The organism is Marinobacter sp. BSs20148, assembly GCF_000283275.1.
GTDB classification, from domain to species: domain Bacteria; phylum Pseudomonadota; class Gammaproteobacteria; order Pseudomonadales; family Oleiphilaceae; genus Marinobacter; species Marinobacter psychrophilus.
In genome coordinates, this window is sequence record NC_018268.1 from 3,623,359 (window position 1) to 3,737,654 (window position 114,296).

The following is a 114,296-nucleotide window of genomic DNA, read 5'->3' on the forward strand; positions in this document are numbered from 1 at the left end:
CTGCATCGGTGGCTCAGGTGCACGCAGCCACGCTGAAAAACGGCCAGAAAGTGGTGGTGAAAGTACTGCGTCCGGGCATTGAAAAAACCATCCGTCAAGACCTCAGCCTAATGTACCTGATGGCCGGCCTGCTTGAAAAATACTGGGCAGAAGGCAAACGCCTGCACCCGTTGGAAGTGGTGGCTGACTACGACTCCACCATTCATGACGAGCTTGACCTGCAACGTGAAGCCGCCAACGCTAGCCAGCTGCGGCGTAACTTCGACAACTCGCCGTTGATCTACATTCCCTTTATCGACTGGGAATTCACCCGCAAGCAGGTGCTGGTCATGGAGCGTATTCACGGCGTGCCCATTGCGGACGTTGCTACGCTGAACGCCGCCGGCGTGAATATGAAAGTGCTGGCCGAAAAAGGCGTGGAAATCTTTTTCACCCAAGTGTTTCGCGACAGTTTTTTTCACGCCGACATGCACCCCGGCAACATTTTTGTGGATATCTCCAACCCTGCTGACCCCCAGTACATCGCCATTGATTTTGGCATTGTCGGCACTCTGTCCCCAGACGACCAAAGCTATCTGGCCCGCAACCTGTTAGCGTTTTTTCGCCGCGATTACCGCCAGGTGGCGCAGTTACACATTCAAAGCGGATGGGTGCCACCGGAAACCCGGGTTAACGAATTTGAAGCGGCTATTCGCACCGTGTGCGAACCGATTTTTGAGCGCCCACTGAAAGAAATTTCTTTTGGCCATTTTCTGCTGCGCCTGTTTCAGACTGCCCGCCGCTTCAACATGGAAGTGCAGCCTCAGCTGGTGCTGCTGCAAAAAACCCTGCTGAATGTTGAGGGTCTTGGCCGCCAGCTCTATCCGGATCTGGACCTGTGGAGCACTGCGCAACCCTACCTGGAACAATGGATGCGCAAGCGTATTGGGCCATCCGGCTTTTTGAAAACCCTACAAACCCACTTTCCGGCTTGGCTGGAACAGTCTCCGGAAATGCCGCAGCTGATTCACGACGCCTTATTGCAGCTACGAGGCGCGGGCTCCACCGAACAGCAAAACCGCAACACTCTGGCGCTATTGAAGGAACAGCAGTTGCGCAGCGAACGGCGTTGGCGCCGGGGTTTTGTAGTGGCGTTGCTAGCCGCAGCTGCGGTTGCCGCCAGCCATCCACCCAGCCAACAATGGCTCAGCGGTTTGCCGGTGTGGAGCTGGATATTGTTTATTGCCGCTGGCGCGCTGGTATTGCGCGGCAGCCGTTAACCCGCTTTCAGGACTGAACTCATGGAGCAAACACCTGCCACTGAATACCAGCCAGCCTGGCTTGACGTTATCCGCTGGACAGCAGACGGCCTGATACCCGCCATCGCTCAAGATGCCGACAGCGGCGACATACTGATGATGGCTTGGATGAACGCCGAATCGCTGCAGCTTACCGTTGCCGAAGGCCAGGCCGTGTATTGGTCACGGTCCCGCGGTAAACTCTGGCGCAAGGGCGAAAGTTCGGGCCATCAGCAGGTTATAAAAGACATCCGCCTGGATTGCGACGCTGATGTAATTTTGCTAAAAGTCGAACAAAAAGGCGGAATTGCCTGTCACACTGGTAGGCGAAGTTGCTTTTACCAATCACTGCAACACGGCCAATGGCAAAGCGTAGAGCCGGTACTGAAAGACCCGAGCGCCATTTACAACACAGCACAAAGTGCCAAGGAGCCCAACAGTGAGTGACGTATTGCAACAACTGGCGCAGGTGCTGGAAGCCCGCAAGAACGCCGATCCTGATAGCTCTTATGTGGCAAGCTTGCACGCTAAAGGGTTGAACAAAATTTTGGAAAAGGTTGGCGAGGAGTGCACTGAGACCCTGCTGGCAGCCAAAGACGCCGAGCGCAGCGGAAACACCGACGAGCTGATTGCCGAAACCGCCGACTTGTGGTTTCACACCTTGGTTATGCTGTCACGTCTGGGTGCCGGGCCGGAAGACATTACTCGCGAACTGGCACGGCGATTCGATCTGTCGGGCCTGGAAGAAAAAGCATCGCGCCCGAAGTAGGGGTATCTACCTCATAAGAGGTTTTTTACACTGTCGCCAGTGGAGTACAATGTTGGTCACTGAAAACATTAGAGCGAGGATTCACCATGGGCATCAGTATTTGGCAACTTCTTATTGTACTCGGCATTGTTATTTTACTGTTTGGGACTAAAAAACTGCGCAATATCGGCACCGATCTTGGCGGCGCCATTCGTGGTTTTAAAAAGTCCATGACCGATGACGATGGTAAAACCGACACCTCCAATTCAGATAATCTGGAGGAGAAAGACAGTGCACAGTTTCAGCAGTCCGCTGCGGATGACAAAACCCGGGATAAAACCCAAAGCTGAGAGCCTGCTGAATGTTTGATATCGGCTTTCTTGAGCTACTGATCTGCGGCGTTATTGCTTTGCTGGTGCTAGGGCCCGAGCGCTTGCCTTCGGCTGCGCGCGCTGCCGGGCGCTGGGTAGGGTCTGCGCGACGTATGATGAGCCAATTCACCTCGGAGCTTGACCGTGAGCTAAAGGCCGAAGACTTGCGCCAAGAGCTGCGCAAAGCAGGTGATGTTGGCCTAAAAGATGTTCAAAAAACCGTCCGTGATGCCCTGGATGAAGCAAAAAAATACGAAGACATGGTCAAACCGGTGCAGAACCAGCTGGATCAGGCCAACCAAAAAGTATCGTCTGCGCTGTCTGAGCGGTGGAACGAAAATGGAACATCCTCTATCGCAAAACCCGCCGATAGCTCGCTGGAAAAAGTCCCAGAAAGCCCGGTCGACCTTAACAAACCTTCCCCCAGTTCTGGGGATGCTTTGGATACGCGTTCATGACAGAACAGACCGGGGCCGCTAACCACGTGCCCGACCAGCCTGAAATGCCGCTGATTGAACATCTACTGGAATTGCGTAACCGCCTGCTGAAAATGGTGCTAGCAGTGGTGGTGTGCTTCGCCTTTATTTACCCGTTTGCCAACGAACTTTACCTTTGGTTGTCTGAACCTATCCGCAGCCTTCTGCCGGTGGGCCAGAGCATGATTGCCACCGATGTTACCTCGCCATTTTTTGCCCCTCTAAAGCTGGCCCTGGTGCTTGCAGTGTTTGCCGCCATCCCGGTTATTTTGTACCAGCTTTGGAGCTTTATCGCCCCGGGCCTGTACGCCCATGAGAAAAAAATAGCCTTCCCACTGCTTTTCTCGTCCGTGCTGCTGTTCTATCTGGGCGCTGCTTTTGCCTATTACGTGGTGTTTCCACTGGTTTTCGGCTTCTTTACCTCGGTTGGCCCTGAGGGCATTGTGGAGCTGCCAGACATCACCAGCTATCTGAATTTCGTGTTGAAAATGTTTTTTGCCTTTGGCGTGGCGTTCGAGATTCCCATTGCCACCATTCTGCTGATTATTACCGGCATCACCACGCCGGATGACCTGGCTGCCAAGCGCCCCTATGTGGTCGTTGGTTGCTTTATTATCGGCATGCTGCTGACCCCGCCGGACATTATCTCGCAAACCTTGCTGGCGCTGCCCATGTGGATTTTATTTGAGCTTGGCATTCTGTTCGGCCGCCTGATGAAGCGCAAAGTTGCGGTTGCCGACGAGGCCAAAAAGCCCGGCAGCGAATGAATCTGGCTCTGTTGTTCACCGCGGATTTCATTTCAGCCGATACTGTACGCCTGAGCGATCGCCGCCTTGAGCACCTGCGCACCATTCGTAAAATTGCGGTTGGTGACAGCGTGCCGGTGGGCCGGGTGAACGGCAACATCGGTGTAGGCCGGGTTACCGATCTGACCGAACACTACGCCGAACTTCAGGTCAGCCTTGACCAAGCACCGCCAAAACCTCTGCCACTGACACTGATGCTGGCCATGCCGCGGCCAAAAATGTTCCGCCGCACTCTGCAAACCTGCGCCACTCTGGGCGTGAAAGACCTGTGGCTGATCAACAGCTACAAAGTGGAAAAAAGCTTCTGGCAGACCCCATGGCTGCAAGAGCCTGCGCTGCATGACAATCTGGTGCTGGGTCTGGAGCAGGCTCGCGACACGTTGATGCCCAAGGTACACATTCGCAAACTGTTCAAGCCCTTTGTGGAAGACGAGCTACCGGCGCTTCTGGCCGGCAAACGGGCACTGGTGGCGCACCCTGGCAGTGCGCAACCCTGCCCTGCACACCTGCAAGGCCCGGCCGCCCTTTGTGTTGGCCCCGAAGGTGGCTTCACCGATTACGAAGTGGATAAATTGCAGCAGGCAGGGTGCCAGGCTGTACATCTGGGCCAACGCATACTGCGGGTAGAAACTGCGGTACCGGTGCTGGTCAGCCGGTTGTTTGACGGCTGCGTATAAGCTTGCCCTGACCCTCAGTCTTGCTGAGCTTCCGGCTTTTTAAATCGCTTTAGCAGAGGCGTCAGCACCGCTACTAGCAGCAACCCTGCGATCAGCCCGAACACACCGTTGGCCATTATGGGAGCTACTGCTCCGGCCATGTCTCCCAGCCCCTCGGCAAAACTCTCAATACCGTGACCGATGGCGGAAAAACCATGGGTAAGAATACCCCCGCCCACCAAAAACATAGCAATGGTGCCCAGTACCGACAGGGTTTTCATCATATAGGGCGCAAACCACAAAATACCGTGGCCCAGTCTTTGCGCAAGGGCGCTGTCTTTTTTCGTCAGGTACAGGCCGCCATCGTCCAGTTTTACAATACCCGCCACCAGGCCATAAACACACACCGTAATCATCAACGCCACCACTGAAAGCACGGCAAACTGCATCCCGATAGGTTGTTGAGTCACTGTGCCGAGGGTAATCGCAATAATTTCTGCCGACAGAATAAAGTCCGTGCGGATCGCGCCTTTAATTTTGTCTTTTTCGACCTGCTTCAAGTCGACTTGCGGATTTTTCAGCGCTTCTTTTAAATTTTTCTTGTGCTGGTCGTGTTCGGCTTTGTGCAAAAACCGGTGCACCAGCTTTTCTGCACCCTCGTAACACAAAAAAGCGCCACCGAGCATCAGCAAGGGGGTTACCAGCCAAGGCGCAAAAAAGCTGACAGCCACCGCCGCAGGCACCAGAATCGCTTTGTTCAGCAGCGACCCCTTCGCAACTGCCCACACCACCGGCAGCTCCCGCGAAGGCTTTACACCGCTAACCTGTTGCGCGTTCAACGCGAGGTCATCCCCCAGCACCCCGGCGGTTTTCTTGGTGGCAGCCTTAGTCATCAACGATATATCGTCAAGTATGGTGGCAATGTCGTCGATTAATAAGAACAGGCTGCTTCCGGCCATCGGTACTTCCCTGAAATATAAAAACGCCATTCTGACGCTCGAACGAAACGGCTACAATGGCTGCTTACGAAGGTTTAATTCGTATCCTTTAAACCCATCGCCTCAGCGGCCAAGCGGTTTTTCAGGGGCGCCATCTGGTTCAGCCAGTTCATGCCCTGATTGCGAAGCCAGCGCAATGGCAGTTCGTCGCGGCCAAACAGCTGCTTCAAACCTTCCATGGCGGCCATCATGGTAAAATTTTCCACTTTCCGGCGGCGCTGGTAACGTCCCAGCACCAGAGCATCACCGGGGCTCAGGCCAAGCTTGCGGGCACGCGCCAGCTCTTCCAGCAACACCGCTACATCGCCATAACCCAGATTGGCCCCCTGGCCCGCAAGCGGATGAATACTGTGCGCAGCATCACCTACTAATGCGAAGCCCGGTGCTGTGTAATCCATGGCGTGGCGCTGGCGCAAAGGAAACGCAAAGCGACGGGAAATCGCTTCAATCGAATCCGCCGGCAGCTCTATGGCACGCGCCAGTTCGGCGCTGAAAGCGACGTCATCCAGCGCCATCAGGCGCCGGGCTTCAAGAGTGTCTTGGGACCACACAATCGAACAAAAATGTTCGTCGCCGTTGTCAGCCTGCAACGGCAGAAATGCCAGCGGGCCAGTGCGGGAGAAACTTTGCCGCGCGGTGTACTGGTGCATCTGTTTGCTGCGCACCGTGGCCACAATGGCCTGTTGATCATAATCCCATTCGCGGGTAGGCAAGCCAACTAGCTGACGCAACCGTGATTGCGCGCCGTCTGCGGCTACCACCAATCGCGCCCGCAGGTGCTGGCCATCTTCCAGGCAAATACCAGGTGCATTTCCACCCTCTCCATCCGGCCCGTTCGCCAGCCAGCCAGCAACCTTGGCGCCACTAAAAATAGTCGCTGGGGTGGTTTCCAAAGCATTAAACAGGGCCCGCACAATATGGCGATTTTCGACAATCGTGCCCAGCGCTTCGGCGCGCATCTCTGCGGCGTCGAATTCGATGCGCCCAGTGCCTTCGGCGTCCCACACGGTCATCATTTGGTAAGGACAGTGGCGGCCTGCTGCCACTTCTGCCCAAGCACCAAGCCCTTCCAACAACCGCTGACTGGCCATGGAAATGGCGCTCACACGGGGTTCGAAATCATCAACACCGGTCGCTGGCTGCGCAGCGGCCTGCAACTTCGCCACCGGGCTGGACTCAACCAGAACAACTTGCCAACCCTGTTGCGCCAACCCCAAAGCCAGGGCCGACCCCACCATACCGCCACCAACAATCATAATGTCCGCCACGGCGGGCGTTTTTGAGCTGTGCGCTTCAGTCATGGTTCAACGCCTTGCTATTATCAAAGCCGGGGCGCTGAATGCGGGCTTTGCGACCGCCCAGGCCCATGGCGTTTCCAGCGAACCAGCGTTTTGCTGCGGGCAGTAAGTCTAACCCCATTAAACCGGCATTTCTGGCCGCCGTGAGCGGTGGCAACGGCGAGCCAAAAATCTGAATCAGGGAGTCGGAAAAACCAACGGTTTGCACGCGGTCGCTCTGGTGTAATTGCTGGTAACGTTGCAATACCGCAAGCTCGCCGGGGTTGCGGTATTGCTCACTGGCCAGGCGGAATTGCTCCACCAGCGTCATCAATCCGCGCAGGGCCAGATTAAAACCCTGGCCCGCCACCGGGTGCAAACTGTGGGCGGCGTTGCCCACTAAGGCAACGCCCGGACGCACCGGATTGTCTACCAGCGCCAGCGCCAGCGGGTAGTGATTGCACTCGCCAATGCGGTTGAAGCGCCCCAGGCGCCAGCCAAATCGTTGCTGTAAACGCGTGCATTTGTCGGCGTCTGGCATGGCCAACACCTCTTTCAACTCGGAGTCCGATAAGGTCCACACCAGCGCCGACTGATGGCTCGCGCGTTTTGGCGAACCATGGGGTAGCAATGCCATAGGACCGCTGTCGGTGAAGCGCTCGTATGCAGAAAACTGATGACTGTCGGCGGTGGTTACGTTGGCAATCAACGCATTCTGGCCGTAGGGCTGGTGACGAACCTGAAACCCCAGGCGCTCACGCAAATCGGAGCGGCCGCCGTCAGCGACCACCAGGCAGCGCGCGCTCAGCTCCCTTGTTTCACCTGCGGTGGTTACCGTCACGCGCACATTGTCACCGTGGCAAGTCATGTCAGTCACTTCCGCCGGCGCCAACCATTGCACCTGCGTTTTTAACAGCTCACGCACCAAACACAAGCCCATCCAGCGGTTATCCACGACGTAGCCCAAGGCATCCTGGCGGTATTCTGCGGCGTGCAGACGGGCAGCGCCAAAATGACCGCGGTCTGATACGTGAATGTGACGTATCGGGGCGGCGTGCTGGGCCAATGCAGGCCACAAACCAAGCTGCTCATAAATCATCTTGGAGCCCCAGGCCAAGGCGGTGGAACGCGCATCATAGCTGGGCTGGTAGCTGCTTGGTTCAGCGTTGCTGGCGAGGGGAAAAGTCTCCGCCACGGTGACACGCAGTTGTGGCACCATGCGCGCCAGCGCCAAAGCCAAGGTCGCGCCGGCTAAACCTCCGCCGGCAATCAGGACATCGGTATCCGTATCGTTTGCCGTCACGCTCAGCCCGCCATTAATGCTTCAATTTCGTCGATTGTTTTTGGCACGCCTTTAGTCAGCACGCGGCAGCCGTCTTTGGTGACAACCACGTCGTCTTCGATACGAATGCCAATTCCGCGCCAGCGCTCATCCACGTCGGTGTTACTCGGTGACACGTACAGCCCGGGCTCCACCGTCATAACCATGCCCGGCTCCAGCTGGCGCCAGGCACCACCCACCTTGTAGTCACCTACATCGTGCACATCCAACCCTAACCAATGGCCGGTGCGGTGCATGAAAAATGGTTTAAACGTTTCATTGGCGATGGCATCATCCAATGGCCCAGCAATCAGGCCCAAATCAATCAGGCCCTGGGTAAGCACATTCAGCGCCGCTTCGTGGGGCTGGTTCCAGTGATTGCCCGGGCGCACAGCATCAATCGCGGCAAACTGGGCATTCAACACCACGTTGTAAAGCGCCTTTTGAGGCTCACTGAAATGGCCGCTCACCGGAAACGTGCGAGTAATGTCCGAGGCGTAGCATTCCAGTTCACAGCCGGCGTCGATCAACACCAGATCGCCGTTGTTCAGGGGCTCGCTGTTTTCGATGTAATGCAGAATACAGCCGTTCACGCCGCCACCCACAATAGATGGATACGCCGTCTCGCGGGTGCCGTGCTGGCGGAACGTATGAATCAGTTCGGCTTCCAGATGGTATTCACCCAGCCCCTCGCGAGCGAGTTTCATGGCGTTGCAGTGGGCCTGAGCCGAGATTTCACCGGCCTTGGCCATCACTTTGATTTCATTCGCACTTTTGTAAAGACGCAAATCGTGCAGAAGATGCTCTACCGCCGCAAATTCGCCGGGGGGGCGAGCGCCGGTGCGCACCTTGCTGCGAATCACTTTTACCCAGTCCATAACACGGGTGTCAAAACCACGGTCTTTGCCCAGCGGGTAATAAATGCGGCTGCGGCCCTCAATCAGGCCCGGCAGGATGTCGTCGATGTCACCAATCGGGAACGCATCGTCTACGCCGTAACGCTCAACGGCGCCTTCCTGGCCCACTAAAAAGCCGTCCCACTGTTCTTTCAAAGGGTCGCGCTCTTTGCAGAACAACACCGATTCGCCATGAGCGCGCCCGGGAATCAACACCAGCACCGAATCAGGCTCACCAAAGCCGGTTAAATAATGAAAATCGCTGTCTTGGCGAAACGGGTGCAAAACGTCGCGATTTCGCACACGTTCTGGCGCCGAAGGCAGAATGGCAATGCTTTCCAGCGCCATGTGGTCCATCAGCTTGCGGCGGCGCTCAGCAAATTCCTTTACAGGTATCATCGACGTCATACAGTCTCCAACCATTAAAATATTCAGGGCCAAGACGGTCCATTTTTCTCATGAGTTCTGGTACACACTCGTAAGCTTCAGTGAGTCTTGATGAGGCCTAATGAAGAGTAGGGGGCGTCTTGGCCGGTTGTTCCGGCTCATTAAACTCGGTAAACACGGCCAGCGCACCCAATCTGACATACTCGGTAATTTCTACCAGCTGCTGATCGTTTTCTTCGCTCGCGTCTTCTTCGTCAGACAGTTGGCTGATGGCGACCATGTCTTCCATCAGCTCGCGGATTTCCTCCGGCGCCTCGCCCAGCGACTCACCTGCCGCCAGTGCCATGCCCGCCAGGAAGCCGCGCACCCACGAAATTAACGATTCCAGCCTTTGCTCAAGCACATAATCATCATCTGGAAGCAGGGGCTGGAAACTCATATCCATACTGCTCAGCTGTGCCAGGGCCTGCTGGTAAATACCCGCGGCGAACACCCTAAGCTCAGGCGACTCTTCCAACGCTGTCGAAGCCAGCCCGATATGTTCGCACACCACGGCGGCACACTCGTCTTCTTGCATACGCCCACCAGCGGCGAAACGACCACACAGAACACCGTGTAACTCAGACGGGTGGCTGAACGCTTTGTGCGCCAGAAACACATTGGCCCAGCGTTCGAATTCCGCAGAAATCTCGATATTTGGAGCAGCGGAAGCATCGGATAAAGACATGGAAAAACCCTAATAGGTGAATAATAAAGATTGCCATTATCCTAGCATTGCAGCGTCTGCATGGCACTTTCTGTTGCCTTAGAGCACATTTTGTTGCTTTTTCATCGCACTCGGTCAAAGATGTTATAACATAACTTTACAGGAACCCGTCATGACGTCCCACAACCCTTTAACATCTCTGAAATCCATAAGCTCTCTGAGTGTTGCCATTGGCCTGTGCCTTTGCGCATTGGCCACCACCAGCATGGCCAGCGAACAGCAACCACACCAACACGGCCACGCCCAACTGCAGATGGCGGTGGAGAACAACAACGTTGACCTGATTCTGACCAGCCCCGCCTACAACCTGCTGGGATTCGAACATGAACCACGCACCGAACAACAAAAACAGACTCTGGAAAACGCCAGGCAGTGGCTGACGACCCAGGCACTGATTGCGCCCGCCGGTGGCAACTGCACGGTGGAATCGGCCAGTATGGACTTCAGCGCAAAAGCGGCGGAACAAGGTCAGCACGATCACGACCACCATCACGATGAAACCATGAATGAACACGCCAATATAGAAGTCAGTCAGGTGCTCAACTGCAAAAGTGCGGATATCGGCGGCCAGCTTACAACCCCGTTGATCGCCCAATTTCCGGAGATACAAGAACTGGACGTAGAGTGGGTAACCAACAGCCGCCAGGGCAGCACAAAACTAAGTTCATCCGATAACCAATTCCAGCTCTGAAAAGCTCAAAAGCATCAATACTCATAAGGATAAATTGACTCTACCGCCATCGAATAAGACGAAGTCCCGATCACATTCTCGGTACGATCGATCAAAATCGTACCCTCAACCCAGACCGGGTCGTAGAGCGCAGTCAGCTTGAAGCCTTTTTCGTACTTCATATGAATAAGCTGATTGGGTGGCGGCGGTGGAACATGAATACAGGCGCCAAAATAAGGCACCAGGAAAAACTCCAGAATGCGCATATCCTCTGTCGTCTTCAGTGGCACCACGAAACCCGGAATACGGCCCCGGGTATTGGCCATGGCCGTTACCACACGCCCGGTCATGATCTCGTCCGGCAGCAAGGGCGGGCCCTCGCCGTCGTGGACAATTTCCGGCATGCTCTCAAGCAGTGCCAAATCCTCTGCCGGCATCAAATCCAGCCAATCAATCTCCGGTAGCTCCGCATGCGTCAAAGGTAAAAATACCATGAGCAGCAACCCCAAGGGCAAAGCAAAACAGCGTCGAACACAACTCAGTCTGTGCAACTTATTAGCCATGTATCCGTTTAACCTCGCCAAACTGTGGATTGAAAAGAGTTATCATACACCCGCCAGAATCAATCACCATGACCAAAACGACAGCCAACATGATCACACCAGACTCTGACAGCGCAAGCGCTCCGCTTGCCCTGCCATCTCTACAAATCCGAGAGTTGACCTTTCGTTGGCAGTCCCGTCAGCCTGCCCTGACCTTTCCGGATATCACTCTGGACGCCGGCGACCACCTGTTTTTACGCGGGGCCAGCGGCAGCGGTAAAAGCACCTTGCTGGGCCTTCTGGCCGGGCTAAACAGCGCAGACAACGGCGAAATCCGCCTGCTAGGAAAGTCTATAGGGGCCCTCGCCCCCTCAGCACGGGATCGTTTCCGCGCCGACCATATTGGTGTGATCTTTCAGCAGTTCAATCTGGTGCCCTATCTGACCGCGCTGGCTAATGTCATTCTTCCCTGTCAGCTTTCCCCCGTTCGCCGTGACCGCATCAGCTCAGGAACCCGCACGTCAGACACCCGGGCCGCTATTCACGCCAAAGCAAAAATGCTTCTGACAGCGCTCTCCATTCCCCAAGAATTACATAGCCGCAAACCCGCGCAGCTGAGCATTGGTCAGCAGCAGCGGGTTGCGGCAGCCCGCGCGCTGATGGGCGCGCCGGAGCTGATTCTGGCTGACGAGCCCACTTCAGCGCTGGACAGCAACAACCGCGATCGCTTTATGCAGTTGCTGCTGGAAATGGCACAGCAGAATAAAACCTCGGTGGTGTTTGTCAGCCACGACCCGGCCCTGGCACACCATTTTCACCACCAGATTGAACTGGAGCAGCCATCATGGCTATCCTCATGACCACCCGCATGACAGCTTACCTTGCTCTAACACTCACCAAATCCAGCCTCTGGCACCGCCGGCGGATACTGTTGCTGGTCACCCTCACCCTCACCCTCAGCGTGAGCCTGCTGCTGGGAATCCAGTATGTACGCAGCGAAATTCGCCAGTCGTTCACCAACACCATCAGCAATACAGATTTGATCATCGGCGCCCGCAGCGGTCAGTTGAACCTGTTGCTATACAGCGTGTTTCACATTGGCGATGCGACGAACAACCTGAGCTGGCAAAGTTATCAAACTCTGAAAGATGACCAGCGCTTAAGCTGGCTGATCCCCATTTCCCTGGGCGACAGCTACAACGGCCACCGCGTGGTCGCAACCACCAGCGCCATGTTCGAGCACTTTCGCTATGGCCGCAGCCAGCCGCTGACACTGCAGCGCGGCCAGTGGTTCAACGATCTGTTTGAGGTGGTATTGGGCGCCGATGTCGCTCGTGCTTTCAATCATAGTGTTGGCGACCAACTCATTATGGGCCACGGCGGTGGCCGTATAAGCTTCGCTCGCCACGACAGCACGCCGTTTACCGTAGCCGGCGTGCTTGACGCCACAGGCACGCCGGTAGACCAGGCGGTTTATATCAGCCTGGACAGCATGGAAGCCATGCATGTGGGCTGGGAGTCTGGCGTGGGCATTCCCGGGCGCACGTTAACCCTGGAGCAGGCCAAACAGCGCAATTTTACCCCGTCCAACATTACCGCCGCATTTGCCGGCGTAGAACACAAAGTACTGACTTTTCGTATCCAGCGCGACATCAACACCTATGGTAAAGAGCCGCTAACCGCCATACTGCCCGGCGTTGCTCTGAGCGAGCTATGGCGCCTGTTGGGCCAGTTTGAAAAAGCGCTGTTGGGCATCACCGGCTTTGTGGTCGTAGTATGTCTAATTAGCCTGGCCACGGTGCTGCTGACGTTACAGGCCCAGCGATCAGCCGAAATCGCCATACTTCGTGCAACCGGCGCCTCTGCGGGTTTAATTGCCAGCCTTTACCTGCTGGAATCATTGGCAATCGCGCTGCTGGCCTGCGTTTTAGCGTTGGCGCTGGGCGCTGCCGGAATAGCCGCCGTCAGCCCTTGGTTGCAAGCCAACTACGGCGTTTTGCTGACACTGCGCCCACTGAATCCGGACGAGTGGATTCTGCTGGCAGCGGTGCCGGTTGCCGCACTGGTGATTGGTTTGATGCCAGCGCTGAGCGCCTGGCGCCGCGGCCGGCGTCCGGGATGGCAAGTACTGGATGACGTCTGAAAACATTACCCAAACGGGGATAACAGAGCTGTAAATTGACCGGTATCCCGTGCGCACTTATAGTTAGCAGTTCTTATCACCCATCGAGATCAGGCGCCCCATGGAACAGCCCGAAGTACAGGTGTTGGCGGACAAGCTGGATCAGCTTCTTGAACGTTACGGCAAGCTTGAGCTGGAAAACCAGGCACTAAAAACACGCCAGGAAGACTGGATTCGCGAGCGGGCTCAGCTGGTTCACAAGAACGACCTCGCAAAAACCAAACTTGAAGCCATGATAGGCCGCCTGCGGGCATTGGAGCAGCATTAATGTCAACCAAATCTACGTTTGAGGTGAAAATTCTCGACAAGGAATACCTGGTTACCTGCCCCGAGCAGGAACAAGAGGCATTGTTGCGATCGGCACGATATCTGGACCGTAAAATGCGGGAGATCCGTAACAGCGGCAAGGTGTTTGGCACCGAGCGAATTGCGGTGATGGCGGCGCTGAATATCACCAACGAAATGCTGGAGCGCGACACCATGTCAGAAGGCAGCAGCACGTTGCTAAAGGCTATGGACGACAAGCTGAACATCGCCCTAAAATAAAAAAAACTTATAAAACAGCAACAAACGACGATTTTTAACGGAATGACCAAGAGCACTTGCAATAAGCACCCATCTTGACCTTATAATGGAATCACCTTCCTGGGTTGTGCGCTCGTCGGGTACGTCCTCGAGCCGATGCGCTTTACCCAGGTGGCCACTTTAGGGCATTGTGAGCATGTCCCCTGCGGGGGAAAGCCTAATATGTCACAGCGGTCACCGACCTTGAACTTGGGTTCAAGGACCTACATCCGATAACGGCAGCCCGGGAAGCTTTATTTTGAGCGACAGCATCGCCCACCCTTCTTTTTTACCGTCTTCTGCACACCAGAACACTTCCCGCAATCAGTTACGAAGACACTTGCGCCAGCAACGCAACGCGTTGTCTCCTTTGCAACAAAGACACGCATCGCAGCAACTGGCCAAGCGCCTGTTAGCCAACCCCGATCTTTATCGCGCCCGCCACCTTGCTATTTATTGTCCAAACGATGGTGAAATCAGTCCGCTGCCCTATATGCGAGCTGCGCGTCGTCGCGGCATACGTGTTTACTTACCGGTATTGCATCCACTAATATCCGGAAAGTTGGTTTTCAGCCCTTACACGTCGCACACCCGCCTGCGGCCAAATCGTTTTGGCATTGCGGAGCCTGCGTTTAGCGCCGGCCTGAAACGGCCAGCCTGGGCAATGGACGCAATATTGTTTCCGCTGGTAGGGTTTGACGAGCGAGGAGGAAGACTGGGCATGGGCGGGGGGTTTTACGACCGGACATTTGCCTTTAGCCGCACTCGGCCAAGACTCGCACCAAAGCTGATTGGCTTGGCTCATGATTTTCAGAGGGTGGAAAGCTTACCGATTGAGCCTTGGGATGTGCCCTTGCACTCGGTGGTTACCGAGCGTGGCTGTTATCGGGTAATGGTCTGATACCAAGGCTCCGCCGATCGGGGGCTCTGTTCAGACGCTTGCAGCGAGGTGAATCCGGTAATAATAAGGCCAGCAGCGAATATCAGTGCGATGGTGCGGATCATATCTGGCTTGCGGCCCATTTCTTAACTCCGGAACTGCCGTGGTAACCCATACAGGAAACGAAGGACTGATGCCGCCGTTCATAGAATGACGGAAGAATATCACTCCCCCGCCATTTTACAATTTTTGACAGATTAACTTTCAGTAAGCTAGAGATCCGGGCAGGCACTTAGCGCGTAAGACCCGATCAGTTCGAATGGCTGTTGCCGTTTCCTGCCCCAAGAAACAGTTGGTAGGCTTCGTTATCGGTCATGTTTTCATAGCGGAAACCGACCTTCTCAAGCATTTTTTCAAAATCCTTCACTTCGTCATCGTCCACTTCAGCGCCCAACAGCACTCGGCTATACGCCGCACCATGATTGCGGTAATGAAACATCGAAATATTCCAACGCGTGCCCAGCGACATCAAAAATCTCAACAAAGCCCCCGGACGCTCGGGGAACTCGAACTGGAACACTTTTTCATTGCTGATACCCGGAGCGTGCCCCCCCACCATGTGGCGAATGTGCTGCTTGGCCAAGTCGCTGTCTGTTAGGTCCAGCACCAAATAGCCGGTCTCGCGCAATTCTCTCACCAGTTCGTCTCGGCCCAGGCCACCGGCCTGAATCTGAATGCCAACAAATATCGTGGCTTGTTTGCTGTCCGCGTAACGATAATTGAACTCGGTGATGTTGCGCTTGTGCAGAGCGTTGATAAAGGTTTTGAAGGCGCCTGGTTTTTCAGGAATAGTCACCGCCAGGATGGCTTCGCGCTTTTCACCGATTTCGGTGCGCTCCGAAATATAACGCAGACGGTCAAAGTTCATATTGGCGCCGCTGAGCGTCGCAATCAGGTTTTCATTCTCGATTTTTTCCCGTTCTATATATTTTTTAATACCGGCCACACCAAGCGCCCCAGCGGGCTCGGCAATGGAGCGGGTGTCTTCAAAAATGTCTTTAATCGCGGCACAGATTTCATCGGTGGATACGGTGATCACTTCGTCTACGTGATCTTTGCAGATTTCCCAAGGGTAGGCACCAACCTGTTTGACCGCCACGCCGTCGGCAAATATCCCAACTTCGTCCAGTATTACCCGCTTGCCGGCTTTCAACGCTGCCTGCAAACAATTTGAGTCTTCCGGCTCTACACCTATCACTTTTATCTCCGGGCGCAGATATTTTATGTAGGCCGCCATACCGGCAATCAGCCCGCCACCGCCAACACAGATAAACACCGCGTGGATGGGTTTGCTAAATTGCCACAACAACTCCATGGCGACCGTGCCCTGGCCGGCGATAACGTCTGGGTCATCATAAGGCGGAATGTAGGTGTAACCGTGCTTTTCAATCAGTTCGTGGGCGTGGGCCGCGGCTTCGTCAAAAGCGTCACCTCGGAGCACCACCTTGCCACCGTGCTCACGCACAGACCTCACTTTGATCTCTGGCGTGGTCTGGGGCATTACGATGACGGCCTTGATGCCCAGTTTTTTTGCCGACAACGCCACGCCTTGGGCGTGATTACCGGCAGACGCACAGATTACCCCCTTGGCCTTCTGCTCCTCCGACAACTGCACCATCTTGTTATAAGCCCCGCGAATTTTAAACGAGAATACTGGCTGCAAATCTTCACGCTTCAAAAAAATGTTGTTGCCGAAACGCCGCGACAGGCTAACGGCCTCGGTCAGCGGCGTTTTATTGGCAACATCGTAAACGCGGGCATTCAGTATTTTCTTGATATAGCGTTGGGGCATGTCGATTCCGCAATGTAATTTAGGAATGAATTAGGCGTGATTCGAAAGAAATTTCCAGTAATTCGGAAAAATTGGCGTGAGGCATCACTGGAAGACGCCATAGTGTAGGAAGTTTTACCCGCAACCGTCTATAAGCAGCCCGACCAGACGCTGTATACTGCAAGCATCCCACTCATTTTACGCAACAGGCTCAGCCATGAACCAGGACGAACTGAAGCAAGCGGTCGCCAAATCCGCTATTGACTACATCAGCCCCCGCCTGAACACCAGCAGCGTAATTGGTGTGGGCACCGGCAGCACTGCCAACTGCTTCATTGATTTGCTGGCGGCCATTCGCAACGATTTTGACGGCGCCGTGGCCAGCTCCGAAGCCACCGCTGAGCGCTTGAAAAGCCACGGCATTCCCGTTTATGAACTGAACAGCACCGCCGACCTGGAGTTTTATGTAGACGGTGCCGATGAAGTCAACGAACAGCTGGAACTGATCAAAGGCGGCGGCGGCGCGCTAACGCGGGAAAAGATTGTGGCTGAAGTGGCGCAGACGTTTATCTGCATTGCCGACGAGTCCAAAAAAGTGGACATTCTGGGTGACTTCCCACTGCCTCTGGAAGTGTTACCGATGGCCCGCAGCCATGTTGGCCGGGAAATCGTGAAACTTGGCGGCGATCCGGTGTACCGCGATAATTTTACCACCGACAATGGCAACATCATTATTGACGTTTATAACCTGGACCTGTCACGCCCAATTCAGGTGGAAGAACGCCTGAACCAGATTGTAGGTGTGGTCACCAACGGCCTGTTTGCCCGCCGACCCGCTGATCTACTGCTGCTGGGTACAAAAACCGGCGTACGGACCCTCAAGCGCGGCTGACCCACTCGACCGGCATGGCAGCCAAGGCCGGCTGCCATGCCAGACCAACGTTTAGTTTCGCAAAGCGACGCAGTTTCGTACAATAGCGCTCACTTTTTCACCCTACCCAGGAAGGACCACCCGATGCAATTCGACAACATCCCTGCCGGCAAAAATACACCCGAAGATATTTATGTAGCCATTGAAATCCCGGCCAACAGCTCACCAGTGAAGTACGAACTGGACAAAGACATGGGCGCGTTGTTGGTAGACCGTTTTATGGCCACGCCCATGTTCTATCCGGCCAACTACGGTTTTATTCCCCACACTCTGGCCGACGACGGTGATGCCCTGGACGTACTGGTCATTACCCCCTACCCACTTCAGGCTGGCTGTGTGATTCGCTGTCGCCCGGTAGGCGTACTGAACATGGAAGACGAAGGAGGCGGCGACGCCAAGCTGGTCGCAGTGCCTCACGACAAGCTGACCACGGCTTACGCCCACGTACAAGACGTAACTGACTTGCCAGAACTGCTGCGCAACCAGATTCATCACTTCTTTGAAAACTACAAGGCGCTGGAAGCCGGAAAATGGGTGAAAATCCAAGGCTGGGACAACGCAGCGGCTGCAAAAAAAGCCATTGTTGACGCCATCAAAGCTTACGGCGGCTAACAGCGTATTGCTTTATGCGATCCACAAAAAACCGGGCATTCAGCCCGGTTTTTTGTTGCCTGAAAATCCACGGAAGCCCATTGCTAGCCCCGCGAAAGTAACTCCCGCATGTCACTGATCGCCGCGTTGGCCCGCGACAAATAGGCCGCCATGGTCAGCGAATGGTTGGCCATTATGCCAAAGCCACTGCCGTTGAGAATCACCGGGCTCCACATGTCGCCTTGCGCGCCCTCAAGCTCAATGATGATTTGCTTAACGCTGGCGGTAGCGTTCTTGTCCTGCAATACCTTGCGAAAATCCACTTCAATCGCACGGAATATATGCAGTAATGCCCAAGAACTGCCGCGGGCCTCGTAAAACACATCGTCTATCTTGGTCCAATCGGTTTTTACATTAATGCCTTCGGCTCGCTCATCCAGCGGATCCTGGCCGTCAAAATCCGCTACTGTGTCGGAAATAGAGGCTTTACCCACACTCTCACCCAGGGTGCGGGACAAGCTGCCCAAACGAGTTTCCAGATCTGCCAGCCAGTTGTTCAAGCTATCAGCGCGAGCAAAGAACTGGGAATCGCTCTGCTCCGGGTTTGACAGCCGATCCAAATACCGCTTCAAGGCGGTGATCCCGCGGCGATATTCGGATTCGGTCGAGGGAATCGCCCAGCTATCACTATCAAAGTGCAACTGGGGCTCGGCAATGATCAGGTCCGCGTCTTCCGAGGACTGACTCTGGGCGCGACTGATGTCTTGTCGCATGGCTCGGGCCAGATCACGCACTTGCACCAGCACACCGAATTCCCAATTGGGCACATTGTCTAGCCAAAGGCCCGGAGGGAAAATGTCGTTGGTAATGTAACCGCCGGGCTTGTCCAGCAGAGTTTCCGCAATTCGGATCATGGTGGCAGTGGTGGCAAAGCCAGTCACCGGTTCACGCTGCATGGCATTGGCAGTAGCACGGGTGTGTTCACGCACAGAGAAACTGGCGGGCTCACTGCTCCAGTACATACCCATGACCATGGCAATCAGCAGGTAGAGCACCACAACGATAAGCAGTAACTTGGCCACCATTCCACCACCGGAGGAATCCCGGGCATCGGCTCTTTTGTCCTTGAAATACTGCCTGATTTTGCCTGGCATAAGCGTATTATTCCCCTGTCAATTGGTGGTTGTCTGCGGTGAACGGACGACCCAGATGGTAGCCCATTGCGCCATCAATGCCCAAATTACACAGTACCTCGAATTCCTCGACAGTTTCCACGCCACTGGCAAACACTTTCACACCGCGGCTGTGGGCAATATCAACAACCGACTTCAAAAAGAAGCGGTTATCGCCATGTTCGTCAATGCCATGAGTGAAGCTGTTGTCAATTCGCAGAGCTTCGAGTCGCAGATTTTTCAAATAGCTAAACGGCACTCCGCCTACGCCAAAACGATCAACCACCACCGACACCTGCAAGTCGTTCAGCGACTGCACGAGCCGGGTAGCTGCCTCGCGGTGGCGGTGAATGGCCAACTCCGAAATGCCCACCCACAGGTGACGGGCCACCGCTCCTGCTGCTTTTAATTCCGCCAGCAGGTCCTGCTGAAACTTTGGGTCTTTGACTGAGGCATTGCCCAACGAAATAGCCAGCGGCATCTGCGGACGCAGGCGCAGGTGTGCCAGAACGCTGTGTACCAATTGGCGATCAATAGCCGCAATCAGCCCGAGGTGCTCCGCCATGGGCACAAACAGCGCGGCCTTTAGTGCGCCATCGGCCGTATTAATGCGCGAAAATACCTGATGGTAAAGCGGCTCACCATGAACCAGCTCTGCACAACTCATCACCGGCTGAAGCCACAGTGCAAAACGCTTCAGCGCCAGCGCTTCCTGCAACGTTACGCGCCAGGCCTCAGCACCCAACTGTGCACCGCTATCGGGCACCAGCAAGCGGCAGCCAGACTCGCTCTGCGACTGGGCTTGGCGCAGAGCGCTCTCAGCGGCGATCAGCAACTCCGGCACGCCGGCGCCGTCAACGGTTGGCGCCAGCCCCCCGTGTACTGCAACCGCTAAGGGGTTGGCAATGGCACTGTAGGCGTCATCAATATCCGCCAGCAGTGACTGACACCAAGGCAAGGCATCGTCAGAGCTGACACCGGGGAAATACAGCACGAACGAAGCGCCCATGCGCCGGCCCGCGAAGGCATCGGCGTGCTGACTGGTAAAATGTTCGATGATTTTGGCCAGACGCGCCAAAAGCCGATCACCCTCCTGGCGCCCCAGCGACATATTAAACTTCGCAAACTGCGACAACTGAAAAATCAGCAGCACGCCCGGCGCCGCTCGCTCTTCAGACTGCACCTCTACTTTTAGGCGCTGGTCAAAAGCAGTGAGGCTGGCAAGACCGGTCACCGGATCTTCATTGTTGAACTTGCGCAGCTGCTGGATCAGCCGTGCCCGCCCATAAAACAGCTTTTCCAGCTGATCCGCCATGGTATTCATGGCCACGGTGACCTGGCGCAATTCACGAGTGCCTGCCACCCGAATGCGTTGGCGGAATTCACGCTGGCCAATCGCTTCAGCCTGTCGTTCCAGTGCATTTAACGGCTGCAGAGTCTGCCGCAGTAACAACCACAGACATAGCAGACCGATACCGCTGATAACGGCGGCACTCAAAACCAGCGCCACTGCGATGCGCCAAAGGTCCCGATACGCCCGTCCGGGATGACTGACCACATTGACCAAACCCAGGCGCTGCCAGCCCCGCACCACTTGGGCCGTGGCAACCGGTGTCGGCAAATCTGCGAAGTGAATAAACCAGGTGGGTGCATCAGCTTTACTGAGGCCAGTGCGGCGCCCAGCCACCACAGTGCCCGAATGATCAAGATACTCCACAGATAAATAACGTCCGCTGTCGAATACCGCATCAATCAAAGAGCTCGATGCAACGGGGTCGCGACCATCAATGGCGTTTGACAGGGACAGGCCAACGGCGGTCGCGCCATCCTGAGCGTGGCCAGCCAGTTGGCTGCTGACATACTGACGAAAATAGCCGTAGCTAGCACCCATACTTGCCAACAGCACCGCTACCAGCAACACCCCGGTGAACAGCAGCAGCAAAGCGCGCAACGAAAAACTACCTCGCTGATAATTCAGGCAGACTAACGGCTTACTCATCCGGGCGTGTGCATTGGTCATAAATGAACTGCTCCGGGAGTTTAGTGTTGCGTGCGACGCTCACAAAAGTCGAACGTTTCCTATAATAGTCGCAATAACGCCGATTATTGTAGTGAGCGTACGCCAAATCCGCCAATGGGTTGCTCTATATGGAACCAACGTCTTATGGACGCTGTTGCAGCGCTGTTTGACAATGAGCGGCAGGATAAGAACGGCTGGGCCTGCATTTAGGTCACATAAAGGCTCCTGATAACCATCCAAACTTATCAAAAAGTATTGATATGAGCAGCATAAGTGCGCACCATGGGCACATTGTGTCGCTAACTTTGGCAATTCTGTAAAATAAAGGTATTGGTTTTTATGGCAAGTATTCTCGTGCTTCACGGGCCAAATCTTAATATGCTGGGCGCCCGCGAACCTGAGGTCTATGGCTACGAAACCCTCGCAGAGATTAATCAGCGCCTTCAGAACAGCGCTGCAGCTGCGGGCCATCATCTGCTCCACCTGCAATCAAACGCCGAACACGAATTAATTGAACGCATTCACGCCGCCAAAGTTGAAGGCGTGGACTACATTCTGTTTAATCCGGCCGCGTTTACCCACACCAGCGTCGCATTGCGTGATGCGCTGTTGGCGGTGTCCATACCTTTCATTGAGGTGCATCTGTCCAATGTGCACCAGCGGGAAGCCTTTCGGCACCACTCCTATTTCTCGGATATCGCCAAAGGCGTTATCTGCGGCCTCGGCAGCCAAGGCTATGACCTGGCGCTTCAGGCTGCACTCAAACAAACGCATTAACTAGACCTTACAAAAGAGGCTGAAGAAATCATGGATATTCGCAAAATCAAGAAATTGATCGAACTGCTTGACGAATCCGACGTCGAAGAACTGGAAATTCACGAGGGCGATGATTCCGTGCGGATCTCGCGCCGCCGTGAGCAGCCAGCCGGCACGCATTACGTCAGCCACATGGCACCGCAGCATGCCGCTCCTATGTACGCGCCAGCACCGGAAACCCCAGGTCCGGTTGACCATGAAGCCAAGCCTGCAGCGCCCAAGGGCCATACCATTAATTCACCCATGGTGGGCACCTACTACAGTTCGCCATCACCTACCGCGCCAGAATTCATTGCCGTGGGCCAATCGATCAAAGCCGGTGACGTTATCTGTATCGTGGAAGCGATGAAGATGATGAACCAGATTGAAGCTGACAAAAGTGGCACCATCGTCGAAGTGCTGGTCGAAAACGGCCAGCCGGTGGAGTTTGACCAGCCTCTGGTCGTCATTTCCTGAACCCGGTGATTGTGAGCCATGGCCATGTTAGAAAAAGTATTGATCGCAAACCGCGGTGAAATTGCCCTGCGAATTTTGCGCGCTTGTAAAGAATTAGGTATCAAAACCGTAGCCGTGCACTCTCAGGTCGACCGCGACTTGATGCACGTACGCTTAGCCGATGAAACCGTCTGTATCGGCCCCAACAGCCCGACTGACAGCTACCTGAATATCCCGGCTATTATCAGCGCAGCGGAAGTAACTGACTCGGTAGGCATCCACCCCGGTTACGGCTTTTTGGCGGAAAACGCCGACTTTGCCGAGCAGGTCGAAAAAAGCGGGTTCCGCTTTATCGGCCCCAGAGCCGAGACCATTCGGCTGATGGGCAACAAAGTGTCGGCCATCAACGCCATGATCAGTGCCGGCGTACCCACCGTTCCGGGTTCTAACGGCGCGCTGACCGAAGACGACGATCTGACGCTGAAAGTCGCTAAAGAAATTGGCTACCCGGTGATTATTAAAGCCGCATCGGGCGGCGGCGGTCGCGGTATGCAGGTGGTGCATTCAGAAGCCGCATTGCTCAGGGCCGTACAGATTACCCAGACCGAAGCGCGCAACGCGTTTGGCGACCCGACCGTGTATCTTGAAAAATTCCTTGAGCGCCCGCGCCACGTGGAAGTTCAGGTACTGGCAGATATGCACGGCAACTGCATTCACTTGGGCGACCGCGACTGCTCATTCCAGCGCCGTCACCAGAAAGTGCTGGAAGAAGCGCCAGCGCCGGGTATTGACCCCGAAGCTCGGGAAAAAACACTGAAAGCGTGTGTTGATGCCTGTAAGGAAATTGGCTATGTGGGTGCCGGCACCTTCGAATTCCTGTATCAGGACGGTGGTTTCTATTTCATCGAAATGAACACCCGCGTGCAGGTTGAGCACCCGGTATCAGAAATGGTGAGCGGCGTAGATATCGTGCGCGAACAACTGCGTATCGCCAGCGGCCTGCCGTTGCAGTACACACAGGACGACATCAAGATTACCGGGCATGCCATCGAGTGCCGAATCAACGCAGAAGATCCGCAAACCTTTGTGCCCAGCCCTGGTAAAGTGAAGCACTTTCACGCTCCCGGCGGTAACGGTGTGCGGGTAGATTCGCACATCTACAATGGTTACACCGTACCACCCTATTACGATTCCCTGATCGCCAAACTGATCACTTGGGGTGACGACCGCGAAATGGCGCGTCGGCGCATGAAAAACGCCCTTGACGAGATGGTGGTTGAAGGCATTAAAACCAATCAGCCGCTGCACCGCAGATTGGTGCGCGATAGCGGTTTTAAACAGGTAGACTTCACCATTCATTACCTTGAAAAGCTGATTCGGGACTGAGTCCTGCGTCGACAATGCGGAAAGCAATATGCCCTGGATACAACTGAAGATTCCGGCTGACCCAGACAACGCCGATCAACTTGAAGACGTGTTGATGGAAATGGGTGCCGATGCGGTGTCGATGGAAGACGCCGCTGACCAGCCTTTGTATGAGCCGGACCTTGGCACCACACCTTTGTGGAGCCAAACCACCGTAACCGGACTGTTTCAGTCCAGTTACGATATTAACGAGTTGTGTTCCAACATCCGCGACGCCTGGCACCAGCAAACCCAGCAGAGTCTGGCGGACATAGACGTAACGTTGGTTGAAGATAAAGACTGGGCACGGGTCTGGATGGACGATTTCCACCCGCTGCGCTTTGGCGAACGTTTGTGGATAGTACCCAGCTGGCACAACGCGCCTGATCCAGATGCAGCCAATTTGTTGCTCGACCCGGGCCTGGCGTTTGGTACCGGCACCCACGACACGACTGCTCTGTGCCTGCAGTGGCTAGACGGCGCTGATGTACAAGGCAAACAGGTGATCGATTATGGCTGTGGCTCCGGCATTTTAGGCCTGGCCGCATTGTTGCTGGGTGCAGATCATGTAATGGGAGTCGACACCGACCCTCAGGCGCTGGAAGCCAGCCGTGAAAACGCCCGCCGCAACGACGTGGACGAAAGCAGACTGTCTTTATATCTGCCAAAAGACGAACCCGACGCCTTGGCCGACATTACACTCGCCAATATTCTGGCTCAACCACTGATCGGACTGGCGCCACATCTGGCAGCGAAAACCCGCCCAGGCGGCGACATTGTGCTGTCTGGCATCCTCAACCATCAGGCCCGCGATGTGATGGAGGCTTATGAGCCCTGGTTTATTATGGATGAACCAGAACAGCAGGGTGAATGGATACGGCTCACAGGGCGACGACACCGTTTATAGCGCCACAATTGCTTAAGCAGTAAGGCCAAAGATCTAGACGATCGTGCATTCAGTTTCTTTGTATTCAAGGATTTAGAATGGCTTCCAGCAACCTTCAAACTCAGTGTCCACACTGCCAGACGCGTTTCCGGGTAACCGAGGAGCAACTGGAGGTTGCCAAGGGGCGAGTGCGCTGCGGCAGCTGCATGAAGATTTTCAATGCCTTTGAAAATCGCATCAAAGAGCCAAAGCCTGTTATTACAGCACCCCCGGAGCCGGCTATCAATCCGGATCCGGACGACGATCTGGTGTTTGCGGACAACCCGGAAGAAGATGCAGCCCACGGTGCTTACATTAAATCCGACATGACGTTTTCCGAAGACGAGCTCAGCGACAGTTTTCGCTCCATGGACCGGAGTGTTTACAGCGATGACCGCGACAGCAGCAGCAATATAAACGTGGATTCGGACGAAAGCTGGGCCCAAGCCATTTTGAATGAAGCCAGCCGTCCCGACAGCCCAAGGCGCCCCGCCCCGCTCGGTAAAGCAGCCCATCCCGTCGAAGCAGCACCACCCAAGAATCAACCACCCTCTGAAGATCCGGATATTGAAACGCAAGGCCTGGCGCAACCCAGCAACAGCTTGCCGTTGCCGTCCGAGCATCAGATTTACGCCGAGAGCGGCGCCCGACCGCAGCACACGCTTTACAGCAATCTTCGCCAAGAACCCATTCCAGTTCAGCGCAATCACGGCGGAAAAATCCGGGCGCTGGCCTGGTCACTGATTGTTCTGGCCATTCTGGGGGTGATCGCCTCACAGTTGGTTTGGGTTCAGTTTGACAAATTCTCCAAAATTCCCCAGTTGCGCCCTTTTTACGATAAGGGCTGCGAACTCGCCGGTTGCACGCTGCCACCGCTGATAGACATGAGTGCCATAGACAGCCGCAAACTGGTGGTAAAAACCAACCCTGCTAACCGCAGCGAACTGGTGGTAGACGCTGTGATCATCAACCGTGCTGCCTTCGCACAGCCGTTTCCGGCCATTGTTCTGACCTTCGCAGATTTGAACGGGCAGGAGGTTACACAGCGTGTATTCAGCCCTGCAGATTACCTGGCGGACCAGGGCGCACAGTTGCGGGAAATGCCGCCGCAGACCCCGGTGCGCATAGCCATCGCTATCCAGGACCCGGGACAGACGGCGGTCAGCTACAACATCGACTTTCGCTCACAGGCCAAGTAGTCCTGCGCGAGCCCGCTGACCGAACTCAACTTATGAGCTTTCGCCAAGCCCACGAAAGTCAACCAAAAAGCACGAAAAATAATCAAAATTTTCACAGCTTTGCCTCTTCAATCGCGGCCGCACCAGCGGTATCATTAGCGCCCTCCGGAATGCGGCCGTTCAATTATTGAACAATTCACCGATATTCAGGCCTTGCGTTAACTTCCGTAACACGGATTCAGATCATGCTGCCAACGGCAAAAATCGGGCCGTATACCTTGCCCAATCCGCTGATTGTTGCGCCCATGGCCGGTGTAACAGACCGGCCTTTTCGGTTGCTGTGTCGGCGTATGGGCGCAGGGCTGGCAGTTTCGGAAATGGTGATTGCTGATAGCAAAATGTGGCACACCCGGAAATCTCGCAGCCGTCTGAATCATCAAGGTGAGCCCGAGCCCCGCTCGGTGCAGATTGCCGGTGGAGATCCGCAGATGCTAGCGCAAGCGGCTCGTATGAACGCTGCGTCTGGGGCCCAGATCATCGACATCAATATGGGTTGTCCGGCCAAAAAAGTGTGCAATAAGGCGGCCGGCTCTGCACTGATGAAAGACGAAGCTCTGGTGCTGCAGATTCTGAAGGCGGTGGTAGCCGCCGTAGACATACCGGTGACCCTAAAAATGCGAACCGGTTGGGATGAAGGCCACCGCAACGCGCCGATTATTGCGCGCATGGCGGAAGAAGCCGGTATTCAGGCGCTGGCCATTCATGGCCGCACCCGCACCGACAAATACACGGGCAATGCCGAGTACGACACCATTGCCCGAGTGAAGTCCGACGTTGGCATTCCGGTATTCGCCAACGGCGATATCACCAGCCCGGAAAAAGCGCGCGAAGTGCTTCAATACACCGGAGCCGATGGCCTGCTGATTGGCCGTGCGGCTCAGGGCCAGCCTTGGATTTTTCGGGAAATCCTGCACTTTCTGGAAACAGGCGAACACATGCAGCCGCCACCGCTGGACGAAGTCGAAACGATACTGAGCGAGCACCTGCTGGCACTGCACGATTTTTATGGAGAAACCATGGGTGTGCGCATTGCTCGCAAACATGTGGGCTGGTATTTGCAAAGCCACGACCAAGACAAACGCTTCCGGCAAAGCTTCAACGCCATAGACAATGCGCTGGAGCAGCACGACAGCGTTCAACAGTATTTCGCAAGCTTACGAAATGAAGAGGTATTCGCAGCATGAAAGCTGAAACTTTGGCAAACGACACCCTGAACGCATCCGCCAATGATGACATTCACCAACTGCAAACGGCTGGCACCAGCGGTAACTCAGTCACCCTGCGTGACAGCGTAGAAATTGCACTGACCAACTACTTCACCCAGCTTGATGGCGCTCCGGTAACCGAGGTTTATCAATTGGTGCTGTCAGAAGTAGAAGCTCCATTGCTAGAGCAGGTGATGAAGTACACCCGCAACAACCAGACCAAAGCGTCCACCATGCTAGGCCTGAACCGCGGCACCCTGCGCAAGAAGCTTAAGCAATACGATCTGCTATAAACCCGACATTCGATCCGGAAGAAAGTGACCCATGGCAAATCAGGCAAATACTCCCGTTCGTCGTGCGCTGATCAGTGTCAGTGACAAAACCGGCATTGTTGAATTTGGTCGTGCGCTCAGCGAGCGCGGCATAGAGTTGCTGTCCACCGGTGGCACCTTTCGTGTGCTTAAGGAAAACAACGTCGCCGTCACCGAAGTGTCTGACTACACCGGTTTCCCGGAGATGATGGATGGCCGCGTAAAAACTCTGCACCCGAAAATTCACGGTGGCGTTTTGGGCCGCCGTGGCACCGACGACGCGGTCATGGCCGAACACGGCATAGACCCCATCGACATGGTGGTGGTGAATCTCTATCCGTTTGAAGACACCATCGCCAATCCGGATTGCGACTTGGCGACCGCCATTGAAAACATCGACATTGGCGGCCCCACCATGGTTCGCGCGGCAGCCAAGAACCACAAAGATGTGGCGATAGTGGTGAATACCCGCGATTACAGCCGGGTATTGAAAGAACTGGAAAGTAACGATGGCGAACTGACCTTTGCTACGCGTTTTGACCTGGCCGTAAAAGCCTTTGAGCACACCGCTGGCTACGACGGTGCTATCGCTAACTACTTGGGTGGACGCACCGCCGATAACGACAATGCCGAATTCCCGCGCACCTTCAACGCCCAGTTTGTGAAAGTGCAGGACATGCGGTACGGCGAAAACCCGCACCAGCGCGCCGCATTTTACGCCGAGCGCAACCCGAAAGAAGCCTGTGTGGCGACCGCTACCCAGCTCCAGGGTAAAGCGCTGTCATACAACAACGTGGCCGACACCGACGCCGCGCTTGAGTGTGTAAAACCCTTCGCCGACCCGGCTTGCGTGATCGTCAAGCACGCCAATCCCTGTGGTGTAGCCATTGGTGCCGACATTCTGCAAGCTTACGAGCTGGCCTATGCCACGGACCCCACCTCCGCGTTTGGCGGCATTATTGCCTTCAACCGCGAGCTGGACGCAGCGACCGCCAAGGCCATTATTGATCGCCAGTTTGTGGAAGTGATCATCGCTCCCAGTATCAGCGCCGAAGCAGTAGAACTGATAGCCGCCAAGAAAAACCTGCGTTTGCTGGCTTGCGGCGAATTTGACGGTGAGCGCGCCCCGGCATTGGATTACAAGCGCGTGACCGGTGGCTTACTGGTGCAAGAACGTGACCTGGGCATGGTTGCCATGAGTGATGTGAAAGTGGTCACCCAACGCCAGCCCAGCGAGGAAGAACTGAACGATTTACTGTTTGCCTGGGAAGTGGCCAAATACGTCAAATCCAACGCCATTGTGTACGCGAGAGCGGGCCGCACCATTGGCGTGGGCGCAGGCCAGATGAGCCGCGTGTACAGCGCCAGAATTGCCGGCATCAAAGCCGCCGATGAAGGCCTGGAAGTAAAAGGCTCGGTCATGTCGTCTGACGCCTTCTTCCCGTTCCGCGACGGTATTGATGCCGCCGCCGCTGCCGGTATTACCGCGGTGATCCAACCTGGTGGTTCCATGCGTGATCAAGAAGTGATCGACGCTGCCAACGAGCACGGCATTGCTATGGTGTTCACTGGCATGCGCCATTTCCGCCATTAACCCGTAGAGACCGCATCATGAATATTCTGATTATTGGCAATGGCGGTCGCGAACACGCCCTGGCGTGGAAAGCCGCGCAGTCGGAACTGGCCGATACCGTGTTCGTAGCGCCCGGTAACGCCGGCACCGCCATCGAAGCCGGTGTCGAAAACGTCGCCATCGATGTGATGGATTTGAACGGCTTGGCTGATTTCGCTGCCCGCAATAACGTTGGCCTGACCATCGTGGGGCCCGAGGCACCACTCGTTGCCGGTGTTGTAGACTTGTTTGAAGAGCGTGGCCTGAGAGTGTTTGGCCCCAGCGCCGGCGCTGCGCAGCTAGAAGGCTCAAAAGCCTTTACCAAAGATTTTCTGGCGCGCCAGAAAATCCCTAGCGGTTCCTACGGCAACTTTACCGACGTTGATGAAGCATTGGCCTACGTGCGCCAGCAAGGCGCGCCTATTGTGGTCAAAGCTGACGGCCTGGCTGCGGGTAAAGGCGTGATTGTAGCCATGACTCTGGCCGAAGCGGAAGAAGCCGTCCGCGATATGCTGGCGGGCAACGCGTTTGGCGACGCCGGCAGTCGCGTGGTTGTTGAAGAATTTTTGGACGGCGAAGAAGCCAGCTTCATCGTCATGGTCGACGGCGACAACGTGCTTGCCATGGCTACCTCGCAAGACCACAAGCGCGTGGGCGATGGCGACACCGGTCCCAACACCGGTGGCATGGGTGCTTATTCCCCTGCCCCGGTGGTGACCCCCATCGTGCACCAACGCATTATGGATGAGGTGATCTACCCAACCGTGCGCGGCATGAAAGCCGAGGGCCACCCCTACAAAGGTTTCCTTTATGCCGGCCTGATGATCGATTCTGCCGGTGCTCCCAAAGTGATCGAATTCAACTGCCGCTTTGGCGATCCGGAAACTCAGCCCATAATGCTGCGTATGCAGTCTGATCTGGTGGCTCTGTGTCAGGCCGCGATTGACGGCAAACTGGACCAGTGCAGCTCCGATTGGGACCCCCGGGCCGCCGTGGGTGTTGTTCTGGCGGCAGGGGGTTATCCCGGCAGCTACAGCAAAGGCGATGCCATCTCTGGCCTGTCGGAAACCGAAACCGAGGGCGAAAAAGCGTTCCACGCCGGCACAAAACTGGATGGCAACCGGGTGGTCACCAGCGGTGGCCGGGTGCTCTGCGCAACCGCACTGGGCAATACCGTGACCGAAGCCCAACAACGGGCTTACAAGCTGGCCAGAAAGATAAGCTGGAACGGTGCATTTTACCGCAAAGACATTGCGTATCGGGCCATAGCCCGCGAGCAGGCGTAGTGCGACATCCTAAGCAAAAGCCCGGTCGTTGACCGGGCTTTTTTATGGGGTAACATAAATTCACTTGCCTGCCCCATCACACAAACAGCCTGGAACTGCTCAAATGCTGCAAAAGTCACCCTGTACCGTCTTTTTCTTGCTCTTATCCATTGTGCTTTTAAGCGCATGCTCCCGCCAGGACATATACCAAAAGGCTATCGGCTTCGAGCGTTCCACCGCCGGACTTGAGGCCGCCAGCATCACCTTGGGCGAACTGGACATTGCGTACCTGCGAAACGCAGACATGAACAGCGGTGATACCATCGTGATGGTTCATGGTTTCGGTGCCAACAAAGATAACTGGACCCGCATGGCCCGGGAGCTCACCGATAAATTCAACGTTTATGCCATAGACCTTCCGGGCCACGGCGAAAGCAGCAAGCCGCTGGATCTCGGTTATCGGCTGGACCAGCAAGTGGCTCATCTTGCCCGTATTCTTCAGGCTCTGGACATTGCCGAGATGCACATGATGGGCAACTCCATGGGCGGCGCTATTACGGCTTTGTATGCCGCCACTTATCCGGAACAGATCAAAACCGCCGTACTGTTCGACCCGGCTGGTATTCTTGAGTACGAGAGCGAGCTGTTTGATTTAGTCGTCGCTGGTGACAATCCGCTTATCCCCTCAAAACCCGGCGATTTCAAGCGTTTGATGGATTTTGCTCTTGAGAAAAAGCCGTTTATTCCCTGGCCCGTTCTTGGGGTTATGGAAGACCAGGCTCTTGCCAATCAGACCGTAAATGAAGTGATCTTTGCCGCCATCCGGGACGCCGACCTCGAACCGGATTTCCGCACTGTCATTGCCCGCATCAAAGCCCCGGTGCTGGTCGTCTGGGGCAAGGAAGACCGTGTGATTGACTACCGTAACGGCGAAGTCTTTGTGGACATCATTCCGGGTGCACGACTGGAGGTATTAGACGGGGTTGGTCACGTGCCCATGATTGAAGCACCGGAGGAGTCAGCTCGTCTATTCCTGGAGTTTGCCAAATCCCATGCTCCAAAAGCCGGGTAACACCAACAAGCATCGGGCTCTGTTGTTATCGGCTTCAACGACCGAGAAAAACAAGGTAGCCTTATAGTGATAATAATCCGTTTTCCCTGAAAGAACCTCTCATGCCTGAAGCTGTATGGATTTCCTTTGCGTTTGGTCTTGGCCTGCTGGTCAAGGTGGTTCATTTACCACCCCTGGTGGGTTATCTGGCGGCCGGTTTCACACTCAGCGCACTAACGGCGTTCCCGGGTTCCAATATCTCTGCCGAGCCCACCGAAGTATTAGGCCACATTGCCCACCTGGGCGTGTTACTGATGCTGTTTACGGTGGGCTTGAAGTTGAAATTCAAGACCATCATCAGCCCCGAGGTTATTGGCGGTAGCCTGCTGCACTTTGGCATAACCTGCTTTGTGTTCACTCCCGGGCTGTATCTAATTTTGGATATTACCTGGTACGTTGCCTTCATGCTGGCGGCGGCGCTGTCGTTTTCATCCACTATTCTGGTCGCTAAAGTGCTGGAAAGTAAGCGCGAGTTGCGCGCCTTCCATGGCCGCGTAGCCATCGGCATTCTGGTGATGCAAGACTTGATCGCGCTGGTCGTAATGAGCCTGGCTGCGGGTAAAACGCCGTCGGAATGGGCCTTGATTGTGTTCGGCCTGCCGCTATTGCGACCATTGCTGTTCCGCCTGTTGGATGCCAGCGGCCACGATGAACTACTGGTGCTGTTGGGCATGCTTTTAGCACTGGTATTGGGCGGCTTGGGCTTTGAAGCCTTGGGCTTGAGCTCCGAGCTTGGTGCTTTGCTGTTTGGTGCGGTGCTGGCCAATCACCCACGCAATCAGGAGCTGGCCAAATCTCTGTGGAGTGTGAAAGAGATATTCCTGGTGGGGTTTTTCCTGCAAATCGGCATTGGCGGGCTGCCAGACGCCCATTCATTGATGTTTGCATTGGCTGCCAGCCTGATTCTACCGTTGAAAGGAATACTGTTTTTCTTCCTGATGATTCTGTTCCGCCTGCGCGCGCGCAGCAGTTTTCTAACGTCGCTGGCGCTGACCAACTACAGCGAATTCGGCCTGATTGTGGCCAGCATTGCCCTGCCCCAGTGGATAGTGCCGTTGGCCATCAGCGTGGCGCTGTCGTTTGTCATTTCAGCGCCCCTGAATCGCATCGCTCACAGCCTTTACGAGCGTTTTGCCAGCCGCTTGGAAGGCTACGAAACCAACAACCATCACCCCGACGAACAGCCCTTGGCGCTATCTGACGCCAAGGTTCTCATCCTGGGTATGGGGCGTACCGGTACCGCCGCCTACGACTGGCTGATCGAAACCGAACCGACCCTGGTCGGGCTGGATTCTGACCCCAACAAAATTACCCAGCACGGCGTCGCAGGGCGTAATGTGGTGTTTGCCGATGCCGAAGACACCACCTTCTGGAGCAATCTGCATATGCCCCAGGTGCATTCAGTGATCCTCGCCATGGCCGACATTGAAGGCAAACTGATTGCCGCCCGCATGCTGCGGCGCATGGGTTTCACCGGCTACATTGTGGCCCACACCATGTTCCAGGACGAAGCTCACCAAATACGTGAAGCCGGCGCAAACGACGCCTACCTGACCATGAGCGAAACCGGCGTAGCCCTGGCAAGCCATATCATGGAGCGGGAAGCTTCCGCGCCGAATGCCTTCGAACCGCCCTCCACCGCCTAAGCGTCAACTAATTTTACACACCGATTTTTTCACGCAATAGATGATTCTGCTAACTGTCTGATAACCCGCTTCGCAGGTTCTCTGGCACACCTTATGCTTCAAGTTTTATTTTCAGCCATCTACGAATAGGGTTTTTGTACGCAATACCCAATGTTCATGATGTGTGGCTTATGTTGTGACGAAATGGAGGTTTTCATGCCGCCGTGCCGAACACTCATATGGCTATCAACCCACGTACCAGACATACCAGAATTTGGGTCTGAGTATCAGGTGTTCGCCATCAACGCCAGTGACGATATGCCATTGGCGCCACCGTCCTGTGCAGGCCCGCGTGTTGGCGTGGCGGATCTGCGCCGGTTCAACGTCAGCGATGTCGTTAACTTTAATCGTTGGATTGAGTTTCTAGGACTGCGTTATTGGGTTGCCATTGTAAACATCTATCCATCTCCGGGTTCAGATACCCAGTGGTTCATTGCCCGCTACTGCTTTGACTACCACTCGGCACCGTTGGATATGAGCCGCTTCAAAGCGATGTTGGGGCATTTGTGGGGCATGGCAGAGCTGCAAATACAGACCTCAGACCGCTTCCACATCAGCCGGCGCGGACCTGATTTTAATGATGTTGTGCTGACGGGCTCATCGCCCGCTATCTGCAACACCCGCGCCTTGCTCCGGCGCTTTGCTGCGGTTGACGAACCGGTGTTGATCACCGGCGAAAGCGGCAGCGGCAAAGAGGCCGCCGCTCACTTTATCCAGAAAAACAGCAGCCGTGGCTATGGCCCTCATGTGGTTGTTAACTGCGCAGCGCTGCCAGAATCCTTGACCCAAAGCGAGCTGTTCGGCTACGAACAAGGCGCCTTCACCCACGCTCTGAAAACCCATCCAGGGCGCCTGGAACTCGCGCACCGGGGCACAGTGTTGCTGGCCGGTATTGATGAGCTCAGCATGAAACAGCAATCAGCGTTGCTGCCCTTTTTGCAGGAAGGCCGGCTTGAGCGCATTGGAGGCAAAACATCGTTCATCGTGGACGTACGAATTCTGGCAACGAGTTCTTCAGACCTTGATGAGTTAGTTCGCCAGGGCAAGTTCCGGAGCGATGTGTTCTATCGCCTGGGCAGCCTGATTATTAATATGCCGGCGCTTCGGCAGCGCCCCGACGACGTTATTACCCTCGCCCTGTTACTTTTAAATCAAGAAAAAACATCGAAAAAACTCAGCTCTGCCGCCATCTCAGCGCTTGCACACCATACCTGGCCCGGTAATCTGCGCGAATTGCAAAATCGGTTGCGCCGAGCCGGGCTGCTCAGCGACAGCACCACCATCAGCCCCCGCAGCCTAGGCTTACAAGCGGCGCTGCCAACCCTCGGCAACCCTTCACAACTGACACTCTCTGCGTTTCGCAACGAGGCCGAACGTCACGCTCTGTCATGCAGCCTGAATCTGGCACAACACAACATCAGCGCCGCAGCCCGCATGCTGGCTATTTCCCGCGTTTCGTTCTATCGCCTATTGGAAAAACACAACCATACCGCCTTACACCCAGATGAAGACTCTGAAGGAGATTGTGTATGACACACCTTTTGCATTCCCCCATGTGGACATCCCCAAGGCTATGTATATTCACTGTTACTCTGGCCATAACACCGGCGTACGCCCAGGAAAATGCCGGTATCACCAATCCGCCCCCGGTGGACCAAGCCACCAGCATTGCGTCGATCACCTCGGACCGCGGCATTGTCACCCGGCCCAAGCGCTTCACCATTGAGCCATCGCTGTCGTACTCCCACAGCAGCTCTACCCTAGTGGCCATCGAGGGCTACACGGTTATACCCGCATTGTTGATCGGTCTGATCAATATTTCGGAAGTACAGCGCGATACTTTTGTGGGCGCCGTGTCGTTGAAGTACGGCTTTACCAGCCGCCTGGAAGCCGCAGTCCGGGTGCCCTACCTTAGCATCAGTGAAGACCTGCGGGAACGCGACATCTTTTCCGGCACGCCGGTGGACAATCTGCGTGCGTCATCAGGTAATGGCTTGGGCGACGTTGAACTGTCTACCCGCTATCAGCTAAACGACGGTGTGGAGGGCTGGCCCTACATCATTGGCGTATTCCGTGCGCGCGTGCCCACGGGGGAAGGACCCTACGATGTCGAGCAAACCACGTTGTTTGACGACAATAACAACCCCATTGGCGTCACCTTGAAAGAACGTCCCACCGGTTCGGGATTCTGGTCATTCGAGCCAGGTTTTTCCTTTATCTACCCAAGCGATCCCGCGGTGCTCTTTGGCAACCTGAGCTACGTATGGACAATGGAAGAAGACGAGGGCCAGGCCAACGGTGGCACTATTGACCCCGGCGATATTGTGCGTTTCGGGTTCGGAATGGGCTTCGCGTTTAACGAACGCACCTCATTCAGTCTGGGCTATGACCATTCGGTGATCGGTAAAACCACCTTCGAGAGGAACAACAACTTGCTCGATGCTACTTTTGACCGTATTCAGGTGGGGTCGCTCTCTTTCGGACTAGCCCATCGGCTGTCAAACAGCACAACGTTAAGCCTGTCGGTGAGCGTGGGAGTCACCGACAACGCGCCCAACAGCGAAATCACTCTGAAGTTGCCACTAAGTTTGTAGGGCGCCGCAGTCTTAACGCCCCGGTAGCGACAGCATAGAATCCTGAAAATTAGGGGGCAGGCGCCAAGTCTGCCCCAAGTTGTTCAGCTCAATATTCAGTTGCTGCATATTCTGGATAACCGCGCCGTCCACATTATTCTGAATCAACGTCATCCAGCTTCCGTTGTCGAGTACACCGCTGGTTACCCGTGTGCCGTCTCCAGCGCGGCTGAAGTCGCTTAGTACAGGCAGATTTTTGAGAGCCTGGGCGTAACTGCCCACGTCACTGATATTGGGTATGCGCCAGCTATTGATGACTTGCAGGTCGCCATTCACAGACACTCTTTGCTCCAGACCAATGGCAATTTCAAAGCGGTTGAGAAAAAATCCGCCGCGCTTTTGCGCAAGCTCAGCATCGCTCAACACCAAACTCCAATCTGTGGCCTGGGCCTGTGCAACCGGAAAAGCCAGAACCAGCACCAAGACCCGCCGCATGGTGGCCAGTTTTAACACGACACTTACGTTCGTCATCATAGATTCACCACTCCGTCATCGACGGCCAATAAGGCAGTGTATGCCCCAATGGCGGTGCGTCCTGAACATGGTCCAAAGGCGCGGTTGCGACCGAAGGCCAGGCGCCATCAGTAATAAACGAATTACGCCCCTGTTGCAGGTGGCTGCGGATCACGAACGCCGTGCCATCCCAATACTGCTCAAACTCGTGCCGCGGATACACTTTCATACCGCGCGCGGGATCACCCACCAGCACTTCATTGGCGGAAATACCTTTGATAATCACAAAGTGCCGATAGCCATCCAGCGTGACTAAAGCAATCACCGGCAACCGAACTTCCTTGCGCAATCCATCGAGCGGCAGGCGAAAACCGTCTGCCTGATAACCTTCAAGCGCCAGGTAGCGCTTCATATCCAACATAGAGAAGCCTTCACGCTGCACTTTCTCTGGATCGGATACAGCGAACATGCCGCTGAACACATCTTGCTCTGACACCTCGAGCTCGTAATGAAACGTCAGTAACGACGCGATCGCCGCGGAACCGCAACTGAAGTCATACTGTTGGCGAAATACCGAGCTGAAACGGCGGGCCTGAAAACTCTTGACGGCCACCTCAACGCTGCCGGTAAATCCCGGAATCAACACGCTGCCGGAATTGGCCGCGGGGCTGAAAACCAGAAGCAGGGTCGCCAACACCGCTATGCTACCTATGCCTCCGGTCATAGCCCTTCTCCTTTTAACGGTTAATAAGAACGTTAATCTGGGTTGTGTCCTGAATAACCACCTGGTTACCAGAGTTCTGGATAACCGTGGCCACACCGCTCATATTTTGAAAGGCGCCGCCGCTGATGAGGTTATTGCCGGTCATCACCTGCCCAGCCAACACGTTGTCACTGACATTGGCATTCTGATTGCTGCTATTGTTTTGCCACTGCAACGAAATGCCCTGGCGGCCACTGGCCTCGTCAAGCTGGTGGGCAGACAGCGCCGGCTGTTGTAGCCAGGCGTTGCTATCCAAATTGCTGTCGGTAGTGGTCTCACCCAATGCGCTAGCAGCGGCCAAAAGCAAACTGATGCCCGCTGTGTAGCTTATGCAGGCTGCTCGTGCACAACGGCGGTTTTGATAAAGGCTGTTGTCCATCCCATGCCTCCCGGGCCCGGGCGGGCAACCAGAAACTGGCAGCCCGCCGCCTACCCTATTGGGTGTCGCCGCCTGCGGTCAGGTTAGACATCACACTGACGTTAGCCTGGGTAACACTGCCCACACCGACGTTCTGGGCAAATGCGCCCACACCGGTGAAGTTCGCAGAGCTGCCGCCAATGCTGTTACGGGTCCGCACATCAGTGGAAGATCTGCGAGCAGTGGCGTCGCCGTAGTTAACTGACACATCACTGACGTTGCCATTGAGTTCGGCGCTGTTGAGGAACATGTCCACCGACATGCTCAGCATGTTGGTGCTGCTGTCAGACGAATCGTTGTAAGAGTCGGCAATGCTGTTATCCGACTGATCGTTATTCGAGTCGTTGTTGCTGTTATCCGAATCGTCGCTGGTGCTGTTGTCCGAGTTGTCAGCGTTGCCGCTGTCCGCCACGTTCAAGGACGCATCGTTGTTCGAATCGTTGGTGCTGTTATTTGAATCGTCGTTGGTGCTGTTGTCCGAGTTGTCGGCGTTACCGCTGTCGGCCACGTTCAAGGACGCATCGTTGTTGCTGTTATCCGAATCGTCGTTGGTGCTGTTGTCCGAGTTGTCGGCGTTACCGCTGTCCGCCACGCTCAAGGACGCATCGTTGTTCGAATCGTTGGTGCTGTTATTTGAATCGTCGTCGGTGCTGTTATCGGCCTGATTGTTGCCGGAATCGTTGGTGCTTCCATCTGAATTATCGGAGTTGTTCGTGGAGTTATCATTGCCGGAGTCGGCGTTGCCTGAGGCGTCGTTATTGGACGTAGAGCCACCGGCCGCGTTGGTATTCGGGTCACCATCGCCACCCTGCTGGTCAGCCCACACGGCGCCAGAAAGACCTAGACTTAATGCAACAGCAATTGCTAGCAGATTTTTTTTAGCATTCATGATGTTATTCCTTCTTTGTTGTTGTTGGCTGCTATGGAGTCCATCCCTTCCTGCAAACCCTGTGGCAAGTTACGGTGCAGACTCACAGACAACACTAAGCGATAACCGTGCCAAAAAATTTAAAGAAACCAACAAGCTATTGATAATTATAAAATTTAATTTTTATTAGCCATTTTTCTTCGTCGCAAAAAAATAGCGGGCTGTATCATTACTGATACAACCCGCCGAGTTTAAATACCCCATTTTAAGTATTCGATTTCTAAATCAACGCTCTACAAAAATACAATGTGTAAAGCTTGGACACTATGTAGCGACATTGACGACATAAGAGCGCTCAGCGCTAAACAAAGGATTCCCGAATTAGCCCGGCGGGACACTGAATGCTCAATACTCAATATCACGCCCACACCAGCATGATCATTGGCACAGCTACCACAGTAACAATGATCGATAACGGCAAACCCAGGCGCCAGTAGTCACCAAACTGATAGCCGCCGGGCTCCATCACCAGTGCGTTAGACTGGTGGCCAATGGGTGTCATGAAGGCGGATGAGGCCCCCATGGCTACCGCCATCAACACCGCGTCGGTAGGCACGTTTAGCGATGTTGCCAGGCTCAAAGCGACCGGCGCCACCACAATAGCGGCCGCGGCATTATTGATCACATTCGACAGCAGCAGGGTGACTACCAGCAACATGGCCAGCACCGCCGCCAGCGAAAAGTCGCCGCCCAATATCAGCATCTGGTTTGCCAGCAACTGGGCACCACCACTGGTTTCCAGCGCTTGGCCGACGGGAATCATCGCCGCCAGCAAGACAATGATCGACCAGTCGATAGACTTGTAGGCCTCCTCCGCGGACAACAGTCCCACCAAGACCATTGCCACCGCACCGCCCACCAGCGCTACTGGCGCGCTCAGCAGCCCGCTGACCACCGCCGCAATACTGGCACCGAATACGGCGGCAGCCAGCGCCACCTTAGGTGACGACCCAAGCCGCAGTCCGCGCTCTGCCAACGGCAGGCAACCCAGAGTAATCAGAGTTTCTGTGAGGCCATCCTGGGTACCCTGAACCAGCAGAATGTCGCCGGCCTGGAAGCGAACATCCCCTAACCGGCTCTGAATACGCTGGCCACGGCGAGCCACCGCTACCACATTCAGAGAATAGCGTTCGCGCAAACCCAAACGGTTAGCAGACAGCCCCAGTAAAATTGAACCTGACGAAACCACCACTTCCATCAACTGCAAGTCGCCTTCATCCAGACCAATCGGTGCCTTGGCATCCTCGTCGTCGGCGCTGGGCTCATCGCTGGAATCTTTAGGTAGTCCGTCCGCGTTCGTTCTCTCGTTGTCTAGCTCGCGCTGCAGCGCCAAAAGCGCACCGGTGGCTAATTCAAGATCGGTATTGTCCAGAAAAGCCTGCAAACTTTCGGTATTGGCCTCAATTAATAGCAAATCGCCTTCGAGCATCACGGTAAAGGTTGAGGGGGTGATTTTGCGTGCGCCTTCACGGATCAAGGCCAACACCGCCAGATCATCGCTCTCACCAGATTCGGTCAACAGTGAGTGCAATGTGGCGCCAGCGCTGGCGGAGCCTTCCGGCACTCGCAGTTCGGTAACATAATCCCCCACGCTGAACAGCTTTTTACCCGCGGCGCCGTCATCGCGCCGCGGTGTCAGACGCCAGCCCACCAGGGTGATAAACGCAATACCGGCCACGGTGACCGCCAGACCCACCGGGGCAAAATCGAACAGGCCAAAGGCGCCTTCGGGACGATAGGAAGAAATAATAATGTTCGGTGGTGTGCCAATCAGGGTGACGGTACCCCCCAGCAAGGAGCCAAACGCCAGCGGCATCAGCAGCATGGAGGGCGAGCGCCCGGCGTCACGGGACATCCAGATGGCGACTGGCATCAACAGAGCCAAGGCGCCAACGTTGTTGATAAAACCGGAGCAAAGCGCAACCATCGAGGTGAGCGTAAGCACCTGCAGGGTGGGCCGATGGCCGATACGCCCCAACAATCGGGCGATCGCATCCACCACGCCGCCGTTTACCAGCCCTTGGCTGATCACCAATACAGCCGCCACGGTAATTACCGCCGGGTGTCCGAAACCACTGAACAGTTCATCAGCGGGCACCAGACCGGTAAACGCCATCGCCAGCAACGCCAGCATCGACACCACATCAAACCGCAGTCGATTCCAGACAAACAGCGCCAGCGTAATACCCAATACCGCAAACACAATGCCTTGATCCAGATTCAATCGCCCTGCTCCTGCCTGAACACGCTGTTTCTATTAGAATAGACCAAGGCCTCAACTTTGAGCCGGCGCCACAAAAAAACCCGCACCTGGCGAACCAGCGTGCGGGCTTTTAAATCCCGAAAGGGGGAGTTGCAGCATCCGTGCCGCGTCAGATTAGCCTATTAGCCAAACTGGTTCATAGTGTTGTCTTTACCACCGGCTTTCAGCGCGGCGTCGCCGGCGAAAAATTCCTTGTGGTCGTCACCAATGTTGGAACCGGCCATGTCCTGGTGCTTAACAGTGGCGATACCCTGGCGAATTTCTTTACGCTGAACACCTTTGACATAAGCCAGCATGCCTTCGGCACCGAAATAGCCTTTGGCCAGGTTATCGGTCGACAGGGCCGCCGTGTGGTAAGTCGGCAGCGTGATCAGGTGGTGAAACACACCGGCTTCGCGAGCGGCATCGCGCTGGAAGTCCGCCGTCCACTGATCGGCCAGCTTGCCCAGGTCGGTGCTGTCGTATTCTTCACCCATCAGCGCAGCACGCTCGTAGGCCAATACGTCTTTGCCTTCTTTTTTCCAGGAATCGAACACCTGTTGACGGAAGCTCAGAGTCCAGTTGAACGACGGGCTGTTGTTGTACACCAGCTTGGCGTTAGGAACTACTTCCTTGATGCGGTTAACCATCGCTGCGATCTGGCCAACGTGGGGCTTCTCGGTTTCGATCCACAGCATGTCAGCGCCGTTCTGCAGGCTGGTGATGCAATCCAGAATAACCCGGTCTTCACCGCTACCGGCCTTGAACTGGAACAATCCAGACGCCAGACGCTTGGGCTTGACCAGCTGACCGTTCTGCTTGATCACCACGTCGCCGTTGTTGATGTCTTCGGCTTTAGCAATAACGTCACCGTCGATGAAGCTGTTGTACTGGTCGCCCAGGTCACCCGGCTCGTCGGTTACGGCAATTTTCTGAGTCAGGCCAGCACCCAAGGAGTCAGTACGGGCAACAATCACGCCGTCGTCTACACCCAGTTCCAGGAAGGCCAAACGCACAGCGTTGATCTTGGCCAGAAAGTCGGCGTGGGGAACGGTTACTTTGCCGTCCTGGTGGCCGCACTGCTTCTCGTCAGACACCTGGTTTTCAATCTGGATACAGCAGGCACCGGCTTCAATCATCTGCTTGGCCAGCAGGTAAGTGGCTTCTGCGTTACCAAAACCGGCGTCGATGTCGGCAATGATCGGCACAATGTGGGTCTGATGGTTATCAATCTGGCTTATCAGCTGCTCGGCCTTGGCGTCGTCGCCGGCGTTCTGAGCTTCTTCCAGATCACGGAACAGATGGTTCAGTTCCCAGGAATCAGCTTGCCGCAGAAACGTGTATAACTCGCCAATCAGGCTGGATACGGCGGTTTTCTCGTGCATGGACTGGTCTGGCAGCGGGCCGAACTCTGAACGCAGGGCGGCAACCATCCAACCGGACAGGTACAGGTAGCGGCGTGAGGTGTCGCCGAAGTGTTTCTTAATGGAAATCATCTTCTGCTGGCCGATAAAACCGTGCCAGCACCCCAGAGACTGGGTGTACTGAGAGGTATCGTTATCGTAGTTCGCCATGTCTTCACGCATAATCTTGGCGGTGTACTTGGCGATATCCAGACCGGTCTGAAATTTGTTCTGGGCGCGCATGCGGGCCGCGTGCTCAGGCTTGATGGCGTTCCAGGTAGGATTCTGTTTCAACAGGGTGGTTAGGGTATCAACGTCTTTTGAGTAGGGCATGGTTCATTCCTTTGTACGTCAGTTTTTTCAAGGGCGTCGAATTTAAATCCAATTCTCCCTGGACATTGGCGACTACTCTAATGCCTCTCACCGCATAACTGAAATTTATATAATCTATATTCAGCATTTTTTTTGTGAATGGTTTGGCGGCATCAAAACCGGATGTCAACCGTTTACAAATCCACAGCAGACAACCTGAGCATTTTCGACCAGATTGATCTATTCGTTTGCTTACAGGGTGTAAACGGCCTTGGTAATGACGGCAAGCATTAATCAGATACCTGGCCTGTTAAACACAAAATCACCAGCCGGTCCCCAGGCTTAACATCAAGATAATCCCGCCTCGGCGGGTTTAGTCTCAGATGCCGGCCCGCGGCGTCCGCCTGGTTTCGGTAGATGCCAAGCGCTATTTCGCCCTCTTTCGCCAACGTTCGTTCCAGCAACTGAAAATTAACGCTGGCCGGAAGCGCGTAATCGCCTGGGTCCCGAAACTGAATTTCCGCACCACCCACCGTGAAGAGCTCATCCAAGACCACTCGCAACTCTCGCCTCAGGGCCACCTGAGCCAGAACATGGCTGAGTATCATTGGGCTGATCAGCATTTCGCTGCCGTGGTTGTACAGCAAGTGGCTGTTGTCCGGATCGCTCAGTTCCATGATCAACTGCGGACGCCGTGGTTGATCCGCCAGTACATCTTCCAGTTGTAAATAGCCCACCATGGTGCGGGCGTCGGCTTCTTCGCCGGAGGCCAGGCGATCGCTGCTCAGCAGCATCACTGTGTCGTAGGCCGCTGGCTGCAATTGGCGCAGCTCGGCTTCAACCATGTAATCGGCTTCGATGTGCTGAACGACCATGTCTACCTTTTTCCCCAGATGGCGCCGGGTCAGCTGGTCGCGCTCAGCAGCGCCGACAACCGAAGTCACATCCACTTGAAACGGCCGATAGTGGTAACTCGACAACTCCGCCAGCAGACTGGGTACCCGTCGATTCCAGCCCAACACCAGTATTCTCTGGAGTTTCTGCACCGGCGCGGCGGTCACTATCCTTGGGCTACCACGCTGAATCACGGGTAACGGCAGCAGCTTGGGGTTGAGGTCGGTTTCGGCGTAAAACCGCGCCATCATGATCACCCGGTCGTCTTCGTCAATCACACTGTCTGTTGGCGCCATCAAGCAAACTTTCCACTGTTCACCCTGGCGTTTCAGCAGGCCCAGCACAATCGCCAGCGGACGCTGCGCGGCCACCTCAGCGAGGGTCATGCCTACCATCGTTTCGCCACCGCGCACATACAGTTCGTTGCCGTCGCCAGCGGTGAGCAGTTCGTTATAAATTTCCGACAGGCCTGGATGCAAGATATTCTGCGCCATCAAACGGCTTATGGTGGCATCGCCGGCCACCACTTCTACCGCACCGGGATAGGCTCGTTCGATCACCGGCAATTTTCGCAAGTCCTGAATCTCGGCCACGACATAAGGCAGTGGCACGTTGTATTGGCGTGCCTGAGCGGCAATCGACAGCAGCGCTTTGACGATTTCCACATCCGGCGTTAGCAGGCTGCCGGCGTCTATATGGCCGCTGGGCACAATAACTGCGGCGGCATCCAGACACGCAACCCTATGCAGGGCGTCGGGCTGAATGGGTGAACCGCTGCGCAAAATGATCTGCCGCGCGCGACGGCCGATACCGTGCTCCATGCGTAATTCGTGCACCTGCTCCGCACTGGCATGCTCTGAGAGCACTACTAGATTGAGCCGGCCGGCATCGTGCTTCTCCAGAAACCGGCGCATACGACCTGATGCACTGAGCAATTCCGTCAGCAATGGCAGGGTGTGCCGGCTCCAGCCCAACACCACAATGTGATTTTTCAGCGTGACCGGAGTCAGGCCCCGCTCCAGTTCCTCCATTTTGGCAATCAGCCAGCGGGTGAGGATGGCAACCAAGGTGCCCATAAACACCACATAACCGCTGACGGTAAGCAGGGTAGATACAAAACGCTGCCAAACGCCTACGTCATCCCCCAGATAGCCGGGATCTGTCAGGCGCAAAAACGCCCACCAAACGGCCGCGCCCACACTGTCAAATTTTTGCCCGACCGCCAATACCGCAAGCCCGCCAGCAATCGAAATCAGCGCAATAAAGGCGGCAACCACCAATAGCTGGAAACCCGCACCTTTTACCAACTGGCGCTCAACAACGAACTTAATGCGGTCCACAATTCGGAATGGCAGCATGCAAAACCTTTTTTGCTGTTAGCTGGAGCACTTTTTATCAGAGCGCCGTTTATCAGAGCACAGTTTATCAGAGCTCCATTTGTTGGAGCTCGATTTTATAGCAGGTGATGTTGACAGCGATCAGTGCTCGCCGGCTTGCACCAGAGCATCAGCCAGTGTGTGTGTAAAGCGGCTAACACCGTTTACCGGCGCCACCCCTGCACGAGCCAGAGCTCGCAGTGGCTGGAACTGCAAATCGGCAATAATAATACGAGTACCATCGCGCTCGCAGGCAGCCAGGAGCTTATTCAATGCAGACAGCCCGCCTGCGTCCAGCAAGGTCACGCCATCCATATACAGTATAAAACCACGAGCGTTTTTGGACAGTGCCGCCAGCTCGCCAAAGATGCGCTCGGCGGCGGCAAAGAACAGCGGCCCGTTGATCTTGAACACCTGCCAGCCGGCGGGCAAATTAGCCTGCGTCACCCGCAGGTTGGTGGATATGTCGGTCACCCGTGTCATCCGCGCCATTTCGCGCATGAACAACACCGCTGCCAGCAGAACGCCTGTGGTAATGGCAATCACCATATCCAGCGCCACCGTCAGGCTAAAGCAGGTCAGGAACACCAGAACATCGCCGCGGGGCGCGGTTTTCAGAAGATGCACGGCTTTTGGCGCTTCGCTCATATTCCACGCCACTATCAGCAGCAACGCCGCCATCGCCGGCATTGGCATGTAAGACAGCACCCCTGCCAGCGCTACCAGCGCAAGCACCACCACCAGCGAGTGCACAATTGCAGAAACCGGCGACTCGGCGCCAGCGCGATAGTTGGCGGCCGACCGAGCGATCGCCGCGGTGGCTGTAATACCACCAAAGAAGGGTGCGATTATGTTGCCCAGGCCCTGCCCCAGCAATTCACTGTTGGCGCTGTGGCGCTTACCGGTCATGCCATCCAGCACCACCGCACACAGTAAGGATTCAATCGCGCCCAACATGGCAATGGCAAACGCTGCCGGAATCAGAGCCTGAATCAGATTCCAGGACACCACCAGGGGGCTGCCATCGGCACCGGCCCGCTGCCAGGGCAAAATAAACTCAGGCAAGACCGGAGGAATGCCACTGCCACTGGTTCCATCGGCTAGTAAATAACTGAAACGCGAACCGATGGTATCAATGGAGGCACCCTGGCTGTTCAGCCACAGCGCCAACAAACTACCGACGATTACAGCGGGCAAATGCGGCGGCACCGCTGTTTTCAACCGCGGCCACAGCAGCATGATCGCCAATGTGACACCGGCTACCAGAGTACTCATGGCATCCAGAGAGGGCACAGCTTGAACCAGCGCAGCCAGCTTTCCCCAATAATGCTCGGGCATGGCCGCAATCGGCAAACCGAACAGGTCTTTCACCTGAAGGGTTGCGATCACCACCGCAATACCCCCGGTAAATCCCAGGGTCACCGGCTCCGGTATGTACTCAATAAAGCGCCCCAAGCGCATAACCGCCATAATTAGAAGCAACACCCCGGACATCACCGTGGCTAGCAGCAAACCGCCCAAGCCGTATTCTTGGGCAATGGGATATAGAATCACCACAAAAGCGGCGGTAGGACCGGAAATGCTGTAACGGCTGCCGCCCGTGAGCGCAATCACCACGCCGGCAATAATGGCCGTATACAAACCGTATTGAGGGGCCACACCGCTGGCAATAGCCAGTGCCATGGCCAGCGGAATAGCAATAATTCCCACGGTAATACCGGCCATTACATCTTTTGCAAAACGCCGGGAACTGTAGGGTTCCTGCACGCAGGCTTCGCGGATCGCGTGGCCTGGGCGCAGGGAAAACAAATGACTGCGGGACATAAACAACTTGCCTGTACGAAGGGCTTCGTCCGGCATTATACTCGCTATACAGGCAGATCGTATTCGGAAAACTTATTAGTAGTGTGCTTACCGCAACGGAACTTTGCGCTTATGTCCACAAGCCTTTACAACGTTCGTTACCTGATTGGCGCTTTAGTGTTGGCAATAACCGCCGGCTGCGCGACCTCCCCAACCTCACACAGCACCTTGAAAGCACCGCTAAACCAGTATCAGGCGCAAATAGTTGACCCGAAGTCTGACACCCTGAACACGTTAACCGTAGAACAGTTGGCAAGGCGCTTAGCCGACGCCGATGTGGTGGTCGTTGGCGAATATCACGGCCATCATGCCAGCCATCTGCTTCAAGCTCAGCTACAGTTGGCGCTGTTTCAGCAGCAACCCCAACAGATACTGAGCATGGAGCAATTTGAAACCCATCAGCAGGATGCGCTGAACCAGTATCTGGCAGGCAGCAGCGGCGAAAGCGAAATGATTGAAGACACCGGCGCCTGGGACAATTATCGCGCGTCTTACCGGCCGCTGGTCGAGTTCGCTCTTAGCCATCAATTACCCGTGATCGCTGCCAATGCACCGGGTACCATCGTGCGTTGTGTCGGCCGCGAAGGGCCGCACATTATTGACGATTTATCTCAGGCACAGCGCCAAACCATTGCCCAACAACCGTTTCTGGACACCCCGGCCTACCGGCAACGCTTTGATGACGCCATTGGTGCGAGTCATGGCGGCGGCGGCGACGACGGCGGCGCTATGAAACAGCGGCTGGACAACAGCTACAAAGCACAGCTACTGCGCGACAACACCATGGCCGAACGCATTTTGCAGGCCCGCCGGGATTACCCGGGCCAACAGATACTGCACATAAACGGCATTTTCCACAGCGAACAACGTCAGGGCACGATAGCGTTGCTGCACGCGCGTGCGCCAGAGTTGAACATTAAGGTGATCAGCCCGGTTTTCTGGCCCGAAGATGAAGCCACGCCAGAGTTGTCCGACCATCGTACCAATGGTGACTTCCTGTATTTTCTGCAGCCACTGCCCGACGCTTACAAAAGCGACGACCGTCGCAACCGCGCCATGCGCGAGCGTTTCAGCCAAGCCGAACAGCAACCCTGCAACTGACTAACAGATTATTGGGTCGCTACAACTTCGTTGGTAACGGCGTAGTCGCCAGCCAGCCAGCGCAGTAATTCGTCGGCCGCCGGGTGGTCAAAGCCGTCATAGGTATGCACTAAAGCCTGCTTCCGTTCGTCGGACAGGCGCTCCAGACCGGCGTCTTGCAACACCAACAAATCTGCTTGCAGGCAGTCCGCCAACTCGGTCCCAAGAACTTCCTGCGCGGCTTGATAAAACGCCTTACCGTATTCGTAATCCGGCCCGAGCTGATAACTCTGCGCCAGGGTAATGGCCGGAATGCAGGTCAGCGTTGGCTGTAGCGCCGGATTAATGGCATGGCCGGCGATGTACGCAGCGTTAGCCGCTGGGCGGCCGGTAAAACCGCGCAAGTGCAAGTGGCGCGACATGCGATCGCCATCATTAACCGGGTAGTTGTCCCACAGCAGCGGCTTTCGCCCCAGAAGATCACCCACTCTTTGCAAGTGACCGGGTGAAATCTCCCGCGAACACACTTCCTCGCCGGTCCAGAATATCTGTATGGCGGGGTCCAGCGCCTGTCCCAGCGTTTGTAGATAGTCCACCGGGCGCGGGCCAAACACTCGATCCAACACCGGGTCATCCGAGTAATAGGTCGGGCACACACTGATACGCCGAACCGCGGAGTGTTCGGCAACCCAGTGCACAATATCTGCCTGTGCCTGCGCCGTGTGCGGCCCGCTGCCGTGCATATCGTCAAACAGGATCGCCAGTTCATCCAGCCCCAGCTGGTCAAAAAACGCCAGCTTGCGCGCCAGTGACTGCTGGCCGGCTTCATCAAAATTGTTAAACAGTTCAAACGGGCTCAGGCCCACACCAAAACGCACCCCAGCGGCTTTACAGAAGCTGGCGAAAGCAGCCATTTCTGCGGCAGCCTGTGGCGGATGTGGCTCCCGCCAGCGCCGCCTTAAAAATGCATCGGCCTTGGGCGCATAAAGATAAAAACCGTAACCGTGGGGCGCCAGCCTGTGCACCAACTGCCGGCGCTGCTCCCAACTCCACAGCGGGCCATAGAAGCCCTCAATAATTCCCAGCTCTGCTGCCATAACCAATCTCCCTGCGGCTGCCTGCGTTGAACCCGACGCTTGTAATGAATGATGAACACATCGTATAGCGCGGACAAGGTAACCGTATAGCTGAGCCGTATTGCCAAAACGCAAAGCAGACTACTATAAGCCGAATCCGTGACGAGACCGCCCAGCCGCAGATGCCATTCTGCTCGCACTGGCTGTCTGTCATGGCCTTTTTACCTACAAATTTCCGTACAGCTTATTCGTTCTGGGCTGTTTCTCGATATTTTCTCTGGCCATGGCAGGGCGCCTGAACTGGCTGGCCAACGGCCCCTTGCTCTGGCTCGGAGGGCTTTCTTACAGCCTCTATTTAATACATTAAAATATTGGCTACGGGGTTATTAGCTGGAGCTACAACGCAGACATGCCCGGCTGGTTCGGTGTCTGCCTTGCTCTTGGCATCGTTCTGCTTTTCGCCTGGCTGAGCCATTACAGCGTTGAAAAAACCGCTTTGCGACGGTTCAGGGCGTGGCACTCGCAAACCCGCGCGAACACTGGCCGGGCCGTTACAGCATCTAAGACCTATGTCTAACGCCTTACGTTTTTCGTTCCACCGATTAAAAATAACTGATAGCGTGCAGCAGTTTTACTGTGTTTGTAACAGAACGCAGACTTAGCGCAAAAAAATTATAAAAGGATCCAAAAACAATGATGATTCGTTCCATTTTCTCCGCGGCAATACTCGCGGTGGCAACGACCTTTGCCCCTACACACGCACTGGCTCAGGACACATTTACTTTAACGCTGGCAGAAACCTGGGGACCTAACTTCCCGATTTTCGGTGACGCCACGAAAAACATGGCTGCCATGGCCGAGAAAATGTCAGATGGCCGTCTAAAAATTCGGGTCGATTCCGCTAACAAGCACAAGGCCCCGCTGGGCGTGTTTGATATGGTAAGGGCCGGACAATATGACATGGGTCATTCCGCCTCCTACTACTGGAAAGGCAAAGTACCCAACACCCTGTTCTTCACCAGCATGCCATTTGGCATGACAGCACTTGAGCAGTACGCCTGGTTTTACTACGGCGACGGTATGGATCTGATGCAGGAAGTCTATGAGCCTCTCGGACTGAAGTCATTCCCGGGCGGCAATACCGGCGTTCAGATGGGCGGTTGGTTCCGCAAGGAGATCAAATCTGTTGAGGACCTGCAAGGTCTGAAGATGCGGATTCCCGGTTTCGCCGGTGAGGTATTTGCCGAGGTGGGCGTAAACCCGACCAACATCGCTCCGGGCGAGCTTTACACTGCGCTAGAGCGGAACACCATCGATGCCGTTGAGTGGGTTGGTCCAGCCTTGGACCTGCGTCTGGGTTTCCAACAGATTGCTGACTACTACTACACCGGCTGGCACGAGCCTGCGACCGAGCTGCAGTTCCTGGTCAACCAGAAAGTCTGGGACGAGCTGCCGGCAGATCTTCAGGAAATTCTGCGGATTTCCATGCGTACCGCAGCCTATGACATGCTGATCCAGTCGCAGCATGAAAACGCCAAGGCTTGGGCAAGCATCAAGAGCGAGTACCCGAACGTTCAGATCAAGAATTTCCCGGACGATGTGTTCCAAGCCATGTACAAGGCTAACAACAAATTGCTGGCAGAGGCTGCGGCCGGTGATGAGCTTGCGGCGAAGATTATCAAGTCCCAGGAAGACTATCTCAAGGATTCACGCGCTTACACAGACATTTCCGAGCGTGCATACCTAAACACCATGGGCACAGTCGAGTAAGATACAAGTCGTAATGGAGCCGGGATCGCTCTGAAGGCGACCCCGGTTTTTTTTGTTTATAGAGATAGAAGGATCGCCAGCCTTTCTGGCGGAGGATTATGAATGCAGTGGATCATAAAGCTTGATGAGGGCTTGGCGCGCTTGTCCAATTTCTGCGGATGGGTTGCCTGTGTCGCAATGCTGCTGATGGCCGGTAACGTTTTTTACGACGTTGTTGCCCGTTACGCGTTCAACGAAGTGTCTATCGGGATGCAAGAGATGGAATGGCACCTCTACTCGGTGGTCTTCCTGTTTGGTATTCCCTATGCCCTGCGCACAGACGGCCATGTTCGGGTTGACGTGCTTTATACGAAATGGAGCAACAAAACCAAGGCATGGGTGAACCTGACAGGCGCTCTGATATTTGTCGTGCCATTCGCCTATTTGATTGGCCTTTACGGCTACGATTTCGCGCTAGACTCCTACAGTATGGGTGAAGGCAGCGGTGACCCTGGTGGCCTGCCCTATCGCTGGATTATCAAAGCCGTGATTCCAGTCTCAGCGTTTTTTATCGCCATGGCGGGCCTCAACATGGCAACCTTCGCCCTTCGGGTTATGTCTGGTGAAAAACAATACGAAGGTGAACACAGCGCGGGAGGACTCGCATGATTGGCATGATTATGTTCGCTGTTGCCCTCGTCATGCTGATGCTGGGTTTCCCTGTCGCTTTCACCTTTGGCGGTCTTGCTTTGTTCTTTGGTGTGTTTGCAGAAGGCATGGATCTGTTTGCCTTTATGCCTTATCGCATCATGAGCGTTATGCAGAATACTGTTCTGATGGCTGTGCCCCTGTTCATCTTCATGGGCGTCGTCCTGCAGCGTACACGCCTGGCCGAACAGTTGCTTACCTCCATGGGGCGTCTGTTTGGCGGCCTGCCGGGTGGCCTGGCCATCTCTACTATTCTAGTGGGCGCCCTGCTTGCAGCTTCCACCGGCGTTGTGGGCGCCAGCGTGGTGGCGATGGGCCTGATTTCCCTGCCGGTCATGATGGCTCACAACTACGACAAGCGCTTGGCAACCGGCACCATCTGTGCGGCGGGTACGCTGGGCCAGATCGTTCCACCGTCGATCATTCTGATTATTCTGGGCGATGTGCTCGGGCTGCCAGTCGGCGATCTGTTCAGGGCCGCCGTCGGACCGGGCATGGTTCTTATTGGGCTCTATATTGTTTATATCCTGATCATGACCCGCTTCAAGCCTGAAACGGCTCCGGCCATGCCTGAGGACAGCAGCATTTCCCGTAAAAAGGAAGTTATGAATGCGCTGCTGGCGATCATCCCGCCGTTAGCACTGATTGTCATTGTGCTTGGCTCGATTTTTACCGGCATTGCGACACCCACAGAATCCTCAGCACTGGGTGGTGTTGGCGCTATTGTTCTTGCCATAATCTACCGGCAGTTCTCATTCCAGATGGTTTGGGGTGCGTCGAAAGATACGGTCAAAGTGACGGCCATGGTGTTCGCCATCCTGGTCGGTGCAACGGCCTTCTCTATGGTCTTCAGCTACACCGGCGGCGATTACCTGCTGGAAGAGTGGATGCTGGCGCTGCCGGGCGAGAAATGGGGCTTTATCATTCTGGCCATGCTGGTGATTATGGTGCTGGGTTTCTTCATCGATTTTGTCGAAATCTCCTTCATCATCGTACCCATTCTGGCGCCGGTGGCCGAAGCCTTGGGCATCAACATGCTCTGGTTTGCCATTCTTATCGCCATGAACCTGCAAACCAGCTTCCTGACCCCACCTTTCGGGTTCTCTCTGTTCTACTTGAGGGGGGTCGCACCACCGGAAGTGCGAACGATCGACATCTACAAGGGGGTGCTTCCGTTCATCCTCCTGCAGGTGTTTGTGCTGGCACTGATTGTGATTTTCCCCGAGTGGTTCGGCATGAGTTCCTCTTACTAGCGGATAAAAAAATGGCGGCCATATGGCCGCCATTTTTAACTTTTACCAAGGCTTACTGGCCCAGATAGCTGCGGTACATCCACAAGGTTTTTTCCTGTTCGGCAATGTAATCACTCATCAGCGACGCGGTGCCTTCATCGTCGGCGTCGTTGGCCAAGCTCAACAGTTCGCGCTGCTTGCCAATCAATTTTACAAAGCTTTCTGTTATGTTCTGCACGGCGTCTTTGCCGTTAGACACGTCTTTACGCTCAGGGATGTCAGACCGCTCCATGTAGGTGCTGTAGGCGTGGGCGGGGTGGTGGCCCAAAGTCAAAACACGCTCGGCAATTTCATCAATCTTCAGCAGCAGCGCGTCGTACTGTTCTTCAAATTTAACATGCAACTCAAAGAAGTTATCGCCTTTGATGTTCCAGTGATAACCACGCACGTTCATGTAAAAAATTTGATAGTTAGACAGCAAGTCGTTTAACGAATCCGCCAGCTTCTGAGTTTTCGTAGTATCCAAACCAAGAAAATTCTTACTCATATTCGTCTCCTTGACGTTCGATGACATTAACACTATTGTGGCGCCGCGCGCGGCAAAGCGGAAGTTTAACGAGTTGATCGCCGCCATAGGGCTAGACTTGGGCCCGCTTCAAGTTAATTTCAAGGCCATGTGGCACCCAAGCTCCATAACAAACATTTATCTAGACCGGCCAAATGTTATACGCCCGGACCGCAGTCCATGCAGTTACTATCAGCAGCAGGGCCCATACTGAGTTTACGGCTCAAGTCCTGTAAGGCACTGCGCAGACCTTCTTCAATCACCGGGTGATAGAACGGCATTTCGAGCATTTCACTTACCGTCATTCGGCGCTGAGCCGACCAGGCCAGCAAATGGGCAATGTGCTCGGCGGCAGGGCCAAACATCTCGGCGCCCATAAACAAACCGCTGCCGTGTTCGCCGTACACTCTCAGCAGCCCGCGGTTTTTACCAATCACCCGGCTGCGGCCCTGATCTTCAAAACTGGCGTCACCCACCGCGTAATGGCCGCGGCAACGTTCATCCACCTGCTGTATTGTCAGCCCCACCGAAGCGATCTGGGGGTCGGTAAACACCACCGCCAGCGGCACTTTGCGCAAACCTGCGCGAACATCCGGGTAACGGCCGGCGTTGTCGCCAGCAATACGGCCTTCATCAGCGGCTTCGTGCAGCAAAGGCGTTTCGTTGTTAACGTCACCAACGATGAATATATGGCTGTCACCACAGCGCAGAGTGTAACCGTTGAACACCGGTATGCCCTGGTCGTCCAATTGCAGATCCGCGTTTTGTATGTCCAGCCCGTCAATATTCGGGCGCCGACCGGTAGCTGCCAGCAGGCAGTCAAATTCTTCGGTCACGATCTTACCGCCGGCGGTTTTAAAGCTTATGGAGACACCCTCGGCACTGCGCGCAACTGCCGTGACATCGGCGTCGGGATCCAGCGGGAACTCGCGGTTAAAGGTTTTTAGCGCGTAGTCCCGCAACAGAGGATCTTGCAGCGACCCCAGGCTTCCACCCACGCCAAACATGCGAATGCGCACGCCCAGCCGAGCCAGTGCCTGGCCCAACTCCAGGCCAATGACTCCGGGACCAAATACCGCCGCCGAGGCCGGTAAATCATGCCAGTCGAACAGATCGTCATTGACCACCAGGCGGTCTCCGGCTTCTTTCAAAAACCCGGGAATATGGGGGCGCGAACCGGTCGCTATGACGATGCGCTCAGCTGTCACTTCGGTATGGTCACCCACCATTAACCGGTGCGGCGATGCAAAACGCACATTGCCGTGCAGCCGATCTTGCTCGGGATAGTTTTCTGCAGACTTAACCACCGATGCAACAAACCGATCCCGCTCCGATCGCACCCGAGCCATTACCGCCTCACCATCAACCGCAACGGTGGGGCAGGTTATTCCGAAAAGGCCTGAACTGCGGGCTGCGTGAGCCGCATCGGCGGCGGCGATCAGCAGCTTGCTGGGCATACACCCTACCCGGGCGCAAGTTGTTCCGTATTGCTTGCCTTCAATTAGCAACACGCTATCGGTATGTTTACGCGCCCGCTGGTAGGCAACCATACCGGCGGTGCCGGCACCAATAATGGCCACCTTAACCTTTCGCTGTTTCATAGCTGCCTCTTTAAGTGCGTATCTTGAACACTCACTATAGCAGCCGTTTGTATTTGGCATGTCGATGCGTTGTGTTTCACAATACCGGCCTCTTACCAGATCCACACAAGGAGCCCGTGGCATGAACACGTTCTGGCCAGAATTTCTGATCGTCGTTCTAGTGCATTTTCTGGCGGTCGCCAGCCCCGGACCCGACTTCGCGGTTATGTTGCGCCAGGCATTGTGCCAAACCCGCGCAAACTCGCTGTTAACGGCCGCAGGCATAGGCGCGGGGATTTTAGTGCATGTGGCTTATTCACTGTTGGGCATAGGGCTGCTTATTCAGCAATCGGTGCTGCTGTTCAGCATTTTGAAAGTTATTGGTGCTCTGTATCTGACGTGGATTGCCTTGCAATGCCTGCGTGCCAAGGCCGAAGGGGTTTACGTGGAGGCTGCAAAAGCACCGCACCAAAGCCGCCTGGCGGCGCTGCGCCTGGGCTTTCTGACGAACGCGCTCAACCCCAAAGCCACGCTCTTTTTTGTCTCGCTGTTTTCGGTGATTATCAGCCCCGGCACGCCGGTTCTTGTACAAACCGGCTATGGCCTGTACATGGCTTTGGCCACTTTTTTTTGGTTTAGCCTGGTGACTGTGTTCTTTAGCCAACCAAGGGTGCGCAGGGGCTTTAACCGTTTCGGTCATTGGCTGGACCGACTGATGGGCGGCGTGCTGCTGCTTTTGGCCGGTCAGTTATTGCTGTCTACAGTGAGCGGATCAGAGCCTCTGTCTGCTCCCACCCCAGGCACGGATCGGTAATCGAGCAGCCGTATTGAAGGTCAGCACCGTCGTTCTGGCGGCCCGGCTGTAAAAAGCTTTCCAACATTAGCCCACAAATGTGGCGATTGCCGGCGAGCCGTTGGGCGACCACATCGCGGGCTATCTCCTGCTGGCGCTCGTGTTGCTTGCAGGCGTTATCGTGGCTGCAGTCCACCATCACCGCCGGATTCAGGCCTGCCTGCTGCAGCTCATGGGTCGCGCGGGCAATGCTGTGACTGTCGTAATTGGTGATACCGCGACCGCCGCGCAAAACCAGATGGGTGTCAGCGTTGCCCTCTGTAGAAATCATTACCGGCGTGCCTCTGGCAGACAGCCCGGGATGATGGTGGCCGTGGGCCGCGGACTTCATGGCATTGGTGGCCGCCGCGATGCCGCCATCGGTGCCATTTTTAAAACCCACCGGCATTGGCAAGCCGCTGGCCATTTCGCGATGCAGCTGCGACTCAGTGGTGCGGGCACCAATGGCCGTCCAGCTCACCAGGTCCCCCAGGTAATCCATAGCAAACGGGCTCAGCGCTTCCGTGGCTAGCGGCAGGCCGGTGGCCGCCAGATTCAGCAACAATTGCCGCGAGCGTTCCAAGCCTTGATGCAAATCACCCTGCCCGTTGCGCTCAGGATCGTATAACAAACCTTTCCAGCCAACTGTGGTGCGGGGTTTCTCCAAGTAAGCGCGCATCACAATCAACATACGGTCACTAACATCCGCCGCAAGCTGTTTCAGCCTTTGCGCGTATTCCAGTGCGGCCACCTCGTCGTGAATGGAACATGGCCCGATCACTACCAGCAGGCGGTTGTCCGCTCCACTGAGGATATTACGAATCGCCTGGCGCTGATGTTCAACCTGTGCCTCAAGTTTCGCCACTAGCGGAAAATTCCCGCGCAACTGATCAGGCGTGGGCAAAGCCACCTCGCGGCGACGGGCTGGGGTAATTTTTACCGCATGTTCTACGTCGCTTTTTACGGCATTCTCTATCGGATTCTCAACAGCACTTAATGGCATATTCATGGCGGTGTGTCCGTTTCCCTGTTCCAAAATCAAAAAACCCCGGCTGGGCTACCAGTCGGGGTTTTTGAGTCCGGTGGCAGCCTGGGTGGTCTGCCGGGCTGCCTTCCTCGTTGTTCGGTGATGAAGATCTAAGGGCGGCCCGGGGTCCGGCTAAAATAAAAGCCATAGTCGCGCCACCAAAACGAAACAGCCACCACTGCAGATAACGGTTCGCTACCGAAAGCTTGCTGAACATTTAATTGGCAAATTGCTGGCTGAGTCTTCATGCTTTTTACTATAACCGGCCTGTTTTCAACTTGGCAACCACTTATGCAAAGTTTTTATCTGGCGCTGTCAATAGCAGGCACCTGCCCAAACCGCGGAGTACTCCATGAATTGTCCCCGTATTTCCCGACTCACAGCGCCAAACGTAATGGCGCTGTTTATTACGTTTCTCCTGTTTTTGGTTTCAGCCAATGCATTTGCGGCCAGCCAAAGCCGGGCTTACAGCCTGAACCAACGCCCGGCTGCTGATGTGGCCGCGCAAATTCGCGATCTTTACGAAGAAGTGAATGTCACCGTTGTCGGGCAGAAAATTGTAGCTCGCGGGGAGACTCGCCTACTGGACGAGATCGGTCAGATTATTCAGCAACTGGACGTTGCTACGGCACAGCTTCGCATCAGCGTGCAGTCTCGGGAAAATCTCGGCGGTAAACATAGCGGTGGCGGCGTCAATCTGACTCAAAATAACACGTCAAGTAATCGCAACATCATTAATAGCAATACAGTCACCATCAATGCGCAGAGCAAAACGATCAGATCATCCGGCAATCGCGAGCGCTCATTAATTGTGCAAGACGGGCAATCGGCTCAGGTCAGTGCCGGCCAGATTCGCAGTTTGCCGTTCGCGGCCCGTGGCGGCCGAAATCCAGCTGTATTGTTGCAGCTGGTGGAAACCCGCAGCGGCTTTGTGGTAACTCCGCGGATGATTTCACCGCAGAATATAGAACTCAGTATTATGTCGTTTGAGCAAGACGCCCCTGCCATGCCGGGTTATGACACGGAAGCGCTAATGACCATTCGCCAGGTTCAACCCGGGCAGTGGGTTTCTCTGGGTGGTGTTGACCGCAGCGAAAGCCACGAAAATTCCGGCATTGTGTACCAAGTTAATAGCAGTGAAAATCGCACCAGCGAGATTCGCGTGCGGGTGGACATTCTGCCCTAAGCCTCAGGTTTTGGCCCCACGCAGTAGAACACGTTTTGCCTCGTTAACTTTGGCTGCCAGATAGTCGTTGCCGCCGCGATCGGGGTGGATTTTTTGCATCAGCCGGCGATGGGCCATCACAATGTCATCGCGGTTGCACTCTGGCTCCACTCCAAGAATCTCGCAGGCTTCGCGCTCGCTGACCTGCCCGGCCACATCAGCACCTGTCCGCTGGCGCTCCTCGCCGTCAGTGCCACTCTGATTATTGCGGCCTTGGCCATTGCCCGCCTGACCATTAAGAGTGCGCTGAATAAAGGGCAAGTATTTCAACAGCGCTGGCAGCTTTCTCAGCAAAGGCAGCAAAGCGGCAACAGCGGCTGTCAAAACGTGAATGCGCCCAGTCAACACCATCAGCAGCAACAGTCCGCCACCGCCGATAAGAATGGCTTTCCAGGTGGCCGCTTTTTTCTTTTCTGGCGACAAAGTCCCCCATTGCCGCAACACCACAAACAGCCCGGCGGCCAAGGCAATTCCCAAAATCCAGTGCATGCGCTAATCCCCATGGTAACGTCGGCCGTAATTCTGTCATCAACGGCCAGTACAAAGCCAGATAGGACATCGTTTCAGTATCGTTTCAGCGGTGCCTTGCAAGCATCACCGACCTTATAAGTCTATTCATAAAAGCAGATGAACGTTTCAGCGACTTTCATAGGATGCTATACTTCTTCGCTTAACTTAATTTCCCCCACCGCTGCCATGCCTGTGCGATTATGGAGCGTAATCTGAATTATCAAGGTCTGTCATCATGCGCACTGCTTTTCGCTTCGTTATTGTTACTGTTTTTCTCGGCGTCGTTCTTGGCGGTATTTTCGGATACAAATTCTGGCAAACTGGCCAAATGCAGGCACAAATGTCACAACCGCAGCCGCCGGCGGAAATCTCGGTGGTGCAATCGCAGACTGAGCAGTGGACACCGGCCGTGAAAGCCGTCGGCAGCATTGTCGCGGTGAATGGCATTGATGTGGCCAATGAAGTGCCAGGCGTTATCCAGCAGATCAACTTTGAATCCGGCGACCTTGTCAGCAAAGGCGACGTGCTGATTCGCCTAGACGCCGCCATTGAAGAAGCGGCCCTCCGCACCCGCGGCGCCGAGGCCCAACTCGCCCGCCAAGAGTTCCAGCGCATTGCCGATCTGTTGCCGAAACGCGCGGTATCGCAGTCGCAGTATGATCAAGCCAAGGCTAACTACGATGCCGCCAACGCCCGTGTGAACGAAGCCGAAGCCCAGCTCAGTAAAAAAGTAATTCGCGCACCTTTTGACGGCACCTTGGGTATTCGCCTGGTAGATCAGGGGCAGTACATTGGCACCGGCACGCCGATTGTTGAAATCAACATGCTCGACCCTATTTACGCCGATTACACCCTGTCGGAAAAGAATCTACCTGACGTAGCCGTGGGCTATGCAGTAGTGGCCACCGTTGCTGCGGCACCAAATACTGAATTCAAAGGCACCGTCAGCGCCATCAATACGTCGGTGAACGCCGACACCCGCAGTGTGCGCATTCGCGCTACCCTTGCCAACCGCGACCAACGGCTGCGCCCGGGCATGTTTGCCACGGTGAGTACGCGTCAACCTGACGACATAACCGTAGTGACCGTGCCGCGCACCGCAATTTCCTACAATACCTATGGCGATTTCGCCTTCGTAGTAGAAGACAATGACCAAGGCCAAAAAGTGGTCACACGTCGCAGTGTTCGCTCGGGTGATGCCCGTGAAAACAGGGTTGCGGTTCTTGAGGGCCTGAAAGCGGGCGAAACGGTGGTCTCCAAGGGCCTGCTGCGACTGCGCTCGGGCCAGCCCGTGAAAATTCAGGACGACAGTGACAACGCTGAAAAGAACGCCAGCCAGGGTCAACAGGGGGCGTCTGAATAATGCGTTTCACCGACATATTTATCCAGCGCCCGGTGCTGGCAATCGTCATAAGCCTGCTGATTATGCTGCTGGGTGTTCGCGCGGCCATGGACCTGGAAATACGCCAGTACCCGCAGCTGGAAACCACCACCGTCACCGTCTCTACCGCTTATCCAGGCGCCAGCTCAGACCTGATTCAAGGCTTTATCACTACGCCACTTCAACAGGCCATCGCTGAATCAAGCGGTATCGACTATCTGATTTCGACCAGTGCCCAGGGCTCTTCAACCATAGCAGCCCACATGAATCTAAACTACGACGCCAATGCGGCCCTTGCCGAGATTCAGTCGAAAGTGGCAAGCCAACGTAACGTGTTGCCGACCGAAGCCCAAGACCCTGTCATTAGCTCCAGCACCGGCGACTCCACTGCACTGATGTACATCGCGTTTTACAGTGAAGGCGAATTAAGCGTACCGCAAATTACCGACTATTTAACCCGGGTTGTGCAACCCCAATTGCAAGCGCTGAGCGGCGTCGGTAAGGCTCAGTTGCTCGGACGCACATTTGCTGTGCGGGTATGGCTGGACCCGGAACGCCTGGCTGCGGTGAACATGACCCCGGTAGAGGTTGTCGATCAGTTGCGTGCGAATAACTATCAGGCCGCGGTTGGCACCACCAGAGGTGAGTTTACCGAGGTAGCGCTGACCAGCAACACCGACATTGCCGACCCTGAAAATTTCAAACAACTTGTGGTAAAACAGAAAGACGGCACCCAGATCCGCTTGCAGGACATTGCGCGGGTTGAACTGGGCGCGCAATCTTACGACCAACTCGCCATGTATAAAGGCATCCCGGCTACCTTCACCGCCATTGAGCTAGCCCCCGGCGCTAACCCGCTAACCGTGGCCAAGCTGGTGAAAGATGAACTACCGGGTATTCGCAGTCAGGTGCCCGCAGGCCTCGAGGTTCAGCTGGCCTACGACGGCTCACAGTTTATAGAGGACTCCATCAGTGAAGTGATCAAAACCCTGGCCGAAGCGATGGTGATTGTCTTGATCGTCGTGTTTTTATGCTTGGGTTCTGTGCGCGCCTCTATCGTTCCCGCCATTGCGGTTCCACTATCGTTGGTAGGCGGTGTGTTTATAATGCTGCTGTTTGGCTTCTCGCTGAACCTGCTGACACTTCTTTCAATGGTGCTCGCAATCGGCTTGGTGGTGGATGACGCCATCATCATGGTAGAAAACATTCACCGGCACATTGAAAACGGCGAATCACGATACGATGCGGCGATCCATGGCGCCCGTGAAATGGCCGTTCCCATTATCGCGATGACAACAACCCTGGTGGCGGTGTATGCGCCCATCGGCTTTATGGGGGGCCTTGTAGGCTCACTGTTCACCGAGTTCGCCTTTACTCTGGCTGGCACCGTGGTGATTTCCGGGATTGTAGCCTTGACCCTGTCGCCCATGCTGTCAGGAAAAGTTCTTAAACCCCACGGCGATCCCGGCAAATTCGAACACCTGGTAGAGCGCACCTTCCAGGGCATTGCCAATGGTTATTCCACGGCCCTTGTGTCGCTGATGAAAACCAAGTCGGTGGTGGTGTTTTTTGCCTTGGCGATATTGTGCTCAATCTACTTTATGGTCACCATGAGCCAGAATGAACTGGCGCCGACCGAAGATCAGGGCATTTTGTTCTACCAGGGTCTGGGCCCCCAAACCTCCACCCTCGACTATTTGCTCGAAAACGGGAAAGAAGTTCAGGATCGGTTATCGACAGTCGACGGCTATTACGAAGACTTTATGGTTCTGGGCTTCACTGCGCCAAACGCGGTGTTTGGCGGACTAAAAATGAAGCCCTCGGCAGAGCGCGACATAACCCAGTTTGAAGTGCAGCCTAAAATGACCGCCGAACTGAACAAAGTGACCGGTCTGCAAACGGCGGTGTTCGCGCCACCCGCCCTACCCGGTTCTGGCGGCGGTCTGCCATTCCAGTTTGTGGTGACCACCGGTGGCAGTTACGAGCAATTGAACAGCGTTGCCGACGAACTGGTAGGCGCGGCCATGCAAAGTGGCAACTTCCTGTTCCTGCGCACGTCCATCAGCTTTGACAAGCCGGTTACCCGCATCGATGTGGATCGTGATCGGGCAGCAGACCTGGGCCTGTCGATGAGAGACGTTGGCCAGCAGCTGAGCAGTATGCTCGGCGGCGGTTACGTTAACCGTTTCAATATGGAAGGCCGCTCCTATCAGGTTATTCCTCAAGTGGATCGAAACTTCCGCACAGACGAACAGGCTCTGAAGGATTACTACATTCGTGCTGACAACGGCGCACTGGTGCCCTTGTCCAGCGTGGTGTCTTTCAGCCGCGACGTCGAACCGTCGAGCCGTACCCAGTTCAACCAACAAAATTCACTGACCCTTGAGGGCGTGGTTTCGCCCGGTGTGGCCTCTGGCACCGCCATGGACTTCATGGAGCAGACGTCGGCGGACATATTCCCGCAGGGCTTTGGTTTTGACTACAAGGGCGAAACCCGTCAGCAAGCAAAACAGGGCAACGCTTTGATGGTGACTTTCTTACTGTCGCTCTTGGTGATTTATCTGGTGCTGGCGGCGCAGTTTGAAAGCTGGCGTGACCCGTTGATCATTTTGATCTCGGTGCCCATGTCGGTGGCCGGCGCCATGGCGTTTATTGTGATGGGCTTTGCTACCATGAACATCTACACCCAGGTAGGCCTGATTACTCTGATAGGCGTGGTGTCGAAGAACGGAATATTGATTGTGGAGTTCGCCAACCAGCTGCAAAAAGTTAAAGGCCTGAATAGACTGGATGCCGTGGTGGAAGCCGCATCCATTCGTTTACGGCCTATTATTATGACGTCACTGGCGCTGATCTTCGCGATGGTACCGCTGCTGCTGGCATCCGGACCGGGCGCTCAAAGCCGCTTCGCGATCGGCCTGACTATTACTGCCGGGCTGGGCATTGGTACTTTGCTCACTGTGTTTGTACTGCCAGCGTTTTACGTGCTGCTGGCGAGGGACCACAACGCCGCCAGCAAAGACAAGCATGAGGATGACAATGGAGAATATCGCGATCACCCCAACCACGCTCCAGCCAGCTAATTCGCATTGACGCTGCTCAATCTGTTTTGGCTGTTTGTTCTTGGCTTTGCTACCTGGTATTGGTGGCGGGCCAAGGCCATTAAAGATGGCGTGCTGGTTGCGGCCAAGCGCTACTGCAAAACCATGGATGTGATGCTGCTGGATGACGTTGTATACCTGCGCGGCGTGTGGGTAAAACGCGACAACGGCGGACAGCTGCGGGTTTGGCGGCGCTTCATGTTTGACTTCACCACCACCGGCGAAGAACGTTATAGCGGCCGCATTATTATGCTGGGGCGGCAAATTGTTCACACGGAGCTGGAACCACACCGGATCTGAGCACCGCTTTACGAAAAACCTTGATGTGCGCGGGGCGACCCACAGACAACATGCTAATTCAATGCGTTCATCTGTTTCAACGGCCAGGAGGCGCCATGTCTGATTCTGTTTTCCTGCACGAAATCACCGATTTTGCCCAAGCCCTGGCCCTTGAAGCCGGAGAGCTGATTCGCCACGAGCGCGATCACAACACCCTGCGTACCGATTACAAACAGCAAACCGAGCTGGTGACCCACGCCGATATAATGGCGGATGAGTTTATTACCGGTGCCATCCGTAAACGCTTTCCGGAACATCGCATTCTGTCGGAAGAAACCATGCCCGACCTGACTCAGGCCGAGCACATCGATACACCGCTGTGGGTGATTGACCCGATCGATGGCACCGTGAACTACGCCTACGGCCACCCACAAGTAGCCGTTTCCATCGCCTACGCCGAGCGCGGCCAAGTACAGGCAGGCATTGTGCACGCACCCTTCGCCGGCCAGAACGGCAAAGGTGAAACCTTCCGCGCTACCCGCGGTGATGGGGCAACCTTAAACGGCCAGGCGATCCGCCACAGCAACGCCAGCGAACTGCGCCAGGCACTGTTTGCCACCGGTTTCCCTTACACAAAAGACGCGCTGGAACCGCTGTTAAAGCGGTTGGATGCGATGATTCACCAATGCCGTGATTTGCGCCGAATGGGTTCTGCCGCTCTGGATATATGCTGGGTGGCCTGCGGCCGGTTAGACGTGTACTACGAAAATGTCAGCCCTTGGGATTTTGCCGCCGCAAGGCTGATAGCCATAGAGGCCGGCGCCCATGCCGGACACTTCGGCGAGGTACCCGAAAATCAACCGGCGGACTTATGGGGCAAAGATATACTGATTAGCTCGCCCAAGCTGTGGCTGCCTGTGCGAGAGATTTTGCGGAAAGCGTCGGGTTATTAACCGCCACCAATGGCGCGTACCACTTCTATCTGATCGCCCTCAGCCAGTGCCGTGTCTGCGTGCTGGCTGAGCGGCACTATGTCTTCGTTCAATTCAATCGCCAGGCGCTTGCCCACCAAGCCCAGATGCTCGATTAAGGCACCCACGGTAGCGCCAGCTGGCAGCGCCATTGGCTCGCCGTTCACTGTTAACTTCATAGCCGTTACCTTATTCAATCTGTTTTGAATGCGCTTTACATGTGAGTGCCGCCACCGCAAGCAGCGACCAGCCAATCATGAAACATAAGCCGCCAACCGGCGTAATCAGACCAATACCCTTGGTTTGAACCAGCGCCAGCGTATACAAACTGCCGCTGAACAGAACCACACCAGCGAGCATGAAAGCCGCCGCCAACGTCAGCAGCTTACGTGACACGCCAAAGCCGGCCAGTGCAGCCACCAGAATAAGTCCCAAGGCATGGTACATCTGGTAAGTCGCAGCCATCTCAAACACTTCCAAACCGCGAGCATCGACCACATTACGCAGGCCGTGGGCGCCAAAAGCACCCGCCATCACCGCGGTCAGTGCCAGTAGGGCACCGGTTACCAAAGCCCAGATCATCAACGCTGGACGAGCCGCAGTCAGGCCAGCCAGTCCCAATTCAGCATGTTTAGCAGTCACAGCAGGTGATCTCCTCGCTATCCAGGTCCATCATGGTCAGTGCTCCGCCCCAGACACAGCCGGTATCCAGGCCGATAAAGCGTTTGTGACCGGTATGGCCCTCCAGTGCGGCCCAGTGGCCGAACACCACGCGGGTGCTGTCGGCGCGGGTGTAGTCAAACCAGGGCGCAAATCCCGCCGGTGCGGTGTCCACCGATTCTTTGGCCGTCAGTTCCAAAGCGCCATCGGGTGAGATAAAGCGCATGCGGGTAAAGTAATTGGTAATCACCCGCCAGCGGTCCATGCCACTCAGGCCAGGTTGCCAGGCTGCGGGCTGATTGCCGTACATGCCGGCAAAATATTCAGCGGCTTGCGGGCCACGGATTACCTGTTCTACTTCGCGAGCGTGGGTACCGGCCTGCGCCACCGTCCAGATATGAGGCAGCCCGGCATGAGCCATAAACAGATCACGCTTGGGGTCATAAACGCACAGTTTCTGCTGGCGCAGCCAATCCAGAAGCTGATCGCGATCGGGCGCCGTTAAAATGCTGTCGAGAGTGTCTTTACGCTTTGTCTTGTGGTCTGCCATAGCCACCGCTAGCAGGTGCAAGTCGTGATTGCCTAAAACCACCTCGGCGCTGGTGCCCAGGTTGGCAATATAGCGCAGTGTTTTCAGGGACTCCGGACCGCGGTTGATTAAATCTCCCGCTACCCACAAACGGTCCCGCGACGGCGAGAATCCGACCTTGTCTAACACCTGCTGCAAAGCGTCGTAACACCCTTGAATGTCACCAATGGCATACTCACTCATAGACGGTCACTCATTGCCAGCTCCGGGCGCCTCAATGTCAGCACTTGGTGCGCGTGTTACCAGATAGTCAGCGATGGCGACATAGTCCGCCAGACCGAGATTTTCCGGGCGCAAGCCGTCATTGATGCCTAGCTGCTGGAGCTCGGCGGCGGTCACAAAACCGCCAAGAGCCTTGCGCAGGGTTTTACGACGGGCGTTAAACGCGCTGCGCACCACCGCCTGCAGCGTACCCAGGTCTTTAGCCGGGTGCGGTAAGGTGACGTACGGCACCAGCCGGACAATGAACGAGTCCACTTTTGGTGCAGGGCGGAAGGCATCCGGCCCAACTTCAAACAGTGGCTGCACTTTGCAGAAATACTGGGTCATGATGCCCAGACGGCCATAATTGTTGTCGCCCGGTATCGCCGCCATACGCTGCACCACTTCTTTTTGCAGCATGAAGTGCATGTCCTTAACCACGCCACTGTGGGCCAGCAAGTGAAAAATCAGTGGAGTTGAGATGTTATAGGGCAGATTGCCAATAATCCGCAGCGGCTGTTCGCCCACCAGTTCGTTAAAGTCGAACTTCAGCGCGTCAGCCTGGTGGATGCGAAATTCCGGATAGTTAAAGAATTTGGTGCGCAATATTGGTATCAAATCGCGATCCAGCTCCACCACCTGCAGGCGCGGATTTATCGCCAGAATTTCTTCGGTGATGGCGCCCAGGCCGGGGCCGATTTCAACAATAGACTGATCGGGCTTGGGCGCAATAGAGCGGACAATACGCTCGATAACACCGGGGTCGTGAAGGAAGTTCTGGCCAAAGCGTTTGCGGGCCTGATGGCCGGGTTGTCTGCTCACGGTATTTCTCTCTTTATCTGATTGGCGCGCAAACCACGGGCCATTTGTTCACCCACACGAATGGCTGTTAACAGGCTGCCGCCGTCGGCTTTGCCGGTGCCAGCCAAATCCAGCGCGGTGCCATGGTCTACCGAAGTGCGCACAATGGGCAAGCCGAGGGTGATATTCACCGCGCGACCAAAACCCTGAAATTTCAACACCGGCAGGCCTTGATCGTGGAACATCGCCAGTGCGACGTCGGCGTTATCAAGCCAGTGCGGCGTAAATAGAGTATCTGCGGGTAGTGGACCGGTCAGACCTATACCTTCGGCGCGCAACCGCGCCAGCGTGGGTTCAATCACTTCGATTTCTTCCCGCCCCAAATGCCCGCCTTCACCGGCATGGGGGTTCAGTCCGGCCACCAGAATGCGCGGCTGGGCAATATTGAAAAAGGTTTTCAGATCGGCGTTCAGAATCCGCACCACCTGGCTCAGACGTTCGGGGGTTATGGCCGCCGACACGTCTTTAAGCGGCAAGTGGGTGGTGACCAACGCCACCCGCAATTCGTCGGTGGCCAACATCATGACCACCCGCTCAACACCACACAACTTCTGCAGGAACTCGGTGTGACCAATAAAGGCGATGCCTGCGTCGTTAATCACCCCCTTATGCACCGGTGCGGTCACCATGCCGTCAAAACTGCCGTTCAGGCAACCTTCAGCAGCGCACGTCAGGGTATCCAGCACATATTGGCTGTTGCCGGTATCCAGCTGGCCAGCCTGATCACTAATACAACCGTTAACGTGCAAGACCGACAACTCGCCGGCGGCAGTGCTAGCAACCATTCCGGGCTGCCAAGCTATGATTTGAACGCTTAGCCCCAGCAAGCGGGCACGGGCTTCCAGCAACGGCTGGCTGGCCACCACAACAATGCCTACCTGCCGTTCCTGACCGGCCAGTTGCAGGCATAATTCAGGCCCAATGCCGGCGGGTTCCCCCGCGGTCAGGGCCAGGGTAATCCGCTCACTCATGATGCGTTTTCATCTATGTTGGCAGCCTCAGCGTTACTGCTTTCGGCATACCCCGGCTTGAACTCAACAAAAGCCTCATCACGAATTTCCCGCAACCAGTTCTGCAGTTCATTTTCAAACTTGCGCTGGTACAGGGTCTGGCGGGTTTCAGACTCGCGGAATTCGTCGCTCATGTCTTTCTGCCGACGCTCTTGCACCTGCAAAAGATGCCAACCGAACTGGGAACGCACGGGGCCTTCAATCTGCCCCACGGTGGCGTTTTGCATGGCCTGTTCAAATTCTGGCACCATCTGCCCAGGATTCACCCAACCCAGGTTACCACCGTCAGAACCCGATACTGTGTCGTCAGACTCGGCCTTGGCCAGCTCGGCGAAATCAGCGCCGTTTTGCAATTTTTCAAAAAGATCGCGGACCTTGTCCTCGGCTTCGGCCTCGGTGATCGCCTCAGACGGCTGCACCAGAATATGCCTTACCCGGTTTTGCTGAACCAGTTTCTGCTGTTCGCCACCGCGCTGCTCCATCACCATCACCAGGTGAAAACCGCTGCTATTCTGTAGTACGTCAGACGGCTGGCCCGCCATCAGGTCTGGCACGACCGGAGCCACCAGAGACGGCAATTGGCTTTCAACGCGCCAGCCCATGTCACCGCCCTCAAGGGCGTTGCTGGCATCCGATTCTGCTACTGCAACCGCGCGAAAATCCCGGCCTTCCACAATCTGCTGGCGCAGTGTCTCGGCCTTGCTACGAGCGGCTTGAACCGACGCATCGCTGCTTGGGTCCTCGGTTTCGATAAAGATGTAAGCCAGGCGATACTCGGCGGTGTTGCCACCGCCGGCTTGCTGCGCCTGCTGATAATTTTCCACTTCGCGGTCTGTTACCCGAATACGGCTGCCCACCTGGCGCTGCTGGACCCGGCTGGTGAGCAGTTCATTGCGGATCTGTTCGCGGGCATCACGGTAGCTGACGCCTTCGCTGGCCAACTGCTGTTCGAACTGCTCCAGGCTCATGCCATTGCGACCGGCAATGCTGCCCATGGTTTCGTTCAGTTCGTTATCGCTGATGCGCATGCCCATTTTGCCCGCCATCTGCAGCTGCACCGATTCGGTAATCAGCTGATCCAGCACCCGCTCCTGAAGCAAACTGCGCGGCGGCAAGGTGGTTTCCTGGACTTGCAGCCGGGTAACAATGGTGTTGATGCGGGCATCCAGCTCGGTGGCCAGAATCACGTCGTCATCGACAATCGCAACCACTTGGTCCAGCAGCTGGCGCTCGGCCTGAGCCGCCAGCGGTAGCAATGCCAACACCAGCATCAGGGATGTTACACAGTGGCGAAAGGTCGCCTTCATAGTCACCTCATTGTTAAACAGTGGCATAGCGTTTAAAAGCTCCAAAATTGTGTTACGGCGCGCTAAAGCGGCGGCGTTCGCGCTCATCAAAACCATAAATGGCGTCGGCAATGCTGGTAGAGGCGCCGCCGGTGCCCCCCAGGCCTTTAAGCTGTATCTGGAATAGTATACGGCTGTCCAGTTCTTGATCGTCGGTAAAGTAATTCTGGTGTACCAGCTGCAGACTCCAGCAACAATTATTGTATTCCACTCCCGCCAGCGAACCCACGGTACGGTCCAGATCGGTGTCGTGCACCCAACGCCCAATCAGGCTCAGGCGTTTGCTAACCGGAAACACCACGCCCACATCGGCCTGTTCCAGTTGGGTCGCCGCGGCAGTACCTTTGCTGTAGGTGTGGCCCACGCTGGCCAGATAGCGGTAATCGCGAGAATGGAAGGTTAACTGGCTACGGCCTTCCTCGGTTTGGTTGGCGTCCGGATCCCACAGCAGAGAACTGCGAATCTCCAGAGTATCCAGCGGGCTCAGCACCACTTCAGCTGCCATCGGCGATCGGCTGCGGTCTTCCGCGCCCGCGCCAAACAGACTGACGTCTCGATCTTCAAAATACTGGATCTGGCCCAGGCTAAAGCGAGCGCGTTCGGCACCGGTCTGCAGATCGTTAAAACGGCTCGTCAGTGCCACCGTTAACTGATTGGTGTCGCCTACCCGGTCGCCACCGGTAAAGCGGTTGCGCTGAAACAGTTGGTCAAAGCGGAAAGACTTCAAATCAGTGTCAAAATCAGGGATGTCATTCTGGTCAGCGTCGGCGTCGGCCCAAGCGTAATAAAGCCGCGGCTCCAGAGTCTGGTTGAAAGGTATATCAAACAAGCTGCCCTGGCGATCGAAATACAAACCGTTATCCCACTGAACCACCGGTATCGTGCGTTCAAGATTACCGCTACCCAAGGTGTAGTCTTCCAGTTGATAACGGGTGTAGTCCAGGCTGAAAGAAGGCCGACTGTAACCCCAAAGTGCGCGCATCGGCAAAGCCAGTTCTGGTACCAGGCGAAAGCGCTGGCCATTGGCTCGATCCAGGCCGCTCAGGTTGTCGTTGTCGCGTTGGAAATAGGTGTACTGACTTTCAACGCCCAACTCTAAGACGCCGGCATCCGTCAGGGCCGAATACAGAACCTCCGGTAACTGGGCGTAAGGTCGGTTCACGTCGGCGATGCGCTTCGCCACGGTCTGATAATCGTTCAGATACGCGTCGAAGTACTGACTGGCATCCTGATAGCGCACGCCACTGCGGCGCTGAAGATGAGTCGCCTGGCTGATATCCAGGCTGCGATTCAGGTCGCTTAGGTAATCGTCATCGCTGACCACTGAAAAATCGCCGTACCCCGTCCAGCCTCGGCCCAAGGCCGCTTCGGTGGTGGCATCCAGCGCCCAGCGCTGGCCATTTTCGCCCGGATTTTCATCGCGGAAAAAAGTATCGTTATCGATATAGCCCAGCTGCAACGAGGTTTCGCCATAGCGACTCAAATAGCGACCTTCCGCTTCGGTAAACAGACCGCGACCACCAATGAATTGGGGCGTAATGGTGGCATCGTAGTTGGGCGCCAGATTCAGGTAATAAGGCAGCGCCACAAAACCACCGCCGCCAGCGTTAGAAGTACCGAATCCCGGATACAAAAACCCGCTCTTGCGACGGTCATCGATAGGAAAACTAACCCACGGCCAATAAAACACCGGCACATCCAACACTTCCAGACGTAAATGTTTGGCAGTGCCAAAACCTTTTGCCTGATCCAACCGGATCTCCTGCGCTACCAGCGCCCAGTCGTTCTGCTGTGGGCCACAAGTCGTTAGCAGACCCTGGCTGATGAGAACTTCGTTATCGCCGATTCGGGCCAGGCTCTGTGCCTGGCCGCGCATCTCCGGCCCGTGCAGCAAAAAGGTCGCGGTATTGATGTCTAAGCGACCGCTTTCGACGTTGTAATTAGCGGAATCACCTGTCAGCAAAAAACCTTCACCGCGGCTCGTCAAAGGACCGGTGATGGCCACCTGGCTCTCTGCTTGGCGGTATCGAGCTTCGGTTCCAGACACCTGAAAACTTCCCTGGCGCAGCGTCACGTCGCCCTGCAGGTACAATTCACTGTCGATTTCATAGCGCGCCGTCAGGCCGCTGGCCTGCAGTGGCTGCCCGCCACCGCTTTGCAGCGACACCATCGCATCACTGCCTTCAACAGTGCTCCCGCCCGGTAAATAACCACCCTCGCAAAAAGACGGCAGGCGCGTTTGGGCGCTGACAGGCAGTTGCTCGCGCAGCCGCCAGTCTATTTCAGCCGCCGATGGCGCCGGTTGTGCTGCCGCAGCCAAACCGCCACAACCCAAGATTCCGCCGCTCAGCAGACAGACCAACGAGCGCGGCAGGCGGCCAAAAAAATGCTGCCGTGGGTGATTACGCAATAACACGGTGGCCGTTATCCTGTGGTCAGTGGGTGGAAGGTTCAACAGTTTACACGGCGCCCCCCGGCTTGTTAACGGAAACCCCCGCCGGGCGAGCTTAACTTTCTTTCGGTCGCCGTTGCAGCAGGCTTTACTCCAACCGCGGATCTTCGTAGTTTAGTGCTCCAGAAGCCCGCATCCAAGCTGCGGGTACCGGCTTTTTACCCTTTAAGGAAACCCGCGCGCCATGGACCACCGTCTGCAACTGCTGACCCGCTGGGTCAGTCAATTCCCCGGCTTTGCAAACACCGCCGTGACGCCTGTAGCCGGCGATGCCAGTTTCAGGCGTTATTTTCGAGTATGGCGCAGCGCTGATTGGCGAGAGGCGCGGGGGGTGGCAAGGGCACACGGAGCGCAAGTCGATCAGGCGTTTATTGTGATGGACGCACCACCCGAGCACGAAGACTGCCGGCCTTTTGTTACCTTAGCTCAACATTGGCGTAGTCAGGGCGTTAAAGTGCCCGCCATTGTGCAGCAAGATCTGGCCCAGGGTCTTCTTCTGATCGAGGATTTTGGCGATTGCCTGTTGCTGGGTCAGCTCAACACGGCTAACACAGACAAACTTTACGGCAACGCACTGGCAGAACTCCTGCGCATTCAGCAACTGCCCAACAACCCTGACGACCCGCTGGCGCCTTATAGCAACGAATTACTGGATAGGGAAATGGCACTGTTCCGCGACTGGCTGCTACAGCGCCAACTAGGGCTAGAGCTGAACGACAGCGATCTTGCCATGCTAAGCAACACATTTACCCTGTTACGGGAAAGTGCCAGTGCACAGCCAAAGGTGCCAGTACACCGTGACTACCATTCCCGCAATCTGCTGGTAACGGGCGACGACGATCGCCCCGGCGTCATTGATTTTCAGGATGCGGTCATGGGGCCTGTCACCTATGACCTGGTGTCGCTGCTGAAGGACTGCTACGTGCAATGGCCTCACGAACGTGTTCAGAACTGGCTGGAAAGCTATCGCCAGAGCAGCCTGAGCGCCGGCTTGCACAGCGCTGATGCTGCCACCTTCCGCCAATGGTTCGAACTGATGGGCATGCAACGCCATCTGAAAGCCGCGGGTATTTTTGCCCGCCTGGCGCTGCGCGATGGCAAGCCGGACTACCTCAATGACATTCCCCGCACCCTTGGGTATCTGTGCAGTGCGAGCGGCCGCCAGCCGGCTTTGCGCCCCTTCCATGACTGGCTGCTGAACACTGTGGTGCCGGCGGTAGAAGCCACTTTGGGCCCAGTGCCCGGCGCGCACCAGCCATGAAAGCCATGATTCTGGCCGCGGGCAAAGGCAAGCGCATGCGTCCGCTGACCCTGCACACACCAAAACCGCTGCTGCAAGCCGGCGGCCAACCGCTGATTCACTACCACCTGCAGCGCCTTGCGCACAGCGGTTTTAACGACGTTATTATCAACCTTGCCTGGCTGGGCGAGCAGATTGCAAAGGCGCTGGGCAAGGGCGACGCCTTTGGCTTGAAGCTGAGTTATTCGCGCGAAGGCGAACCGCTGGAAACCGCCGGCGGCATTGTCCGCGCACTGCCCATGCTGACCGACGCCGGCGACGACTGGTTCGTGGTGATTAACGGCGACATCTGGTGCGACTTCGATTTGCGCGGGTTAAAACCACCCGGCAATGCCGACGCGTTGCTGGTTCTCACCGACAACCCCGTACACAACCCGCAAGGGGACTTTGCACTAAAGCCAGATGGCCGTATCAGCTGTAATGAAACCTTGCCCAAGCTTACATTTACCGGCGTTAGCCTGCTTAACCGCCGGCTGTTTGCAGGGTTAACAGACCAATCCGGCAAACTCGGGCCATTATTGCAGCAAGCCGCCGCGGCAAACCGAGTGAAAGGCGTTTATCATGGCGGTCAATGGCTGGACGTAGGTACACCGGAACGCCTCAGCTGGCTTGACCAGCAACTGCGCGCGCCAAGTTCTCGAGGGTTTCGAGGTTTCCGATGATAAAAAGACGCCCGGCATCACGGCGATTCGATAACGCCCTGCGCTATCTCCTTCCGCAACTTACACATTGCCAGAATCAGGCTGCAGGACTGCTTAAGCAGCAGCGGCTACCGCTTTTTGGTCAGCGCTATCTGTTCTTTTTCCTCGGCCATATTGCCAAGGCAGAAGGCGCAATCGGTAAGGCAGACATTCACTACGCCGAGGCGCTGATGGCCGCATTAAGCCTGAATCGGCGCCAGCGTAAACGCGCCGTTCACTGGTTCACTCAAGGCAAAACCAGGGGTCAACTTGGGCCGTTGAAGGCTTGGTGGCTAACCATGGTTACGCCCCTATTGGCAAAGCAGGCTGTGATGCTGGCCATTTGCCTGTGCCACAGCGCACAACTGCATGGCCGGCCATCACAGGCGCGACGTTACCGCTGTGAAGACGCCATAGTGCAGAGTGGTCTGCCGGTAGGCGTAAGCGATGACATCTTCGACCATTACGCGGCCCAGGCGTGGCCGCCAGCGACGACCCTACCCCCAGCACCGAAAAGCTACCAAGACGCCTGCGAGATTCTGGGCATTACTCGCCACGATTCTCTACAAGAGGCCAAACGTATTTGGCGCCGCAAAGTTTCTTCAATACATCCGGACAAACTCGCCCAGCAACAACTTACCCACGCCGAACTGGCGGCTGCAAAAGAACGCCTGCTGCGCTATCAGCAAGCCTGGGAGTTCATTAAACAACGCCACAAGCCATCGTAGTGCTGATGCCTTAGCTCGTTCGGCCGCGGCGCTTCGCGCCAAGCAATCTGCTAATCCATAGCCGGCTTGTTGTCCGCTTTTATCCACGCCGCCAGGCGGCTAGCCAAAGCGTCACCTTGCTGCGCTACCACCGGCTCTTGCACCATTACTCGCTGGCGCTGGTACTGCGCAACCTCAACCTGGTTCATAACGGTCGTGCGCTGCATTGCGCTCTGCGACCGGTTACCCCTCGCAGCCTGCACATCTAGCACACGTAAGCGGGGAGTTTCGGTAAAACGTTCTGCCAACACGTTAAGGTCACGAGGATAAAACCTGGGCAGTAGCCAAACCAAACCTGTGCTGTCGGCCAATTCTGGCAGCGCAGTGGCAAAGTTGGCGCCCCGGCCAACGCCCACAATCACCACATTCGGGTAACCTTCGCGTTTCAGATAGCCAACGGCCGCCCGTAACTGCGCAGCCACTTCCTGGCGATACTGCACCTCCGCCTCAGACAATTCGGTACCCGCCATTACGTCAATCAGCATAGGGTCTGGATCTGGGTTTGAGGACGTTTCGGCAACATCGGCCGCCACCGGCTGGGGCGCCTGGCCTTCATCTGCAGCCGACACAGCAGGCGATACTTCAGGTAGCGGCAGTTCGCGCTCCATCACCTGTTTCAACCCACCCGTCGGCGCCCTCAGGCCTAGCGTAAGAGCTGCCAGCCCCCGGTCAGCCAGGCTTTCGGCAAAGGCGGTCACAAATCCTTCACCTGCGTTATGGCCTTCATCTGCCAATACCACAACACCAATGGTTGCTGCATTTTTCAGTGGTGTGAAAACCAGCGACAGCACAGAAGTTGGCGTGCCGTCGGCGCCATCGACCTCTAGCCACACCGCAGACTGAGGCCACTGCTGCTGCAGTGCCATGGTGCCCTGGCCGGTTACCACGCTGGCCCGTTGTGGCCGGTCGTCAGCTAGCTGCGCCGCTTTATCGTCGGGATTAGAATTTGGCTCCGCTACCTCATCGGCAGCGGCGACATCATCACCGGTCTGAACCGCAGCGGCAGGCTCATCTTGCGCCTGAGTCAAAGACGGAGCAGACATGACCAACAACCCGGTAAATGACAACAGCATTGCCTGAAGCCGGAAACTGCACCCAACGGACCGCAGGCCAGCGTTTAACAACAAACGTTTATCCATCACTTACATTGCCACCCATTGCGCTATCTCGCTGCGAAAAACTCTTGTGAACTGATAGACTAGCAGTCGCAGCCGTGCCCAGCACCAACCATACCGAAATGCCGGAACCGTTCCGGCCGACAGCCAGAGGCGAACCATGAATCCGTACCTGATCGCACCCTCCATCCTTTCTGCCGATTTTGCCCGTTTGGGCGAGGAAGTGGACAACGTATTGGCCGCCGGTGCCGACGTGGTGCATTTTGATGTTATGGACAATCATTACGTGCCCAACCTGACCATCGGCCCAATGGTCTGCGAGGCACTGCGCAAACACGGCGTTACCGCGCCCATTGACGTACATCTTATGGTGTCTCCAGTGGACGACCTGATTCGCAAGTTCATAGATGCAGGCGCCAGCTATATTACTTTCCACCCGGAAGCGTCCCAGCACGTTGACCGTTCTTTGCAGCTGATCCGCGATGGCGGCTGCAAAGCCGGGCTGGTGTTTAATCCTGCAACGTCGCTCCAGTACATGGACTATGTGATGGACAAGCTCGACATGGTTCTGATGATGTCGGTAAACCCTGGTTTTGGCGGCCAGAAGTTCATCCCCGGCACCCTGGATAAACTGCGCGAAGCGCGTAAGCGTATAGACGCCAGCGATTACAATATCCGCCTTGAAATAGATGGCGGAGTTAAAACAGGCAATATTCGCGAAATTGCCGAAGCGGGTGCCGATACCTTTGTTGCCGGTTCAGCCATTTTCAATACCGATGATTACAAGGCCACCATTGACGCCATACGCGCCGAACTTGAACACGCCAGTAAAACTCTGGGCTTTTGAACGGAACCTGCCATGACTCTGAAAGGTCTTTTTAACACACACTGGCCAGCCGCCGCCCTGTTTGATCTGGATGGCACCCTGGTTGATAGCGCGCTGGACTTGGCCGCTGCCGTTGACCAAACCCTGGAACGGCTGGATCGCCCACCTGCCGGCATTGATCAGGTGCGCCAGTGGGTAGGCCACGGCGCCGCCATTCTGATCCGCCGCGCGCTGGCAGGAAAAGCCGACTGGCAGCCAGCCAATGCTGCCGATGAAGCCCTATTCGAGGAGGCTATGACGCTGTTCTTTCAGCACTATGAAATAGCCAACGGCCAGCATGCCAAGGTGTACCCAGGCGTATTGGAATGCCTGAATCGATTGCAGCAAATGAACTGCCCGATGGCAATCGTCACCAACAAACCCGAGCAGTTTGTTGCACCCCTGTTAAAGCAGCTGAAACTCGACGGTTATTTCCAGCTGATCATAGGGGGCGACACTCTGGCCAGTAAAAAGCCCAATCCGGAACCTTTGCTGTACGCCATGGAAAAACTAAGCAGCCGGCCAGCAACGACGGTAATGGTCGGCGACTCGGCCGCTGATGTGCAAGCGGCCAAAGCCGCGGGCATTTCGTGCGTGGCCGTTACTTACGGCTACAACTTTGGCAACCCCGTGCAGGCACTGGGAGCCAATGCCGTGGTTGATTCCCTGAGCGAGCTTTTATAACCTCGCAGAATATAGGAAGCCCGATCATGACCCCCGAAAATTTCCGCGAGCTGGCACAAGCCGGCTACAACCGTATCCCCGTGTACCGTGAAGTACTGGCGGATATGGACACCCCGTTAAGCACCTATCTAAAACTGGCTAGCGGGCCCTATTCCTACCTGTTTGAATCCGTTCAGGGTGGAGAAAAATGGGGCCGTTATTCGATCATCGGCCTGCCCAGCCAGGAAGTGCTGAAAGTCTTCGATCACCGTATCGAAATCCGTCGCCATGGCGAGCTGGTAGAAAGCAGCGAAGTAAAAGACCCACTGGCCTTCATCGCCAGCTATCAGGAACGTTTCCACGCCCCTGATCTGGTTGAACTGCCGCGTTTCAACGGTGGCTTGGTGGGCTATTTTGGCTACGATACCGTTCGCTACATTGAAAAGCGTTTGGCCAGCAGCTGCCCGCCAGACCGCATTGGCACACCGGACATCCTGCTAATGGTGTCTAACGAACTGGTGGTGTTCGACAACCTGCGCGGCAAACTGCACCTGATTGTTCACGTAAACCCGGCCAACGAAGGCGCCTTTGAACAGGCCCAGAAGCGCCTGGATCAACTGGAACAGCAGTTACGCCAAAACACCGCTCAAACACCAAAAACCCCGACTCATCTGCGCGGCAAAACCGTGGATGAAAGCGAGTTCGTGTCCGGCTTCAGCCAAGAAAAATTCGAAGCCGCCGTGGACACCATCAAGGACTACGTACTGGATGGCGACGTGATGCAAACCGTCATTTCCCAACGCATGTCGATTCCGTTTGAGGCGCCGCCGCTGAATCTGTACCGCTCGCTGCGAATAATGAATCCCTCGCCGTACATGTACTTTCTGGACCTGGACGATTTTCACATTGTGGGTTCGTCACCGGAAATTCTGGCGCGAATGGAAGACCGCGAAGTGACCGTGCGGCCCATCGCCGGCACCCGCAAACGCGGCGCGACCGAAGCTGAAGACCGCGCCCTGGAAGCCGAACTGCTGGCTGACCCAAAAGAAATTGCCGAGCACCTGATGCTGATTGACTTGGGCCGCAACGACGCGGGCCGGGTATCGGAAACCGGCACCGTAAGACTGACCGAGAAAATGGCGGTTGAGCGCTACTCCCATGTAATGCACATCGTATCGAACGTCACCGGCCAGGTAAAAGACGGCATCAGCTGCCTTGATGTCCTAAAAGCCACTCTGCCTGCCGGCACATTAAGCGGCGCACCAAAAACCCGTGCCATGGAAATCATTGACGAGCTGGAGCCGGTCAAACGCGGCGTGTATGGCGGCGCCGTGGGCTATTTGTCGTTCAACGGCAATATGGACACCGCCATCGCCATCCGCACCGCGGTGATCAAAGACAACACCCTGCACATACAGGCCGGCGCCGGTATAGTCGCAGATTCTGTACCACGCCTGGAATGGAAAGAAACCATGAACAAAGGCCGCGCCATTTTCCGCGCCGTCGCCATGACCTACAACGACTTTGACCACTAAGGCGAGGGACAAATTATGCTTTTAATGATCGACAACTATGACTCCTTCACCTACAACGTGGTGCAGTACCTGGCCGAGCTGGGCGCCGATGTGCAGGTGCATCGCAACGACGAAATCACCGTGAAGCAGATTGAAGCGCTAAACCCGGAACGGCTGGTGATTTCCCCCGGCCCCTGTACCCCCAGCGAAGCCGGCATCTCTATGGACGTTATCCGCCATTTCGCCGGCAAAATTCCCATATTGGGCATCTGCCTTGGCCACCAGGCTATCGGCCAGGTGTTCGGCGGCCAAGTGATTCGGGCCGGCCGAGTCATGCACGGCAAAGTGTCTCCGGTTTACCATCACAGCAAAGGCGTATTCCGCGGCCTGAACAACCCGCTGCAGGCCACCCGCTACCACAGCCTGGTGATTGAACAGGGCACCCTGCCGGAGTGCCTGGACGTGACCGCCTGGACTCGCAACAACGACGGCAGCGTGGAAGAAATCATGGGTGTGCGCCACAAAACCCTGGCCGTGGAAGGCGTCCAGTTTCACCCTGAATCCATCATGAGTGAACAGGGCCACGAACTGCTGCGTAATTTTTTACGAACTGAACACCCGCGAACAGAACAAAAAGGCTGACGTAATGGATATGAAAGACGCACTGAACCGGATCGCTGAAAGTCTCGACATGTCCCGTGACGAAATGAAACAGGTGATGCGCATTGTCATGAACGGCGAAGCCACCAACGCCCAGATTGGCGCTCTGCTGATGGGCCTGCGCATAAAGAGCGAAACCGTGGATGAAATTACCGGCGCGGTAGAAGTCATGCGCGAACTGGTGTCCGCTGTAAACGTTAACGCCGAACCGTTGGTCGACATAGTTGGCACCGGCGGCGACGGCGCCAACCTGTTCAACGTCTCTTCCGCGGCCGCCTTTGTCGTGGCTGCAGCCGGCGGCTTTGTAGCCAAACACGGCAACCGTGCGGTGTCTTCAAAAAGTGGCAGCGCCGATCTCATCGAACAGGCCGGAATCAACCTTAATTTAACACCGGAACAGGTCGCCCGCTGCGTTGAACAGGTCGGCGTTGGCTTTATGTTCGCCCCGGCCCACCACGGCGCCATGAAACACGCCATAGGCCCGCGCAAAGAGCTGGGCTGCCGCACTCTGTTTAACATCCTCGGGCCGATGACCAACCCCGCCGGTGTAAAACGCCAGTTGGTGGGTGTTTTCAGCAAAACTCTGTGCCGCCCCATGGCCGAAGTGCTGCAAAAACTCGGCTCTGAACACATCATGGTGGTGGCCTCAAAAGACGGCCTGGACGAAATCAGCCTGGCCAGCAGCACCCACGTGGCCGAGCTTAAAAACGGTGAAATCTTTGAATATGAAATAACTCCGGAAGACCTGGGCATAAAAAGCCAAACCCTGTCTGGTTTGACCGTCAACACCGCCGAAGAATCCCTGACCCTGATCAAAGCCGCCTTTGGCCGCGACCGCAACGAAAGCGCTGAGAAAGCCCGCGACATGATCGCCCTGAACGCCGGCGCTGCGATTTATATTGGGGGTCTGGCAGCCACCGCTAAAGAAGGCGTACAGCTGGCCCTGGACGCCCTCGGCTCCGGTCGGGCCAAGGGAAAGCTGAGCGAACTGGCGACGTTCTCCCAGTGCTTTTGAGCAACATGAACAGCAGATCAGCGCAAATATGGAAGCAAAAAAAATGAACACACAGAACGACAAAACCCCCACCATCCTGCGCAAAATCGTCGACAGGAAATGGCAGGAAATTGAACAGCGCCAGCGCACCGCCAGCCTGGCTGACCTAAAAGCACGCGCCGGCGACCAACCCGGCACCCGCGGCTTTGCCAAAGCTCTGCGCCAGCGCATAGAAGCCTCAAAACCTGCGGTTATTGCCGAAATTAAAAAAGCGTCGCCCAGCAAAGGCATACTGCGCGACCCCTTCGAGCCGGCGCAGGTCGCCGAAAGCTATGAAAAAGGCGGCGCTACTTGCCTATCCGTACTCACCGACCACGACTTCTTCCAGGGCCACGAAGACTTCATGGTGGCCGCCCGCAACGCCTGCAGCCTGCCCGTTATCCGTAAAGATTTTATGGTATCGCCCTATCAGGTGTATGAATCCCGCAGCATTGGTGCCGATTGCATACTGCTTATTGCGGCCTGCCTGACCAGAGGCCAGATGCAGGAGCTCGAAGGCATTGCCTACGAAACAGGCCTCGACGTGCTGGTAGAAGTTCACAACAGCGAAGAATTGGACGACGCCCTCACCCTCAGCACCCCGCTTGTAGGCATCAACAACCGCGATCTGCACAGCTTTGAGGTATCACTGGAAACCACCTTTAACCTGCACCAGCTGATTGGCCCCGAGCGACTCGTCATCACCGAAAGCGGGATTATGACCCGCGCCGACGTCGAAACCATGACCGGCCGCGGCATTTATGGTTTTCTAATCGGTGAGTCATTCATGCGCGCCCCTGACCCGGGAGCCAAGCTGCAGGAACTGTTTGCATAATCTTTTTCACCGTGTTCGCTAACGCAGCGTATTTAACGAATACAGTTCAACCAAAATTTAATGGTTGAGGTTGTAACCGGCAGACATTTGGTTAACTATCGTAAATATATACATACCAGTGAACGCTGTTCACAAGGATGAACTGTCGTGATCTTTCACCGCACGCCCATACCTCCGAAGTGGCAATCCACTTATGAAGACTTCCTGTGCCAGGTTGAGAAACAGATCGCACTGGTTGCCGGGTGGTTAATAACAGTCATTCTCGTGATTTATCAGGTTAACCAAAATCAGCGGGGCATCGACGGCAATATTCACATCATCGAAACCTTGCTGCGGGCGCCGGTAATGCTGGTGGCTCTGTTTACGTTGTTTGTCCACTACACGAAAAAGCCCAAAGTAGACCCGGGTTTGTTGCTGCGCGTTATCGCGCTATCGGTGATGGGCCTGTCACTGTCGCTGTTTGTAGCGCACGCACTTTACAGCCCTGATACTTTGTACCAGATGTCCAATGTCTTGATGATCGGTTTTTTTGGTGTGTCCATGCTCTCGGTTCGCGGTCTGGAGCAGTGGTGGACGTTGTTTATCATCCCGTTGATGCTATTCTTTGCTGCCCTAGTCATTGTAGATCTGAAATTCAAACAGCTTCTACCGTTTTTGTTTGACCCGTTGGTGATGATTTTTGTGGGCATGGTGGTCAGCCGTTCCCTCACCCAGCTGCGGCGCTCCGAGTTTCTAACCCGGCAACAGCTCAAAAGCCTGGCGTTGACCGATCAGCTAACCGGACTGCTCAACCGCCACGCTATTCATACATCACTTGAGCAATTGGTCGCTCGTTATGCCCGCCACGGGCATCCGTTCAGCCTGATATTGGGTGATCTGGACAAATTCAAGCGGGTTAACGACAGCTACGGCCATAATGTGGGCGATGACGTGCTGATCGAAACCGCAAACCGCCTGCAAGATCATGTGCGTGCCGGCGACATCGTGTGCCGCTGGGGAGGTGAGGAGCTGCTTGTGGTTTTGCCAGACACCGAACTGGACAGTGCCTTGGCGGTCGCAGAAAAGCTGCGCTGCGCTGTAGGGGAAACGCCTATGGCAGCCGGCGGGCAAAGCATCAAGCAAACCATCAGCTTCGGGGTCACCGGCTACCACAACGGCGAGCACATCGACACCACCATAATGCGCGCCGACAGTGCTCTATACCTGGCCAAGGAGGGCGGTCGCAACCGCGCGGCGAGTGTCGAACCCGGCGCTGGCGCCCCGGACTCAATACCGGCTACTTTATAGCAAGCCTAAACCTTCGCCGAAGGCCGTGACTTGATGCGGTCAAACCAGGCCTGCAGGTTCTGGTGTTCTGCCGCGATACGAATATTCACCACCCGCGCAAAGGCAACGGTGACAAACGCGTTGATATCCGCAGCCGTAAAACGATCGCAGCAAATATAGTCTTTGCCTGCCAAGTGCTCATCCAAAAAAGCCATGAACGAAACCACCGCCTTGCCACAGTCCTCGCCCCATTCTTTGATCGGATTCATGCGATCACTGAAATACCCGCTAGTGTGCTGGAAACACATACCCGTGGGCATAAAAAAGTAAAAATCTATCCAGCGCAGCCACTGCTCAATCCGTGTTTTCTCCAACGCCGTGTCACCCAATAATGTGGGCGAATCAGGGTAGCTTTCCTCAAAATAACGGCAAATCGCCATGGTTTCGGCCACCGCCGTGCCATCGCCCAATTCCATTACCGGCACTTTCTTGAACGGATTGCGGGCGGCAAATTCGGGCGTCAGGTTTTCGCCTTTTTGCAGATCAATTTCGACAAATTCAGCGACGTCCAGCAGGCCCTTTTCCGCCATGAACATACGCACACGCCGTGGGTTGGGTGCGGTTTTTGTTTCGTAGATTTTTATCATTGAGGCGGACTCCAAAATATAATAAAGTTGCTAATAACCTGTAAACGTTGGCGGGACGCTAGGACTTCGTCAAGCGTAGTCGAATAACGACAGCAAGCCAAACACACGCTAGAAACAGAAATTCGCATCCTGGCCCAGCTGATATGAACAGTCGACCCCGGCCCCACGATCCCTATTTCCCCTTGCTGGCATTTTTGCTGTTATTCATGGCGGTTGCCCAGTCTTCAAATGCGGATGAGCTGACCCCTCTGCCCGGTCAGGTTGTGCTCGCCGCAGATCCCTGGTGCCCCCACAACTGCGAGGCCGGTTCAGCCGTAGAAGGGTATATGGTGGACATTCTCCGCCAAGCCTTCGCTCTTCAGGATATATCCGTAAGCTATGTCAATATGAGCTGGGCGCGGGCGTTGCAACAGGCGCGGAGCCACCATGTGGATGGCATTATTGGGGCTTTTGCCGGCGACGCCGGCGATTTTTTATTCCCGGAAGAAGCACTGGGATACTCGGAAACGATGTTTTTTGCTCACCCAGACAGCCAATGGACGTATGAAGGCCTGAAATCACTGGAAAACCGGACATTGCTGGTCATTTCCGATTATTTTTACGCTCCGGGCATATCTCAGTATATTAATAACAACCGCCACCAGCAGGATCTTATTTGGGAGCTTTCGGGAGAGCATCCCCTAACCCGAGCAATTACGCTGATTGGCCAAAGGCGCGCCAACCTGTTGTTTGAAGATCGCCAAGTGATGGCCTGGACACTGCGTAAAAGGCCCGACCTGCCAAAACTTCGAAGTTCTGGCAACATCTACGCTGCGCCCGTTTATGCCGCCTTTGCGCCGGCTCATCCCCATGCGCAGGCGCTGGCTCGAATTCTCAGCGATGGCGTGCGCCACCTGCGGGCCACAGGTGAACTCAAGCGTATTTATCAGAGCTATGGCTTGGGTGCAGACGGGAAAGCGCGGATGGTTTCGCCCGCAGGGGGGCTCAACAATAGCTCGCCGTGATCACCAAAGCGCGCCTTGTTTACATTCATAAGCAGCGTCACAAAGTAGTCTTCCTGATTCATCAACGCGGGCGGACAGGCCATTCGAGTAGATGCTGATATGCGAGTTGTCGACAAGGTCTTTGCCTCCCAAATCCTCCACAACCCATATTGCCACCCTGCAGTAAGCCGTCCGTTGTAACACGCTCTTAATTGGCGTCCGGCGTGTTGGCGCAAGCGCTTAGAAAAAGCGTCGAACTGTCATACTTAACGAACGGCACCACAGGACCCGCGTGAGCCAAACCCGATGCGCAGCTTGTTTTATCCACCAGAATACAGAGACTCACTGCATGTTTACCTTTAATTGCCTGATTTCACGCTTCATTGCCGCTGCACTGCTGTTTTTTATGGCCAACCTGGCCGGTGCTGAACCTTTACGCATTGCGGTTGCCGCTAACTTTACTGACACCACCCGTGACCTTATTGCCTTGTTTGAAGAAACCACCGGTTACTCAGTTGCCGCCAGTTATGGTTCCACCGGTAAACTCTTCGCCCAAATAGAAAACGGCGCGCCCTTTGACGTGTTTCAGGCCGCAGACAGTGCGCGCCCGGAAATGCTCGAAAACAGCGGCAGCGCCGTTAGCGGTAGCCGTTTTACCTACGCCCGCGGCAAACTGGCGCTATGGAGCCCGGAGACCAACGTGTTCAGCGACCCCGCAAGCTGGCTCGCCAGCGCTGACTTCAAACGACTGGCCATCGCCAATCCGAAAACCGCGCCTTATGGACTGGCCGCGCAGCAGGTGTTAAAAAACCTGAGCCTGTGGGATGCCCTGCAACCGCGTCTGGTGCGCGGTGACTCAATCGCACAAACCTTTCAGTTTGTGGCCACCAGCAATGCCCAGGCAGGCTTTGTGGCACTGTCTCAGGTGAATGCCTGGCAAAATAGTAATGGCACACTGTGGGTGGTACCGCAGCAGATGTACGCACCCATCGACCAGCAAGCGGTTTTGCTTAGTCATGGCAAAGACAAACCTGTTGCCCGCCAATGGCTGGATTTTTTACGCAGCCCGCAGGCGCTGAACCTTATGAAAGACGACGGTTACGACATTGCCGACTGACGCAAACACAGGCCCGTAACGATGATGGAAACTTACTGGGAGCCAGTGTGGCTGACCCTGAAACTGGCGACCATGACCACCTTGATACTGGCGGTGGTGGGCACGCCCATTGCCTGGTGGCTGGCCCGCAGCAAACACTGGCTACGCCAGCCGATCGCTGCTGTGGTGGCACTACCGCTGGTACTGCCGCCTACCGTTCTGGGGTTCTATTTATTGCTGCTGTTGGGCCCTAAAGGTGTTGTAGGGCAACTTACCGAACAGCTGGGCCTTGGGCTACTGCCATTCACTTTTGAGGGTTTGGTAGTAGCGTCTGTGATTTCCTCACTGCCGTTTACAGTGCAACCCCTGCAAAACGCCTTTATCGGCATCAACAATCAGCTTCTGGAAGTGGCCGCTACGTTACGAGCTTCGCCCATGGACCGATTCATCACCGTGGTGATACCACTGGCCCGCCCGGGATTTTTGACCGCCGCCGTACTCACCTTTGCCCACACTATTGGCGAATTTGGCGTAATACTGATGATTGGCGGCAATATCCCGGGGGAGACCAAAGTGTTATCAGTGGCCATTTACGACCACGTTGAAGCCATCGAATACACCCAGGCCCACTGGCTCGCTGGCGGTATGGTGATGTTCTCGTTTGTGGTGTTGGTGGCGCTGTATTCGCTGAATGGCCGCGTACACTCGGGGATGATGAAATGAGCGCCGATGGCACTATCCTGGCGCGCTTTCACTGCCACATTGGTGACTTTACGCTGAAGGTGAATCTGAATTTGCCGGGCAACGGATTAACGGCGCTGTTCGGGCACTCTGGCTGCGGTAAAACCACCCTGTTACGCTGCATTGCCGGGCTGCAACCGGCCAGTGGCGAATTGGTGGTGAACGGTGACACCTGGCACAACGCCCATGAAAGTCGCCCCGTGCATCAGCGCCCGCTGGCTTACGTGTTCCAGGAGACTTCGTTATTTCCGCATTTATCGGTAGAACGCAACCTGAACTACGGTTACCGCCGGGTGCCCGTTAACCAGCGCCGGATTCAGTTTGATCAGGCGGTGGAATGGCTGGGGCTGGCGTACCTGCTGAAGCGTATGCCGCAAAAGCTGTCAGGCGGTGAACGCCAACGGGTGGCTATCGCCCGCGCCCTGCTGACCAGCCCGCAGTTGTTGCTGATGGACGAGCCATTGTCGGCACTGGACCAGGCCAGCAAGCGGGAAATCCTGCCCTACCTGGAACGCCTGCGTGACACCCTCGCCATTCCAATTTTGTACGTCTCCCACTCAGTGGCGGAAGTCGCCAGGCTGGCAGATCACGTTGTTATGCTGAACCAGGGGCAGGTAACGGCCAGTGGGTCTCTGCAACAGACCTTGGCGCGCACCGATCAGCCCTTTGGCTTGGAAGAAGGCGCTGCCATTATTCTGCCTGCCCGTATTACCACTCAAGATACCCAGTGGCATCTGAGCCTGGCGGAATTTGACGGCGGCCAGCTGTGGCTTCCCAGCGAGCCGCGCATCCCGGTCGGCAGCGATGTACGGGTTCAGGTACTGGCAAGGGATGTCAGCCTGGCGCTCAGCGCCAACCATGACCAGAGCATCCAGAATCTGATCCACGGCCGAATCGATGAAATTGCAGAAGAGATAAGCCCGGGCACGTCACTGGTGCGGGTGCTGGCAGGCAAGACGCCATTTCTGGCGCGTTTGACCACCCGCTCCGTACACACTCTGGGACTATCCCCGGGCAAGCCCGTATGGCTGCAGATAAAAGCGGCGGCTCTCGCTGACTGATCCGCTCTATTGGCCAACGTTAGAGCCAAGGCCGCGAAACGACTCAGCGAGTACCGTAAACCACCATGGTCTTGCCTTTTACCCGCACCAGGCCCTGCTCTTCCAGAGTTTTCAAGACCCGGCCCACCATTTCGCGGGAGCAGCCCACAATGCGGCCAATCTCTTGCCGGGTAATCTTGATCTGCATACCATCCGGATGGGTCATAGCGTCTGGTTGCTTGCACAAGTCCAGCAGGGTGCGAGCGACCCGGCCGGTAACATCCAAAAACGCCAGATCGCCCACTTTGCGGGTGGTCTCACGCAACCGCGATGCCACCTGCTCGCCGATGAAATACAGAACCTTTGGGTCCTGCTGGGCAATCTCACGGAATTTTGTGTAACTGATTTCCGCCACTTCGCACTCGGTTTTGGCTTTCACCCAGGCGCTACGGGAATCCAGGTTATCGAACAGCCCCATCTCGCCAAAGAAGTCGCCGACGTTCAGGTAGGCCATGATCATTTCACGCCCGTTTTCATCTTCAATAATGACCGTTACCGAGCCTTTCACAATGAAAAACAGCGAGTCGCTCTTGTCACCCGCGTAGATGATGGTGCTTTTTGCCGGGAAACGACGGCGATGGCATTGCGACAGAAAATAATCCAAGTGCTTGGTACGATCATCAATAGGCTTCAAAATTGTGGCCATGGCTTGCGCGGCACCTCCGTAGAAACGAACACTGGAATATCCTGCCTTGATCATAACGCTTTTCTAACAAATTTTTCATCCCTAACGCACGCTAGCACCTTCTGAATCGCAACAACCGGTAGCCCAGTCAAGTTCAGGCTGTCGCTTAGCCTTCTGTCAATAATCGCCGATGCTGTCGATTCACCCGCTCTGTGCTAGCATCTTGCGCATTCGTTTCCATTGCCGTCCATGGCGGAATTAACACTCAATAACACCTGCGGAGAGCCTGTGATGAAAGCCACCATCGACTGGACCGGCGAAGTCAGTTTCAAAGCGACCAGCGCCAGCGGCCACAGCGTTCAGCTGGACGGACCTGCAGACCTCGGGGGCCAGAATCGCGGCCCGCGACCCATGGAAATGGTACTGATGGGGCTGGGTGGATGTTCGTCGTTTGATGTCATGAGCATTCTGAAAAAAAGCCGTCAGGACGTTACTGCCTGCCACACCGAACTGAGCGCGGAACGAGCCGACGCGGTGCCGGCGGTGTTCACAAAAATTCACCTGCACTTCGTGGTGACCGGAAACAATCTTAAAGACAGCCAGGTAGCACGGGCGGTGGCCCTGTCTGCCGAAAAATACTGCTCAGCGACCATCATGCTGGCCAGCGGCGGGGTAGAAATCACCCACAGCCATGAGGTACATCAGGCCAACTAGTTTATTCACTTTGAACAGCTTCAGGCGAAGGCTTTCTGTGCGATCAGCCGTTGTACCATAGGCCGCACAATCAGCTCCATGGCCAGGCTCATTTTTGTACCGGGAACTACCAGGGTATCGTGGCGCGACAACACGCTGTTGGGAATTACCTGTAACAGATAGGGAAAATCCACCTCGCGGGCGTCGCGGAAGTGAATCACCAGCATGCTTTCGTCTTCGGTGGGTACATCACGCACCACAAACGGGTTGGATGTATCCACCAGAGGCACCCGCTGGAAGTTGATGTGGGTATGGGAAAACTGCGGCACTATGTCATGAACGTAGTCGTTCATGCGGTTAAGAATGGTTTCAACCACCGCTTCCTGGCTGTAGCCACGATTGTGAGTGTCGCGGTGAATCTTCTGAATCCATTCCAGATTTACAATCGGCACTACGCCAATCAACAGGTCAACGTATTGGGCGATGTTAAAGGCATCGCTGACCACGCCACCGTGTAAGCCTTCGTAAAACAGCAGGCTGGTATTGGGGGACAGGTCTTGCCATGTAGTAAAGCTCCCGGGTTTATTGCCCTCTGCAACCAGCGCAAAGTCCTCATCGTGCACATACTGGCGGTAGCGCCCGCTGCCGGTCAGGCTGTAATCGTAAAACAGAGACTCCAGGCGGTCGATGTGATTGGCACCTAGGGCAAAGTGATTGCGGGCACCGAATTGCCCTTTGGCCGCCAGGCGCGCCATCTGCTCACGAGTATAACGGTGGAAACTGTCGCCACCCACCATGGCGGCGCTCAGGCCCTCGCTGTCGAACATACGGCGAAAAATCCGGCCGGTGGTGCTGGTGCCGGCACCGGATGAACCGGTAACGGCAATAATAGGATGGCGTTTCGACATAAACTACTGGCTTCCGCGGTTATACCAGGCTGTCGAGCATGCCGGGCTTTTCAATGGCTGTACCCTGAGCGTAATCCACACCTAGCTGAACTAGCAGTGCCAGCAGCTCGCGGGACTCTACCTGGGTTACAATCACCTCGCGCTCTAGATAGTGCGCCATTTCCACCATCGAACGTAACATGGTCTGATCGCTCTGGCTGTTGACGAGATTTGCCGTCAGCGCGCTGTCGATTTTCAACATGTCTACCGGCAGCGACCGTAGTGCTTGGAAAGAGTCTGGGCCATTCCCCATATTACCCAAGCAAAAACAACACCCAAGCTCTTTCATTTCGCGCACAAATTCCGCCAGCGCCACCATATCGCGTACTGCAGAGGCTTCGGTAATCTCAAAGCACAAACGCTCAACGGGTACTTCAGGCTCGTTCAGCTTCTCGTAGATAAACTCCAGCAGCGCTGGGTCGTTCAGCGAATGCCCGGACAGATTGATGACAATGCCACCAAATTGCTGCAAATCATCTGCTTTGCGTTTCAGCCAGTCGAGCATGGTACCCACCACCCAACGATTCAGAGCCTGAATCTGGTCGTAGCGCTCAGCCAAACGGATAAAGTCTTTACCGCCAACCAGGTTGCCATCGTCATCGTAAACGCCGGTTAAAACATCGTATTGGGTCAGCCTGCGGGTTTCGGGGTGCAAAGGCATAATTTTCTGGCACCGCAGCGACAGATGCTCCTGTTGTTTGTCTTGCAGGCCGGCCACTTTGGCAACAATTTTTTGTTGCTGGGCCTCATCTGCAGGCGCCGGGCGATATTCCCCAACGGCCTCTTGCTGACTGGCGTTTGCATGCAGTGTTTGCTCGGCGGCTTCCAGCCAGAGCAAGGGGTTCAACAGTGTTTCCAGCTGCGGCACCAAAGCGGCGCCTAACTCCAGAAAGAACGGTTTATCTCGCAGCATCGGTTGCAGCGCTGACACCTGCTGGCTTAGCGGGCGGGTCAAGGCCATAGCATCCTCTGCCGGCAGTAATAGCGCAAATTGCGCGCCTGACAGGCGCGCAATTGGAGTGTCTTCAGCACAGCACGCAGACAAAATAGCCGCAACCTGCTGCAGCAAGGCGTTGCCCGCTTGCTCGCCGGCACCGTCGTTGAACTTACTGAAGTTTCGCAGGCTCAGCCGCAACAGAGTTCGCGGCGTTTGCCAGCAGGTCAATTGCTGATCCAACTGGCGCTCAAACTCGCGCCGCTCCAATAAACCGGTAAGCTCATCGTGGCTAGCGGCGCTGGCCAGCTGGTCATATACTTTGCGCACCATACGGTCCAGACCTTCGTCCACCAGTGGCCGCTGATAGTGTGGGTCTAGCACAATATAGCCCTGGCGCATTTTATCCGCCAGCGTATCCAGTTCCAGCTCTACCACCCGCATGCCCTGATGGTTCACAAACACCAGACGTTGGAAATCACGGGCAATCCACACCAGTCGAATGTAAAACGGTTCGTTAGACGGGTGTTGGTCACACAGCCAGTCACCAGTGTGCAGCTCTTGAACACGCTTGCGCCATCGTTGCCCCTGCTCGGGCAGAGTGCGCAGACGCGACGGTGCTGCGGGCGATTCCGGTATGGCCAGCACCTCCGGCGCCGATTTTGGATCGCGCACCAGAAACCGTCGCAGTTCGTCACGAATCTGAGCAGACGGCAAGTGACTGCTTGAAATAGAGGACAAGCCATCCTGAATGGTGCGCAGCAACTCCGGCAGATTAATCTCGCTGTGCGGATCTTTGGTAAATAGCACCAAGGAATCCACTACGCCCAGATAATCTTGCCATAACTCGCTGTTTGGCCCATGGCGGACCCAGGTTAGCGACAGCAAATCACGCCAACCACCAGCCAGCAGGCTATTGAGCGCTTTTGGCACAGTTTTACCCGCCAGCCGGGCCTGCAAAGTGTCTTCTACCGCCTGTTTAGACTCGGCAACTTTTTGCGCGCCTTCAGCAGCAGCCTTAACCCGCTCAACATTGCGTTGATACACTCTTTTCTGACGCTCAATCAGCTCTTCCAGCTCTTCCGCTGCGCGCTCAAAGACGCCCATATCATGCTCAAAGCCTGTCACAATAGACTGGATTAACTCTTCCACCCGGCGTTGAATAACCGGGTTGACTCTGCTGCCACGGCTACCGAGCTGGGCCAAACGGTTAAGCACACCGCGAACCGGGCTCTGCTCGTCCTCAAAAAAGTCCGGGTCACGCATCACCACTTTCAGCACCGGAACTTCCAGTTGGCGCAGTTGGTGACGAGTGGATTCGTTTAGTTTCGGGCTCTCGCGCAGGCTTTCAAAAAAACGGTCAACCACGTCCACCGCACCCTGCTGTTCGGTATCAAGTTTGCCCTGACTGTCTGCGCGCACCTTGCTGACCACACGTTCCCGCAAGCTGGCGGCATCATCGTTAGCGGGCAAAGCGACGGTCTGCAGTTGCTGCAACTGTTGCTGCAACTGGGCATTGCTTAAGGGCGGAGCGTTCGCCGGGAACTCATCGCTGCGCACCGGGCTTTTCGCAGCGCGACTGCTCGCCAGGGTATTTAGCAGGCTACGCACCGTGCTAAACGCGTGGCGTGCAAGCCGGGAGTACTCCTGAAATTGGGCGGATTTCTCGCCAGAACCTGGCTCTAGCACCGGGCGGGGTCGGGCCGCCGGTTGTGGCTTTGTCTCGGATTCTACCGCCGGCTCCGTGTTAGAACCTGTTATGGGCACAGCCTGCTGTTCGAGTCGCTCTGCGGGCTTGCTCGCTTCAGATGCTGATTCGCTACGCTGCATATCAGCCAGGTATTTAGTCAAGTCCAGATCAGGCAAAACATCTTGGCGAATTAATATGTTATTCAGCTCGGCATAGAGCGGTTCTAGTTGTTGCAGAACGGTATGTTCGAACACACCGAAGGCAACTTTTTCAACCTCGCGAGACATTCGCAGGAGCGCCAGCCCATCCCGAAAGGATTCACACACCAATGACGGACCAAGCGGATTGGTATAGCCGGTCGCATTTGCAACTTTCAGACTGTCCATGCGCAACTTCAACTGCAACAACGAACCTCGGTACAGCGTGTCCGCCTTGGTTATCATCACCCGCAGGCTTAACCAGTCTTCAAATTCGCCCTTGTCGACCACCGCCAGAGAGCCAGCTGGCCCCGCTTTGGATGCCGGCTTTAGCGGAGATTCCAGACTTTTTGCCATTTGCTGCCATACCTGGCGTTGGTGGCTGTTCAACTGACCTGAAGCGTCCATTAATTCGTTCGCCAGCTGGTTGTTACCCGCTTCGCGGGCGCGGGCCTGAAGCGCAGCAACGGTTTGATCCAGGCATTCCTGCATTAAAGGATCAATAAACTGCACCACGGCTTTGGCGCATTGGTGCAGCACAAACTGCACCCGCTCGCTGGGCGCACGCAAATGCGCAGAGCCTGCCACACGTTCGCCACTGCACTGCTTCAGCATGGAACTGACAGCTACCGCGTTGGCCTGAACAAAACACACGCCCATAGCGTTCTCAACGCGATGACGCATCTGTACTTGCAACTGATGGCGCTGGCCAGGCACCCCGGAACCGTCCGAACCGCGAAAACGCACCAGCAGGCTCTGCCCGCCAGCATCACCCAAAGCCGCGTCAAGCTTATGGGAAACCGCTTGGGAATAGCGGATAAACAAGCCCTCGGCGCAAAAATCAGCGATTTGACAAGGCCAGTTTTCACCGCGCCCCAAATCCAGTTGGGCCGCAAGTTTTATAGGTTTTCTGGGGCTACTGCGTCGTTCTACAGATTCCATGAACTGGTTACTCAAAGAGCTTTACAAAAAACTTTGGAGTTGCGCTGGGTGTTGTAAGCCGCCAGTCTCGATTCCGGCAGCGACTGTACCGGCATCGCTTTGAAATCGCGTTCTCGGAACCAGTGTTCGGTTTGCGTGGTCAGCACAAACAGACGCTGAAAACCCTGAGCACGAGCCTGCTGTTCAATCATCGCCAACAGTTCATCGCCGCGTCCTGCGCGGCGGTAATTGGGGTCTACCGCAAAACAGGACAGTTCGCCAGCGTCATCCTCGCCGTAAGGGTGTAGCGCGGCGCACCCAACAATGGTGCCGTCGCGCTCAGCCACCACAAAATGGCCAATTTCGGTTTCCAGCATTTCTGGCGAACGCCGCACCAGAATGCCCTGCTCTTCCAGCGGATAAATCAGATTGGTAATGCCGCCCACATCTTCTACCCGGGCAGCTCGGATCTGCTCGTAAGTGTCGCCACTGACCAGAGTACCGGAACCGTCACGGGTAAACAGCTCCTTTAGCAGCGCACCGTCATCCAGATAACTGATGATGTGAGCGCGGCGCACACCCTTGACACAGGCATCGCACGCCGCTTTCAGCAGCTCTGCATCGTGGCCTGTCACTTGGCCAGCACTTAACTGGTCGGCTGCCTGAGCCGCAGATAATTCACGAACCAGCGTGCCTTCCGCCGCCAACAGGCCCGGGGCATCGATAAACATCATCAGCTTTTCAGCGCGCAAAGCGGCCGCAACCTGGCTTCCAACGTCTTCGTAAGATAGATTGAAAATGTCACCGGTGGGAGAGAAACCCATGGGTGGTAATAATACAATCTGGCCTTGGTCGAGCAGCTTTTCGATACCGGAAACATCAATCCGCCGAACCTTGCCGGTATAACCAAAATCGACACCATCCAATACGCCAACCGGTTTAGCGGTCACGTAATTGCCGCTGCACACTCGTATACGGGCATTGTGCATGGGCGAACTGATAAGGCCCATAGACAACTGGCTCTCGATGTATGCCCGCAATCCGCCTATGGCTTCCATCACCAGCGGCAATTGCTGTTCAGTAGTTACCCGCAACCCGCGGGCAAACGTGGATTCAAGGCCGGCGTCTTGCAGCCGCTGCTGTATCTGGGAGCGGGCACCGAACGCGACTACTAACCGCACGCCCAAGCTACTCAGCAAAGCAATATCGTGAACGATATTGATGAAATTTTCCTGGCTGATGGCATCGCCCGGCAGGGTCAGTACCAGGGTACGGCCGCGGTGTGCATTAATGTAAGGCGACGAATGGCGAAAGCCGCGCAACCAGCCGTTGGCGTTCAATTCAAATCTCCAGGCAAAAGGAATATTACAAACAAAACTGCCTCACAAGCTGACGCAGAATATTAACGGTCGGTACAACCTGTGATTGCGCCAGAAACTCGTCGGGCTGGTGAGCCTGGTCGATAGAACCGGGGCCCATAACCAGAGTTTCCAAACCCAAGCGCTGCATCCACGGCGCCTCTGTGGCGAAGCCGACCGACCCGGCGGTGTGGCCAGTGAGCTTTTCGCAGGCCGTAACCAGAGCGGCATCCGCTGCTGTTTCAAACGGCGGCACGCCGTCAAATAATGGTTCAAACTTGAGCTTCAGGCCGCGTTCACTGGCCACGGGCGCTACCTTCTGCAGAATGGCCTGGCGCAGGGCGTCCATATCCATACCGGGCAGCGGGCGTAAGTCAAAATGCAGCTCACATCGACCGCATATGCGATTGGGGTTGTCACCACCGTGTATGCAGCCAAGGTTCAAGGTTGGCACCTGGACGTCAAAATTCGGATTGCGATACTGCTGCTGCCAATGGGAGCGCAAGGCCAGCAGCTCGCCCATCGCCTGGTGCATGCCTTCCAGTGCGTTGCGGCCCAGCTCCGGATTAGAGGAGTGCCCTGCCTGCCCCTCGAACACCAAGCGTTCCATCATGATGCCTTTGTGCATACGAATCGGGCGCAAGCTGGTGGGCTCTCCAATCACCGCATAACGCGCCTTCGGCTTACCCGCCTCCGCCAGCGCGCGAGCGCCGTTCATCGAGCTCTCCTCGTCGGCGGTAGCAACAATGATCAGCGGTTGCTGCAATGGCTGACCTACAAACTCCTTGGCTGCATCAATGGCAAGGGCAAAAAACCCTTTCATATCGCAAGTGCCAAGGCCATGCCAGCGGTTATCCCGTTCGGTTAGTGTGAACGGATCGCTGTGCCAACGTTTTTCGTCAAACGGGACTGTGTCGGTGTGCCCTGCCAGCACCAGGCCGCCGGAACCGCTGCCCAGGGTGGCAATCAGATTGAACTTGCCGGGCATGTTCGGCACCGGCAGAATTTCCACAGCGAAACCCATGGGCCTCAGCCACTGCGCCAGCAAATCAATCACACCACGATTACTGGAATCCCACTTCGCCGAGGAGCTGGAAATCGATGGTGCTGCAATCAACGCAGTCAACATCTCCAGAATAGATGGCGGCATCACTGCACCGTTCGCAGCACTGCTCGGGACTGAGGTTAACTGAGCCATTGCAGGTTTTCCATCAATTATTATCGTTTGAATTCAGCAGGCGGTTACGCCGCCATACCTCGAACCCGGCAACCGCCGCACGCTGCATGGGGTAAGCCACTTCACCGCCGGCCACCAGACGAGCTACCTCAATTTCATCGTCAGTTACGCGCACCAGTCGACCCGCCACACGATTGTTGTTGCGCAGTGTAATCCTGACTTTTTGTCCAAGCCATTGCTCCGCTGCCGCGACAGGCTGCACTAACCAGCCCTCGGCGAATACAGTTTGCGACTGTTGCGCCGTAAACACCGGTTGCTGTGGCGCTGCCGAAGGGCTGCTGTCGCTTAACAGAAACACATCTGGCACGCTCGCATCGTTATAATACACCACCGCACCAAGGCGGCTGGATGCGCCGGTTTCTTCCGTGTAAATGGGCAACCCCAGAGCGGGTTCGGCTAACCTTAGTGTGGTTTGCAATTCACCGCCCTCGAGCAACCATTGGCGGTACAGTGCCAGCAACTGCGAACTGGCTAGCCAGCCTCGTGCCAGCAGCCCCAGACGTAACTGGGCCACCGAACGACCAGCCCATTGTTCGGTTGTAAGGCCAGCCTCGCGAGCGCACCAAGCAGCCACGCGTCGCATAACACCGCCGTCGCGCAGGGTGATGTCCAGCGAACCACGAGCAAGCGCCTCTTTGGGCGCGCGCCAGTCTACCCACGCGGTGGGCCAGTTCAATTCAACACTGCCAAGCTCATCGGTGATCAGTTCGGCGTAAAAGCCCTCTTCGTTTTGACGCAACAGCGCCTCGCCGGTCATTTCGCCAATGCCCATGCGCATCAAGTCACCACTACTCAGGCGTTGGCGTGGGTCTCGCGCGCAAGACAGAGCGAAGAGCGCCGCTTTGCCGTCACTGTTCGCGCCTTGAGCCGTTACCCAATTGCGGAACATGGTCGCCTCTAGCGCCAGGCTGAGGCCTTCCAGCTTCAGCGTGTACGACTCATCTGCAGCCGGGGCATGCAACAGAGTGACCAATGATACCGGTGAGCGAGCGGTTAACTCTGCAACGGGCACAGTCAGCGGCTGGGTCAGACGAAAGTCTTGCCACTGGCTGCTTTTTAGCAATAGTCGACCGCGCACGCCTGAATGAATTGCGCCGCGTTCGAGCACGCCATAATGGTTCAAGGCCTGCCGCGCCTCATTCATACGCTGATCCGCAAGCCACCAGACGCTGCCCTTGTAACCGGCCCAGGCCAAAACGGTTAAAATCAGCAGCCATAACAACAGGCGTTTCATGCATTCACTCCGTGCACATAGGGTCCGTTTTTACAGATCAGTTCTTGGAGATCAGGGTACCCACACCTTCGTCGGTGAAGATTTCCAGCAGGCAAGCATTGGCCACACGGCCGTCAATAATATGCGACGTGCGCACACCGTTTTCAACCGCACTTAAAGCGCAACGTATTTTCGGCAACATGCCACCGTGGATGGTACCGTCTTCAATCAAGTCGTTGACCTGGCTGGCGGTCAAACCGGTCAGCACCTTGCCATCTTTATTTTTCAAACCGGAAACGTTGGTCAGAAGAATGAGTTTTTCGGCTTTCATGGCTTCAGCCACTTTGCCCGCCACCAAGTCGGCGTTGATGTTGTAAGACTTGCCATCTGGGCCAACGCCGATGGGGGCAATAACCGGAATCACGTTGCCGCGGGTGAGCATGTCAATAACGCTCACGTTCACACTGACCACCTCACCCACACGGCCGATATCGATAATTTCGGGGCGTTCCAGCTCCGGACTGCGATTAACCACCTCCAGTTTTCGAGCGCGGATCAAGTTGGCATCTTTTCCGGTCAAGCCAATGGCCGTTCCGCCCTCGGCGTTGATCAGCGACACAATTTCCTTATTAACCTGGCCGCCAAGCACCATTTCAACCACGTCCATCGTCTGGGCGTCGGTAACCCGCATACCGTTCACAAAGCGTGACTCGATATTTAATCGCGCCAGCAACTCACCAATCTGCGGCCCGCCGCCGTGCACGACAATGGGGTTGATACCCACCAACTTCATCAACACCACATCACGGGCAAAGCTGCTTTTAAGGTCTTCGTTTTCCATGGCGTTGCCGCCGTATTTGATGACTACGGTCTTACCGATAAAGCGCTGTATATACGGCAGCCCCTTGCTGAGTACTGACGCTACCTGAACGGCTGTTTCACGATTCAACGACATACTTTTGCCTTACTGTTATAAAATTCGGATGTCACCACGAGGGTTCAGAATGTGACATTCAGCTCTGGTGCCACTTGCCCAAGCTGCTCACGAAACACCGTTTTTATGCGCTCCAACGCCTCTTCAGATTCTGCTTCAAAACGCAGCACCAGCGCCGGTGTGGTATTAGAAGCCCGGCACAGGCCCCAGCCGTCGCCATACTCCACCCTTACTCCGTCAATTGTGCTGATACTGCCGTCGTCAAATTCACCTTGAGCACTCAGACGCTCAACAATGCCGAATTTAGACGCTTCGGTGACCTCGATATTCAGCTCCGGCGTGCTGACGTCCTCAGGGAAATCCTCGAACACTTCGTCGCTGTGGCGGTCTTCAATACCAAGAATCTCCAATAACCGCGCAGCGGCGTAAAGGCCGTCATCAAAACCGTACCAGCGTTCGGCAAAAAATATGTGACCGCTCATCTCCCCGGCCAGCAAAGCGCCGGTTTCCCGCATTTTGGCTTTCATCAGCGAATGTCCGGTTTTCCACATGACTGGCCGGCCGCCAGCTTGGGATATCACCCCTGCAAGGCGCCGGCTGCATTTCACGTCGTACAACACGTCGGCACCGGGGTTGCGTGACACCACATCGCGGGCAAACAACATCAACAGGCGGTCGGGCCAGATAATGCGGCCGCGGTTAGTCACCACGCCGATGCGGTCACCATCGCCATCAAAGGCAATACCCAAATCAGCGCCTTCCTGTTCAACCTTGGCAATCAGGTCCCGCAAATTCTCAGGTTTGCCCGGGTCCGGGTGGTGATTAGGGAAGTCGCCATCAACATCGCAATACAGCGGAATAACGTCACAGCCCAGCTCGTCAATCAGCATAGGGCCCAGCTCGCCGGCAATGCCGTTACCAGCGTCTACCACCACTTTCAGCGGCGCGGCAACGGCGATGTCGCCAACAATGGTATCCAGATAGGCACGCCTTACGTCTTCCGACGACTGGCTGCCGGAACCCTGAGCCAGGTTCCCGTTAAGAATGCGCCGATGCAGGGCTTTAATAGCATCGCCAGACAGGGTTTCACCACCAAGCATGATCTTGAGGCCGTTGTAGTTGGACGGGTTATGACTCCCGGTAACCATGACACCGGAGCCCGTATCAAGCTGGTGAGTGGCGAAATACAACACCGGAGTGGGCACCGCGCCAACGTGTATAACATCGCACCCACTTGCCATCAGCCCCCGAGCAACCGCATCTGCCAGCCCAGGGCTGGAATGGCGACCATCGTAACCCACGCAAAGCGCACTGACGCCTCGTGCCAGAGCCTCTGAACCAATCGCCTGACCGATCAGTTCAACACCGGCCTCAGTCAGGGTTTCATCAACAATGCCGCGGATGTCGTAAGCACGAAAAATATCCGCTGACAGCGCCGGTGCTTGATCTAGCTCTTCTACCTCAGGCAGGGCTCCGGCACCAAACAACGGTTCGGCAGACACAGCACCAAAACCCAGAACGTCTTCGTCGCCCTCAAGCATATCCACATCGGGCAGGTCTTTTGCTCGGAATAGTGGTTCAACCTCTGCATTGGGGCGTTTTTTACCCACAGCTGCCGGACGTGTGCCCTCACCGGCCTTGCTGACGCGCTTTTCCACAACTTGTGACAATCGGTAAAGCACCTCGGCGAGCGACGCGACTGCGTCCCAGTGCAAAGCTGGTAACTTGCTGCGCTCACCAGAGTAAGCCTTGTGAGCCCATTCAATAACTAAGGTGGAGTCCCGGCGTAACGAGCGCTGCGCGCGGTTGAGCAATACCCAAACCGCGATGGCTGCAGCCAGCATCGGAACCAGCAGCAGCGCTGCCAACAGAATGTTCACCGGCATTTGCGCTTGCCCTGCGGGCGTGTATGCAATGCTCCAATCCGGATTTTTCAGGGTCACAACGCGAGGCTCTCCGCTACCGCTGCCTTGACTTAACAAAATGCTGACCGTTCCTGATACCGCCTGGCGCAGCGCGAGGGCGCCGTTATTTTGGCCATCTACCAACAGAGGCTGCAGGCTGGTGGCGTCAAACACCATCAACAAGGTGCCGGCTACCGAATTGTCGCCCGACATTTTTACCGGCGCGGCCAGATGAATGAACCAGCGGTTGTCGCGGGGAAAAGCATCCGGGAAAAGTGGGCTTCCGGCTTCCGCCTTACGCGCCAACTCCAGACCGGCAAAGCCCAGCATCGGGTCGTTGGTGGCCGAGCGCGGGATGGCAAGACGTGGAAATAAATAAACCGCGGCAACACCGGGCAAGCTGTTTTGTAACTGCTTCGCAGCCTGCAACAGATCGCCGCCATTGCTGACGGTATCGACAAGGCTGGGCTGAGTTGCCAGACCCTGCACGCTCTGGTGCAACAGCGACAGGTAGCCGTTAATTCGGCTTGCGGCGTTGTCAGCCGCCGCCTGGGCCGTTGCCTCGAACTGTTGTTCACTGGCCGGCCGCAAAATCAGGAAAAAAACCAGGGCCAAAGTCAGTGCAGTGGCAACAACAACAATCAATGCCTGGCTCAAAGCGACACCGCCCAGTGTTCGCATGCGGTTCGCCGAACCTGTGTCCTTATCGGATTTGGCAGACGTTTTTTTTGCCCGCATCGAGGGCTTGGCATCCTCAGAATGGTCCAGGGCCTGACTGTCCGGGGTCTTCTTTTTGCCCAGCTTCATGGATTGTTCCTGCGTTTGTCATTGTTCCGGCTCACACTCACTTGCGGGCCTGGTGATTGCAACAGTCTCGCTGAGCTAATTCGCAAAGTATAGCGGCACCGCAGCCACTTTGGGGCGCTGCTGCCAATCACCAGCGCTAGTTGCGGCCGGTTGAACCAAACCCACCCGCACCCCGGTGGCTGCTGTCGAACTCATCAACCACTTCAAATTCAGCTTGCACTACCGGTACCAGCACCAGTTGCGCCAGGCGTTCTCCGGGCTCAACAGTAAACCGGGTTTGGCCGCGGTTCCAGCAAGACACCATCAGCTCGCCTTGGTAGTCGGAGTCAATCAGGCCAACCAGGTTGCCGAGCACGATGCCGTGTTTGTGGCCCAGGCCGCTGCGCGGAAGTATCAGCGCAGCCAGAGCTGGATCCGCAATGTGAATCGCCAAGCCAGTACCAATCAGCTGGGTATCGCCCGGTTCCAGCACCAGGGGCTGCGACAGACAGGCACGCAAATCCAGGCCCGCAGAGCCATCGGTGGCGTAGGCGGGAAACGCTATGCTTTGGCCAATACGCTCGTCCAATACACGGATCTGAAGTTTTTTGCGGGTCATGAAGGTTTCCGGTCAGCATTATTTTGGGGTTTCTGATGAGAGCCATTTTGATTTTGGCTATCGCCAACGCGTGCGTTCAGGCGCGGCGCAATCAGCGCCACCAGCTCGTGCGCAATCTGCTGCTTGTCACAGGGTCCAAGGTGGAACTGGTCAGTGGCGGTGAATACGCTGACGGCGTTGTTGTCGCTGTTAAAGCCCAAACCAGGTACCGACACATCGTTGGCCACAATCATATCCAGCCCCTTCTTGCCCATCTTGCTGATGGCATGGCGGGCAACGTCATTGGTTTCCGCGGCAAAACCCACAGTAAAGGGCGCGTCTGCCCGCGCTGCTACAGTTGCCAGAGTGTCCTGATTACGCACCAGCGCCAGCGTCATCTCGGCGGCGGATTTCTTGAGTTTGTCGCTGGCATAATCCTGCGGGCGATAGTCAGCCACCGCAGCGGTGGCGATAAAAAGATCACAACCCTCATCAACTGCCGCCATCGTCGTTTCAAGCATTTGTTCTGCGGTCATCACCAAGCGCAGGTTTATACCCGCGGGCGGAAGCAGGTTCACCGGCCCGCTGACCAGCACGACCTCAGCGCCGGCAGCGCGCGCGGCTATGGCCATAGCGTAGCCCATTTTACCAGAGCTGTGATTGCTGATGTAGCGCACTGGATCAATAGGTTCACGGGTTGGCCCAGCGGTGATCACCAGGCGTTTGCCAGCCAACACACCCCCGGCGCTATTATCGATTTGCGCTTGTTCCTGAGCCAGCGCCTGCATGATCTGCTCTGGTTCCAGCATGCGCCCTGGGCCGTTATCACCGCAGGCCTGCTGGCCTTCCGCCGGTCCCCACAGGCGAATCTGGGGGTCCGCTTGTAACAGCTGCACCACCCGCTGGGTACGATGATTACCCCACATGGCCTGATTCATCGCCGGCACCAGGGCAATGGGCACCTCGGCAGCACTGCACACCGTAGCCAGCAGATCATCGGCCATGCCCGCCGCCAAGCGCGCCATAAAGTCTGCCGACGCTGGAGCCACAATGATCCGTTGTGCCCATTTCGCCAGCTCAATGTGGCCCATACCAGCCTCGGCTTCCGGGTCTAGCAACGAGGTACGCACCGGCTGCCCGCTCAACGCCTGAAATGTCAGTGGCGTCACAAAAGCTTCAGCGCCACGGGTCATCACCACCTGCACCGAATGCCCCGCTTTTTTTAACAGCCGCACCAGTTCCGCCGTTTTGTAAGCCGCGATGCCGCCGGTAACGCCAACAAGAATTCGTGTACCAACCATAGGGGCTGCGTCCTCATGCGTTGTAAAAGCGTTAACATATCACGCCACAGCGCTACAGACAGCCTGCCGCAGAGTACACCTGCCCTGCTAGCGCACTTTTTTTCCAGTAATCCGGAACCCGTTCCCATAGGCGGCGGTTCAAACCAGCCGCTCTTTCATTTGTAAGGACGCAATCGCATGAGAAGCGCAGGCTGCCATGGAGATCACACGGCGGGTGACAGTAGCTGGCGTCCTGGTCGCTCGGCACGGTGCCACCCACGTCGCGCACCGCTGCCTGGATGCAGCGGGCGATGAGGGCGGTGGAGTCGAACAGGGTGCCGTCCCAGTCGAAGGCGATGTGGTCGAATTGGCGTGGTCGCATGGCGGGAGCTTAGCAAGCCCGTCCAAGCTAAGGACAGGTGAGCGCAGGCATCCATCGAGATGGCCGTACGCATGGCCGGCGTTTCATCCGGAATTTGTCGGTTTTTTTTACAGTCCAAAGATCCGAGTTTTAGAGAATGTTCGGCGTTTCACCCGGAATTTGTCGGTTTTTTTTACAGTCCAAAAATCCGAGTTTTAGAGACATGAAAAAAATCATAGACTTATAGTGCTGGCACGTAAATTGCATAAATTGCTTCGTAGTGAGAAACACACTTTCTCATCAGGAGAAGACCATGAACCTTACGAAATTTTCCAAGTCGGCTGCGTTGGCCGCAGTGCTCTCCGTCGGCGCTGGCGCCGCGAACGCTGCAGCCTGCCTTGTATCGGACGTCACTTTTTCGTCGACCTACCCGACCGGTGCACAAAACGCTGACGAGTGCTCGAATGCATTGGATGGATCAGGAAACAAACCCAACCAGACCGATCTGGATAACACGTTTGGCTTTGGATTCGTCGAGGGCGTGACCCTCGGCAGCGCGAGTGCCGGCACCGCTACCGGCGCCACCAACGTGCTGGGTGGATTTAAGTTCACGCTGAGTGGCTTGACGGCAACCACATCGGGCGAATACAGCCTGACGATTGAGGACACGAACGGTTCGGCATCGCCAAACCTTCCTTTTTATCTTGACTTCGTCCTCTATCTCAAGGGCGGCAATGATGATACCGCAGCGTATTTTTTCGACGACACATTGGTTGACTCTGAGGGTGGAGGAGCATGGAACGTTACGTTCCTAAATAATGGTAACCAAATCCCAAGTCTGTCGAACATCAGCCTGTATGTTCGCAATGGGACTGAGGTTCCTGAGCCTGGCAGCATCGCCTTGCTGGGCCTCGGTCTGCTGGGTCTTGCCACCGCGCGTCGTCGGCGCAGCTAAATAGCGTTATGGGGTGGAAGCACTGCCTCAAGGCCAGACCTGATCGCTGAGTCAAAAAAGAGCCACCTTCGGGTGGCTCTTTCATTTGTGCAATCGCCTTTCAACTCAATTGACTGGCGTGATGCGTCAAATGCCGATCAATCACCGACGCAATGAAGTAATAACCGTGGTCGTAGCGCAGGGTCAGCGGCTGGCTGGCCTGGGCGCAGGCAGTCTCGAAAGCTTCCGGGTGCAGCTGCTCTTGCAGAAACTTGTCGGCCAGCCCCTGGTCGATCAGGATACCGGCGGGGTACGGGGCGGTGGTCTGCGCGGCCATGAGCAGGCGGGCGTCGTGCTCAACCCATGTTGATTCGTCCTGCCCCAGGTAGCCGGTGAACGCTTTGTGGCCCCAGGGGCACTGTGTCGGCGTTCAGGAAGCGCGTGTCACCAAAGCCGCGCAGGTAGGGCACGATGACGCGGCAACCCGCAGCCGCCAACACAGGCGCCACCTCGGCATAGGCGTGGATGTCGTAGGGAAAACCGTGCAGACGAACCCCTGCGGCCAAAATAGTGTCCGCCTCCGGCTTCACGTCAGTCATCTTCGTGAGCGAGCTTGATGCCTGGTTCGGGAAACTTGTCTAACCAATTGGCCAAACTATCAAGGACTCCATCGGCGGAGATATCGCCTTCAAGAAACCAAATTTTGAGTAGCGTGAGCCAAGCGACTGCGCTTTGATGTGCGGGTTTTATCTGCTCTGTTTTTATCAAACCGTGATCGCCATGGTTAAAAAGGCGAACCTCGAAGAACGGCACTGCTGAGAGACCAAGTAGCTGGCGATAGGCATCAGCACTTGACTCAGGATCAACGTAAGCATCATGCGAGCCAAAGAGTGCCAGCATGAGCACGTGAAGCGCTTGCAGGTCAGTGCGAACATCAGCGCGCCAGTTGCGCTTCACGAACCCCCAAAAAGCTTCACTCATTGGCTTAACGCCCCCCTCACCTGCGATATGGCTTAAATAGGCAGCATATTGTCCAGAATCAGACAGTCGTATCGATGCTGTAAAGCCAAGGTGATACCGCTCGCCCCGTTGTCGGCAAAGTCGCATTCGACGTTGTGCAGCTCGAGATACTCCGACATCGCCAACGCCAGGTCCCGGTCATCTTCAACGATCAATGTTTTCATGGCTGCCAGCTACGTGAGAACGAGCATTGAGCTTAAACGGGAATGTCTTAATATTGTATTAAACCCACTATTAATCTGGTTTGTTATTAAACTCTGAATCGCCACACGTTACCGTCCATGGTCGCAACGACAGCCTTCATCCAGTAATCTGGAGCTCGCTCCCCTAGGCGGCTCGAATCAGCCGCCCTTTCATTTGCAAGGATGCAATCATGAGAAACCCCCAGGCGACACCCTGTTCCGTTAAACCCTCTACAGAAACCACTCGAGTGACACCTACCGAGGCACCCTCAGCGGTAGCAGACAGCGCCGCGGCAGCCCCGTTCGCCAGCACTGCAACGGCACCGTTCGCGGCATTATGGCCTACCGATGAACGTCCCCGTGAGCGTCTGTTGGCCCACGGCTCAGAGTGTTTGTCAGACGCCGAGCTGCTGGCCATCTTCCTGCGTACCGGCACCCGCGGCATGCCGGTAATGGAAATGGCCAGGTATCTTTTGGAAACATTTGGCGGATTGCGCAGCCTGATGACCGCTTCCAGCCGTCAGTTCTGCAACATTAAAGGCCTGGGAACTGCCAAGTACGCGCAAATGCAGGCGGCCATGGAAATGGCACGGCGGGTAACGGACGAACCTCTGCGCCAAGGCGATCCTTTAAAGTCCCCGGAAGATACCCGGCGCTTCCTGGCCAGCCGCCTTGGCACTTACTCCCACGAAGTTTTCGCCGCCCTGTTTCTGGATAACCGGCACCGGGTAATCCATTATCGCGAGCTGTTCCGCGGCACCATTGACGGCGCTGCGGTGTACCCGCGGGAGGTGGTGCGCCAGGCGTTGGAAGACAACGCAGCAGCGGTTATATTTGCCCACAATCACCCAAGCGGTGTCGCCGAGCCCAGTCAGGCCGACATCGCACTGACCAAGCGCCTTAAAGATGCTCTGGCGCTAGTGGATATCAGGGTTCTTGACCATATGGTTGTGGGCCACGGTGAGGTAATATCGCTTGCCGAACGAGGTTTGATGTAGACTTGGGTTAACCAAGCTCGGAAATTGAACAATTTACCAACAATTTTTTTGCGTTGGGCTGCCAGTTCTGGTATAAAAGCGTCCCTATTCTGGCGGCGTCTGGCGAGCTACGTTCGGTTTTTAGACGCGAACAGGAAGCTCTAATTGCCCCCTAGGCAACCAGAGACGCAATTAACGAATTCGAATATTAAGACCATAGTTCAAGGTCGGAGGCAAGTATGTCCAGAGTTTGTCAGGTTACCGGTAAGCGTCCGGTTGCTGGTAACAACGTTTCCCACGCGATGAATCACACTCGTCGTCGTTTTCTGCCGAATCTGCAGAGCCATCGCTTTTGGGTTGAAACCGAGAAGCGCTTCGTGAAGCTGCGCGTATCCACCAAGGGTATGCGCATCATCGACAAAAAAGGTATTGACATCGTACTGGCCGATCTTCGTGCCCGTGGCGAGAAATTTTAAGGAGCCATATCATGCGCGAAAAAATCAAGCTGGTTTCATCAGCAGGTACGGGTCACTTTTACACCACCATGAAGAACAAGCGCAACACGCCGGAGAAAATCCAGCTGAGCAAGTTCGACCCGGTCGTACGTAAGCACGTGACCTACAAGGAAGCCAAGATCAAGTAGTTGATCCGGTGACCATAAAAAAACCCGACCATCGAGTCGGGTTTTTTTATGGTTAAAAAGCACTTCAAGACGATTTTGGCGACGTCACATCTGTTTTGGCAAAATAACATTTGCTTTTGGCAGGGTAACAGTCCAAGGCGATGGGCAGGTGGTCTGACACCGGATAACTGACCACACCGGAGCTGTGAACCTGCAGGCTCGGGCTCACCAGAATATGATCTAGCGCTTTTTCAGGGCGCCAGCTAGGAAAACTGTGAGCGTTTGCCGGCAACGGAATCAAGTCGGTCTGCTTTAGCGGCGTATTGGTCAGCAGCTGCTCCGCATGGGCGTTCATGTCGCCCATCAACACCACGTGACGGTAGTCGCTGATCAATTCGCTAACAAAGCCCAGCTGACGCTGCTGGGCCGATTTACTCAGCGACAGATGCATCATTACCAGCAACAGTGGGTCTTCCGGATTGCCGTACTTGGCAACTATCACACCACGGCCGGGAATCAACCCCGGCAAACGATGCTCTTTTACCTCGAGCGGCCGAAACCGGCTCAGCAAACCATTGCTGTGCTGGGCAAACTGCCCAAGATTTCGGTTTAGCTGCTGATACCAATAGGGTATGCCGGCGGCCTCGGCCAGGTACTGAACCTGATTGATATAGCCACTGCGCAAACTGCCACCGTCACATTCCTGTAGCGCAATAACGTCGTAATTACTCAGCAGCGTGGCAATCCGGTCGAGATTTTCAAAACGGCTACGATGAGGCAACACGTGCTGCCAACTGCGGGTCAGGTAGTGCCGGTATGACGACGTGCTTATGCCGACCTGAATATTGAACGTCAGCAGCCGAATGTGATCACCTTCCGAAAAATCCGGAACGTGGTCCACACCCGATGAGCTGCCGCGAGCATCACCCGCAGAACGCCGCATATCATTCCACTGATTGCGCAAACGCTTATACATAGCCACCTATATTTTAAGGGTTCACGCGCCGCCCGCTCAACGGCTCTTTACGCTTACTCGCCGTCGCCGTGTTCCTGAGCAACCAGGTATTTAACCACCTCAATCGCCGCTTGCGGGCTACCGGCCGTAGAAGCGCTAACAATGTATTTGCCATTGACCAGCATAGTCGGTGTTCCGGTCACTCGCGCACCGCGTATTTTGGCCTGCGCCTGCTGCATGCGGGCATTCACGCCAAAGCTTTTATAGTTCTTCAGAAATTCATCCGCATCCACACCGTGCTCGGCGACAAAGTCCGCCAGAGCTTCAGGCGTGTTCAGCTGTCGGCGATCGACCACCAAAGCCTCGAACAAGGCATTGTGAACCTTATCCAGTTCACCCATGGCCTGCAGCGCGTAAAACGCGTAGGCGTGGGGCTCCCAAGACTTACCCAACGCTGCCGGCAAGCGAACATAATCAACGTAGTCTGGCGCGTTGTTTTCGTATTCTTCGGCTAACGGCTTAAATGAATAACAGTGCGGGCAGCCGTACCAGAACACCTCAGCGACCTCTATTTTATTGGCCTGATCGGTTCGCACTGGGTTATCCAGCGCTTTGTAGTGGGTGCCCTGCTGCCAATCCGCCGCCATAGCGGGTAATGCAATGGCCATAGTTCCCGCCAGTACGGCGGCCCTTATTGCTGTCTTAATCATTCATTGTCTCCGACTTGTTGATTACGTAAGGTACGATTATGACCACATAGGACGAAAAAGTTCCATTCACACCAATACCAACCTAGTTACCGTCCGGTCAATAACAAAAAACCCTGCTCAGGCAGGGTTTTTTTGCTAAAACAACGGCCTGACTCAGTTAAGCCCAGAAACGTAATTGGCAACAGCTTCAATTTCAAAATCGGTCAACTTAGACGCTATGTCCATCATGATCGCTGCATTGTTGCCGTTGGCACGGGTACCGTCACGGTAGGCATGCAATTGCTTGGCCACATATTCCGCGTTCTGGCCACCCAATGCCGGATAACCACCCGGCGCGTTGCCATGCCCTTGTGGGCTGTGACAACCGGCACAGGATGGAACACCCGATGCCATATTACCGCCGCGATACAAGGCCTGGCCCTGCTCAACCAAATCCGGATTAGCCTGGTTCACGCCCATCTCCTGGCCGGCAAAATAGGCCGCAAGATCCTGCAGATCCTGATTGGACTTACCCGTTAGCTGGCCGGTCATTTCAACAATGACACGCTCATCCTTCTGGATGGCAACTAATTGGTTGTGAAGATATTTTTCACCCAAACCCGAAATTTTCGGATAAACGCCCATTATGGGATTGGCACCACCCTGCCCATGACAGGCCTGGCATGCTGCTGCGTTCTGTTCACCTGCTTGAGGATCTCCTGCCCCGTGCGCCATCGCTGTAAGGCCGACACCGAGAACAACTCCTGCGATCAGTTTCTTCATGCTCGCTCCGCTTCTCTCATCTTAAAATATTCTTGGTTATGCAGCCGTAAAGACTGGACCGTTCAGGGACAATACCGGGACTGAAACTGCGGACACGCCAAGCGCACCGCCCGGAATTGGTGTAGCATTATACATTAATCCCTGCTAACTAAAATCCAAAGGAAAGCCAATAGCCGTGGACTCTGATCTGACTCAAAAAAACCTGTCATTCAATAGCGCCCGATTTATGGTCAGCGCATCGAAGCTGAACGAATGCCCGGCGGATATTGGCGCAGAAGTCGCCTTTGCCGGCCGCTCCAACGCCGGTAAATCCAGCGCACTGAACACCATCACCGTAAACGGTAAACTGGCGCGAACCAGTAAAACCCCCGGCCGCACCCGGTTGATCAACTTTTTTTCGCTAAACCGGGAAAATACTCGGCTCGTTGATTTGCCCGGTTACGGTTATGCCAGAGTGTCTCGTGACATGAAAGACGACTGGCAAACCCACTTGGGCCATTATTTAAACGATCGCCGCTGCCTACGCGGCCTGGTATTGGTTATGGATATTCGTCACCCACTGACCGAATTCGACCAAACGATGGTCCAATGGTGCCAGCACAACACCATGCCGCTGATGATTCTGGCGACAAAATCCGACAAACTGAAATCTGGCCAAGCTAAAACGGCCATGCTGGGCATCCGCCAGAAGCTGAACGAGTTCAGCTGCGTGCAGCACTTAATCATGTTCTCTTCCAGCAACAAAACCGGCCTGGATGAATGCCGCCAGGCGCTGATTCAGTGGCTGGAAGCAGAGCCGGAAGCCGCCGAAGAATAGTAACTCGCGCCTTCGACGCAAGCCAGACACGAAAAAAGCCGGCCTAAAATAATTCAGGCCGGCCAACGTCAGGGTTTGCGACGTGCTAAAACCTGAAAGCACCTTCCTTGAGCTTCCAAACAAACACGGGAAACGTCCGGATCCCCCATGTTAATTACTTTGATGCGCCGCCTGGCAAAAAGTTCCCGGGCGATAAGTCTCCCGCAGTGCCAACACCGGTTCGCGATATTCCGGGGTCACGTGGGGCAGTTCCAGAGTCAACACCTGATAAATACCCTGCTTCAACTCCGCCAGCGTTAATACCGCCGACTCTTCGGTTGCGTGAGCGGTTTTTAGATAGGCCATCCAATTGGTAATGACCAGCCATACATTTAGCGCCATGGCGGACCGCAGCGGCTCGGGACGCGGCGTAATAATGCCACCGCTGGCGAGCTGGCTAAAGATACCGTTGATGGCGCTCAGGCAACGGCCGGTAAAATCACCGTAGCCTGCGCGCAGGCGTGGGTCTGCGTCTAGCAGCGACTCCAGGTCACGATGGAAAAACCGATATTGCCACAAACCGTCGAACACTGCCTCCAGGTACCAGGCCAGATCTGCCAGCACCAAAGGCTGGCTGCCAGGTGCCGCCAGGTAATAATCAACCTGCTGCTGATAGGCTAGAAACAGCTCGTAAACAATGTCGGCCTTGTTGCGGAAATGGTAATAAAGATTGCCAGGCGAAATCGCCAGTTTTGCCGCGATGTGGTTGGTGCTTATCGCGCGCTCACCACTTTGGTTAAACAGCTGCAGACTGGTCTGCAGGATTCGGTCTCGGGTTTTCATAAAATCGCCAAAAATCGAAAAATCAACGCTCACGCAAGTGCCAGCGAATGCAGCAGGCGCCTCTTTTACGCCGCTTGACTCACTAGAGTATATACTCTAATAATGAATTTTATCGCAACCAAAGTGCGTTTTGCACTGACATACCAGGGAGTCTTTCTAATGGGCGCAACCCTAGCTACCAACGCTGCAAAGAACACCGACAGTGCGGCGGCAGACACGGAAAACCCGGCAGAGAACAGCGCCGAGCAAATTGGCTATACCCACGCCGTTTTCCAAAAACAGCAGCAGGCATTTCGCGCCCAACCCATGCCGACAGCCGACGAGCGCCGCGACAACCTGAATCGATTGAAACAGGCGCTGCTGAGCTGGCAGGACTTACTGATAGCAGCCATTGACAAAGACTTTGGCTGTCGCTCGAAAGATGAAACTCTGATTGCCGAAATCATGCCTTCCGTGCAGGGCATCAATTACACACTGAAACATCTCGACAGCTGGATGAAACCGTCAAAACGGCACGTATCCATGCTGTTCCGCCCTGCCAGCAACCAGGTGCATTACCAACCTAAAGGTGTGGTGGGGGTGATTGTGCCCTGGAACTACCCGCTTTACCTGGCCATCGGGCCTTTGGTCGCGTCGCTGGCCGCCGGCAACCGCACCATGGTAAAAATGTCGGAATTTACCCCGCACACCTCCGCGCTAATGAAAGAGTTGGTGGAAGCCACCTTCGACGAGGAGCAAGTAGCCGTTATTCTGGGGGATGCCAAGGTCGCCGCAGACTTCTCCGAGCGGCCGTTCAACCATTTGCTATTCACCGGGTCAACCTCGGTGGGCAGGCTGGTGATGCAGGCCGCGGCCAAAAACCTGACACCCGTCACCCTCGAGCTTGGCGGAAAATCACCGGCGATTGTCGCAACCGACGTACCACTAAAGGACGCAGCCCAGCGCATTGCCTTTGGCAAGGCGTTCAACGCTGGCCAAACCTGCGTAGCACCAGACTATGTGCTTTGCCCGGCTGACAGAGTGGCTGCTTTTGTCGAGGAATACCGCAAACAGTTCAGCGCCATGTACCCGTCACTGCGGGACAACACCGACTACACGGCGATTATCAACCAACGCCAGTACCAGCGCCTAAAGGGTTATCTGGATGACGCCCGCAGCAAAGGCGCGGAACTCGTCGAGATCAACCCTGCTAACGAAATTCTGGATGCCGCGAGCCACAAATTACCACTGACGTTACTATTGAACACAACGGCGGACATGCGGGTGATGCAGGACGAAATCTTCGGCCCCATTCTGCCTGTTGTGGCCTACGAAACGCTGGACGACGCCCTGCTCTTTATTAACAATCGCCCGCGCCCGCTGGCCTTGTATTACTTCGGTTACAACCAGGAAGAACAACAAAAAGTTGTGGCCAACACCCACTCCGGCGGCATGTGCATAAACGACGCGTTGATGCATGTAGCTCAAGACGACCTGCCGTTCGGTGGCATTGGTGACTCCGGAATGGGGCATTATCACGGCAAAGAAGGATTTCTTACCTTCAGCCACCAGCGCGGAATTTTCGCCAAGCAGCAGTTCAACAGCGGCAAAGTGGTGTACCCGCCCCATGGCGGTGTTGCCCACAAACTGATCTACAAACTGTTCATTCGCTGAGTCAGTTGCACCCGGTTCGTCGCGAAACATCGCTGGCGCTGCTATTCTGGGCAAAATAGCGATAGAGCGACAGGAGTTGTAAATGCCAAAAGTTATTTACCCGGGTACGTTTGACCCCATCACCAACGGCCATACCGATCTGATTGAGCGGGCTAGCCGACTCTTCGACGAAGTGGTGGTGGCGGTTGCCTACAACTCCAGGAAAAAGCCCTTGCTAGAGCTGGAGGAACGCTGTGATCTGGTACGTCAGGCCACTGCCCATGTTCCCAACGTGACGGTCATGGGCTTCAGCAATTTATTAGCAGAATTTGTGCGCTCACAGAACGCCACGGTGATTTTACGCGGCCTGCGAGCGGTGTCAGATTTTGAGTACGAATTTCAGTTGGCAGACATGAACCGCCGCTTGGCACCGGAACTGGAGAGCGTATTCCTTACGCCAACCAATCATTTGTCTTATATATCCTCTACCCTGATCCGCGAGATTGCGTCCTTGGGCGGGGATGTATCCGAATTTGTCAATCCGGCGGTGCAAGACGCGTTGAAAAAAAAATTCAGTTAAAGCAAAACGCCCGAACCAAGCTATTCCCTGAACCAGACCAACACCGGCCAGCATGCCAAACCAGGCGGCTGGCCAGACCCATCGATTACAACAGCGGCGGCAGCGGAATTGGCCGGCCGTTGACGTTCAACATCAAATCTTTCAACGTTGCCTTCAGCAACAGGCGATCACCTTCCGTAATCAACAACCCATCTTTAATCAACGGCGCTGTTTGCATGCGCACAGCTTCGTTGTTTTCAGCCAGGGCCAGCGGTATGGATAACTCCATTTCACCTTCAAGCGCCGGCATGATCAGTAACGACTCAGAATCGCCCGCAACCCCAGGATGGGTTACCAGCACTTTGCCCTGCAACGGCCCGTCCGGGCTGACCAGATGAATGTCCGGAAAACCCACGCTGAAGCCTGCTGCCGCTAACATCTGCATCGACTCGCCCACGTCTGACATCGCCTGCATTTGTTGCTGAAACGCGGTTGGGTCGCCATTTTCGGCGGCAAATGCCGCCAGCTGCATATCCGTCACGCTGCGGCTAACAGCGTTCCAGGCCTCTACGTTCAGGCCCTTCAGCGCGAACTCAATGCGGTGTGGCCCCAGGGTATCCCCTGCAGCCAACTGCAGCTCGTCCAGTTTGACGCTTATGAACGAATCCAGAGCGCTGTTGTCGTCTGTTGCTTTGCTGTTCGAATAGAGCGACAGACCGCGCAGCATAATGGCGTCAGCGTTTGCAGGCATCAACTCCAGACCCTGCAACGCGAGCGTGCCCTCGCCGGTCCAGATGTCACCGCTCAGACGCTGCATTTCCTGCTCCAGCGTCAGATCACTGAGGCGCAGATCTACCTCTTCCGAGGCAATCACCAGCGACGGCCAGTCTGCACTGATATTCACAGCGTCGGCGCCGAGGCTGCCATTTACGCGCACCAGACCACCACTGCCAAAGACTGTCTCCGCGTTACCGTCATCAGTAATGCTGAACTTGGGCACGGTCAGCTCGGCTACCGCCGAACCCCAAAGCCGGGTTTCTGCGGTCAAGCGTGGGGCGTCATCACCAAACCAGCTTTCGCCTGCCGGGGTCCAGCCGTTCACCGGTTTAAAGTCGGTCAGGCTGCCGGTCAGGCCATGGCTCACGCTGGCAAGGTAGGGAACGCTCAGTTCCTCACCGCTTGCCGGGTCTCGTAGCAACAATTTACCTTCAAATTCGGAGCTCCAGAATCCGCGGTCGTAGCGCCCAACTTGCATTTCCAACCAGGTCTGGGAACCGTTCACTTCCTGTGAAGCCAGCTGCCACTGTTGCTCGGTCAGGTAGCCTGTGCCATAGGGCAAAGCAATACCCGCCAACACTAGCAGTCCGGCAGATGCCATTATCCATTGTCGTTTCAAAGCGTTCTCCAGTCATACCACATTAATAAGTTAGGATTTGGCGGTCAGCCGCTCTAGCAACACCAACTGCGAAGCCAGCCTTGGCTCGCCCTCCGCCGGTTCGTTCTGCTCGTAACTGCCATCAGCCTGCAACACCCAAGACTGACAGTTATCAGCGAGATAGGTATTCAAATCGTCTTGCAAGCGCTCCACCAGCGCCGGCTCTTCCACAGGGAAGGCGACCTCAACCCGCCTTAGCAGGTTACGTTCCATGCCGTCGGCGCTGGAGCAATACACTTGGGCTTGGCCATCGTTACCAAAATAGTAAACCCGAGTATGCTCCAGAAAGCGCCCGATAACAGAGCGCACGTGAATGGTACTCGACAACCCGGGCACTTGGGGCCGAAGGCAGCAGATACCACGAATAATCAGGTCGATTTTCGCACCGGCCTGGGAGGCACGATACAGCGCTTTAATCAGCTGAGGCTCGGTCAGGCCGTTGAACTTGAAAATAATCCGGCCCTTCTCACCCAGGCGGGTTTCCCGCTCAATCAGTTGCAGTATTCGCGAATGCAGAGTAAATGGTGAGTGGAACAGTTTCTTGATTTTTAACGCCTTGCCCATACCGGTCAGTTGTTGGAACAGTTTGTTCACATCGTCGCCGATAGATTCGTCGCAGGTCATAAAGCTGTAGTCGGTGTACAGGCGAGCGTTGGCGGCATGATAGTTACCCGTGCCCAAGTGCACATAGCGCCGCAAGCGGCCTTCTTCGCGGCGCACAATCAGAACCATTTTGGCGTGAGTTTTATAGCCCACTACCCCGTAAACCACAATTACCCCGGCTTCCTGCAGGCGGCTGGCCAGCTCCAGGTTTTCCTCCTCGCTGAATCGCGCCGT

General features: G+C 55.7%; 113 protein-coding genes and 1 other RNA gene (2 of these 114 only partly in view). 61 read left to right on the top strand and 53 right to left on the bottom strand.

Translation table 11 applies throughout. The features are described 5' to 3' along the window. The 7 genes from ubiB to MRBBS_RS16580 all read left to right on the top strand — a co-directional run. A protein-coding gene (gene ubiB, locus MRBBS_RS16550) for a ubiquinone biosynthesis regulatory protein kinase UbiB (RefSeq protein ID WP_014872739.1) crosses the window boundary here: on the top strand, positions 1–1,259 show its 3' portion. 385 nt of this gene lie to the left of the window's left edge; the window shows 1,259 of its 1,644 coding nt (coding positions 386–1,644); the start codon falls outside the window, past its left edge; the stop codon is at positions 1,257–1,259. 21 nt (positions 1,260–1,280) lie between these two features. Beyond that, entirely contained in the window at positions 1,281–1,724 is a 444-nt protein-coding gene (gene hisI, locus MRBBS_RS16555) for a phosphoribosyl-AMP cyclohydrolase (RefSeq protein ID WP_014872740.1), read from the top strand. Beyond that, positions 1,717–2,046, top strand: coding sequence for a phosphoribosyl-ATP diphosphatase (locus MRBBS_RS16560; protein WP_014872741.1), 330 nt, complete (start codon positions 1,717–1,719; stop codon positions 2,044–2,046). The genes hisI and MRBBS_RS16560 overlap by 8 nt, the downstream gene beginning before the upstream one ends. Positions 2,047–2,132: 86 nt before the next feature. After that, complete coding sequence (gene tatA / locus MRBBS_RS16565; RefSeq protein ID WP_014872742.1) at positions 2,133–2,375, top strand: twin-arginine translocase TatA/TatE family subunit; 243 nt, start codon at positions 2,133–2,135, stop codon at positions 2,373–2,375. An 11-nt stretch (positions 2,376–2,386) separates the two neighbouring features. Continuing rightward, positions 2,387–2,854, top strand: a complete 468-nt coding sequence (gene tatB, locus MRBBS_RS16570) for a Sec-independent protein translocase protein TatB (protein ID WP_014872743.1) — start codon at positions 2,387–2,389, stop codon at positions 2,852–2,854. After that, positions 2,851–3,639 (top strand): twin-arginine translocase subunit TatC, encoded by a 789-nt coding sequence (gene tatC / locus MRBBS_RS16575; protein ID WP_014872744.1) that lies wholly within the window; start codon positions 2,851–2,853, stop codon positions 3,637–3,639. Before tatB ends, tatC begins: the two co-directional genes overlap by 4 nt. Next, positions 3,636–4,355, top strand: a complete 720-nt coding sequence (locus tag MRBBS_RS16580) for a 16S rRNA (uracil(1498)-N(3))-methyltransferase (RefSeq protein ID WP_014872745.1) — start codon at positions 3,636–3,638, stop codon at positions 4,353–4,355. Before tatC ends, MRBBS_RS16580 begins: the two co-directional genes overlap by 4 nt. A gap of 14 nt (positions 4,356–4,369) precedes the next feature. On the opposite strand, the gene MRBBS_RS16585 is transcribed toward MRBBS_RS16580, so the two are convergent. From MRBBS_RS16585 to MRBBS_RS16605, 5 genes are all read right to left on the bottom strand, one after another. Further along, complete coding sequence (locus MRBBS_RS16585; RefSeq protein WP_014872746.1) at positions 4,370–5,293, bottom strand: DUF808 domain-containing protein; 924 nt, start codon at positions 5,291–5,293, stop codon at positions 4,370–4,372. A 74-nt stretch (positions 5,294–5,367) separates the two neighbouring features. Further along, a complete protein-coding gene (locus tag MRBBS_RS16590) occupies positions 5,368–6,633 on the bottom strand; it encodes an FAD-dependent oxidoreductase (RefSeq protein ID WP_014872747.1) in 1,266 nt (421 codons plus the stop codon). Further along, a complete protein-coding gene (ubiH, locus tag MRBBS_RS16595; RefSeq protein ID WP_014872748.1) occupies positions 6,626–7,912 on the bottom strand; it encodes a 2-octaprenyl-6-methoxyphenyl hydroxylase in 1,287 nt (428 codons plus the stop codon). Before ubiH ends, MRBBS_RS16590 begins: the two co-directional genes overlap by 8 nt. Before the next feature lie 2 nt (positions 7,913–7,914). Further along, a complete protein-coding gene (gene pepP / locus MRBBS_RS16600; protein WP_041635356.1) occupies positions 7,915–9,234 on the bottom strand; it encodes a Xaa-Pro aminopeptidase in 1,320 nt (439 codons plus the stop codon). Positions 9,235–9,331: 97 nt separating this feature from the next. Then, positions 9,332–9,940, bottom strand: coding sequence for a UPF0149 family protein (locus MRBBS_RS16605; RefSeq protein ID WP_014872750.1), 609 nt, complete (start codon positions 9,938–9,940; stop codon positions 9,332–9,334). A gap of 151 nt (positions 9,941–10,091) precedes the next feature. On the opposite strand from MRBBS_RS16605, the gene MRBBS_RS16610 reads away from it, so the two are divergent. After that, positions 10,092–10,670 carry a DUF2796 domain-containing protein gene (locus MRBBS_RS16610; RefSeq protein ID WP_014872751.1) on the top strand — a complete coding sequence of 193 codons (579 nt, stop codon included), beginning with the start codon at positions 10,092–10,094 and terminating at the stop codon, positions 10,668–10,670. A gap of 14 nt (positions 10,671–10,684) precedes the next feature. Here the strand turns inward: MRBBS_RS16610 and MRBBS_RS16615 are convergent, their stop codons facing one another. After that, entirely contained in the window at positions 10,685–11,143 is a 459-nt protein-coding gene (locus MRBBS_RS16615; RefSeq protein ID WP_144012724.1) for a DUF3299 domain-containing protein, read from the bottom strand. 137 nt (positions 11,144–11,280) lie between these two features. On the opposite strand from MRBBS_RS16615, the gene MRBBS_RS16620 reads away from it, so the two are divergent. From MRBBS_RS16620 to MRBBS_RS16640, 6 genes are all read left to right on the top strand, one after another. After that, positions 11,281–12,051, top strand: coding sequence for an ABC transporter ATP-binding protein (locus tag MRBBS_RS16620; protein ID WP_014872753.1), 771 nt, complete (start codon positions 11,281–11,283; stop codon positions 12,049–12,051). Next, positions 12,036–13,334, top strand: a complete 1,299-nt coding sequence (locus MRBBS_RS16625; protein WP_014872754.1) for an ABC transporter permease — start codon at positions 12,036–12,038, stop codon at positions 13,332–13,334. Before MRBBS_RS16620 ends, MRBBS_RS16625 begins: the two co-directional genes overlap by 16 nt. Positions 13,335–13,434: 100 nt before the next feature. Further along, on the top strand, positions 13,435–13,641 hold the full coding sequence (locus tag MRBBS_RS16630; protein WP_007348451.1) for a TIGR02449 family protein: 207 nt from the start codon (positions 13,435–13,437) through the stop codon (positions 13,639–13,641). Continuing rightward, positions 13,641–13,919: a cell division protein ZapA gene (locus MRBBS_RS16635; protein WP_007348450.1), complete on the top strand. Its 279-nt coding sequence runs from the start codon at positions 13,641–13,643 to the stop codon at positions 13,917–13,919. Before MRBBS_RS16630 ends, MRBBS_RS16635 begins: the two co-directional genes overlap by 1 nt. Positions 13,920–14,012: 93 nt before the next feature. Continuing rightward, positions 14,013–14,192: non-coding RNA, 6S RNA (ssrS, locus tag MRBBS_RS19235), on the top strand. A 4-nt stretch (positions 14,193–14,196) separates the two neighbouring features. Further along, positions 14,197–14,838 carry a 5-formyltetrahydrofolate cyclo-ligase gene (locus MRBBS_RS16640; RefSeq protein WP_014872755.1) on the top strand — a complete coding sequence of 214 codons (642 nt, stop codon included), beginning with the start codon at positions 14,197–14,199 and terminating at the stop codon, positions 14,836–14,838. On the opposite strand, the gene MRBBS_RS19715 is transcribed toward MRBBS_RS16640, so the two are convergent. After that, positions 14,820–14,960 carry a hypothetical protein gene (locus MRBBS_RS19715; protein ID WP_014872756.1) on the bottom strand — a complete coding sequence of 47 codons (141 nt, stop codon included), beginning with the start codon at positions 14,958–14,960 and terminating at the stop codon, positions 14,820–14,822. The two genes, MRBBS_RS16640 and MRBBS_RS19715, sit on opposite strands and share 19 nt — an antisense overlap. A gap of 167 nt (positions 14,961–15,127) precedes the next feature. Continuing rightward, a complete protein-coding gene (gene ilvA / locus MRBBS_RS16645) occupies positions 15,128–16,669 on the bottom strand; it encodes a threonine ammonia-lyase, biosynthetic (protein WP_014872757.1) in 1,542 nt (513 codons plus the stop codon). 196 nt (positions 16,670–16,865) lie between these two features. On the opposite strand from ilvA, the gene rpiA reads away from it, so the two are divergent. Both rpiA and ppa read left to right on the top strand, forming a co-directional pair. Further along, the gene (rpiA, locus tag MRBBS_RS16650) at positions 16,866–17,540 is read left to right on the top strand and encodes a ribose-5-phosphate isomerase RpiA (protein WP_014872758.1); all 675 of its coding nucleotides are present in this window, start codon (positions 16,866–16,868) and stop codon (positions 17,538–17,540) included. Positions 17,541–17,663: 123 nt separating this feature from the next. After that, positions 17,664–18,191 (top strand): inorganic diphosphatase, encoded by a 528-nt coding sequence (gene ppa, locus MRBBS_RS16655; protein WP_014872759.1) that lies wholly within the window; start codon positions 17,664–17,666, stop codon positions 18,189–18,191. Between the two features lie 83 nt (positions 18,192–18,274). Here the strand turns inward: ppa and MRBBS_RS16660 are convergent, their stop codons facing one another. Beyond that, positions 18,275–19,324, bottom strand: a complete 1,050-nt coding sequence (locus MRBBS_RS16660) for a DUF2333 family protein (protein ID WP_014872760.1) — start codon at positions 19,322–19,324, stop codon at positions 18,275–18,277. Between the two features lie 7 nt (positions 19,325–19,331). After that, on the bottom strand, positions 19,332–21,362 hold the full coding sequence (locus tag MRBBS_RS16665) for an EAL domain-containing protein (protein ID WP_014872761.1): 2,031 nt from the start codon (positions 21,360–21,362) through the stop codon (positions 19,332–19,334). Between the two features lie 339 nt (positions 21,363–21,701). On the opposite strand from MRBBS_RS16665, the gene aroQ reads away from it, so the two are divergent. From aroQ to MRBBS_RS16730, 13 genes are all read left to right on the top strand, one after another. After that, complete coding sequence (gene aroQ, locus MRBBS_RS16670) at positions 21,702–22,139, top strand: type II 3-dehydroquinate dehydratase (protein WP_041635357.1); 438 nt, start codon at positions 21,702–21,704, stop codon at positions 22,137–22,139. 30 nt (positions 22,140–22,169) lie between these two features. Continuing rightward, complete coding sequence (gene accB / locus MRBBS_RS16675) at positions 22,170–22,634, top strand: acetyl-CoA carboxylase biotin carboxyl carrier protein (protein ID WP_014872763.1); 465 nt, start codon at positions 22,170–22,172, stop codon at positions 22,632–22,634. Positions 22,635–22,652: 18 nt separating this feature from the next. Further along, positions 22,653–23,999: an acetyl-CoA carboxylase biotin carboxylase subunit gene (accC, locus tag MRBBS_RS16680; protein WP_014872764.1), complete on the top strand. Its 1,347-nt coding sequence runs from the start codon at positions 22,653–22,655 to the stop codon at positions 23,997–23,999. A 28-nt stretch (positions 24,000–24,027) separates the two neighbouring features. Continuing rightward, positions 24,028–24,924 (top strand): 50S ribosomal protein L11 methyltransferase, encoded by an 897-nt coding sequence (gene prmA / locus MRBBS_RS16685; protein WP_014872765.1) that lies wholly within the window; start codon positions 24,028–24,030, stop codon positions 24,922–24,924. A gap of 77 nt (positions 24,925–25,001) precedes the next feature. After that, a complete protein-coding gene (locus tag MRBBS_RS16690) occupies positions 25,002–26,141 on the top strand; it encodes a DUF3426 domain-containing protein (RefSeq protein ID WP_014872766.1) in 1,140 nt (379 codons plus the stop codon). A 224-nt stretch (positions 26,142–26,365) separates the two neighbouring features. Beyond that, positions 26,366–27,364 carry a tRNA dihydrouridine synthase DusB gene (dusB, locus tag MRBBS_RS16695; protein ID WP_014872768.1) on the top strand — a complete coding sequence of 333 codons (999 nt, stop codon included), beginning with the start codon at positions 26,366–26,368 and terminating at the stop codon, positions 27,362–27,364. Then, entirely contained in the window at positions 27,361–27,678 is a 318-nt protein-coding gene (fis, locus tag MRBBS_RS16700) for a DNA-binding transcriptional regulator Fis (protein ID WP_014872769.1), read from the top strand. The genes dusB and fis overlap by 4 nt, the downstream gene beginning before the upstream one ends. 31 nt (positions 27,679–27,709) lie before the next feature. After that, a complete protein-coding gene (gene purH, locus MRBBS_RS16705) occupies positions 27,710–29,290 on the top strand; it encodes a bifunctional phosphoribosylaminoimidazolecarboxamide formyltransferase/IMP cyclohydrolase (RefSeq protein WP_014872770.1) in 1,581 nt (526 codons plus the stop codon). Positions 29,291–29,307: 17 nt separating this feature from the next. Next, the gene (gene purD, locus MRBBS_RS16710; protein ID WP_014872771.1) at positions 29,308–30,594 is read left to right on the top strand and encodes a phosphoribosylamine--glycine ligase; all 1,287 of its coding nucleotides are present in this window, start codon (positions 29,308–29,310) and stop codon (positions 30,592–30,594) included. Positions 30,595–30,697: 103 nt separating this feature from the next. After that, positions 30,698–31,645 (top strand): alpha/beta fold hydrolase, encoded by a 948-nt coding sequence (locus MRBBS_RS16715; RefSeq protein ID WP_014872772.1) that lies wholly within the window; start codon positions 30,698–30,700, stop codon positions 31,643–31,645. Between the two features lie 101 nt (positions 31,646–31,746). Next, positions 31,747–33,330 carry a cation:proton antiporter family protein gene (locus MRBBS_RS16720; RefSeq protein ID WP_014872773.1) on the top strand — a complete coding sequence of 528 codons (1,584 nt, stop codon included), beginning with the start codon at positions 31,747–31,749 and terminating at the stop codon, positions 33,328–33,330. Between the two features lie 195 nt (positions 33,331–33,525). Then, complete coding sequence (locus MRBBS_RS16725; RefSeq protein ID WP_014872774.1) at positions 33,526–34,902, top strand: sigma-54 dependent transcriptional regulator; 1,377 nt, start codon at positions 33,526–33,528, stop codon at positions 34,900–34,902. Continuing rightward, positions 34,899–35,963: a transporter gene (locus tag MRBBS_RS16730; RefSeq protein ID WP_014872775.1), complete on the top strand. Its 1,065-nt coding sequence runs from the start codon at positions 34,899–34,901 to the stop codon at positions 35,961–35,963. Before MRBBS_RS16725 ends, MRBBS_RS16730 begins: the two co-directional genes overlap by 4 nt. Before the next feature lie 12 nt (positions 35,964–35,975). On the opposite strand, the gene MRBBS_RS16735 is transcribed toward MRBBS_RS16730, so the two are convergent. The 8 genes from MRBBS_RS16735 to dauA form a co-directional block, all read right to left on the bottom strand. Continuing rightward, entirely contained in the window at positions 35,976–36,476 is a 501-nt protein-coding gene (locus tag MRBBS_RS16735) for a hypothetical protein (protein ID WP_014872776.1), read from the bottom strand. A gap of 4 nt (positions 36,477–36,480) precedes the next feature. Continuing rightward, positions 36,481–37,179 (bottom strand): C39 family peptidase, encoded by a 699-nt coding sequence (locus MRBBS_RS16740; protein WP_014872777.1) that lies wholly within the window; start codon positions 37,177–37,179, stop codon positions 36,481–36,483. Between the two features lie 13 nt (positions 37,180–37,192). Then, positions 37,193–37,597, bottom strand: coding sequence for a hypothetical protein (locus MRBBS_RS20145; RefSeq protein ID WP_014872778.1), 405 nt, complete (start codon positions 37,595–37,597; stop codon positions 37,193–37,195). A gap of 55 nt (positions 37,598–37,652) precedes the next feature. Then, positions 37,653–38,525: a hypothetical protein gene (locus tag MRBBS_RS16750; RefSeq protein WP_014872779.1), complete on the bottom strand. Its 873-nt coding sequence runs from the start codon at positions 38,523–38,525 to the stop codon at positions 37,653–37,655. 397 nt (positions 38,526–38,922) lie between these two features. Beyond that, positions 38,923–40,788, bottom strand: coding sequence for an SLC13 family permease (locus tag MRBBS_RS16755; RefSeq protein WP_014872780.1), 1,866 nt, complete (start codon positions 40,786–40,788; stop codon positions 38,923–38,925). Between the two features lie 161 nt (positions 40,789–40,949). Continuing rightward, positions 40,950–42,542, bottom strand: coding sequence for an isocitrate lyase (locus MRBBS_RS16760; RefSeq protein WP_014872781.1), 1,593 nt, complete (start codon positions 42,540–42,542; stop codon positions 40,950–40,952). Positions 42,543–42,811: 269 nt separating this feature from the next. After that, positions 42,812–44,773 (bottom strand): CASTOR/POLLUX-related putative ion channel, encoded by a 1,962-nt coding sequence (locus tag MRBBS_RS16765; protein ID WP_014872783.1) that lies wholly within the window; start codon positions 44,771–44,773, stop codon positions 42,812–42,814. 120 nt (positions 44,774–44,893) lie between these two features. Continuing rightward, positions 44,894–46,615: a C4-dicarboxylic acid transporter DauA gene (dauA, locus tag MRBBS_RS16770; RefSeq protein WP_014872784.1), complete on the bottom strand. Its 1,722-nt coding sequence runs from the start codon at positions 46,613–46,615 to the stop codon at positions 44,894–44,896. A gap of 111 nt (positions 46,616–46,726) precedes the next feature. Here dauA and MRBBS_RS16775 point away from each other — a divergent pair, with 111 nt between their 5' ends. Then, the gene (locus MRBBS_RS16775) at positions 46,727–47,755 is read left to right on the top strand and encodes a ChaN family lipoprotein (protein ID WP_014872785.1); all 1,029 of its coding nucleotides are present in this window, start codon (positions 46,727–46,729) and stop codon (positions 47,753–47,755) included. 8 nt (positions 47,756–47,763) lie between these two features. On the opposite strand, the gene MRBBS_RS16780 is transcribed toward MRBBS_RS16775, so the two are convergent. Further along, positions 47,764–48,831: a beta-N-acetylglucosaminidase domain-containing protein gene (locus MRBBS_RS16780; RefSeq protein ID WP_014872786.1), complete on the bottom strand. Its 1,068-nt coding sequence runs from the start codon at positions 48,829–48,831 to the stop codon at positions 47,764–47,766. A 672-nt stretch (positions 48,832–49,503) separates the two neighbouring features. Here MRBBS_RS16780 and MRBBS_RS16785 point away from each other — a divergent pair. The 3 genes from MRBBS_RS16785 (at position 49,504) to MRBBS_RS16795 (ending at position 52,520) form a co-directional block, all read left to right on the top strand. Then, positions 49,504–50,580, top strand: a complete 1,077-nt coding sequence (locus MRBBS_RS16785; protein ID WP_014872788.1) for a TRAP transporter substrate-binding protein — start codon at positions 49,504–49,506, stop codon at positions 50,578–50,580. A 102-nt stretch (positions 50,581–50,682) separates the two neighbouring features. Then, positions 50,683–51,228 carry a TRAP transporter small permease subunit gene (locus tag MRBBS_RS16790; protein WP_014872789.1) on the top strand — a complete coding sequence of 182 codons (546 nt, stop codon included), beginning with the start codon at positions 50,683–50,685 and terminating at the stop codon, positions 51,226–51,228. Beyond that, entirely contained in the window at positions 51,225–52,520 is a 1,296-nt protein-coding gene (locus MRBBS_RS16795) for a TRAP transporter large permease (RefSeq protein ID WP_014872790.1), read from the top strand. Before MRBBS_RS16790 ends, MRBBS_RS16795 begins: the two co-directional genes overlap by 4 nt. A 52-nt stretch (positions 52,521–52,572) precedes the next feature. Here MRBBS_RS16795 and MRBBS_RS16800 read toward each other — a convergent pair whose 3' ends face one another. Then, positions 52,573–53,046, bottom strand: coding sequence for a Dps family protein (locus MRBBS_RS16800; RefSeq protein ID WP_014872791.1), 474 nt, complete (start codon positions 53,044–53,046; stop codon positions 52,573–52,575). A gap of 176 nt (positions 53,047–53,222) precedes the next feature. After that, positions 53,223–54,665 (bottom strand): dihydrolipoyl dehydrogenase, encoded by a 1,443-nt coding sequence (locus MRBBS_RS16805; protein WP_014872792.1) that lies wholly within the window; start codon positions 54,663–54,665, stop codon positions 53,223–53,225. Positions 54,666–54,786: 121 nt separating this feature from the next. Here MRBBS_RS16805 and MRBBS_RS16810 point away from each other — a divergent pair, with 121 nt between their 5' ends. After that, complete coding sequence (locus tag MRBBS_RS16810; RefSeq protein ID WP_041635358.1) at positions 54,787–55,458, top strand: LysE family translocator; 672 nt, start codon at positions 54,787–54,789, stop codon at positions 55,456–55,458. Here MRBBS_RS16810 and MRBBS_RS16815 read toward each other — a convergent pair. Beyond that, complete coding sequence (locus MRBBS_RS16815) at positions 55,403–56,485, bottom strand: 3-deoxy-7-phosphoheptulonate synthase (protein ID WP_014872793.1); 1,083 nt, start codon at positions 56,483–56,485, stop codon at positions 55,403–55,405. The two genes, MRBBS_RS16810 and MRBBS_RS16815, sit on opposite strands and share 56 nt — an antisense overlap. A gap of 370 nt (positions 56,486–56,855) precedes the next feature. On the opposite strand from MRBBS_RS16815, the gene MRBBS_RS16820 reads away from it, so the two are divergent. Further along, positions 56,856–57,689: a secretin gene (locus MRBBS_RS16820; protein ID WP_014872795.1), complete on the top strand. Its 834-nt coding sequence runs from the start codon at positions 56,856–56,858 to the stop codon at positions 57,687–57,689. Positions 57,690–57,692: 3 nt separating this feature from the next. On the opposite strand, the gene MRBBS_RS16825 is transcribed toward MRBBS_RS16820, so the two are convergent. Next, the gene (locus tag MRBBS_RS16825; protein WP_014872796.1) at positions 57,693–58,217 is read right to left on the bottom strand and encodes a molecular chaperone DnaJ; all 525 of its coding nucleotides are present in this window, start codon (positions 58,215–58,217) and stop codon (positions 57,693–57,695) included. 256 nt (positions 58,218–58,473) lie between these two features. Here MRBBS_RS16825 and MRBBS_RS16830 point away from each other — a divergent pair, with 256 nt between their 5' ends. From MRBBS_RS16830 to MRBBS_RS16845, 4 genes are all read left to right on the top strand, one after another. Then, positions 58,474–59,601 (top strand): efflux RND transporter periplasmic adaptor subunit, encoded by a 1,128-nt coding sequence (locus MRBBS_RS16830; protein WP_014872797.1) that lies wholly within the window; start codon positions 58,474–58,476, stop codon positions 59,599–59,601. Further along, positions 59,601–62,702 carry an efflux RND transporter permease subunit gene (locus tag MRBBS_RS16835; RefSeq protein ID WP_014872798.1) on the top strand — a complete coding sequence of 1,034 codons (3,102 nt, stop codon included), beginning with the start codon at positions 59,601–59,603 and terminating at the stop codon, positions 62,700–62,702. The genes MRBBS_RS16830 and MRBBS_RS16835 overlap by 1 nt, the downstream gene beginning before the upstream one ends. Positions 62,703–62,708: 6 nt before the next feature. Next, positions 62,709–63,020, top strand: a complete 312-nt coding sequence (locus MRBBS_RS16840; RefSeq protein WP_014872799.1) for a DUF3301 domain-containing protein — start codon at positions 62,709–62,711, stop codon at positions 63,018–63,020. 95 nt (positions 63,021–63,115) lie between these two features. Further along, positions 63,116–63,952, top strand: coding sequence for an inositol monophosphatase family protein (locus tag MRBBS_RS16845; RefSeq protein ID WP_014872800.1), 837 nt, complete (start codon positions 63,116–63,118; stop codon positions 63,950–63,952). Here the strand turns inward: MRBBS_RS16845 and thiS are convergent. Genes thiS through MRBBS_RS16880 form a run of 7 tightly spaced genes read right to left on the bottom strand, consistent with a single transcriptional unit; the run spans position 63,949 to position 71,053 of the window. Continuing rightward, positions 63,949–64,149 carry a sulfur carrier protein ThiS gene (gene thiS, locus MRBBS_RS16850; protein WP_014872801.1) on the bottom strand — a complete coding sequence of 67 codons (201 nt, stop codon included), beginning with the start codon at positions 64,147–64,149 and terminating at the stop codon, positions 63,949–63,951. The two genes, MRBBS_RS16845 and thiS, sit on opposite strands and share 4 nt — an antisense overlap. 10 nt (positions 64,150–64,159) lie before the next feature. Beyond that, positions 64,160–64,612, bottom strand: a complete 453-nt coding sequence (locus MRBBS_RS16855) for a DUF423 domain-containing protein (RefSeq protein ID WP_014872802.1) — start codon at positions 64,610–64,612, stop codon at positions 64,160–64,162. After that, entirely contained in the window at positions 64,602–65,402 is an 801-nt protein-coding gene (locus tag MRBBS_RS16860) for a symmetrical bis(5'-nucleosyl)-tetraphosphatase (RefSeq protein WP_014872803.1), read from the bottom strand. Before MRBBS_RS16860 ends, MRBBS_RS16855 begins: the two co-directional genes overlap by 11 nt. Before the next feature lie 6 nt (positions 65,403–65,408). Then, entirely contained in the window at positions 65,409–66,242 is an 834-nt protein-coding gene (gene rsmA / locus MRBBS_RS16865; RefSeq protein ID WP_014872804.1) for a 16S rRNA (adenine(1518)-N(6)/adenine(1519)-N(6))-dimethyltransferase RsmA, read from the bottom strand. Then, complete coding sequence (pdxA, locus tag MRBBS_RS16870; protein WP_014872805.1) at positions 66,239–67,252, bottom strand: 4-hydroxythreonine-4-phosphate dehydrogenase PdxA; 1,014 nt, start codon at positions 67,250–67,252, stop codon at positions 66,239–66,241. The genes rsmA and pdxA overlap by 4 nt, the downstream gene beginning before the upstream one ends. Beyond that, positions 67,249–68,598 (bottom strand): peptidylprolyl isomerase, encoded by a 1,350-nt coding sequence (locus tag MRBBS_RS16875; protein ID WP_014872806.1) that lies wholly within the window; start codon positions 68,596–68,598, stop codon positions 67,249–67,251. The genes pdxA and MRBBS_RS16875 overlap by 4 nt, the downstream gene beginning before the upstream one ends. 52 nt (positions 68,599–68,650) lie before the next feature. After that, positions 68,651–71,053: an LPS-assembly protein LptD gene (locus MRBBS_RS16880; RefSeq protein ID WP_014872807.1), complete on the bottom strand. Its 2,403-nt coding sequence runs from the start codon at positions 71,051–71,053 to the stop codon at positions 68,651–68,653. Positions 71,054–71,273: 220 nt separating this feature from the next. On the opposite strand from MRBBS_RS16880, the gene MRBBS_RS16885 reads away from it, so the two are divergent. Genes MRBBS_RS16885 through MRBBS_RS16895 form a run of 3 tightly spaced genes read left to right on the top strand, consistent with a single transcriptional unit; the run spans position 71,274 to position 73,797 of the window. Next, positions 71,274–72,350, top strand: a complete 1,077-nt coding sequence (locus MRBBS_RS16885; protein WP_014872808.1) for an aminoglycoside phosphotransferase family protein — start codon at positions 71,274–71,276, stop codon at positions 72,348–72,350. Further along, positions 72,347–73,051, top strand: a complete 705-nt coding sequence (gene murU / locus MRBBS_RS16890) for an N-acetylmuramate alpha-1-phosphate uridylyltransferase MurU (RefSeq protein ID WP_014872809.1) — start codon at positions 72,347–72,349, stop codon at positions 73,049–73,051. Before MRBBS_RS16885 ends, murU begins: the two co-directional genes overlap by 4 nt. Further along, entirely contained in the window at positions 73,048–73,797 is a 750-nt protein-coding gene (locus MRBBS_RS16895) for a Fis family transcriptional regulator (protein ID WP_014872810.1), read from the top strand. Before murU ends, MRBBS_RS16895 begins: the two co-directional genes overlap by 4 nt. A gap of 50 nt (positions 73,798–73,847) precedes the next feature. Here MRBBS_RS16895 and MRBBS_RS16900 read toward each other — a convergent pair whose 3' ends face one another. Next, the gene (locus tag MRBBS_RS16900) at positions 73,848–74,879 is read right to left on the bottom strand and encodes a DUF3530 family protein (RefSeq protein WP_227497536.1); all 1,032 of its coding nucleotides are present in this window, start codon (positions 74,877–74,879) and stop codon (positions 73,848–73,850) included. 232 nt (positions 74,880–75,111) lie between these two features. Between MRBBS_RS16900 and rpe the strand changes: the two genes are divergently transcribed. The 7 genes from rpe to MRBBS_RS16935 all read left to right on the top strand — a co-directional run bounded on the left by rpe (position 75,112) and on the right by MRBBS_RS16935 (position 81,808). Then, positions 75,112–75,798 (top strand): ribulose-phosphate 3-epimerase, encoded by a 687-nt coding sequence (rpe, locus tag MRBBS_RS16905; RefSeq protein WP_014872812.1) that lies wholly within the window; start codon positions 75,112–75,114, stop codon positions 75,796–75,798. Positions 75,799–75,810: 12 nt separating this feature from the next. Continuing rightward, on the top strand, positions 75,811–76,500 hold the full coding sequence (locus MRBBS_RS16910) for a phosphoglycolate phosphatase (protein ID WP_014872813.1): 690 nt from the start codon (positions 75,811–75,813) through the stop codon (positions 76,498–76,500). A 26-nt stretch (positions 76,501–76,526) separates the two neighbouring features. Continuing rightward, positions 76,527–78,014 (top strand): anthranilate synthase component I, encoded by a 1,488-nt coding sequence (gene trpE / locus MRBBS_RS16915; RefSeq protein WP_014872814.1) that lies wholly within the window; start codon positions 76,527–76,529, stop codon positions 78,012–78,014. Between the two features lie 15 nt (positions 78,015–78,029). Then, positions 78,030–78,635, top strand: a complete 606-nt coding sequence (locus MRBBS_RS16920) for an aminodeoxychorismate/anthranilate synthase component II (protein WP_014872815.1) — start codon at positions 78,030–78,032, stop codon at positions 78,633–78,635. 4 nt (positions 78,636–78,639) lie between these two features. Beyond that, positions 78,640–79,668, top strand: coding sequence for an anthranilate phosphoribosyltransferase (trpD, locus tag MRBBS_RS16925; protein ID WP_014872816.1), 1,029 nt, complete (start codon positions 78,640–78,642; stop codon positions 79,666–79,668). A gap of 43 nt (positions 79,669–79,711) precedes the next feature. Next, complete coding sequence (trpC, locus tag MRBBS_RS16930; RefSeq protein ID WP_041635700.1) at positions 79,712–80,521, top strand: indole-3-glycerol phosphate synthase TrpC; 810 nt, start codon at positions 79,712–79,714, stop codon at positions 80,519–80,521. Between the two features lie 147 nt (positions 80,522–80,668). Beyond that, positions 80,669–81,808, top strand: coding sequence for a GGDEF domain-containing protein (locus MRBBS_RS16935; RefSeq protein ID WP_014872818.1), 1,140 nt, complete (start codon positions 80,669–80,671; stop codon positions 81,806–81,808). 5 nt (positions 81,809–81,813) lie between these two features. Here the strand turns inward: MRBBS_RS16935 and MRBBS_RS16940 are convergent, their stop codons facing one another. Beyond that, positions 81,814–82,434, bottom strand: coding sequence for a glutathione S-transferase family protein (locus MRBBS_RS16940; protein ID WP_014872819.1), 621 nt, complete (start codon positions 82,432–82,434; stop codon positions 81,814–81,816). Between the two features lie 143 nt (positions 82,435–82,577). Between MRBBS_RS16940 and MRBBS_RS16945 the strand changes: the two genes are divergently transcribed. Beyond that, the gene (locus MRBBS_RS16945) at positions 82,578–83,438 is read left to right on the top strand and encodes a substrate-binding periplasmic protein (protein WP_014872820.1); all 861 of its coding nucleotides are present in this window, start codon (positions 82,578–82,580) and stop codon (positions 83,436–83,438) included. On the opposite strand, the gene MRBBS_RS19535 is transcribed toward MRBBS_RS16945, so the two are convergent. Continuing rightward, complete coding sequence (locus MRBBS_RS19535) at positions 83,366–83,521, bottom strand: META domain-containing protein (RefSeq protein WP_264641596.1); 156 nt, start codon at positions 83,519–83,521, stop codon at positions 83,366–83,368. The two genes, MRBBS_RS16945 and MRBBS_RS19535, sit on opposite strands and share 73 nt — an antisense overlap. A 245-nt stretch (positions 83,522–83,766) precedes the next feature. Between MRBBS_RS19535 and modA the strand changes: the two genes are divergently transcribed. Genes modA through modC form a run of 3 tightly spaced genes read left to right on the top strand, consistent with a single transcriptional unit; the run spans position 83,767 to position 86,315 of the window. After that, positions 83,767–84,534: a molybdate ABC transporter substrate-binding protein gene (modA, locus tag MRBBS_RS16950; RefSeq protein WP_014872821.1), complete on the top strand. Its 768-nt coding sequence runs from the start codon at positions 83,767–83,769 to the stop codon at positions 84,532–84,534. A gap of 21 nt (positions 84,535–84,555) precedes the next feature. After that, positions 84,556–85,236, top strand: coding sequence for a molybdate ABC transporter permease subunit (gene modB, locus MRBBS_RS16955; RefSeq protein WP_014872822.1), 681 nt, complete (start codon positions 84,556–84,558; stop codon positions 85,234–85,236). Then, on the top strand, positions 85,233–86,315 hold the full coding sequence (modC, locus tag MRBBS_RS16960; protein WP_014872823.1) for a molybdenum ABC transporter ATP-binding protein: 1,083 nt from the start codon (positions 85,233–85,235) through the stop codon (positions 86,313–86,315). Before modB ends, modC begins: the two co-directional genes overlap by 4 nt. Positions 86,316–86,358: 43 nt before the next feature. Here modC and crp read toward each other — a convergent pair whose 3' ends face one another. Further along, entirely contained in the window at positions 86,359–87,000 is a 642-nt protein-coding gene (gene crp / locus MRBBS_RS16965) for a cAMP-activated global transcriptional regulator CRP (RefSeq protein WP_007348385.1), read from the bottom strand. A gap of 270 nt (positions 87,001–87,270) precedes the next feature. On the opposite strand from crp, the gene MRBBS_RS16970 reads away from it, so the two are divergent. Further along, positions 87,271–87,693: an OsmC family protein gene (locus MRBBS_RS16970; protein ID WP_014872825.1), complete on the top strand. Its 423-nt coding sequence runs from the start codon at positions 87,271–87,273 to the stop codon at positions 87,691–87,693. 20 nt (positions 87,694–87,713) lie between these two features. Here MRBBS_RS16970 and MRBBS_RS16975 read toward each other — a convergent pair whose 3' ends face one another. The 9 genes from MRBBS_RS16975 to coaBC form a co-directional block, all read right to left on the bottom strand. After that, entirely contained in the window at positions 87,714–88,580 is an 867-nt protein-coding gene (locus tag MRBBS_RS16975) for a phosphoribulokinase (protein WP_014872826.1), read from the bottom strand. A 19-nt stretch (positions 88,581–88,599) separates the two neighbouring features. Continuing rightward, positions 88,600–92,382: a DUF1631 family protein gene (locus tag MRBBS_RS16980; protein ID WP_014872827.1), complete on the bottom strand. Its 3,783-nt coding sequence runs from the start codon at positions 92,380–92,382 to the stop codon at positions 88,600–88,602. An 11-nt stretch (positions 92,383–92,393) separates the two neighbouring features. Beyond that, on the bottom strand, positions 92,394–93,701 hold the full coding sequence (argA, locus tag MRBBS_RS16985) for an amino-acid N-acetyltransferase (protein WP_014872828.1): 1,308 nt from the start codon (positions 93,699–93,701) through the stop codon (positions 92,394–92,396). 25 nt (positions 93,702–93,726) lie between these two features. Further along, positions 93,727–94,869, bottom strand: coding sequence for an acetylornithine deacetylase (gene argE / locus MRBBS_RS16990; protein ID WP_014872829.1), 1,143 nt, complete (start codon positions 94,867–94,869; stop codon positions 93,727–93,729). 61 nt (positions 94,870–94,930) lie between these two features. Continuing rightward, the gene (locus MRBBS_RS16995) at positions 94,931–96,190 is read right to left on the bottom strand and encodes a hypothetical protein (RefSeq protein ID WP_014872830.1); all 1,260 of its coding nucleotides are present in this window, start codon (positions 96,188–96,190) and stop codon (positions 94,931–94,933) included. 37 nt (positions 96,191–96,227) lie between these two features. Beyond that, complete coding sequence (argB, locus tag MRBBS_RS17000; RefSeq protein ID WP_014872831.1) at positions 96,228–97,124, bottom strand: acetylglutamate kinase; 897 nt, start codon at positions 97,122–97,124, stop codon at positions 96,228–96,230. Between the two features lie 44 nt (positions 97,125–97,168). Further along, positions 97,169–99,814, bottom strand: coding sequence for a phosphomannomutase/phosphoglucomutase (locus MRBBS_RS20370; protein ID WP_014872832.1), 2,646 nt, complete (start codon positions 99,812–99,814; stop codon positions 97,169–97,171). 136 nt (positions 99,815–99,950) lie between these two features. Further along, a complete protein-coding gene (gene dut / locus MRBBS_RS17010; protein WP_014872833.1) occupies positions 99,951–100,412 on the bottom strand; it encodes a dUTP diphosphatase in 462 nt (153 codons plus the stop codon). Further along, positions 100,409–101,692 (bottom strand): bifunctional phosphopantothenoylcysteine decarboxylase/phosphopantothenate--cysteine ligase CoaBC, encoded by a 1,284-nt coding sequence (coaBC, locus tag MRBBS_RS17015; RefSeq protein WP_014872834.1) that lies wholly within the window; start codon positions 101,690–101,692, stop codon positions 100,409–100,411. Before coaBC ends, dut begins: the two co-directional genes overlap by 4 nt. Before the next feature lie 653 nt (positions 101,693–102,345). On the opposite strand from coaBC, the gene MRBBS_RS17025 reads away from it, so the two are divergent. Further along, the gene (locus MRBBS_RS17025; protein ID WP_014872837.1) at positions 102,346–102,987 is read left to right on the top strand and encodes a PEP-CTERM sorting domain-containing protein; all 642 of its coding nucleotides are present in this window, start codon (positions 102,346–102,348) and stop codon (positions 102,985–102,987) included. Between the two features lie 100 nt (positions 102,988–103,087). On the opposite strand, the gene MRBBS_RS17030 is transcribed toward MRBBS_RS17025, so the two are convergent. From MRBBS_RS17030 to MRBBS_RS19250, 4 genes are read right to left on the bottom strand one after another with little or no spacing between them, the layout of a single operon-like run. Continuing rightward, the gene (locus MRBBS_RS17030) at positions 103,088–103,351 is read right to left on the bottom strand and encodes an alpha/beta hydrolase-fold protein (protein WP_144012726.1); all 264 of its coding nucleotides are present in this window, start codon (positions 103,349–103,351) and stop codon (positions 103,088–103,090) included. Continuing rightward, entirely contained in the window at positions 103,323–103,565 is a 243-nt protein-coding gene (locus MRBBS_RS19540; RefSeq protein WP_041635362.1) for a hypothetical protein, read from the bottom strand. The genes MRBBS_RS17030 and MRBBS_RS19540 overlap by 29 nt, the downstream gene beginning before the upstream one ends. Then, positions 103,558–103,947: a hypothetical protein gene (locus tag MRBBS_RS17040; RefSeq protein ID WP_014872840.1), complete on the bottom strand. Its 390-nt coding sequence runs from the start codon at positions 103,945–103,947 to the stop codon at positions 103,558–103,560. The genes MRBBS_RS19540 and MRBBS_RS17040 overlap by 8 nt, the downstream gene beginning before the upstream one ends. A 32-nt stretch (positions 103,948–103,979) precedes the next feature. Next, positions 103,980–104,150: a response regulator gene (locus MRBBS_RS19250; protein WP_014872841.1), complete on the bottom strand. Its 171-nt coding sequence runs from the start codon at positions 104,148–104,150 to the stop codon at positions 103,980–103,982. 209 nt (positions 104,151–104,359) lie between these two features. Here MRBBS_RS19250 and radC point away from each other — a divergent pair, with 209 nt between their 5' ends. The 3 genes from radC (at position 104,360) to rpmG (ending at position 105,788) form a co-directional block, all read left to right on the top strand. Next, positions 104,360–105,166, top strand: a complete 807-nt coding sequence (radC, locus tag MRBBS_RS17045; protein WP_201764324.1) for a RadC family protein — start codon at positions 104,360–104,362, stop codon at positions 105,164–105,166. Between the two features lie 218 nt (positions 105,167–105,384). After that, positions 105,385–105,621, top strand: a complete 237-nt coding sequence (gene rpmB / locus MRBBS_RS17050; RefSeq protein WP_007348365.1) for a 50S ribosomal protein L28 — start codon at positions 105,385–105,387, stop codon at positions 105,619–105,621. 11 nt (positions 105,622–105,632) lie between these two features. Continuing rightward, the gene (gene rpmG / locus MRBBS_RS17055; protein WP_007348364.1) at positions 105,633–105,788 is read left to right on the top strand and encodes a 50S ribosomal protein L33; all 156 of its coding nucleotides are present in this window, start codon (positions 105,633–105,635) and stop codon (positions 105,786–105,788) included. Between the two features lie 64 nt (positions 105,789–105,852). Here the strand turns inward: rpmG and MRBBS_RS17060 are convergent, their stop codons facing one another. From MRBBS_RS17060 to MRBBS_RS17070, 3 genes are all read right to left on the bottom strand, one after another. Then, positions 105,853–106,743 carry an endonuclease/exonuclease/phosphatase family protein gene (locus tag MRBBS_RS17060; protein ID WP_014872844.1) on the bottom strand — a complete coding sequence of 297 codons (891 nt, stop codon included), beginning with the start codon at positions 106,741–106,743 and terminating at the stop codon, positions 105,853–105,855. A 53-nt stretch (positions 106,744–106,796) separates the two neighbouring features. Then, entirely contained in the window at positions 106,797–107,432 is a 636-nt protein-coding gene (locus MRBBS_RS17065; RefSeq protein WP_014872845.1) for a thiol:disulfide interchange protein DsbA/DsbL, read from the bottom strand. Positions 107,433–107,585: 153 nt separating this feature from the next. Further along, positions 107,586–108,194, bottom strand: a complete 609-nt coding sequence (locus tag MRBBS_RS17070; RefSeq protein ID WP_014872846.1) for a c-type cytochrome — start codon at positions 108,192–108,194, stop codon at positions 107,586–107,588. Positions 108,195–108,369: 175 nt separating this feature from the next. On the opposite strand from MRBBS_RS17070, the gene yihA reads away from it, so the two are divergent. After that, positions 108,370–109,011 (top strand): ribosome biogenesis GTP-binding protein YihA/YsxC, encoded by a 642-nt coding sequence (gene yihA, locus MRBBS_RS17075; RefSeq protein WP_014872847.1) that lies wholly within the window; start codon positions 108,370–108,372, stop codon positions 109,009–109,011. Positions 109,012–109,161: 150 nt separating this feature from the next. Here yihA and MRBBS_RS17080 read toward each other — a convergent pair whose 3' ends face one another. Beyond that, positions 109,162–109,833: a TetR/AcrR family transcriptional regulator gene (locus MRBBS_RS17080; protein ID WP_041635705.1), complete on the bottom strand. Its 672-nt coding sequence runs from the start codon at positions 109,831–109,833 to the stop codon at positions 109,162–109,164. 159 nt (positions 109,834–109,992) lie between these two features. Here MRBBS_RS17080 and MRBBS_RS17085 point away from each other — a divergent pair, with 159 nt between their 5' ends. Both MRBBS_RS17085 and coaD read left to right on the top strand, forming a co-directional pair. Continuing rightward, on the top strand, positions 109,993–111,486 hold the full coding sequence (locus MRBBS_RS17085; protein WP_014872849.1) for a coniferyl aldehyde dehydrogenase: 1,494 nt from the start codon (positions 109,993–109,995) through the stop codon (positions 111,484–111,486). An 82-nt stretch (positions 111,487–111,568) separates the two neighbouring features. Continuing rightward, positions 111,569–112,045 carry a pantetheine-phosphate adenylyltransferase gene (gene coaD, locus MRBBS_RS17090; RefSeq protein WP_014872850.1) on the top strand — a complete coding sequence of 159 codons (477 nt, stop codon included), beginning with the start codon at positions 111,569–111,571 and terminating at the stop codon, positions 112,043–112,045. Between the two features lie 85 nt (positions 112,046–112,130). Here coaD and MRBBS_RS17095 read toward each other — a convergent pair whose 3' ends face one another. Both MRBBS_RS17095 and ppk1 read right to left on the bottom strand, forming a co-directional pair. Further along, entirely contained in the window at positions 112,131–113,402 is a 1,272-nt protein-coding gene (locus MRBBS_RS17095; protein ID WP_041635363.1) for a DUF945 family protein, read from the bottom strand. Between the two features lie 48 nt (positions 113,403–113,450). Then, positions 113,451–114,296, bottom strand: the final stretch of a protein-coding gene (gene ppk1 / locus MRBBS_RS17100) for a polyphosphate kinase 1 (RefSeq protein ID WP_014872852.1). The gene runs 1,296 nt beyond the window's last position; the window shows 846 of its 2,142 coding nt (coding positions 1,297–2,142); its start codon lies off the right edge, out of view; it ends in the stop codon at positions 113,451–113,453.

Bases quoted from the DNA above. Each gene is read 5' to 3' on its own strand.
- MRBBS_RS16690 (WP_014872766.1), top strand. From the start codon at position 25,002: ATGGCTTCCAGCAACCTTCAAACTCAGTGTCCACACTGCCAGACGCGT.
- coaBC (WP_014872834.1), bottom strand. From the start codon at position 101,692: ATGGTTGGTACACGAATTCTTGTTGGCGTTACCGGCGGCATCGCGGCT.
- argE (WP_014872829.1), bottom strand. From the start codon at position 94,869: ATGCCGCCATCTATTCTGGAGATGTTGACTGCGTTGATTGCAGCACCA.
- MRBBS_RS16970 (WP_014872825.1), top strand. From the start codon at position 87,271: ATGAAAGCCACCATCGACTGGACCGGCGAAGTCAGTTTCAAAGCGACC.
- MRBBS_RS16980 (WP_014872827.1), bottom strand. From the start codon at position 92,382: ATGGAATCTGTAGAACGACGCAGTAGCCCCAGAAAACCTATAAAACTT.
- MRBBS_RS16615 (WP_144012724.1), bottom strand. From the start codon at position 11,143: ATGGTATTTTTACCTTTGACGCATGCGGAGCTACCGGAGATTGATTGG.
- MRBBS_RS16750 (WP_014872779.1), bottom strand. From the start codon at position 38,525: ATGAATGCTAAAAAAAATCTGCTAGCAATTGCTGTTGCATTAAGTCTA.
- MRBBS_RS16810 (WP_041635358.1), top strand. From the start codon at position 54,787: ATGAACACGTTCTGGCCAGAATTTCTGATCGTCGTTCTAGTGCATTTT.
- MRBBS_RS16895 (WP_014872810.1), top strand. From the start codon at position 73,048: ATGATAAAAAGACGCCCGGCATCACGGCGATTCGATAACGCCCTGCGC.
- thiS (WP_014872801.1), bottom strand. From the start codon at position 64,149: ATGAAGTTAACAGTGAACGGCGAGCCAATGGCGCTGCCAGCTGGCGCT.
- MRBBS_RS16995 (WP_014872830.1), bottom strand. From the start codon at position 96,190: ATGAAACGCCTGTTGTTATGGCTGCTGATTTTAACCGTTTTGGCCTGG.
- MRBBS_RS17040 (WP_014872840.1), bottom strand. From the start codon at position 103,947: ATGAGTGAAGCTTTTTGGGGGTTCGTGAAGCGCAACTGGCGCGCTGAT.
- MRBBS_RS16720 (WP_014872773.1), top strand. From the start codon at position 31,747: ATGCCTGAAGCTGTATGGATTTCCTTTGCGTTTGGTCTTGGCCTGCTG.
- MRBBS_RS16815 (WP_014872793.1), bottom strand. From the start codon at position 56,485: ATGAATATGCCATTAAGTGCTGTTGAGAATCCGATAGAGAATGCCGTA.
- MRBBS_RS16945 (WP_014872820.1), top strand. From the start codon at position 82,578: ATGAACAGTCGACCCCGGCCCCACGATCCCTATTTCCCCTTGCTGGCA.
- MRBBS_RS19250 (WP_014872841.1), bottom strand. From the start codon at position 104,150: ATGAAAACATTGATCGTTGAAGATGACCGGGACCTGGCGTTGGCGATG.
- MRBBS_RS16845 (WP_014872800.1), top strand. From the start codon at position 63,116: ATGTCTGATTCTGTTTTCCTGCACGAAATCACCGATTTTGCCCAAGCC.
- MRBBS_RS16715 (WP_014872772.1), top strand. From the start codon at position 30,698: ATGCTGCAAAAGTCACCCTGTACCGTCTTTTTCTTGCTCTTATCCATT.
- MRBBS_RS17095 (WP_041635363.1), bottom strand. From the start codon at position 113,402: ATGGCATCTGCCGGACTGCTAGTGTTGGCGGGTATTGCTTTGCCCTAT.
- murU (WP_014872809.1), top strand. From the start codon at position 72,347: ATGAAAGCCATGATTCTGGCCGCGGGCAAAGGCAAGCGCATGCGTCCG.
- aroQ (WP_041635357.1), top strand. From the start codon at position 21,702: ATGGCAAGTATTCTCGTGCTTCACGGGCCAAATCTTAATATGCTGGGC.
- MRBBS_RS16605 (WP_014872750.1), bottom strand. From the start codon at position 9,940: ATGTCTTTATCCGATGCTTCCGCTGCTCCAAATATCGAGATTTCTGCG.
- rpiA (WP_014872758.1), top strand. From the start codon at position 16,866: ATGAACCAGGACGAACTGAAGCAAGCGGTCGCCAAATCCGCTATTGAC.
- prmA (WP_014872765.1), top strand. From the start codon at position 24,028: ATGCCCTGGATACAACTGAAGATTCCGGCTGACCCAGACAACGCCGAT.
- MRBBS_RS20370 (WP_014872832.1), bottom strand. From the start codon at position 99,814: ATGAAGCTGGGCAAAAAGAAGACCCCGGACAGTCAGGCCCTGGACCAT.
- MRBBS_RS16795 (WP_014872790.1), top strand. From the start codon at position 51,225: ATGATTGGCATGATTATGTTCGCTGTTGCCCTCGTCATGCTGATGCTG.
- MRBBS_RS17080 (WP_041635705.1), bottom strand. From the start codon at position 109,833: ATGAAAACCCGAGACCGAATCCTGCAGACCAGTCTGCAGCTGTTTAAC.
- MRBBS_RS17025 (WP_014872837.1), top strand. From the start codon at position 102,346: ATGAACCTTACGAAATTTTCCAAGTCGGCTGCGTTGGCCGCAGTGCTC.
- MRBBS_RS16910 (WP_014872813.1), top strand. From the start codon at position 75,811: ATGACTCTGAAAGGTCTTTTTAACACACACTGGCCAGCCGCCGCCCTG.
- MRBBS_RS17060 (WP_014872844.1), bottom strand. From the start codon at position 106,743: ATGTATAAGCGTTTGCGCAATCAGTGGAATGATATGCGGCGTTCTGCG.
- purH (WP_014872770.1), top strand. From the start codon at position 27,710: ATGGCAAATCAGGCAAATACTCCCGTTCGTCGTGCGCTGATCAGTGTC.
- MRBBS_RS17065 (WP_014872845.1), bottom strand. From the start codon at position 107,432: ATGATTAAGACAGCAATAAGGGCCGCCGTACTGGCGGGAACTATGGCC.
- trpC (WP_041635700.1), top strand. From the start codon at position 79,712: ATGAACACACAGAACGACAAAACCCCCACCATCCTGCGCAAAATCGTC.
- rpe (WP_014872812.1), top strand. From the start codon at position 75,112: ATGAATCCGTACCTGATCGCACCCTCCATCCTTTCTGCCGATTTTGCC.
- tatB (WP_014872743.1), top strand. From the start codon at position 2,387: ATGTTTGATATCGGCTTTCTTGAGCTACTGATCTGCGGCGTTATTGCT.
- MRBBS_RS19715 (WP_014872756.1), bottom strand. From the start codon at position 14,960: ATGGGCCGCAAGCCAGATATGATCCGCACCATCGCACTGATATTCGCT.
- MRBBS_RS19535 (WP_264641596.1), bottom strand. From the start codon at position 83,521: ATGGCCTGTCCGCCCGCGTTGATGAATCAGGAAGACTACTTTGTGACG.
- dusB (WP_014872768.1), top strand. From the start codon at position 26,366: ATGCTGCCAACGGCAAAAATCGGGCCGTATACCTTGCCCAATCCGCTG.
- MRBBS_RS16830 (WP_014872797.1), top strand. From the start codon at position 58,474: ATGCGCACTGCTTTTCGCTTCGTTATTGTTACTGTTTTTCTCGGCGTC.
- argB (WP_014872831.1), bottom strand. From the start codon at position 97,124: ATGTCGTTGAATCGTGAAACAGCCGTTCAGGTAGCGTCAGTACTCAGC.
- trpD (WP_014872816.1), top strand. From the start codon at position 78,640: ATGGATATGAAAGACGCACTGAACCGGATCGCTGAAAGTCTCGACATG.
- ilvA (WP_014872757.1), bottom strand. From the start codon at position 16,669: ATGCCCCAACGCTATATCAAGAAAATACTGAATGCCCGCGTTTACGAT.
- crp (WP_007348385.1), bottom strand. From the start codon at position 87,000: ATGGCCACAATTTTGAAGCCTATTGATGATCGTACCAAGCACTTGGAT.
- MRBBS_RS16780 (WP_014872786.1), bottom strand. From the start codon at position 48,831: ATGGCAGCAGAGCTGGGAATTATTGAGGGCTTCTATGGCCCGCTGTGG.
- MRBBS_RS16940 (WP_014872819.1), bottom strand. From the start codon at position 82,434: ATGATAAAAATCTACGAAACAAAAACCGCACCCAACCCACGGCGTGTG.
- MRBBS_RS16735 (WP_014872776.1), bottom strand. From the start codon at position 36,476: ATGATGACGAACGTAAGTGTCGTGTTAAAACTGGCCACCATGCGGCGG.
- MRBBS_RS16975 (WP_014872826.1), bottom strand. From the start codon at position 88,580: ATGTCGAAACGCCATCCTATTATTGCCGTTACCGGTTCATCCGGTGCC.
- radC (WP_201764324.1), top strand. From the start codon at position 104,360: ATGAGAAACCCCCAGGCGACACCCTGTTCCGTTAAACCCTCTACAGAA.
- MRBBS_RS16610 (WP_014872751.1), top strand. From the start codon at position 10,092: ATGACGTCCCACAACCCTTTAACATCTCTGAAATCCATAAGCTCTCTG.
- MRBBS_RS16875 (WP_014872806.1), bottom strand. From the start codon at position 68,598: ATGAAGGCGACCTTTCGCCACTGTGTAACATCCCTGATGCTGGTGTTG.
- MRBBS_RS16665 (WP_014872761.1), bottom strand. From the start codon at position 21,362: ATGACCAATGCACACGCCCGGATGAGTAAGCCGTTAGTCTGCCTGAAT.
- MRBBS_RS16805 (WP_014872792.1), bottom strand. From the start codon at position 54,665: ATGAAACAGCGAAAGGTTAAGGTGGCCATTATTGGTGCCGGCACCGCC.
- tatC (WP_014872744.1), top strand. From the start codon at position 2,851: ATGACAGAACAGACCGGGGCCGCTAACCACGTGCCCGACCAGCCTGAA.
- MRBBS_RS16590 (WP_014872747.1), bottom strand. From the start codon at position 6,633: ATGACTGAAGCGCACAGCTCAAAAACGCCCGCCGTGGCGGACATTATG.
- MRBBS_RS16835 (WP_014872798.1), top strand. From the start codon at position 59,601: ATGCGTTTCACCGACATATTTATCCAGCGCCCGGTGCTGGCAATCGTC.
- MRBBS_RS16760 (WP_014872781.1), bottom strand. From the start codon at position 42,542: ATGCCCTACTCAAAAGACGTTGATACCCTAACCACCCTGTTGAAACAG.
- dauA (WP_014872784.1), bottom strand. From the start codon at position 46,615: ATGTCCCGCAGTCATTTGTTTTCCCTGCGCCCAGGCCACGCGATCCGC.
- accB (WP_014872763.1), top strand. From the start codon at position 22,170: ATGGATATTCGCAAAATCAAGAAATTGATCGAACTGCTTGACGAATCC.
- rpmG (WP_007348364.1), top strand. From the start codon at position 105,633: ATGCGCGAAAAAATCAAGCTGGTTTCATCAGCAGGTACGGGTCACTTT.
- coaD (WP_014872850.1), top strand. From the start codon at position 111,569: ATGCCAAAAGTTATTTACCCGGGTACGTTTGACCCCATCACCAACGGC.
- pepP (WP_041635356.1), bottom strand. From the start codon at position 9,234: ATGACGTCGATGATACCTGTAAAGGAATTTGCTGAGCGCCGCCGCAAG.
- MRBBS_RS16585 (WP_014872746.1), bottom strand. From the start codon at position 5,293: ATGGCCGGAAGCAGCCTGTTCTTATTAATCGACGACATTGCCACCATA.
- MRBBS_RS17070 (WP_014872846.1), bottom strand. From the start codon at position 108,194: ATGAAGAAACTGATCGCAGGAGTTGTTCTCGGTGTCGGCCTTACAGCG.
- MRBBS_RS20145 (WP_014872778.1), bottom strand. From the start codon at position 37,597: ATGGACAACAGCCTTTATCAAAACCGCCGTTGTGCACGAGCAGCCTGC.
- tatA (WP_014872742.1), top strand. From the start codon at position 2,133: ATGGGCATCAGTATTTGGCAACTTCTTATTGTACTCGGCATTGTTATT.
- MRBBS_RS16885 (WP_014872808.1), top strand. From the start codon at position 71,274: ATGGACCACCGTCTGCAACTGCTGACCCGCTGGGTCAGTCAATTCCCC.
- MRBBS_RS16765 (WP_014872783.1), bottom strand. From the start codon at position 44,773: ATGCTGCCATTCCGAATTGTGGACCGCATTAAGTTCGTTGTTGAGCGC.
- MRBBS_RS16625 (WP_014872754.1), top strand. From the start codon at position 12,036: ATGGCTATCCTCATGACCACCCGCATGACAGCTTACCTTGCTCTAACA.
- MRBBS_RS16820 (WP_014872795.1), top strand. From the start codon at position 56,856: ATGAATTGTCCCCGTATTTCCCGACTCACAGCGCCAAACGTAATGGCG.
- modB (WP_014872822.1), top strand. From the start codon at position 84,556: ATGATGGAAACTTACTGGGAGCCAGTGTGGCTGACCCTGAAACTGGCG.
- pdxA (WP_014872805.1), bottom strand. From the start codon at position 67,252: ATGAGTGAGCGGATTACCCTGGCCCTGACCGCGGGGGAACCCGCCGGC.
- MRBBS_RS16920 (WP_014872815.1), top strand. From the start codon at position 78,030: ATGCTTTTAATGATCGACAACTATGACTCCTTCACCTACAACGTGGTG.
- modA (WP_014872821.1), top strand. From the start codon at position 83,767: ATGTTTACCTTTAATTGCCTGATTTCACGCTTCATTGCCGCTGCACTG.
- ppa (WP_014872759.1), top strand. From the start codon at position 17,664: ATGCAATTCGACAACATCCCTGCCGGCAAAAATACACCCGAAGATATT.
- trpE (WP_014872814.1), top strand. From the start codon at position 76,527: ATGACCCCCGAAAATTTCCGCGAGCTGGCACAAGCCGGCTACAACCGT.
- MRBBS_RS19540 (WP_041635362.1), bottom strand. From the start codon at position 103,565: ATGACTGACGTGAAGCCGGAGGCGGACACTATTTTGGCCGCAGGGGTT.
- MRBBS_RS16785 (WP_014872788.1), top strand. From the start codon at position 49,504: ATGATGATTCGTTCCATTTTCTCCGCGGCAATACTCGCGGTGGCAACG.
- accC (WP_014872764.1), top strand. From the start codon at position 22,653: ATGGCCATGTTAGAAAAAGTATTGATCGCAAACCGCGGTGAAATTGCC.
- MRBBS_RS16725 (WP_014872774.1), top strand. From the start codon at position 33,526: ATGCCGCCGTGCCGAACACTCATATGGCTATCAACCCACGTACCAGAC.
- MRBBS_RS16660 (WP_014872760.1), bottom strand. From the start codon at position 19,324: ATGCCAGGCAAAATCAGGCAGTATTTCAAGGACAAAAGAGCCGATGCC.
- MRBBS_RS16740 (WP_014872777.1), bottom strand. From the start codon at position 37,179: ATGACCGGAGGCATAGGTAGCATAGCGGTGTTGGCGACCCTGCTTCTG.
- MRBBS_RS16635 (WP_007348450.1), top strand. From the start codon at position 13,641: ATGTCAACCAAATCTACGTTTGAGGTGAAAATTCTCGACAAGGAATAC.
- modC (WP_014872823.1), top strand. From the start codon at position 85,233: ATGAGCGCCGATGGCACTATCCTGGCGCGCTTTCACTGCCACATTGGT.
- MRBBS_RS16580 (WP_014872745.1), top strand. From the start codon at position 3,636: ATGAATCTGGCTCTGTTGTTCACCGCGGATTTCATTTCAGCCGATACT.
- rpmB (WP_007348365.1), top strand. From the start codon at position 105,385: ATGTCCAGAGTTTGTCAGGTTACCGGTAAGCGTCCGGTTGCTGGTAAC.
- MRBBS_RS16620 (WP_014872753.1), top strand. From the start codon at position 11,281: ATGACCAAAACGACAGCCAACATGATCACACCAGACTCTGACAGCGCA.
- MRBBS_RS16775 (WP_014872785.1), top strand. From the start codon at position 46,727: ATGTCCACAAGCCTTTACAACGTTCGTTACCTGATTGGCGCTTTAGTG.
- MRBBS_RS16900 (WP_227497536.1), bottom strand. From the start codon at position 74,879: ATGTCTGCTCCGTCTTTGACTCAGGCGCAAGATGAGCCTGCCGCTGCG.
- purD (WP_014872771.1), top strand. From the start codon at position 29,308: ATGAATATTCTGATTATTGGCAATGGCGGTCGCGAACACGCCCTGGCG.
- MRBBS_RS16790 (WP_014872789.1), top strand. From the start codon at position 50,683: ATGCAGTGGATCATAAAGCTTGATGAGGGCTTGGCGCGCTTGTCCAAT.
- dut (WP_014872833.1), bottom strand. From the start codon at position 100,412: ATGACCCGCAAAAAACTTCAGATCCGTGTATTGGACGAGCGTATTGGC.
- MRBBS_RS16730 (WP_014872775.1), top strand. From the start codon at position 34,899: ATGACACACCTTTTGCATTCCCCCATGTGGACATCCCCAAGGCTATGT.
- fis (WP_014872769.1), top strand. From the start codon at position 27,361: ATGAAAGCTGAAACTTTGGCAAACGACACCCTGAACGCATCCGCCAAT.
- MRBBS_RS16825 (WP_014872796.1), bottom strand. From the start codon at position 58,217: ATGCACTGGATTTTGGGAATTGCCTTGGCCGCCGGGCTGTTTGTGGTG.
- MRBBS_RS16630 (WP_007348451.1), top strand. From the start codon at position 13,435: ATGGAACAGCCCGAAGTACAGGTGTTGGCGGACAAGCTGGATCAGCTT.
- hisI (WP_014872740.1), top strand. From the start codon at position 1,281: ATGGAGCAAACACCTGCCACTGAATACCAGCCAGCCTGGCTTGACGTT.
- MRBBS_RS16860 (WP_014872803.1), bottom strand. From the start codon at position 65,402: ATGAGTGAGTATGCCATTGGTGACATTCAAGGGTGTTACGACGCTTTG.
- MRBBS_RS16800 (WP_014872791.1), bottom strand. From the start codon at position 53,046: ATGAGTAAGAATTTTCTTGGTTTGGATACTACGAAAACTCAGAAGCTG.
- MRBBS_RS17085 (WP_014872849.1), top strand. From the start codon at position 109,993: ATGGGCGCAACCCTAGCTACCAACGCTGCAAAGAACACCGACAGTGCG.